Annotated in this window: 104 protein-coding genes, 2 other RNA genes and 4 other annotated features (2 of these 110 running past the window's edge); of the genes, 18 read left to right on the top strand and 88 right to left on the bottom strand. The window is 28.0% G+C overall.

What is annotated here, in order from left to right:
- The 4 genes from grdG to M2214_RS07925 form a co-directional block, all read right to left on the bottom strand.
- Window positions 1–497 carry the start of a sarcosine reductase complex component B subunit alpha gene (grdG, locus tag M2214_RS07940; protein ID WP_248484419.1) on the bottom strand. 790 nt of this gene lie to the left of the window's left edge, so the window shows 497 of its 1287 coding nt (coding positions 1–497); it begins with the start codon at window positions 495–497; its stop codon lies off the left edge, out of view.
- A gap of 48 nt (window positions 498–545) precedes the next feature.
- The gene (locus M2214_RS07935; protein WP_248484418.1) at window positions 546–932 is read right to left on the bottom strand and encodes a GrdX family protein; all 387 of its coding nucleotides are present in this window, start codon (window positions 930–932) and stop codon (window positions 546–548) included.
- A gap of 309 nt (window positions 933–1241) precedes the next feature.
- Window positions 1242–2597 (bottom strand): sigma-54-dependent transcriptional regulator, encoded by a 1356-nt coding sequence (locus M2214_RS07930; protein WP_248484417.1) that lies wholly within the window; start codon window positions 2595–2597, stop codon window positions 1242–1244.
- Window positions 2581–4611, bottom strand: a complete 2031-nt coding sequence (locus M2214_RS07925) for a transporter substrate-binding domain-containing protein (RefSeq protein WP_248484416.1) — start codon at window positions 4609–4611, stop codon at window positions 2581–2583. The genes M2214_RS07930 and M2214_RS07925 overlap by 17 nt, the downstream gene beginning before the upstream one ends.
- A gap of 174 nt (window positions 4612–4785) precedes the next feature.
- Here M2214_RS07925 and M2214_RS07920 point away from each other — a divergent pair, with 174 nt between their 5' ends.
- Window positions 4786–5004, top strand: a complete 219-nt coding sequence (locus M2214_RS07920) for a hypothetical protein (protein ID WP_248484415.1) — start codon at window positions 4786–4788, stop codon at window positions 5002–5004.
- Window positions 5005–5093: 89 nt separating this feature from the next.
- Here M2214_RS07920 and M2214_RS07915 read toward each other — a convergent pair whose 3' ends face one another.
- The 8 genes from M2214_RS07915 to putP form a co-directional block, all read right to left on the bottom strand.
- Window positions 5094–5852, bottom strand: coding sequence for a ferredoxin--NADP reductase (locus tag M2214_RS07915; RefSeq protein ID WP_248484414.1), 759 nt, complete (start codon window positions 5850–5852; stop codon window positions 5094–5096).
- Between the two features lie 352 nt (window positions 5853–6204).
- The gene (gene truA, locus M2214_RS07910) at window positions 6205–6951 is read right to left on the bottom strand and encodes a tRNA pseudouridine(38-40) synthase TruA (protein ID WP_248484413.1); all 747 of its coding nucleotides are present in this window, start codon (window positions 6949–6951) and stop codon (window positions 6205–6207) included.
- A gap of 394 nt (window positions 6952–7345) precedes the next feature.
- Window positions 7346–7828: a M48 family metallopeptidase gene (locus tag M2214_RS07905; protein ID WP_248484412.1), complete on the bottom strand. Its 483-nt coding sequence runs from the start codon at window positions 7826–7828 to the stop codon at window positions 7346–7348.
- Between the two features lie 199 nt (window positions 7829–8027).
- Complete coding sequence (locus M2214_RS07900; protein WP_248484411.1) at window positions 8028–9503, bottom strand: protein adenylyltransferase SelO; 1476 nt, start codon at window positions 9501–9503, stop codon at window positions 8028–8030.
- Between the two features lie 395 nt (window positions 9504–9898).
- Entirely contained in the window at window positions 9899–10444 is a 546-nt protein-coding gene (locus M2214_RS07895; protein WP_248484409.1) for a histidine phosphatase family protein, read from the bottom strand.
- Between the two features lie 381 nt (window positions 10445–10825).
- The gene (locus M2214_RS07890) at window positions 10826–11023 is read right to left on the bottom strand and encodes an alpha/beta-type small acid-soluble spore protein (protein ID WP_248484407.1); all 198 of its coding nucleotides are present in this window, start codon (window positions 11021–11023) and stop codon (window positions 10826–10828) included.
- 379 nt (window positions 11024–11402) lie between these two features.
- Window positions 11403–11600, bottom strand: coding sequence for a hypothetical protein (locus M2214_RS07885; protein WP_248484405.1), 198 nt, complete (start codon window positions 11598–11600; stop codon window positions 11403–11405).
- 390 nt (window positions 11601–11990) lie between these two features.
- Window positions 11991–13472 (bottom strand): sodium/proline symporter PutP, encoded by a 1482-nt coding sequence (putP, locus tag M2214_RS07880; protein WP_248484403.1) that lies wholly within the window; start codon window positions 13470–13472, stop codon window positions 11991–11993.
- 322 nt (window positions 13473–13794) lie between these two features.
- On the opposite strand from putP, the gene M2214_RS07875 reads away from it, so the two are divergent.
- Window positions 13795–14346, top strand: coding sequence for a nitroreductase family protein (locus tag M2214_RS07875; RefSeq protein ID WP_248484401.1), 552 nt, complete (start codon window positions 13795–13797; stop codon window positions 14344–14346).
- A 44-nt stretch (window positions 14347–14390) separates the two neighbouring features.
- Here the strand turns inward: M2214_RS07875 and M2214_RS07870 are convergent, their stop codons facing one another.
- From M2214_RS07870 to M2214_RS07850, 5 genes are all read right to left on the bottom strand, one after another.
- On the bottom strand, window positions 14391–14603 hold the full coding sequence (locus M2214_RS07870; RefSeq protein ID WP_248484399.1) for a KTSC domain-containing protein: 213 nt from the start codon (window positions 14601–14603) through the stop codon (window positions 14391–14393).
- A 295-nt stretch (window positions 14604–14898) separates the two neighbouring features.
- Entirely contained in the window at window positions 14899–15036 is a 138-nt protein-coding gene (locus M2214_RS07865) for a hypothetical protein (protein WP_248484397.1), read from the bottom strand.
- A 122-nt stretch (window positions 15037–15158) separates the two neighbouring features.
- Window positions 15159–17453, bottom strand: coding sequence for a DNA topoisomerase (locus tag M2214_RS07860; protein ID WP_248484395.1), 2295 nt, complete (start codon window positions 17451–17453; stop codon window positions 15159–15161).
- 185 nt (window positions 17454–17638) lie between these two features.
- The gene (locus M2214_RS07855) at window positions 17639–19510 is read right to left on the bottom strand and encodes a sensor domain-containing diguanylate cyclase (protein WP_248484393.1); all 1872 of its coding nucleotides are present in this window, start codon (window positions 19508–19510) and stop codon (window positions 17639–17641) included.
- Window positions 19511–19717: 207 nt separating this feature from the next.
- Window positions 19718–21232, bottom strand: a complete 1515-nt coding sequence (locus tag M2214_RS07850; protein WP_248484392.1) for a sensor domain-containing diguanylate cyclase — start codon at window positions 21230–21232, stop codon at window positions 19718–19720.
- 257 nt (window positions 21233–21489) lie between these two features.
- Between M2214_RS07850 and M2214_RS07845 the strand changes: the two genes are divergently transcribed.
- On the top strand, window positions 21490–21663 hold the full coding sequence (locus M2214_RS07845) for a hypothetical protein (RefSeq protein WP_248484391.1): 174 nt from the start codon (window positions 21490–21492) through the stop codon (window positions 21661–21663).
- 37 nt (window positions 21664–21700) lie between these two features.
- On the opposite strand, the gene M2214_RS07840 is transcribed toward M2214_RS07845, so the two are convergent.
- From M2214_RS07840 to M2214_RS07825, 4 genes are all read right to left on the bottom strand, one after another.
- Window positions 21701–22558 (bottom strand): M15 family metallopeptidase, encoded by an 858-nt coding sequence (locus tag M2214_RS07840; RefSeq protein ID WP_248484390.1) that lies wholly within the window; start codon window positions 22556–22558, stop codon window positions 21701–21703.
- A 139-nt stretch (window positions 22559–22697) separates the two neighbouring features.
- Entirely contained in the window at window positions 22698–23030 is a 333-nt protein-coding gene (locus M2214_RS07835) for a hypothetical protein (RefSeq protein ID WP_248484389.1), read from the bottom strand.
- Window positions 23031–23048: 18 nt separating this feature from the next.
- The gene (locus M2214_RS07830) at window positions 23049–24593 is read right to left on the bottom strand and encodes a reductive dehalogenase (protein WP_248484388.1); all 1545 of its coding nucleotides are present in this window, start codon (window positions 24591–24593) and stop codon (window positions 23049–23051) included.
- Between the two features lie 45 nt (window positions 24594–24638).
- Window positions 24639–24821 (bottom strand): twin-arginine translocase TatA/TatE family subunit, encoded by a 183-nt coding sequence (locus M2214_RS07825; protein WP_248484387.1) that lies wholly within the window; start codon window positions 24819–24821, stop codon window positions 24639–24641.
- Window positions 24822–25098: 277 nt separating this feature from the next.
- On the opposite strand from M2214_RS07825, the gene M2214_RS07820 reads away from it, so the two are divergent.
- On the top strand, window positions 25099–26022 hold the full coding sequence (locus M2214_RS07820; RefSeq protein ID WP_248484385.1) for a helix-turn-helix domain-containing protein: 924 nt from the start codon (window positions 25099–25101) through the stop codon (window positions 26020–26022).
- Between the two features lie 267 nt (window positions 26023–26289).
- Here the strand turns inward: M2214_RS07820 and M2214_RS07815 are convergent, their stop codons facing one another.
- The 6 genes from M2214_RS07815 to M2214_RS07795 all read right to left on the bottom strand — a co-directional run bounded on the left by M2214_RS07815 (window position 26290) and on the right by M2214_RS07795 (window position 30339).
- Entirely contained in the window at window positions 26290–26391 is a 102-nt protein-coding gene (locus M2214_RS07815; RefSeq protein WP_248484383.1) for a trigger factor family protein, read from the bottom strand.
- A gap of 69 nt (window positions 26392–26460) precedes the next feature.
- On the bottom strand, window positions 26461–26583 hold the full coding sequence (locus M2214_RS18155; protein ID WP_256466713.1) for a hypothetical protein: 123 nt from the start codon (window positions 26581–26583) through the stop codon (window positions 26461–26463).
- Complete coding sequence (locus M2214_RS07810; protein ID WP_248484381.1) at window positions 26556–27779, bottom strand: FMN-binding protein; 1224 nt, start codon at window positions 27777–27779, stop codon at window positions 26556–26558. Before M2214_RS07810 ends, M2214_RS18155 begins: the two co-directional genes overlap by 28 nt.
- Window positions 27780–28223: 444 nt before the next feature.
- Window positions 28224–28559 (bottom strand): hypothetical protein, encoded by a 336-nt coding sequence (locus M2214_RS07805; protein ID WP_248484380.1) that lies wholly within the window; start codon window positions 28557–28559, stop codon window positions 28224–28226.
- Window positions 28560–28574: 15 nt separating this feature from the next.
- Complete coding sequence (locus M2214_RS07800; protein WP_248484379.1) at window positions 28575–30131, bottom strand: reductive dehalogenase; 1557 nt, start codon at window positions 30129–30131, stop codon at window positions 28575–28577.
- A gap of 34 nt (window positions 30132–30165) precedes the next feature.
- Window positions 30166–30339 carry a twin-arginine translocase TatA/TatE family subunit gene (locus M2214_RS07795; protein ID WP_248484378.1) on the bottom strand — a complete coding sequence of 58 codons (174 nt, stop codon included), beginning with the start codon at window positions 30337–30339 and terminating at the stop codon, window positions 30166–30168.
- Between the two features lie 462 nt (window positions 30340–30801).
- Here M2214_RS07795 and M2214_RS07790 point away from each other — a divergent pair, with 462 nt between their 5' ends.
- Window positions 30802–31695, top strand: a complete 894-nt coding sequence (locus M2214_RS07790; protein WP_248484377.1) for a helix-turn-helix domain-containing protein — start codon at window positions 30802–30804, stop codon at window positions 31693–31695.
- Window positions 31696–31811: 116 nt separating this feature from the next.
- On the opposite strand, the gene M2214_RS07785 is transcribed toward M2214_RS07790, so the two are convergent.
- Complete coding sequence (locus tag M2214_RS07785) at window positions 31812–32147, bottom strand: hypothetical protein (RefSeq protein ID WP_248484376.1); 336 nt, start codon at window positions 32145–32147, stop codon at window positions 31812–31814.
- Window positions 32148–32162: 15 nt separating this feature from the next.
- A complete protein-coding gene (locus M2214_RS07780; RefSeq protein ID WP_248484375.1) occupies window positions 32163–32300 on the bottom strand; it encodes a hypothetical protein in 138 nt (45 codons plus the stop codon).
- A 438-nt stretch (window positions 32301–32738) separates the two neighbouring features.
- On the opposite strand from M2214_RS07780, the gene M2214_RS07775 reads away from it, so the two are divergent.
- Window positions 32739–33158: a hypothetical protein gene (locus M2214_RS07775; RefSeq protein ID WP_248484374.1), complete on the top strand. Its 420-nt coding sequence runs from the start codon at window positions 32739–32741 to the stop codon at window positions 33156–33158.
- A gap of 51 nt (window positions 33159–33209) precedes the next feature.
- Here the strand turns inward: M2214_RS07775 and M2214_RS07770 are convergent, their stop codons facing one another.
- Genes M2214_RS07770 through M2214_RS07750 form a run of 6 tightly spaced genes read right to left on the bottom strand, consistent with a single transcriptional unit; the run spans window position 33210 to window position 37618 of the window.
- Entirely contained in the window at window positions 33210–34106 is an 897-nt protein-coding gene (locus M2214_RS07770; protein ID WP_248484372.1) for a trigger factor, read from the bottom strand.
- 53 nt (window positions 34107–34159) lie between these two features.
- Complete coding sequence (locus M2214_RS07765; RefSeq protein ID WP_248484370.1) at window positions 34160–34498, bottom strand: YEATS-associated helix-containing protein; 339 nt, start codon at window positions 34496–34498, stop codon at window positions 34160–34162.
- Between the two features lie 15 nt (window positions 34499–34513).
- The gene (locus M2214_RS07760) at window positions 34514–36058 is read right to left on the bottom strand and encodes a reductive dehalogenase (protein ID WP_248484368.1); all 1545 of its coding nucleotides are present in this window, start codon (window positions 36056–36058) and stop codon (window positions 34514–34516) included.
- Window positions 36059–36101: 43 nt separating this feature from the next.
- A complete protein-coding gene (locus M2214_RS07755; RefSeq protein WP_248484367.1) occupies window positions 36102–36287 on the bottom strand; it encodes a Sec-independent protein translocase subunit TatA/TatB in 186 nt (61 codons plus the stop codon).
- Window positions 36288–36299: 12 nt separating this feature from the next.
- Window positions 36300–36422 carry a hypothetical protein gene (locus M2214_RS18150; RefSeq protein ID WP_256466712.1) on the bottom strand — a complete coding sequence of 41 codons (123 nt, stop codon included), beginning with the start codon at window positions 36420–36422 and terminating at the stop codon, window positions 36300–36302.
- Window positions 36395–37618: a 4Fe-4S binding protein gene (locus M2214_RS07750; protein ID WP_248484366.1), complete on the bottom strand. Its 1224-nt coding sequence runs from the start codon at window positions 37616–37618 to the stop codon at window positions 36395–36397. Before M2214_RS07750 ends, M2214_RS18150 begins: the two co-directional genes overlap by 28 nt.
- A gap of 405 nt (window positions 37619–38023) precedes the next feature.
- Between M2214_RS07750 and M2214_RS07745 the strand changes: the two genes are divergently transcribed.
- On the top strand, window positions 38024–38923 hold the full coding sequence (locus M2214_RS07745; protein WP_248484365.1) for a helix-turn-helix domain-containing protein: 900 nt from the start codon (window positions 38024–38026) through the stop codon (window positions 38921–38923).
- A 4-nt stretch (window positions 38924–38927) separates the two neighbouring features.
- Here the strand turns inward: M2214_RS07745 and tatC are convergent, their stop codons facing one another.
- The 16 genes from tatC to M2214_RS07665 all read right to left on the bottom strand — a co-directional run bounded on the left by tatC (window position 38928) and on the right by M2214_RS07665 (window position 53328).
- Window positions 38928–39662 carry a twin-arginine translocase subunit TatC gene (gene tatC / locus M2214_RS07740; protein WP_248484364.1) on the bottom strand — a complete coding sequence of 245 codons (735 nt, stop codon included), beginning with the start codon at window positions 39660–39662 and terminating at the stop codon, window positions 38928–38930.
- A gap of 26 nt (window positions 39663–39688) precedes the next feature.
- Entirely contained in the window at window positions 39689–39871 is a 183-nt protein-coding gene (locus tag M2214_RS07735) for a Sec-independent protein translocase subunit TatA/TatB (protein WP_248484363.1), read from the bottom strand.
- Window positions 39872–39886: 15 nt separating this feature from the next.
- Complete coding sequence (locus M2214_RS07730; protein ID WP_248484362.1) at window positions 39887–40588, bottom strand: demethylmenaquinone methyltransferase; 702 nt, start codon at window positions 40586–40588, stop codon at window positions 39887–39889.
- A gap of 6 nt (window positions 40589–40594) precedes the next feature.
- Entirely contained in the window at window positions 40595–41494 is a 900-nt protein-coding gene (locus M2214_RS07725) for a prenyltransferase (RefSeq protein WP_248484361.1), read from the bottom strand.
- Between the two features lie 50 nt (window positions 41495–41544).
- Window positions 41545–41931, bottom strand: coding sequence for a PaaI family thioesterase (locus M2214_RS07720; protein ID WP_330651571.1), 387 nt, complete (start codon window positions 41929–41931; stop codon window positions 41545–41547).
- Complete coding sequence (gene menC, locus M2214_RS07715; protein ID WP_248484359.1) at window positions 41918–43033, bottom strand: o-succinylbenzoate synthase; 1116 nt, start codon at window positions 43031–43033, stop codon at window positions 41918–41920. The genes M2214_RS07720 and menC overlap by 14 nt, the downstream gene beginning before the upstream one ends.
- Window positions 43034–44377 carry an o-succinylbenzoate--CoA ligase gene (menE, locus tag M2214_RS07710; protein ID WP_248484357.1) on the bottom strand — a complete coding sequence of 448 codons (1344 nt, stop codon included), beginning with the start codon at window positions 44375–44377 and terminating at the stop codon, window positions 43034–43036.
- 12 nt (window positions 44378–44389) lie between these two features.
- Window positions 44390–45232, bottom strand: coding sequence for a 1,4-dihydroxy-2-naphthoyl-CoA synthase (menB, locus tag M2214_RS07705; protein ID WP_248484355.1), 843 nt, complete (start codon window positions 45230–45232; stop codon window positions 44390–44392).
- 28 nt (window positions 45233–45260) lie between these two features.
- On the bottom strand, window positions 45261–46052 hold the full coding sequence (gene menH / locus M2214_RS07700; protein WP_248484354.1) for a 2-succinyl-6-hydroxy-2,4-cyclohexadiene-1-carboxylate synthase: 792 nt from the start codon (window positions 46050–46052) through the stop codon (window positions 45261–45263).
- 9 nt (window positions 46053–46061) lie between these two features.
- Entirely contained in the window at window positions 46062–47705 is a 1644-nt protein-coding gene (menD, locus tag M2214_RS07695) for a 2-succinyl-5-enolpyruvyl-6-hydroxy-3-cyclohexene-1-carboxylic-acid synthase (protein ID WP_248484352.1), read from the bottom strand.
- A gap of 16 nt (window positions 47706–47721) precedes the next feature.
- Window positions 47722–48726 carry an isochorismate synthase gene (locus tag M2214_RS07690; protein WP_330651570.1) on the bottom strand — a complete coding sequence of 335 codons (1005 nt, stop codon included), beginning with the start codon at window positions 48724–48726 and terminating at the stop codon, window positions 47722–47724.
- Between the two features lie 200 nt (window positions 48727–48926).
- Window positions 48927–49769 carry a polyprenyl synthetase family protein gene (locus M2214_RS07685; RefSeq protein ID WP_248484349.1) on the bottom strand — a complete coding sequence of 281 codons (843 nt, stop codon included), beginning with the start codon at window positions 49767–49769 and terminating at the stop codon, window positions 48927–48929.
- A 283-nt stretch (window positions 49770–50052) separates the two neighbouring features.
- The gene (locus M2214_RS07680; RefSeq protein WP_248484347.1) at window positions 50053–51642 is read right to left on the bottom strand and encodes an NAD(P)/FAD-dependent oxidoreductase; all 1590 of its coding nucleotides are present in this window, start codon (window positions 51640–51642) and stop codon (window positions 50053–50055) included.
- A 178-nt stretch (window positions 51643–51820) separates the two neighbouring features.
- Window positions 51821–52618 (bottom strand): Cof-type HAD-IIB family hydrolase, encoded by a 798-nt coding sequence (locus M2214_RS07675; protein ID WP_248484345.1) that lies wholly within the window; start codon window positions 52616–52618, stop codon window positions 51821–51823.
- Window positions 52619–52654: 36 nt separating this feature from the next.
- Window positions 52655–52963 (bottom strand): hypothetical protein, encoded by a 309-nt coding sequence (locus M2214_RS07670; protein WP_248484343.1) that lies wholly within the window; start codon window positions 52961–52963, stop codon window positions 52655–52657.
- A gap of 98 nt (window positions 52964–53061) precedes the next feature.
- Window positions 53062–53328: a GIY-YIG nuclease family protein gene (locus M2214_RS07665; protein ID WP_330651569.1), complete on the bottom strand. Its 267-nt coding sequence runs from the start codon at window positions 53326–53328 to the stop codon at window positions 53062–53064.
- 452 nt (window positions 53329–53780) lie between these two features.
- Between M2214_RS07665 and M2214_RS07660 the strand changes: the two genes are divergently transcribed.
- Complete coding sequence (locus M2214_RS07660; protein ID WP_248484341.1) at window positions 53781–54947, top strand: DEAD/DEAH box helicase; 1167 nt, start codon at window positions 53781–53783, stop codon at window positions 54945–54947.
- Between the two features lie 36 nt (window positions 54948–54983).
- Here M2214_RS07660 and M2214_RS07655 read toward each other — a convergent pair whose 3' ends face one another.
- Complete coding sequence (locus M2214_RS07655) at window positions 54984–56969, bottom strand: methyl-accepting chemotaxis protein (RefSeq protein ID WP_248484340.1); 1986 nt, start codon at window positions 56967–56969, stop codon at window positions 54984–54986.
- A 408-nt stretch (window positions 56970–57377) separates the two neighbouring features.
- Here M2214_RS07655 and M2214_RS07650 point away from each other — a divergent pair, with 408 nt between their 5' ends.
- Window positions 57378–57902, top strand: coding sequence for an NUDIX domain-containing protein (locus tag M2214_RS07650; protein ID WP_248484338.1), 525 nt, complete (start codon window positions 57378–57380; stop codon window positions 57900–57902).
- A gap of 23 nt (window positions 57903–57925) precedes the next feature.
- Here M2214_RS07650 and M2214_RS07645 read toward each other — a convergent pair whose 3' ends face one another.
- The 3 genes from M2214_RS07645 to M2214_RS07635 all read right to left on the bottom strand — a co-directional run bounded on the left by M2214_RS07645 (window position 57926) and on the right by M2214_RS07635 (window position 59983).
- Window positions 57926–58477, bottom strand: a complete 552-nt coding sequence (locus M2214_RS07645; protein WP_248484336.1) for a MerR family transcriptional regulator — start codon at window positions 58475–58477, stop codon at window positions 57926–57928.
- Between the two features lie 193 nt (window positions 58478–58670).
- Complete coding sequence (locus M2214_RS07640; protein WP_248484334.1) at window positions 58671–59552, bottom strand: tRNA 2-thiocytidine biosynthesis TtcA family protein; 882 nt, start codon at window positions 59550–59552, stop codon at window positions 58671–58673.
- Window positions 59553–59626: 74 nt separating this feature from the next.
- Window positions 59627–59983 carry a C-GCAxxG-C-C family (seleno)protein gene (locus tag M2214_RS07635; RefSeq protein WP_248484333.1) on the bottom strand — a complete coding sequence of 119 codons (357 nt, stop codon included), beginning with the start codon at window positions 59981–59983 and terminating at the stop codon, window positions 59627–59629.
- 131 nt (window positions 59984–60114) lie between these two features.
- Here M2214_RS07635 and M2214_RS07630 point away from each other — a divergent pair, with 131 nt between their 5' ends.
- Entirely contained in the window at window positions 60115–60315 is a 201-nt protein-coding gene (locus M2214_RS07630) for a hypothetical protein (RefSeq protein WP_248484331.1), read from the top strand.
- 8 nt (window positions 60316–60323) lie between these two features.
- Here M2214_RS07630 and M2214_RS07625 read toward each other — a convergent pair whose 3' ends face one another.
- From M2214_RS07625 to M2214_RS07600, 6 genes are all read right to left on the bottom strand, one after another.
- Window positions 60324–60821: a dCTP deaminase/dUTPase family protein gene (locus tag M2214_RS07625; RefSeq protein ID WP_248484330.1), complete on the bottom strand. Its 498-nt coding sequence runs from the start codon at window positions 60819–60821 to the stop codon at window positions 60324–60326.
- A 53-nt stretch (window positions 60822–60874) separates the two neighbouring features.
- Complete coding sequence (locus M2214_RS07620; RefSeq protein WP_248484328.1) at window positions 60875–61093, bottom strand: hypothetical protein; 219 nt, start codon at window positions 61091–61093, stop codon at window positions 60875–60877.
- A gap of 387 nt (window positions 61094–61480) precedes the next feature.
- A complete protein-coding gene (locus M2214_RS07615; protein ID WP_248484326.1) occupies window positions 61481–61942 on the bottom strand; it encodes a spore coat protein in 462 nt (153 codons plus the stop codon).
- Window positions 61943–62162: 220 nt separating this feature from the next.
- Window positions 62163–62354 carry an HIT family protein gene (locus M2214_RS07610; protein WP_256466726.1) on the bottom strand — a complete coding sequence of 64 codons (192 nt, stop codon included), beginning with the start codon at window positions 62352–62354 and terminating at the stop codon, window positions 62163–62165.
- Window positions 62355–62386: 32 nt separating this feature from the next.
- Window positions 62387–63595: an McrC family protein gene (locus M2214_RS07605; RefSeq protein ID WP_248484323.1), complete on the bottom strand. Its 1209-nt coding sequence runs from the start codon at window positions 63593–63595 to the stop codon at window positions 62387–62389.
- Window positions 63582–64931, bottom strand: coding sequence for an McrB family protein (locus M2214_RS07600; RefSeq protein ID WP_248484322.1), 1350 nt, complete (start codon window positions 64929–64931; stop codon window positions 63582–63584). The genes M2214_RS07605 and M2214_RS07600 overlap by 14 nt, the downstream gene beginning before the upstream one ends.
- Before the next feature lie 589 nt (window positions 64932–65520).
- On the opposite strand from M2214_RS07600, the gene dndB reads away from it, so the two are divergent.
- From dndB to M2214_RS07575, 5 genes are read left to right on the top strand one after another with little or no spacing between them, the layout of a single operon-like run.
- Entirely contained in the window at window positions 65521–66615 is a 1095-nt protein-coding gene (gene dndB, locus M2214_RS07595; protein ID WP_248484321.1) for a DNA sulfur modification protein DndB, read from the top strand.
- Complete coding sequence (gene dndC, locus M2214_RS07590) at window positions 66612–68234, top strand: DNA phosphorothioation system sulfurtransferase DndC (RefSeq protein ID WP_248484320.1); 1623 nt, start codon at window positions 66612–66614, stop codon at window positions 68232–68234. Before dndB ends, dndC begins: the two co-directional genes overlap by 4 nt.
- Window positions 68224–70383 carry an AAA family ATPase gene (locus M2214_RS07585; RefSeq protein WP_248484319.1) on the top strand — a complete coding sequence of 720 codons (2160 nt, stop codon included), beginning with the start codon at window positions 68224–68226 and terminating at the stop codon, window positions 70381–70383. Before dndC ends, M2214_RS07585 begins: the two co-directional genes overlap by 11 nt.
- Before the next feature lie 2 nt (window positions 70384–70385).
- Window positions 70386–70775 (top strand): DndE family protein, encoded by a 390-nt coding sequence (locus tag M2214_RS07580; protein ID WP_248484318.1) that lies wholly within the window; start codon window positions 70386–70388, stop codon window positions 70773–70775.
- Entirely contained in the window at window positions 70772–71953 is a 1182-nt protein-coding gene (locus M2214_RS07575; protein WP_248484316.1) for a cysteine desulfurase family protein, read from the top strand. The genes M2214_RS07580 and M2214_RS07575 overlap by 4 nt, the downstream gene beginning before the upstream one ends.
- 979 nt (window positions 71954–72932) lie before the next feature.
- Here M2214_RS07575 and M2214_RS07570 read toward each other — a convergent pair.
- The 13 genes from M2214_RS07570 to M2214_RS07505 all read right to left on the bottom strand — a co-directional run bounded on the left by M2214_RS07570 (window position 72933) and on the right by M2214_RS07505 (window position 93993).
- Entirely contained in the window at window positions 72933–74156 is a 1224-nt protein-coding gene (locus tag M2214_RS07570) for a hypothetical protein (RefSeq protein WP_248484314.1), read from the bottom strand.
- 53 nt (window positions 74157–74209) lie between these two features.
- A complete protein-coding gene (locus M2214_RS07565) occupies window positions 74210–75169 on the bottom strand; it encodes a DGQHR domain-containing protein (protein ID WP_248484312.1) in 960 nt (319 codons plus the stop codon).
- Between the two features lie 428 nt (window positions 75170–75597).
- Window positions 75598–80835: a DNA phosphorothioation-dependent restriction protein DptH gene (gene dptH / locus M2214_RS07560; RefSeq protein ID WP_248484311.1), complete on the bottom strand. Its 5238-nt coding sequence runs from the start codon at window positions 80833–80835 to the stop codon at window positions 75598–75600.
- Window positions 80816–82204, bottom strand: a complete 1389-nt coding sequence (dptG, locus tag M2214_RS07555) for a DNA phosphorothioation-dependent restriction protein DptG (RefSeq protein ID WP_248484309.1) — start codon at window positions 82202–82204, stop codon at window positions 80816–80818. Before dptG ends, dptH begins: the two co-directional genes overlap by 20 nt.
- A 2-nt stretch (window positions 82205–82206) precedes the next feature.
- On the bottom strand, window positions 82207–83994 hold the full coding sequence (gene dptF, locus M2214_RS07550; RefSeq protein WP_248484307.1) for a DNA phosphorothioation-dependent restriction protein DptF: 1788 nt from the start codon (window positions 83992–83994) through the stop codon (window positions 82207–82209).
- Window positions 83995–85254: 1260 nt separating this feature from the next.
- Window positions 85255–86391, bottom strand: a complete 1137-nt coding sequence (locus tag M2214_RS07540; RefSeq protein WP_248484305.1) for a YkvI family membrane protein — start codon at window positions 86389–86391, stop codon at window positions 85255–85257.
- A gap of 44 nt (window positions 86392–86435) precedes the next feature.
- On the bottom strand, window positions 86436–87788 hold the full coding sequence (locus M2214_RS07535; RefSeq protein ID WP_248484303.1) for an aspartate aminotransferase family protein: 1353 nt from the start codon (window positions 87786–87788) through the stop codon (window positions 86436–86438).
- Window positions 87789–88096: 308 nt separating this feature from the next.
- Complete coding sequence (locus M2214_RS07530) at window positions 88097–89857, bottom strand: sigma-54 interaction domain-containing protein (protein WP_248484301.1); 1761 nt, start codon at window positions 89855–89857, stop codon at window positions 88097–88099.
- A 196-nt stretch (window positions 89858–90053) separates the two neighbouring features.
- Window positions 90054–90230, bottom strand: a complete 177-nt coding sequence (locus M2214_RS07525) for a hypothetical protein (protein ID WP_248484299.1) — start codon at window positions 90228–90230, stop codon at window positions 90054–90056.
- Window positions 90231–90237: 7 nt separating this feature from the next.
- Window positions 90238–90390 (bottom strand): hypothetical protein, encoded by a 153-nt coding sequence (locus M2214_RS07520; protein WP_248484297.1) that lies wholly within the window; start codon window positions 90388–90390, stop codon window positions 90238–90240.
- 87 nt (window positions 90391–90477) lie between these two features.
- Window positions 90478–91752, bottom strand: coding sequence for an MFS transporter (locus M2214_RS07515; protein ID WP_248484296.1), 1275 nt, complete (start codon window positions 91750–91752; stop codon window positions 90478–90480).
- Between the two features lie 51 nt (window positions 91753–91803).
- A complete protein-coding gene (locus tag M2214_RS07510) occupies window positions 91804–92958 on the bottom strand; it encodes a trans-sulfuration enzyme family protein (RefSeq protein WP_248484294.1) in 1155 nt (384 codons plus the stop codon).
- A 177-nt stretch (window positions 92959–93135) separates the two neighbouring features.
- Window positions 93136–93993, bottom strand: coding sequence for a MerR family transcriptional regulator (locus tag M2214_RS07505; RefSeq protein ID WP_248484292.1), 858 nt, complete (start codon window positions 93991–93993; stop codon window positions 93136–93138).
- Between the two features lie 211 nt (window positions 93994–94204).
- Here M2214_RS07505 and M2214_RS07500 point away from each other — a divergent pair, with 211 nt between their 5' ends.
- A complete protein-coding gene (locus M2214_RS07500) occupies window positions 94205–94603 on the top strand; it encodes a (deoxy)nucleoside triphosphate pyrophosphohydrolase (RefSeq protein ID WP_248484291.1) in 399 nt (132 codons plus the stop codon).
- Between the two features lie 48 nt (window positions 94604–94651).
- On the opposite strand, the gene M2214_RS07495 is transcribed toward M2214_RS07500, so the two are convergent.
- The 9 genes from M2214_RS07495 to argB all read right to left on the bottom strand — a co-directional run bounded on the left by M2214_RS07495 (window position 94652) and on the right by argB (window position 104512).
- Window positions 94652–94951 (bottom strand): DNA/RNA helicase domain-containing protein, encoded by a 300-nt coding sequence (locus tag M2214_RS07495; protein WP_248484799.1) that lies wholly within the window; start codon window positions 94949–94951, stop codon window positions 94652–94654.
- Window positions 94952–95220: 269 nt separating this feature from the next.
- Window positions 95221–95569: a transfer-messenger RNA gene (gene ssrA, locus M2214_RS07490) on the bottom strand.
- A gap of 25 nt (window positions 95570–95594) precedes the next feature.
- Window positions 95595–95943, bottom strand: an RNA gene (gene rnpB / locus M2214_RS07485) — RNase P RNA component class A.
- A 131-nt stretch (window positions 95944–96074) separates the two neighbouring features.
- On the bottom strand, window positions 96075–97034 hold the full coding sequence (locus M2214_RS07480; RefSeq protein WP_248484290.1) for a tRNA dihydrouridine synthase: 960 nt from the start codon (window positions 97032–97034) through the stop codon (window positions 96075–96077).
- A 132-nt stretch (window positions 97035–97166) separates the two neighbouring features.
- On the bottom strand, window positions 97167–100355 hold the full coding sequence (carB, locus tag M2214_RS07475; RefSeq protein ID WP_248484289.1) for a carbamoyl-phosphate synthase (glutamine-hydrolyzing) large subunit: 3189 nt from the start codon (window positions 100353–100355) through the stop codon (window positions 97167–97169).
- Window positions 100355–101425 (bottom strand): glutamine-hydrolyzing carbamoyl-phosphate synthase small subunit, encoded by a 1071-nt coding sequence (gene carA, locus M2214_RS07470; protein ID WP_248484288.1) that lies wholly within the window; start codon window positions 101423–101425, stop codon window positions 100355–100357. The genes carB and carA overlap by 1 nt, the downstream gene beginning before the upstream one ends.
- Window positions 101426–101444: 19 nt before the next feature.
- A complete protein-coding gene (locus M2214_RS07465) occupies window positions 101445–102617 on the bottom strand; it encodes an aspartate aminotransferase family protein (RefSeq protein WP_248484287.1) in 1173 nt (390 codons plus the stop codon).
- 22 nt (window positions 102618–102639) lie between these two features.
- Window positions 102640–103638, bottom strand: a complete 999-nt coding sequence (gene argF / locus M2214_RS07460) for an ornithine carbamoyltransferase (RefSeq protein WP_248484286.1) — start codon at window positions 103636–103638, stop codon at window positions 102640–102642.
- Window positions 103628–104512: an acetylglutamate kinase gene (gene argB, locus M2214_RS07455; RefSeq protein WP_248484284.1), complete on the bottom strand. Its 885-nt coding sequence runs from the start codon at window positions 104510–104512 to the stop codon at window positions 103628–103630. Before argB ends, argF begins: the two co-directional genes overlap by 11 nt.
- A gap of 86 nt (window positions 104513–104598) precedes the next feature.
- Window positions 104599–104825: a binding site (T-box leader), on the bottom strand.
- Window positions 104826–104866: 41 nt separating this feature from the next.
- Window positions 104867–105084, bottom strand: a binding site (T-box leader).
- 269 nt (window positions 105085–105353) lie between these two features.
- Window positions 105354–105571: a binding site (T-box leader), on the top strand.
- Between the two features lie 43 nt (window positions 105572–105614).
- Window positions 105615–105832: a binding site (T-box leader), on the top strand.
- 54 nt (window positions 105833–105886) lie between these two features.
- On the opposite strand from argB, the gene argC reads away from it, so the two are divergent.
- Together argC and argJ are read left to right on the top strand one after the other, a co-directional pair.
- Entirely contained in the window at window positions 105887–106924 is a 1038-nt protein-coding gene (gene argC / locus M2214_RS07450; RefSeq protein WP_248484282.1) for an N-acetyl-gamma-glutamyl-phosphate reductase, read from the top strand.
- A gap of 28 nt (window positions 106925–106952) precedes the next feature.
- A complete protein-coding gene (argJ, locus tag M2214_RS07445; protein WP_248484280.1) occupies window positions 106953–108167 on the top strand; it encodes a bifunctional ornithine acetyltransferase/N-acetylglutamate synthase in 1215 nt (404 codons plus the stop codon).
- A 36-nt stretch (window positions 108168–108203) separates the two neighbouring features.
- Here argJ and M2214_RS07440 read toward each other — a convergent pair whose 3' ends face one another.
- The 5 genes from M2214_RS07440 to M2214_RS07420 form a co-directional block, all read right to left on the bottom strand.
- Complete coding sequence (locus M2214_RS07440) at window positions 108204–109970, bottom strand: vWA domain-containing protein (RefSeq protein ID WP_248484279.1); 1767 nt, start codon at window positions 109968–109970, stop codon at window positions 108204–108206.
- Window positions 109971–109982: 12 nt separating this feature from the next.
- The gene (locus M2214_RS07435; protein ID WP_248484278.1) at window positions 109983–110900 is read right to left on the bottom strand and encodes an AAA family ATPase; all 918 of its coding nucleotides are present in this window, start codon (window positions 110898–110900) and stop codon (window positions 109983–109985) included.
- Window positions 110901–111122: 222 nt separating this feature from the next.
- Window positions 111123–113126: a sensor histidine kinase gene (locus tag M2214_RS07430; protein ID WP_248484277.1), complete on the bottom strand. Its 2004-nt coding sequence runs from the start codon at window positions 113124–113126 to the stop codon at window positions 111123–111125.
- Complete coding sequence (locus M2214_RS07425) at window positions 113101–113790, bottom strand: response regulator transcription factor (protein ID WP_248484276.1); 690 nt, start codon at window positions 113788–113790, stop codon at window positions 113101–113103. The genes M2214_RS07430 and M2214_RS07425 overlap by 26 nt, the downstream gene beginning before the upstream one ends.
- A 168-nt stretch (window positions 113791–113958) precedes the next feature.
- Window positions 113959–115343 carry the end of a DEAD/DEAH box helicase gene (locus tag M2214_RS07420; RefSeq protein ID WP_248484275.1) on the bottom strand. It continues 1846 nt past the right edge of the window, so only the last 1385 of its 3231 coding nucleotides appear in the window; the start codon falls outside the window, past its right edge — the gene reads right to left on this strand; the stop codon is at window positions 113959–113961.

Below are 115343 nucleotides of genomic sequence, written 5' to 3'. Positions count from 1 at the left end.
TCTCCTACGAATGCTCCAATCTTTAAACCAACTAATCTAGCAGCTTCTTCATATGCATGTGTTTCAAGACCTTCTTTAGGTTCAACAACTATACATACATTATGTGTCTGTGAAAATGGAGTATATCTTGCTCCAGGACCTGTCATATCAATAATACCTTCTTGGAATCCTACTATTTTACCAGCTGTAACAATATTAGCTCCAACCAATGCATGAGTTCTTCCTGAGCCAACTGTTTTTACTTTGCTAATAACACCTGGGAATACCCCTCCTGGTCCTTCAACTTTTACTCTTGGTTCGATTACATCCTTAACAGGAGCAATCCTTACAGATTCACCTGGACGTGCAAGCTCAATTGTAATATTTTTTATACGGTCATCTTCCATGGCAATATCAATTAGCTCTTGTTTATTAACATATAATGTTCCATTTTCAACCTTTGTTTTTTTACCAAATTGTACATCTTTAATTTTGATTTTACCTAGTTCTAAACGCAAAGAACACACCTCCTTATATTAAACAGCGTGTACTCTAAGGTACTGCTGTTATAAGCAAAACTTACTTTTTATTGCATTTTCTATTAATGATAGATCGATAAGTCTGAAATCTTCAAGAATTCTTTCAGCATATTTAGGAGTTGGTTTTCCCTTTATAAGTTTTTGTGCTGAAGCAATGCTATTTTCAATAATTGATAAACCTTCAAAATCTAAATTCTCTACCTTTTTGCCTATTGCAATCGATTTAAATGGAGTTTCATTTGGTTTTAAGCTTCCTGATAAAGGATGTGTGAGAAGCTTATGTCCTTTGTGAATCATATCTCTAACATATTCTAATGTTTTAAGATAACTACATTCACTTAAATAAACTATCTCTATTTTTTCATCAAATTTTTCATAGACTAAGCTATTATTTGTTATAATCATTTTGTTCATATCTTCACCTCTACTTAAAGAATAAATAGATCTTTTGTTATTTTTTTATCACTTCTGTATTCTTTTATTTAAACTACTATAGTAGCAAAATCCATTCCATAAATTTCCTCAAAAATAATAATTTAAAATTAATATTATATAATCTAGTTCAAAACGTGCATCTAAGAAGCTTTTCTTCTAGTTGTATTTTTTAATTTAAATTTTTTTATAACTGTTTTTCTCAAAAAATAAAAAAAGATGCTTCTCATTTTTTGAGAAACATCTTTCCTATATGGAAATAAATTTCCTACTTAGTATGAAAAAATTTTCCTACTTAAGCCCATATTCTGTGATTTTATTAAATAATTGTCTCCTACTTATGCACAGATTTCTTGCAGCTTCTGAAACATTATCATCACACATTTCAAGTACTTTTGCAATATATTCTGACTCAACTTCCTTTCTCATATCCTTTAGTGGCTTTATTATCTCCACTTCATCATCTATATATACATCTTTTGATTTTGGCAAATCCCTCTTTGATATAATTCCATTTTCGGACAGAACCACCAACCTCTCAATAATATTCTTTAATTCTCGTATATTTCCGGGATAGTCATAAGAAAGCAAAAATTCCATTACTCCGTTTTCAATATTTAAGATTTCTTTATTTAATTCTCTTTTAGATTTTTTAAAAAAGAAATCTATCAACATATGTAAATCTTCTTTTCTTTCCCTAAGAGGTGGTATCTCTATTGCGATGGTACTTATTCTATAGAAGAAATCCTCTCTAAAATTACCTTTTCCAATTTCTTTTTCTAACTTCTTATTTGTAGCTGATATTAGTCTAAAGTTTACTGGTATTAAGTCATTGCCTCCAAGCCTTTCAATTTTTTTTGTTTCAAGAATTCTAAGAAGCTTAACCTGAATATCTAAGGATACGTCCCCAACTTCATCCAGAAACAATGTTCCATTATCCGCTACCTCAAATCTACCCTTTCTTTTACCCACAGCTCCAGTGAAAGAACCTTTTTCATGACCAAATAGCTCTGACTCAAGCAGCCCACCTGAAAATGCATGACAATTTACAGGTATAAACTTCTCATTCTTTCTTTCGCTACAATTATGGACATACTTTGCAAACACTTCTTTTCCTACACCGGATTCCCCTAACAACAATATATTTACATTACTGTTAGCAGCCTTTTTTGCAATGTTTAATACTTTTCTAAATTTTTTACTATTTGTTGTTAAAATAGATTCTAAGCTATTTTTTTCACTTATTAACTTTTTATTTTTTGAACTTATCATTTTTTCTACTTTTTTAATTTCTTTAATTAAATCTTCTGGATTATGTCCTTTTACAAAATATGTAAAAGCACCTTTTTTCATTGCCTCCACAGCATTTTCAACAGTTCCATATCCGGTTATTAATATTACTTCTATATCATTATATTTTTCTTTAATTTTATTTAATAACTGCACTCCATCCGTTTCACCCATTATTAAATCTGTTAATACTAGATTAAAATTAGTTTTCTTTAATTTTTCTAAAGCCTCTTCTGCGCTTTCTGAAGTTTCAATATAATATCCTTGACCATCTAAAATCATCTGAATACTTTCTCTATACTCAATCTCATCATCTACTATAAGTATTTTTAATGGTAAATTATTTGATTTTTTCATCTGCTCCCTCCCTTAGTGGTATATCAATATAAAATGTAGTTCCTACTCCTAACTTGCTTTTTACTGTTATATTACCCCCATGTTTTTGTATTTCATTATAAGCAATATACAGTCCTAATCCAGTTCCTTTTCCACACTGCTTTGTAGTAAAGAATGGATTTAATATATTTTCTAAATTTTCTTCACTTATTCCTGTACCATTATCACTGAATTTAATTAATAGCATATTGCCTTTTTTATTCAATTCTATACTTATTAATCCACCATTTGTCAAAGCATCAATTGAATTTGATATCAAATTTAAAAAAATATGTTTTAATGATTCTTGATTTGCATAACATATAATGTCTTTACTGCAAACAATTTTATAATCTATATTATTTTTTTTAAGAGTATTCTTCTCTAATTCTATTAATTTAGTAATAAAATTTCGCATATTGATTTTTTCATACTCATTGCTTGAAATTCTTGAAAAATTCAATAAGTTATCAATAATATCACTTGACTTTTGAACTGATATTTCAATAACATCTATAGATTTTTTTACCTTTTCTTCATCATCCAAATTATTTTTCAAGATATAACAATAGTTTCTTATTAACCCTAAAGGATTTCTGATCTCATGTGCAACCCCTGCTGCCAACTGCCCTATAGCCGCCATTTTATTTTCCTGTAACATCTTCCTTTCGCTTAATTTAAGCTTAGTTATGTCTTTTACCATAATTAAGACATTTAATATATTATTAGTATTATCATCTAGTGGAAATGTGCTTATATTAAAAATTTTATTTTTATATTTGAATTCCTGATTGTATTGTTTTCCTGTATAAAAAGTATTTTCAATTATATATTCTATCCCATGGCCATATACAATATCTTTAAATTCTATACAATTTTGACCTATAATCTCATCCTTATCTAATTGTAAAAACCTACAAAATGCTTCATTTACACTTATTATATTATGATCTTTATCTACTACAATCATTAGATGCGTTAAGCTATCAAAAGTAGTTTGAAGTCTATTCCTACTAAGAACCAACTCCTCTGTTCTCTTATCAACCTCTTCTTTTAGAGTATTGTTCCATGAATAAGATATATAAATAATCAATAATATTATACTTATGAATATTAAAATTAATAAACTAATCTTACCTGATGTATTCTCTCTAGCAAATGGAGCAGCAATTCCAAACCATTTCTGTTGAATTTTAAACATTGTTTTTTTCTTTTTTAAACTAAAAATCCCTTTATTAATTATTGATAAAAGTATTTTTTCTGATTTTGGTACTGCAAAAACACAGTCTTGTCTATACATTGGATTTTCTAATATTTTATAATCATCCTTTAAATTCATTTCATTAATAAGATATGTTATTACTGGTTCATCTCCTACAACAGCTTGTGCTTGTCCTTCTTTCAGATATCTAATAGCACTTATCAAGTTAGGAGTCAAAATATAATTAATATTTTTTACCTTTGAATTTAAAAATTCTACTGCATAGTCCCCTTTTGGAACTGCAACACTTTTTCCTTTTAAGCCATTGTAATTAGTAATCTCATTTTCATCTTTATGCACTAATATAACACCACTTAAATTATATATAGGATCCGAAAAATCATATGATTTTCCTCTTTTTTCAGAAGGAATTAAGTCTAAAAAATTTACTTCTTTGTTATTCAAGCTCTTTAATGATTGATCCCACCACCCCAATGGTTTATACTCAATCTCTATTCCTAATTCAATAGATAAAGCTCTAATATAATCAACTATAAGTCCACTATACTGTCCGTTCTTTTCATTAATATATCTAAGTGGTGGCGAATTGTTATCTGAACCATATATAATCTTCTCATGTTCAGTCAGCCACATCTTCTCTTCTTTGGTTAAGTCCTTTGTTTTTTTAAAATACTCAAGTATATTTATATCGTATTGAATCTCTAAATACATATTAGAAAATAAAGCTATTAGAAATGTTGCCATTATACAGACACATATTACTTTTTTCTTCATGGATATATTCACCTCAATACAAAATATCGCTAAGGATAAAATCCTCTTAAAATTGATTCTACAAGCAATTATATTTTCCTTTATTTACAATTAAAAAACTACTTCTTTGCAAACCGTACACTATAAAATAGACAATGTAAATAATGAAAATTTAGAAAGGAATAATATTAAAATATGAATATAAGTATACTTGGAGGAAATGGCTTCAACAAATCAAAAGTCATGTATAAACTTTTAAATATTCCAGAAATATCACTGAAACCACCCATCGTATTCAAAAAGAAAGATGGAGGAGGAGGAGGTATTAGAGAGTATAAATTTGAAAATTTTAATGAAACTAATGATTTTTTAGAAGAAAAGTTAATGGAGTACGTGCAGAACCATATAAATTAAATAATACTGTTATTTCTTTGTGTCTAGAGGCTACCCCCAGGCTTTGGATTTAGACTTTGCAGGAATTAATATTATCCAATGTAATTATTTTAAATAAGATTCGCTCCACATCCACAACCTCCAGAAATACTACATCCGCAAGAACCTCCACTTGAAACATGAGCATCTGTAATAATATCACAATCTAAAAACCCTACATCTTTCAGATGTCGTATAATATCACTCACAAAATTATCACTTCCTACAACATATAGATAAGGATCTTCTTCATAGGCAGATACTATCTTTTGAATTTCATGATCAAGTCGTTTATAAAACTCTCCTCGATGTGATGTATAATACGAACTAAAGTGGCTTGTTTTATTCATCAATTCATCAAATTCTGATTTATAAATTGCACCAGTGCTATCCACATTAATTTGAACAACTATAGGAATATTGGACTTGTTCCTTTGATATGCCTTAATTAAAGATCTTACTGCTGCTATACCAACACCATTTGATAGAAGCACTATAGGACGCTTTTCTCGAAGCAGCTTAAAATTCCCTTGTGGTTCAGTTATTTCTATTGTATCCCCAATTTTTAGCTTAGAAAGTTGATCCTTATATTCACTTCTGTTCATTCTAATACGTGTTGTAAAACGAATATGTGACTCATAAGGTAAAGTTGTATAAGAAAATTTTTTCCCAACTTCTTGTCCTTTGATACTTATAAAAATTTTCGAACTGTCTCCTTCAGACCACTCTTTTAGTTTAGAGCTTTTAAAATCAAAGCTAAAAGTTTCATTATTATGTTTGATGATATTAATTAATTTTATACTATATCTTTTTGTTACAGCAGAACTCATAGACACCCCTCCTCAATCGATAATGCTCATCATTTTCAATTGTAGCATGTTATTCCAAGGTGGTCAATCGAGTAGGATGCAAATAATTATTTTATTTATCTTCCTCTCACACCACCGTACGTACCGTTCTGATATTATCCCTGTTAGGTAGACATTTATATAAAACCCTATAAGTATGAAATTTTGCTCGGCGGTAGCAAAATGGTGGCCAATAAGTAAGCCTTCGTAAAATTATCTAAGACTTACTTCTGGTACCGTTTAGTGCTGTATTTATACCAATAGTTAAATAATAAAAAAAGAACCTGATTATATCAAGTTCTAATTGTTATGTTTCATATAATTTTTATACGAACTAGTATTCAACACTTAATAAACAAAGTGATCCTGCACTAGCTTTATGACCTACATCATTCATATCCTTAGATTTAAAAGCTTTCTCAATTGTATTCATAGGTAATTGACCAAGACCCACTTGAATTAGTGTACCTACTATTACTCTTTCCATGTTTAATAAAAATCCATTTGCTGTCATAGTAATAATAATTTCATTTCTAGTTTCTCTTATATCAAGAGAAACTATTTTTTTAATTGATTTTCTTGTTTTCTTATTAGTAGTAAAAGCTAAAAAATCATGTTCACCTACAAGGTACTTTGCAGCTTTTTTAATTTTAGCTACATCTACTGTTTGATTCATTAAGTTAACATATTGTCTCTCAAACAAAGGACGATTAGGAGCATCTTTTTTCCATAAACGATACTCATAAGTTAAACTTTTCATTAAATATCTACTATGAAATCTTTCATCAGCAGTTTCTACTGATAATATAATAATATCATCAGTTAAATACTTTTCGAAATAATCAAGGATTTCTTTTTCATCTAAACTACTATTTGGTGCTGTAAAATTAACAATTTGTCCTTTAGCATGTACCCCAGCATCAGTACTAACTGCACTAATAACCTCTACGTCTTCTTCATAAAGCTTTGATAATATTAATTCTAACTTCCCTTGAATACTCTTTTCTAATTTACCTTTTGATTTATTATACCCCGTATATTTTCTACCATCATAAGCTATCATCATCTTATAGTTTTGCATTTGAATCCTCCTTTTTCTAAATACCAATCAATACATTCTATCATAGATTAAAATAGGTTTATATATGTAAATTTTATTGCCAAAAATACTTTATTCTGTTTTCTCTCTTTAGAAAAATATCACTTATGTCAATTAATTACAACTCCTATTTATACAATTTTCCTGTTAAAACCCTTGATTTAACTTATTTTTAAAGAAAACCGCACTTATTTATTGTACAGTTTACCTCTATTAATTCTAAATACTTCTTTATTAATGTTATATACATTTCAACATACTTATATACTCTATTAAATTTAATTAATAGGGGTTCATTACATATAGATATAATATCCATACTATATTTTTGGTATTATGATTTCTTTTAAATGCAATCGTTCTATATCTCCTATAATTATCTAGTTTTTTCTGTTCCCAAAATGTCCATAACTTCTTTATATTTTGGATACACTTTGCCTACTAAACGCCAAAAGGAACGGTCATGATTCATATGTATTAGATGACAGAGCTCATGTACGACTACATAGTCAATGGCATTTAGAGGAAACATTACTAATTTCCAATGGAAAGTTATATGCCTCTTTGAACTACAGCTTCCCCATTTATTTTGGTGGCTTTCTATAGAGAAAGATTTGTATTTCACTTTAAAGTATGGCTGGTATAGTTTTAATCTTTCTTCAATTAATTTTTTACTGGCTTTTGTATAGAAGGATTTGAGCGCATTAGCAATATCTATTTTTCCCTCTTGTGGACTAGTACATATAAAGGCTTTACCATTCCATTCTATATTAACCTTTTTTATTGATGAATCTACTTTTGTATATAAAGGATAAGTTTTTCCTAAATAGTAAACATTGATTTTAGATTGTTGTTCCATACTGGTAACTCCTTATATTGACTTAATTATATGTTTAATTTTTTACTAAAGTGTCTAATAATAAAAGACACCTAGAATTTGAAGTATATCAATTCAAATTCCAGGTGTCAATAGAACTTCTCTCTTATTACTTATTCCTTTTTATATTATTAAAGTAGTTTAAATTTTGAACTAAAATTCCCTCTCTGAAACATATATATTAGGTACCGCAAAAGGTTCTGTAAGGACATGTTGATGGCGGAGGCAGTTTTGAGTACTCTTCCTGTTCAGGGGAATATGAGTATGGCTTTGATAAAACATTAAGAAGTCTCTCCATCACACTATAATCTCCTTTTTCCACCGCAGCTTCTAGTGCCTCCTCTACTCGGTGGTTACGGGGGATTACTGCGGGATTAGAGTTTTTCATTAACTCATGTGATTCATCTTTTGATTCCTGTTGTCTCTCTAATCTAGCCTTCCATAAATCATACCACTTAGTAAATTCAGTTTTGCCAACTAGGACTGTATCCTCTACCTTATCAAAAGTTAATTCACGGAAGGTATTTGTATAATCAGCACTATACTTCTCCATCATACTAATGAGGTCTTCAATAAGAGATTCATCCTGTGTCTCTTCGTTAAATAATCCTAGTTTTGCTCTCATCCCTGCCATCCAGTTATTGTGATACAATTTAGTAAAATCCAAAACAGCATTCTGAGCCAGTTCAACAGCTTTATCCTGATTTTCATGTATCAATGGCAATAGGGTTTCAGCAAATCTAGATAAATTCCATACTCCAATATCCGGCTGATTACCATAGGCATATCGACCATGAAGATCAATGGAGCTGAATACAGTTTTAAGGCTATACGTATCCATAAAGGCACAGGGACCATAATCAATTGTTTCTCCACTAATGGTCATGTTGTCAGTGTTCATTACCCCGTGTACAAAGCCAACTAGTTGCCATTTAGCAATTAACTCAGCCTGACCCTTTATTACTTCCTTAAGTAAGGAAAGATATGGGTTCTCATCATTTTTGATATATGAAAAATGTCTTTGTATTGTATAATCAGCCAAGGCTTTAAGTTCCTCAGCATTACTCCATTTTGAAACATATTGAAAGGTTCCCACACGGATGTGACTTGCAGCTATACGAGTCAGTATTGCACCTGGCAGCCTTGTTTCACGAATTATTGACTCACCTGTTGTTACAACTGCTAGGCTACGTGTCGTCGGAATACCAAGTCCATACATTGCTTCGCTTATAATGTATTCACGTAGCATAGGTCCAAGTGATGCTCGACCATCCCCTCCTCGTGAATATGGTGTTCTACCTGAACCCTTTAGTTGAATATCAAATCTTTCACCTGAAAGTGTTATCTGTTCCCCAAGGAGCACAGCTCTACCGTCACCTAACATGGTAAAATGTCCAAATTGATGTCCTGCGTATGCTTGAGCTATAGGGAACGATCCTTCTGGAATATTGTTACCAGCAAATACATCTAATCCATCATTACTTTGCAAAGCCTCAACGTTTAACCCCAGAGATTTTGCCAATATATTATTAAGAATGATTAACTTGGGTAATCGTACAGGAGTTGGATTAATTCTGGTAAAAAATGATTTAGGTAGATGAGCATAACTGTTGTGGAAATTCCATCCTGTTTCTATTATTTCTTTTTTCTCTATCATGGTATCTCCTTCTCTTCTATGTTTTTATATCTTATTTCTTTTCCTTTTATATAAAATAAAAATCATAATGTTCTATGATATTTTTAGTATCTGCTTATGCTAATTTATTATACTCTTTCATCCAACCAATTCTTTGCACTCCAGACATATCTAATAAATATATTTCGATTGTTTAGTAAATATACTTTTATAATATTTAATTAAAATAAAATATCTTAAAAATAAAAACTGGTTAAGATAAAACTCACCTCAAGCATTACATTTATAATATATTTAATTCCATAGAGTAATATTTTTACGCTTTAATATTCAAGCACTATTAGAAAAATCAACGTAAGAATATAAAGTTGCTTTTGTTCCAGAAAATCCATTTTTTATCAATCTAAAATAGAGTACTAACTTAACAGATTGCCTAAATCTTCTAAGGATAATTTATCAACGATTTCATAACCATTTCCCTGTCCTAGGGGTTTAATAATAACTGTTCCCATATTTGGGATTTCACCTAAACCAATATCTCTTGAAAAACCGTGAGCAATAATAACCCTATTATTTCCGTGAGGTGGTTCTATTTCTAACATTGAACGGAGAAAGTCTAATATTATTTTTTGTTCTGTACTTGAAGAACTTTTACTCAATTTGTAAATTTCAAACAAAAACGGATCGATTTTAATATTTGCCTTCCCAAAAGCCAATTGTGCCGTTTTTATAGTTCTACAAAAAGGGCTAGTTATTATTGGATAACTAATGGGAATTTGTAAATCACGAAGAATTTCTCCATAATAAATTGCTTGCTTTCTACCCTCTTCAGAAAGATTTCTTTGAGTAAAACAGTACCAAAAATTTAAATTAGGTTGATCTACTCCTACTGTTGCTTCCCCATGTCTAGAATATAGTATATAGCCACCCTCTCTAAGTAGATCCACTAATGATCTATTCAACTTAATTTCTCCTTTCACATAAATTTTCTATACTACTAATACCATATGATATTGACCTCAATTGTTAACCTATAATTTATAAAAATCCCCCAGACTAATAGCTGAGAGAACATAGCATTTATGTTAGTCAAAGTACATCGCGTAAACATATATCATATAATAATTTGAAAAGATTATGAAAGGAATGAATAAATGGACGAAACCCATTTGTAGTTAATATTGAGGAGGCTACTACGTAGAACAATTATGTAAGAAGATGTATTATTAGCAGAATATGTGCTAACAATTAAGATTACCGGTATACTGTAAATCAAATATAAAATAAAAGCCATGGCTCCAGATATTAATCTTTAGCCATGACTTTTATTTTATATAAATATATTATTTTCCACTCATTTGTTTTTCTGCCATTTCAACTAACTTTTTAGTCATATATCCACCAACATAACCATTTTGTCTAGCAGTCAAGTTTCCTTTATCTACATTGTTATAATTAGATAAACCTAATTCATTAGCTGTTTCAAGTTTCATTTGATTAAGTGCAGCTCTTGCTTCAGTAACAACTTTCTTATTTGCCATGATTACCCCTCCTATATGTCTAATTTGTAGTTATTAAATTTATTATATGCGATAATATCAGTTTTATTCTGTTAATATATGTAAGTAAATTTATCAGTTATAGTTTAAAAACCACTGTCTTTTCCATCATAAAATCCAGACAAGATAAAACTCAACTTTAGCGTAAACATATATTTAATAGTTAAACAAGTATATAAAGCATTCTTGTTGGGGTATGCCCAATTAGTGGTACAAGCATGGCATGATTTGTCCATTTTTTTTATATAAATTTAAAAAACTGAACCTGCAAAATGGACTGAACCCTTAGAACATCCAGAAAAAAGATAGATTCTTTTGAGTTTGTATTTTTTATTTCCGTACAAAAAAGGGCATCTCAGCCCTATAAATAGTATGGTTTTATCACTCCACAAGCAAGTCTTCTTCCTGCATTACCTGAAGTTGGTATGATGGCAATCCCTGTATATTGGCATATACCCAAGCCCCCCCCAGATACATCTTTTATAAATACTATACCCTTAATTTGTGGTCTGATTGGACCTCCTCTTATATTAGCTATACACTGATATTTGCTTTTCATTTACTCATCTCCACATTTATCAAATTACATACTCTATACCATGATACTAAGTAATATAGTGTTACGAGTTCTGGTGCAAAATTATAAATTATAAAAAATACCCATCAAATTTAATATTTCCTTATGCCTTAATTCTCATAATTTTATTTATGAATTCAATTTCAAAAAGGGCACATTGAATTTCTTCAACCTGCCCTTTCCTAATCATATTCATTTTCATTTAGACCCATAGTATACACTCCTTTAAACGATACTCAAATAAGACTTCCTCATTATTAAATTCACCTCTAAGCTCAATTTAATAGTTTCAAGTTTTAAAGTAACCATATATAAGGATATGCATACTATATTAAGTTAATACATCTACTTTTACTTTTTAAAATTTTAAATTTAAGATAGATTTTCTACCTTATCAAATTCATCTATTATTTCTTTACAAGGCTCCTTATCCATCAAGCTAAATATTACTATAGCTATTACAGCCAATATAAATCCAGGTACTATTTCATATACATCAAAGATTCCACCTTGAAGGTGCTTCCATATTAAAACAGTAATTCCTCCTGCCAGCATACCTGCTGATGCTCCTTTAGAAGTCATTCTTCTCCAGAATAAAGACATTATAACAACAGGTCCAAATGCTGCTCCAAACCCAGCCCATGCATAGGCTACTAAATCAAGAACAGAGCTATTAGGATTAAGAGCCAATATATACGATATTATAGCTATACCTATAACTGTCATCCTACTTACCCAAACTAATTCCTTTTCTGTAGCATCTTTTTTTATTAATGCTTTATATATGTCTTCAGTAAATGCAGATGCTGCAACTAAAAGCTGAGAATCAGCAGTACTCATAATAGCAGCTAGAATAGCAGCTAAAAATATCCCTGCAAATGCAGCTGGAAAAACAGAGTTAACCATTAATATAAATACAGTTTCCGACTCTGGACCTTGAAGATATTGTGAAACATACACTCTACCAACAATACCTACAACAACAGCTGCACATAAACTTATAACAACCCATATCATAGCTATTCTTCTTGCTTCCTTTATTTTTTCAGGAGAAGTTATAGCCATAAATCTGGCTAATATATGAGGTTGACCAAAATATCCAAGACCCCATGCCAATAATGAAATTACTGATATAATTCCAATAGTATTTCCATCCATAGTAGTTAATGGATTTAAAAACTCAGGAGTCAAGCTTCTTATAGAATTAATCGTAATTTCAGTTCCTCCTAATTTAACAATACCTGCTATTGGAACAGCAAGTATAGCAAAGAACATCAACATACCTTGAAAAAAATCTGTCCAACTGACAGCCATAAATCCTCCTAAAAATGTGTACGATATAACAACAATTGTTCCTACAGTAAGTGCTGATACATATGGCATCCCAAACACAGTATTGAACAATTTTCCACCAGCTACAAGTCCAGATGATGTGTATAATATAAAAAATATTAATATAAATATAGCTGAGACAGTTCTAAGTAATTTACTTTTATCTCTAAATCTATTTTCAAAGTAAACCGATAATGTTATAGCATCTCCTGCTACTTCAGTATATTGTCTAAGCCTCTTAGCTATAAATCTCCAATTCATATACGTTCCTATAGCCAAACCTATAGCAATCCAAATGGATTCAAGACCAGATAAATAAGCGTATCCTGGTAGTCCCATAAGTAGCCATCCACTCATATCAGATGCTTGAGAACTAAGAGCTGTTACCCAACTATTTAATCCTCTTCCTCCTAACACATAATCTGATAAGTTTTCAGTTCTTTTGTAGAATATAAGCCCTATTAATAACATACCAACTAAATAAACTCCAAAAGATATAAGAATACTTATATCTGCCGACATTATAAAACCTCCTCAATATTTTTCCTAAAAAGCTATTTTACTAATCTTACCATATAGGCTTTTTAGCTTCATAAAAAAAGCATTTTTCATATTATAAAATAATATAAATTATGCTTCTCTTTTTGCATATAAATTATGCTTTTATATATTTTTATATATAAATAATATTATAACACATTTCGACTATTTTCGATAGTCATTTTTTTATTATTATTAATATTTTCATTATTCTTTTATTTTTCTTTCATTTTTATTATTCCATAATAAGTTAAGCATTTTTAATACTTTTAATGCCAATACTAACAAAAAGGAGCGTGATTTCATGCAATTTTATGATGTTATAAATGAGAGAAAAAGTATCAAAAACTTTAAAAATACCCCTATACAAAAAGATAAATTAGATAGAATTTTAACAGCTACTATAATGTCTCCTTCATGGAAAAACAATAAGTGTTTTAAATTCATATTAGTAGATAATGAAACCCAAAAGCAAGAATTATCAATGGCTGTTATGAATAACGTTAATAGTGCTTCTAATTCAGTTACACAAGCTCCTCTTGTTGTAGTTGTAGTTGCTGATCCTTCTAGCTCTGGATCTATTGACAATAAAGATCTATATCTAGTTGATAGCGGTATAGCAATGGAGCATTTAGTTCTTGCATGTACAAATGAAGGATACGGTACATGCTGGATAGCATCACTTGATGAAGATAAAATAAAGAAGACTCTTTGTATTCCAGACAAATATAGAGTTGTTGCTATGAGTCCAATGGGAGAGTACTCTGATTACGATGATAACCAATCTAACAAAGATACTATAAATGATCACATATGTTTAAACAAATGGGATAGCCCATATGAAGGTATTCACTAAACAAAAAAACTGCTGGCAAATTTATTGCCAGCAGTTTTTATATATTATCTTACCTTTACACAAGGATAGTTATTTCTAATATTATAATTTATGTAATATCCTACAAATTCAGAATCTAACATTTTTTCATATACACGTTCCGGTACATTTAAATGTCTGTATATTTCTCCAGAATCAAATTGAATTTCCAGCATTTTATTCTCAGAATCATAACCCAAAGAAAATATGCTTGATGAATTTATATTTTTTCTTATCATTTTATCTCCCCCTAAATAAACCCTTGTTATCTTAATTATACTAAATTACATGTGAAAAAAATGCAAAAATTCGTTGTCGTATTTTATTTTTTATTTAAAAAAAATATTTATTCTAAAATTTTTTATATAATATCAACAACTTTTAACACCTTGTATAATTAATTATTAGTTACATCAGGGACCTGTAGGTAAGCTAGTCCACAATAGGATTGAATCTTAGAACTTTTAACTTTCGCATATATTCGCCGGTATATAAAAAAGCGGGGTTAATTATATGTAGACCCCACTTTTTTAACTACTTTGGTTTATTATTTTTTAGTTTTTGTTTAAGTATATATTCTGCTATATCCTTTATTTTTTTTTGTTCTTTTCTCATTTCTTCTATAGTAATTTTTCTCATTTTTAATTTTTGGTGTTGTCTAAGATTATCCATATAATCCCCTCTTTAATATTTAATATAAAGTGAAACCTATATCTTATATTTGTTTAAAAGTTTCCCTTTATATTACTGTATGAATAAAATAATTAAAGATGATACAATTTTCTAATTTAATTTTAGAATATTTCCAATAGTGGTTTTTTATCATTGCTAATTCTAATGGATATATTTACTTTTTTATTATTCTGGTTTGATTCTATCCCACTAACCTTACCTTCTTTTAATAATTTTTTTATAATTTTATCGTCCATTATAACTCCATGTTTTTCAAGACTATTTTTCCATAGAGTAAACTTACACCCTCTACTCCAATTAGTACAATAAAAAGCCTTACTATTTTCCAAAATATCGCCATCACAACAACCACATTTTCCTAAAGAATTTTCAGGTTTTTTTCGTTTATTGGTTTTAGTCGATTTTTTGCAATTTGGGATTGATGTAAATGAATCCATTAATTTCAAATGATTTCTAAGTCCCAACACTTTTTGAGTATTCTTCATAACATATGATTCAAGTTTTACCATATAATCTTCAGAACCTATTTCACCATTAGACACCATAGTTAATCCCTTTTCCCAACTTGCTGTAAGTTCTGGTTTAATTAAAGAAGGTATTGATCCTATTATTATATTATAAATCATCTCTCCCATAGATGTAGGAGTTAGTATTTGAGTTTTTTTATTCAACTTAATATATTTAATTTTTTGAAGTTTACTTAATATTTCAGCTCTTGTAGCACTAGTTCCAATACCGCTACCTTTTATTTGCCCTCTTAGTTCATCATCTTCAATTAATTTACCCGCATTTTCCATGGCCAAAATCATCGATCCTGAATTATACCTCTTAGGTGGAGTAGTTTCAGATTCTTTAATTTCAATTTTATTAATTTTTATGACAGCACCTTTTTTTAAGTTTTTAAATTCATCCATATTATCTTTCTTGGAGTTTTTAGATTTTTTATCATAATCCATTATTTCTAAATAGCCTCTTTCAATACATACCTTAGAAGATGTATAAAATCTTTCATCTTTTATACTAGTGATTATTGATAACTTATTAAAAACTGCACTAGGGTAAAATATAGCTAAAAATCTTCGTACAATAAGCAAATATATATTTTTATCCATATCATGTAGCTTATTAAAATTACCTAACCCTTGACCAGTAGGTATAATGGCGTAGTGATCAGTAATAGCTTTATCATTTACATATTTGGTTTTTTCCAGGCCTAAAAACAATTTATTATCCCATATATTTTTGGTAAAACCATTAATAGCTTCATCCTCATTGTCCAAATTACAAGTATTTTTTATATTTAAAAGACCCCTTATATTTTTATCTATTTCTTTTGCAACAGACTTCGATAAAACTCTAGCATCCGTTCTTGGATATGTAAGCATTTTCTTTTCATATAAACCTTGTACAATTTTTAATGTTTCATCCGGACTTAATTTAAACTTTTTTGAGCATTCGTTTTGAAGCTCTGCTAAATTATAAAGCAGTGGTGGATTTTTCTTTTCTTTTTTTCTTTGTATCTCTTCAATTTTTGCAATCAATTCCTCATTATCTTCCTTAAGGTAATCAATGAATTTTTCAGCATTTTCTTTTTCTTTAAATCCAATATCTTTAAATAATAAATTGGACATATAATATTTGGAACCTTCTACAGCCTTCCATTCTCCATCATAATCAAGAGAGTTTTCAAATTTAAAAGAAGAGTTAACCTTATAATAAGGTGTCTTTATAAAATCTCTTATTTCTCTTTCTCTTTTTACAACCATACCAAGCACACAGCTCATAACTCTACCAACTGCAATTACAGTATAATTGGTTCCCAAATAATCACTAACAGTTCTACCATACATAAGAGTCAATAATCTTGAAAAATTTATTCCCATTAGATAGTCTTCTTTTGCTCTTAAATATGCAGAATCTGATAATTTATCATATTCACTAAGCGGCTTTGCATTTTTTACACCTTTCCTAATCTCATCCTCAGTTTGAGAATCTATCCATACCCTTTTTTTTACCTTATCTTTTACATCGACCATATCATCAACCAATCTATATATATACTCTCCTTCCCTTCCAGAGTCCGTACATACATATATAGTAGATATATCTTTTCTTTGCATTTGACTCTTAACTATATCAAACTGTTTTTTTACTCCTGGTATAACTTCATACTTATATTTTTTAGGAAGAAAAGGTAAATCTTTAAGAACCCATTTTTTATATTTTATATCATATTTTTCAGGATAACTCATATTGACCAAGTGTCCTACACACCAAGTCACTACAGCCTTATCCGACTCAAAATATCCATTCTTCTTAGTTCCCTTTATATTTAACGCTTTTGAAAATTCCATCGCAACACTAGGTTTTTCTGCTACAAACAATGCTTTACTCATATTAATAAATCACCTACAATATAAAATTTTTGAATAAATTCCTAGTAAGTAAAAATATCGAGCATACAATATGCTCGATATTTTTATATTTTAATATCAACTTTACTTATAGTATTATAATCTATAATGCTTTTTTTTGCAAAATCCTACTAGTATACAATTTTAATCATTCTCAAATTATTATATTAATAAATCCTCTTTAAAATATGTTTACTTTTTTGTTTATATTTATACATTCTTTCATCAGCAGTTTTTATTAATTTATTATATTTGTCTCCGTCATAAGGAAACTTAGCTATACCATAGCTAAAACTGCACACAATATCATTTTCCTCAAATATTATACAATGTCTTTTAAAATAATCAATTATATCTTCAAATTTTTCAATAAGATGTTGCAAATCAGTTTCAAAAAAAACTCCTACGAATTCATCTCCCCCAATTCTTGCTAATATATCTGAAGCGTTCATACGTTTTTTCAATATGGATGTAAATGTTCTAATAATTTCATCTCCTGCTAAATGTCCATATGTATCATTTATAAATTTTAATCCATTTAAATCAAATAACACCAATAAAAATTCTTCATTATTCATAATAGAATTATTAATATACCTATCAAGTATCTTTTCAAAATATCTTCTATTATAAACATTTGTTAATTTATCATATCTGGATAAATATATGGTCTCTTCATAAAGTTTATGTGTACTAATAGCTGTAGCAATTTGATTTCTCATATATTCCATTAACTCTATATCAATTTCATCAAATGCATAATTATATTTACTATCTATTCCTATCAAGCCATATAACTGCCCATCTATTATAATCGGAGAACTAATAGACGATTTTACTTTAAAACATTCTTCATTTTCTAAAATATTTGGGCATTTACTAGTAACCATTTTATCAAAATCATTAATAATAACTGTTTTATCTATCTTTCCAAGGGTCTTATGCCATATAAATGAATCCTTTAATCTAAGACTAAAGTTTTCAGCATTTTTCTGTTTATAGCCTTTATGTGTAGCAATTTTTAAATTTTCGTCTTCATCTAGTATTAAAATGGAACCAATGTGTGCATTTTGTATAGATTCAATTACCTTTTCTAATATTAAATTGAATAGTTCTGTAATATCACTAGTTTCAGTTATAGAATAGCTTATTTCCAATATAGCATCCTTTATCTTTGATAATTTATTTATTCTTTTTTCTGCATTCTTCCTTTCTGTGATGTCTACTATAACTCCAACTATTCCCTTAACTTCCCCCTGCTGGTTTGTATATGGTGCTTTATTAAAAATTACATCATGTAGTGCACCATCTTTATATCGAAGCTTAGATTCGTATATATTTTTTTCTTTATTTTTAATTATATCGACGTCTACATCATTGTGAGCATCTGCAAATTCTTTTTGAATAATATCATAAATAGTATGCCCAATAATATCTTCTTTTCTAATACCCAAATACTCTATATGAGCAATGTTAGAATATTTATATATGCCCTTTTCATCTTTATAGAATATTGGGCTTGGAATCGTATCGATAATTACTTCAAGAAAATTATAATTTTCTTGAAGTAATTCTTTAGATTTTTTCGACTGAGTAATATCTTGAACCATCCCAATCATTTTAAGTTTGTTTTTACTATCATCATATATACAAGTGGCATTTGTCCTTATCCACATTTCTTCTCCATTTAGATTTATTATTTTATATTCCTCATTTTTTTCTATTCCATCTTCTATTGAATTTTTGATAGATTTTATTACAAAATCTTTATAGTCATTGTGAGTTAATGCTTCAATAAATAAATCTAAATCATCTTCATATTTTTCTTTACTTATATCAAGTATTTTGCATAATTTATCTGAAAAGCAAATTTTATTTAATCTATAATTCCATTCCCAAATACCTAAACCAGCTATTTCTTGAGCACATTTTAAGATTGCTTCTTTTTCACTTAAAACAATTTCATTTTCATTTGTATTATTAGAAATATTTAATTTTTTAGGATTAAATAAAGACCTAATCCAATTAAATGAAAACATTTATTTTCCCCCCTATATAAAATTGTCATTTTATACTAAGTATATCAAATAATAGGCATTATTCAAACATTTGTATTGGAATATCGAAAATTTCCTTGTATTTTTCTAATAATATTCGTATTTTTTAATTATTAGATTTACAGTTTAAAATATATAAAAGTAAAAAAACTTCTCAGTAATTTGAGAAGTTCTTTTACATGTAATTATCTATTCATTATTTTTTAATCCCTGTTTATACTTATACATACGTTTATCTGCAATTTTTATTAATTCTTTATAGTTATTACTATCTTCTGGAAATTCAGCAATTCCGTAGCTAAAGCTACAAGTAATATTATTTCCTTCGAATACTATTTGATTATTTTTAAAATTTTCAATTAAATCTTCAAATTTTTTAATTAAGTTCTGTGAGCTAGTTTTGAAGAAAACTCCTACAAATTCATCTCCTCCAAGTCTTACTAAAATATCTGAAGATCTAATACATTCACTTAAATTTTTAGCAAATGCTTTAATTAATTCATCACCTGCTAAATGCCCATAATTATCATTGACAAATTTTAATTCATTTAAATCAAATACTACCAAAGAAAAGTTTTCTTTATATTTAGTAGATTTATTAATATATCCATCAAATAAGTCTTCAAAGTATCTTCTATTATAAACATTAGTTAATTTATCATATCTAGATGAATAAAACAGTTCTTCATATAACTTATATTTACTAATTGCTATTTGTACTTGATTTTTTATATATTCCATTATTTCTAAATCTGTATCATCAAAAACATTGGTGTAATTACTATCAATATTTATAAATCCATATAATTTTCTATCTATAATTATAGGTGAACAAATAACAGATTTTATTTTTAATGCTTCATTTTCAGTTAAAAAATTAATTTTATTTATTTTATCAACATCGTTAATAATTATTGTTTTATCTATATTTCCTTTTGTTTTATCCCATATAATTGACTCATTAAGCTTAATGCTGAATTTTTTAGATTCTTCAATTACATAGCCTTTAGATGTAGCAATTTTTAAATTCTCATTATCATCTAAAATTAGCACAGACCCTATACTTGCGTTTTCAATAGAATCAATTGCCTTTTGCAATATTAAATCAAATAACTCATTAATATCATTTACTCCAATAATAGAATAACTTATTTCAAGCATAGCTTCCTTTAGCTTTAATAATTTATTTATTCTCTTTTGGTCTTTCTTACGTTCAGTAATATCAGTTATAGAACAGACGATACCTTTAATCTCTTCTTTTTCATTTGTAACAACAGCTTTATTAATAATCACATCTCTAATTGAACCATCTTTATGTTTAAGCTTAGCCTCATAGGTTTGTTTGTCTCTATTTTTCATCAATTTAATATCAGCTTTATAATAAATTTCTGCAAGTTCTTTTGGATTAATATCATAAATAGTATGTCCTATAATTTCTTCTTTTTCAAACCCTAAAAATTCTGTAAAAGCTATATTACAGTACTTAAAAAAACCACCTTCGTCTTTGTAAAACATTGGATTAGGAATAGTATCAATAAAATTTTGAAGAAATTTAAAATTTTCTTTCATCTTTATTGTTTGTCCACAATTTAAGCAAAGCTCTATTTGATCTGATATTTGTTCTTTATTTTTCTTAATTCTATTATGTGATTTTTTCCAATTATTCAATCTAAATAAAGATAAAAAGAAATTATATAGAGACATATTGATTTATCCTTTCTGTATGTTTTATAAAGCATAAAAACAAATAAAGTTCTGTTTTTAACATTATATCACAACATTTTCGTAAAATAACATTACATTTTCTGTGAATTTGTCTTTTTTTGCGATTATAAAATCCAAACTTAACTTTAGCTTAATGTATTCATTAAATTTATGAATTTTATTTTCAATAATTTCTAATATAGCTTTTATAATATTGGTTAAATTAATACTAAGTTAAAATAAAGGAGGATATATTTATGGTTAAAAATAAGAAAACTCGTAAAATACAAGATTCTCAGGCAAGAAAAAATTTTCATCAACTTGATTTAGAAATTGGTAATGAAATAAGCTTGCCAAATGAGTTAAAGAGACATACAATTGGTTCTACTAAACCATATGAAAAGAAAAATGATAATAATGAAAATCACTAATATATAGTTGTAAAATATGTAAATTAGGGTAGTTTAACTACCCTAATTTATCTGCAATTTTCTTTATAAACTCCTTAACATACTCATTTTTATATTCTTTATTATTAATCCAATAATCTGGACTATTTATTATGTTTCTGTTAACCAACTTATTTATTGCAGATATAAATTCACTGTCAATATTGTTTTCTTCTATATATTTTGCGAATTTAATAATAAGCTCTATCACATATTCAGTTTTATATTCCTTATTATCAATCCAATAATCTGGTGAGTCTATTATTTTTTTATCTCTTAATTTGTTTAATATATTTGTAAATTCATTTTCTAGTTTATTAATGCCTAAATACTGAGAAAATTTATATATAAGTTTTTTTACATATTCAGTTTTATATTCTTTATTATTAATCCAATAATATGGACTATTTATTATATTTTCTTGAAATAATTTATTTATTGAATTTTCAAATTCTAAATTCACTTGAGATACAGGTCTTTTACCTTGTAATAAATCTTTTATACTGAGTCCTCCTGTCCATTGGAAATGGGGTCTTTCTTTAATATTTTTAAAGTCACCACCCCATTCAAGCCCTAAATTTTTTCCTATTTTACCCATAGTATTATATAAATCAATTCTATTCCATTGAGCCTTGTTATTTATTATTGGTACACAGTCAAAAGCTAATCCATAATTGTGATAAGAATACCCCCCTTTTGCATTAATAACCTTTTTACCAGATGTAGTTCTTACTTGAGAATATAATTTATCTTGTTCTTCTTTACTTCTAAAAGTACTATATATCAAAACATATATTCCTTGTTTTTTACATTCTTCAATAAACTTTTCAGCTAAGTATTTAACATATGGATGCAACTCTTCTAAATTTCTACTCATTTTCTCCCTCCTTAATTTCAACCTATATTCCTATAATAATATATGCCGATTAATATAAATTTGTTGATTATGAAAAAACACCTTTATGTATAAGCATACAAAAATTAAAATTATCAATAAAAAAAAGGTAAAAGGACTATTAATGTCCTTTTACCTCAGCTTCAATTTTATTCTGTGTAAATCGATATCCAAGTATTGCTAAAACTACTGCTAATCCTCCAAATACTAATAATCCCATATTAGCTGCTCTAACTTCATTTTCTACATATGAATCATATGTCCATAATATTGTAAATGCAAAAGTACATACTGCTAGTAATATAAATGTAGAATTCAGTTTATTAATTTTGTTATCCTTCTTTAATTTCATATAAAAATATGTAAGTGAAGAGAACATCATTCCTCCAGCTAAAAACCATACCAATTGATGTAATGTAAATAACCATTTAAATAAGCTAACTATTATATGCATAATATATGCCCCCTTTTATTAAAGTTTATCCCAAAAATCATTTACAGCATCTTTTAAATATTTTGATTCCAAACGTTCATCTGGCTCAATTGGTCCACCATATCCAAACGTTTCATCAAGAGAACGTAATAATGGTTTAAATGGAGTTAATGTCATTAATTTTGATAAATCATGGTGCCACTCATCAATCTTATTGTATGGACAAACTGAAATACATGTACCACAATCTGCACCATTATAAGACCAGAATGAAAGACATCTTTCTCCATTAACAAACCATTTTTCGACTCCTGTCATTGTTGATTTAGTAACTTTACCTGTACTAAATTCCATACCTTCTTTTATTACTTGTGCTGGTTCATGAGAAATGGCTTTACCAGGACAAGCATCAGCACACTTCATACAAACATTACAGAACTCTTTTACTCCAAATGTAATTGGTTTATCTGGTTGAATTTCTAAGTCTGTATAGACTTTAGCTAAACGGACACGAGGTCCATACTTTTCTGTAACTATCAATCCCATTCTACTTGATTCACCTAAACCAGCTTCAATTGCAAGTGGAACTGATAGAGCTGTGTCATTTCCACACGGAGCTGCTTTATAACCTAAGTTTCTTAAGAATTCAGCTAGTTTATGTCCTGTTTCTGCCATACGAGAATACCCAAGTGCAACAGTTGAACCACTTGTTAATGTTGGTGCTGTTTTCAGCGCATCATAATCCATTTCAAATGCTAAAACAATTACTGATTTTGGTTCAAATCCTGCTTCACCTTTAAAATCAGATTTTACTGTTTTAACGCCAAATGTTTCATATTCACCTTTTTCAAATTTAAATGGATCAAACGGCAAATATTCTACTGTTCCATCTGGCATTGTAAATGGTTTTACATTTGGAACTGCCCAATCTTCATATGTCCATCTCTTTGTACTTTCATTATATGGTGCAATTCCAACTAAATCTGCTCCTAAATGTTTTGCAGCTTTTTTGACACATTGTTCAGCTTCCTTTGCATCTTTGAATTTATATTGTTTTTTAGCCATTCCAATCTTTTTATCTACTTTTGAATTATCCCAAGAAAATAAACCAGGAACTAAAACAGGCATATCCTTCATTTGTTCACCTGTCTCTGGATTAACAGGATATGTTTGAATAAGAGAATTACGAACACCTAATTGACTATTCGAAGCAAAATGGTCATTTACACTCCAAGATGATAGCTCTAACGCTTTATCAACTTGTCTAAAGCCTAATTTTCCTGCATTTCTACCTTCTTTAATTCCTTCATGTTGACTTACAAAGATTAATCCTACTTCAGTAAATGACTTATACCCAAATCTATCTGCTATAAATTCATCCACTGGTTCCTTATCCCAAAACGCACGGAAAAAGACATGATTTTGTTGACTAAATCTCTTAGCATCTTTAGATACCTCATTTGGAAATTGATCATGTTCCTTTCCAAGTTCTACTGCAAATGCTTTTTTTGGTTTAGAAGCAAGTGTAGCTCCTGTTACTGCAGTTGTAACTCCAGCTACTTTTAAAAATTCACGCCTATTCATATGTAGTCCTCCCCTAAAATTTAATCATTTATTTTATATATTTTTTTATTTACTTTCTTCTACTTTAGCCTCTATTACTTCATTTTCAGCGTCTTTTGCTGATTTTTTAAATTCACGTATTGTTTCTCCAAAAGACTTCCCTATCTCAGGTAATTTTTTAGGACCAAATATTAAAAATCCAACTACTAAAATGACCATTAATTCTGTGCCACCTAATCTTCCAAACATTATGCCACCTCCTGTAATATGATATAAATATATAAATGGATTTATCTCCATTTAATCTTTATAATAATTATTTTTTTATTTGTTAAAATAATACTAAAGTGTTTCCGTCTACAATTCTATCTATTATGACCTTTTTATACAATAATTGTTGACTATTGTTACCTAGCTTTACTATTGTCAATCATTTTACTATTGTAAACTTCCTTGATTATACATTATAATGTAAAAATATGACGAAAACCGTTCAAAAAACGCTATATTGTAAGGAGGATATGAGATGAAATTGACAGATTACTATATAGAGATAGGCCCTTATATTAAAGAACTTCGTGAAAAAAATAATATGACAAAAAAACAACTTGCAGATGGTATTTGTTCCCCTTCATACATTACTTTAATAGAAAACGGAAGCCGTTGTCCTACTTCAGTTATATTACGGCAAATAGCAACTAAATTAGGTATTACTCCAGAATATTTATTTAGGGCAATTGAGTCTCCTGCATCTTTACATGTTAAGGAACTATTAGACCAAATATTTCTTTATATTGAAAGGCATGACTTTAAAAGTGTTTATAATTTAATAAATGAAAAAGAAAAAGAATTGTCTATAACATCAATTCATGATACGCAGATTATTAGAACTTTTAAAAGTCTTAGTGTCACCATGCTAAGTCAAGATTATCAGCGTGGAATAGATGCAATGAAAAATATACTAGAACTCACTTATAATAAAGAGAGTAATCCTACTGATATAGAGTTTATAATAATGTTTAATTATGGCTTCTTTCTTTTATTAAATAACCAAAAAAAAGAAGCATATAATCACTTAATAAGTATAAAAAAATATATGGATAATATCAAATTTCTTCATACGCGAGTTATATTCCCTGCGTTTTATATGTTTTTAATTTCAGCTTGTCTTGATATGTCTAAATTAGATGAATCATCTAAATATATTAACTATGCTATTGATTACTGTAAAAAAAACAACACCTATAATTTTTTACGAGAATTATATTTTTTAAAAAGTGAATTATACTATCGTTTAAAAAAAGAAAAAGACTTTAAAGTATGGTATAGTAAAGCATTAACACTTCATGATTTAATTAAAAATTCTGACGATGAATATTTGGATACATTTATTAAAAGTAGATTAGAAAAACTAAAACAAATTCCACTGACATCAGATTTAAGTAAATAATAATAAAAATTCCCTGATATATGGATTGATATCAGGGAATTTTTATTATTATTTACTTATATAGTTGTATTTTCTTTTAAAAGAAAATGAACAACCTTTTGATACAATAACTGATTGAAAACATCTAAATCTTTGTCCAATTCGAAAATGATAATTCTTTTTACTTACCGCAGGGATATGTGACCCCTCATGGTATCCATCATAATCCATGGCAATATAGTCACCTTTTTCAATAGAACCTTCTTTTTTGACTTCTATTTTATATTGCTATCTTATATTATCAATATACTCATTAATTTCTTCATCCTTTACATTTATATCTGGTCTTTTCAAACCAAATCCTTTATATTGACCAAGCTGAACTTTCATGTCATCACCTTCTCTAATGTTTTATCTATTTATTTCCTTGCTTTTCTGTATAAATCTCTATTGCTCTCTCTAATATGATATAAAACCTGCATTTTGTAATATTAATATAATTTGAAATACCATTATCAATAAAATAAAAGAACTTAAAACTATATCTTTCACTACTATGCTTCTACTTTCTCTTTTTTCCATAACTTAACTCCTTTGTTTCTTAATTTTGCTATTAAATTAAGTATTAATCCTACAGGACAGAAATAAGTACAATAAAAACGATATTGGAATAAACTTATAAAAATAAGTATTGGTAAGCTCATCCACATAATTGGTAATGCCGTCAAATTAAATATGGCTCCAAATGGATCATATGCTAGTGTTTGAGTTTCATTAGTGTAAAATACAATCATCAAGGCTAAATAAGCTAATGTCGGTGGTATTAATCTAAATAATTTTACAAGCTTAGGATTTAACTTAATCTGCTTTAGTCCACCAAATTTTAATATAACTTCTTGTGTCGCTCCAAATGGACAAATCCACAAGCAATATAAATTTTTACCTGTAACTAAGATAAGCCCAGTTGTACCTATTATCAATAAATACCATGAGACATTGTTTATTGCTGGGCAATTTCCATTTAAGAATGAGTGTAACATACCAAACGTTACAAACTTATTAAATTTAAAACCAATTACTATAGCTGTATACAATAAAATCCATTTACGATATCTATTAATTGACTTGATATAAACACTTAAAGCAGCAATTATATAAACTAATAAAAGAGCTAATTCATTTAATCCAAATGCCATTTTATAAAATGGATTAACAACATTCTCATCGAAATATTTACTTGCCACAATAGTTGTCCCATCATTAACAGCTTTGGCTATAGCAGCAGATGAAATCGTCGAACCACTAACAGCATCAACTTTATTGTTTGTATCTATTCCATCACTACTTCCCGCATAACCTGTAGCATTATCAATATAAATAGGTTCAAAAATTGATAACCCTACAAATTTTTCATTAAATTTACTTGATTCAATTTTATCAAAAAAAGCGGGCGTTTCTCCTTCCTTTGTAACCTCTACTTGTTTTATATTTCCTTCTTTACTAATTATGCTCATAACTTCTATAGTCGACTGATATCCGACCGATTCTGTAAAAGTTATAAAATAAAATTGATTAGGATCATCTTTTGTGTATGTTTTAAAAGTCAATGGTGATTGATTTATTTGTTCTGTTTTAATAATATTGGGATTTATTTTATATATTTTAGATGAATAGTCCTCAGCTTCATGGCTAAAAAATAAGGTATAACCACCAAATATAAATAATGAAATAGCTAAAAATCCTAAGTACAACTCCCTAATAGTCCATCTTTTTCTCATAATTACCTCCAATGAATACTATGACATATATGTGTTTAAAAACATAAAATCTCATATAATTATTTAATTAAAAATTTATGATATTATTATTTTTAATTATAAATGGTAAATCACCCAAAAAACTCATGTTTGTTATATTATCCTTCCTTTTATTTTTTGTTAAATAATCAACCTCTTTGGCGTCATTTTACCCTATTTATATTTTTAATAGCATTTTGCAATATTATTTTATATATTATCCTGTCTACATACAATATTTGTTGACTAGTGTCAATCAGTAGCTCCTATCTAACATGTGATTTGCTTCATCCCTATATGTTTATATTTTAAATTACATTGATACCAGGTCAGAACAAATAATATAAAAATCCCCTTGTTATATACGTATATAACAAGGGGATTTTTATATTATTATTTAATTATAAATGATATTTTCTTCCACTTCTAATGTTTTATCTCCACTTTACTTACATCATTTTTCTGTGTGAATCTATATCCAAGTATTGCAAAAACTACTGCTAATCCTCCAAATACTAATAGTCCCATATTAGCTGCTCTAACTTCATTTTCTACATATGAATCATATGTCCATAATATCGTAAATGAAAAAGTGCATGCTGATAATAATATAGATGTAAAATTCAATTTGTTAATTTTATTATCCTGCTTTAATTTCATATAAAAATATGCTATTGAAGAACATATCAGTCCTCCAACTACAAACCATACTAATTGATGTAGTGTTAATAACCATTTTGCTAAGCTAATTATTATATGCATAATTTATCCCCCTTATTATAGTCTATTCCAGAAATCATTAACAGCATCTTTTAAATATTTTGATTCTAAACGTTCATCCGGCTCTATAGGACCTCCGTATCCAAACATTTCGTCTAGCGAACGTAATAATGGTTTAAATGGCGTTAACGTCATTAATTTTGATAAATCATGATGCCACTCATCAATTTTATTGTATGGACAAACTGAAATACACGTACCACAACCAGACCCATTGTAGCTCCAAAATGACAAACATCTTTCTCCATTCATATACCATTTTTCAACTTCACTAATATTTGATATACCTACTTTACCTGTTTCAAACTCCATTCCTTCTTTAAGAACTTTTGATGGTTCGTGTGAAATAGCTTTACCTGGACAAGCATCTGCACATTTCATACAAACATTACAAAATTCTTTAACTCCAAATGTTTTTGGTTTATCTGGATGTAATTCTAAGTCTGTATAGATTTTACACAAACGAACACGTGGTCCGAATTTTTCTGTAACTAATATTCCCATTCTACTACCTTCACCTAAACCAGCTTCTATTGCAAGTGGAACTGATAAAGCTGTATCATTTCCACATGGAATAGCTTTATAACCTATCCCCCTTAAAAATTCAGCTAATTTATGAGATACTTCTGCCATAGCAGAATATTTAACTCCAGATGCTGCATTCACAATATATGACGGTGCTGTTTTAAACCCGTCATAATCCTGATTAAATGCTAATACAATAATTGATTTCGGTTCAAATCCTGCTTCTCTCTTAAAATCAGATTTTCTTGTTTTAACACCAAATCCTTCATATTTATTTTCATTTACTAACTTATCAAGATCGAATGGCATAAACTCTCTTGAGCCATCTGGCATTGTAAATGGTTTTGTATTTAAAGATGTCCACTCAGTATAAGTCCATCTTTTTGTATTTTCATTATATGGTGCAATTCCAACTAAATCAGCTCCAAATAATTTTGCAGCTCTTTTAACGTATTGTGATGCTCCCTTTGTATCTTTAAATTTATGGTGTGGTTTACCCATTGATAACATATTATCTACTTTTGAGTTATCCCAAGAAAACAAACCTGGAACTAAAACATTCTGGTCTTTCATTATTTCACCAGTCAATGGATTAATTGGATGTGTTGGAAGAGGTGAATTTGCAATAGTATATTTACTCATTCCTCCAAAATGCTTATCAACACTACCAGCTGCAAGTGATAATACTTTGTCTATATGTCTAAAACCTTCCTTATCTTCGCTATCATTTTGTGCATTTTTTAATCCATATTGTACTGCAACATAATTTAATAATGAATCCATAGGTGAATTACGACCGAACGTTTTTTTAATATATTCATCATCATAAGGAGTATTATCCCAAAATCCACGCATAAACATAAGATTTTTCTGATTGAAACCTTTAAAATCTTTCGTTACCTTATTTGGAAATTGATCTTGTTCTTTTCCAAGTTCCACTGCAAAAGCTTTCTTTGGTTTTGTTGCAAGTGTAACTCCTGTTACTGCAGTTGTAGCTCCAGCAACTTTTAAAAATTCACGTCTATTCATTTGTATGCCTCCTATATTAATTGTTTTATCTACTTTATTCTTTAGTAGCCTCTGTCACTTCATCCTCAGCCTGTTTTGCTGATTTTTTAAATTCTCGTATTGTTTCTCCAAATGATTTTCCAATCTCAGGTAATCTTTTCGGTCCAAATATTAAAAATCCAACAACTAAAATAACAATTAATTCTGTGCTACCTAATCTTCCGAACATAATATCACCTCCTATAATAGAATATAACTAGAAAGGCTCATATCCCATTATTATTTCTTATGAAAAAATCAACTTTTTTTCTAACATTTATTGATTTTATTATTTTTTATAATATAATTTTATATATTATAATTTCTACATACGAATTTTCTTGTTCAGCGTCAGCAAAACAAATTCATTTGAATACAACTTTAACTTTTAACTAATTTTAGACTTCTGTGATTTTTCTCATAATATATTTTTTGTATTATTTTGTAACATGATTTTATATGTTATACTGTTTAGATACAAGATTGCTTGCCTAATGTCAAATCTCACACAAGATTTCTTGACTAATGTCAAAATCTCAAATATATTTTGATAAATGTTGAGTAAAATACTTTAAAATAGATTTAAATAAAGCTTTACCTTTCATCCAATTTAAACTTTTTAAATTATCTATTTATATATACGGAGGTTACGATGCAAGAACAGAATTATTATTTAAAAATAGGTCAGATTATTAAAGAATTACGTGAAAAACAGAATATGACAAAAACACAACTTGCGGATGGTATTTGCTCCATTTCATACATCACTCGTATAGAAAAAGGAGAACGTTGTCCTACTTCGGTTATATTAAGACAAATAACAAATAAACTAGGTATCTCCCCTGAACATTTATTTAGAGCAATTGAGTCGTCTACATCTTTACATGTTAAGGAACTATTAGACCAAATATTTCTTTATATTGAAAGGCATGATTTTAAAAATATTTATGAATTAATAAAGAGCAAAAAAGAAGAACTTCATGTAACATCAATTCACGATTTACAAATCATCAAAGGGTTAGAATGTTTTAGTTATTCTATTTTAAATCAAAATTATCAATGGGGAATAAATGAAGTTAAAAACATATTGAAGCTTACCTACGCCAACAAAAGTACTCCTACTGATATGGAATTTGCGCTTATGAGTATGCATGGGGTTTTACTTTTATTTAGTAACCAAAAAAAAGAAGCATATAATTACTTAATTAGCATAAAAAAATATATACATAATATTAACCTTCTTCATACTCGCTTTATATTACCAAGATTTTATGTATATTTAATTTCAGCTTCTCTTGATACATGTAATTTAAAAGACTGTTTTGAATATCTTGATTATGCTATTAATTACTGTAAAGATTACAATACACATTATACTTTACGAGAATTATATTTTTTAAAAAGTGAATTATACTATCGCTTAAAAAAAGAAAAGAAGTTTAAACTATGGTATGGTAAAGCATTAAGACTGCATGAATTGATTAAAAGATCTGATGATGAATATTTCAATACCTTTATACAAAATAGATTGAATCAACTAAAATAAGTTTCATCGACACCATATCTGAATGAACAATATAAAAATCTCCCTTGTTATTAATATTAATAACAAGGGAGATTTTTATATTATTATTTAATTATAAATGATATTTTTTTCTATTTTTATTGTTTTATCTCAACTTTAATTTCATCATTTTTCTGTGTAAATCTATATCCAAGTATTGCAAAAACTACTGCTAATCCTCCAAATACTAATAATCCCATATTAGCTGCTCTAACTTCATTTTCTACATATGAATCATATGTCCATAATATTGTAAATACAAAAGTACATGCTGATAATAATATAAATGTAAAATTTAATTTATTAATTTTATTATCCTTCTTTAATTTCATATAAAAATATGTAAGTAAAAAGAACATTAATCCTCCAGCTATAAACCATACTAATTGGTGTAGTGTAAATAACCATTTTGCTAAGCTAACTATTATATGCATAATTTATCCCCCTTATTATAGTCTATTCCAGAAATCATTAACAGCATCTTTTAAATATTTTGATTCTATGCGTACATCTAGTTCTACTGGACCCCCATATCCAAATAACTCATCTAGTGAACGTAGTAATGGTTTAAATGGTGTCATTGTCATTAATTTTGATAAATCATGGTGCCACTCCTCAATCTTATTGTATGGACAAACAGAGACACATGTAACACACCCAATCCCATTGTAATTCCAGAATGAGAAATATGACAAAAACACAACTTACAAATGGTGTTTGCTCTATTTCATACATAACTCGTATAGAAAAAGGAGAGCGTTGCCCTACTTCAGTTATATTAAGACAAATAACAACTAGACTAGGGGTATTTATTTAGAGCGATTGAGTCTCCTGAGGGCTTAGATGTTAAAGATTTCTTAAACGAATTAATTCTTTATATTGAAAGATATGATTTTAAAAGTATTTATAAATTACTAAAGAAAAAAGAAAAAGAACTTCATATAACATCAATTCATGATATACAACTTATCAATGGTTTAAAATGTATTAGATATACTATTTTAAGTCAAAATTATCAATGGGGAATGAATGAAGTTAGAAATATACTGAAACTTACTTATACCAAAAAAAGTACTCCTACTGATATAGAATTTGCAATTATGCATATGTATGGCTTTTTTCTATTATTAAATATTCAAAAAGAAGAGGCCTATAATTACTTAATCAATATAAAAAAATATATAGAGAATATTAACTTTATTCATACACGATATACAGTTCCTAGATTTTATGTTCAGTTAATTATAGCTTCCCTTGATACATCCCATTTAAATGAATGCCTTGAACATATTGATTATGCTATTGAGTACTGTAAAGAATATAATACACATTCTGCTTTACGAGAATTATATTTTTTAAAAAGCGAATTATATTTCAATATCTTTATTAAAAGTAGGTTAAAGCAGCTAAAGCAAATTTCATTAGCACGAAATTTGAATGAATAATATAAAAAACCCTTTGTTATATAAATTTATAACAAAGGGTTTTTTATATTATTATTTAATTATAATTGTATTTTCTTTTAGAAGAAAATGAATAACCTTTTGATACAATAATTCATTAAGAGCATCTTCTTCAATATTTTCATATTTTTCTTTTTCTTCGTCATTTAGTGTAATATTCTCTACTTCTGCTATTTTCTCAATAATAGCTTTTTCTATTAAATATGTTTCAGCTTCTATCTTGCATTGTTCAAGTATTTCCTCTTCTGTTTTTTTAGTATATGATAAATATAATTCTAAATTTGCATTTTTCCCTTTAAGTTGATTTTTAAAGTCTTCAAGTATTTCCTGTTTAAGACTCTCCATCTCTTCATCTTTTAGTTCAACATTTGAACCGTCTATAACTTTATGCATTATTTCATTGATAACTCTTGCACTTTCTTTCATCATTTTTTGATAATAAATCTTATCTTTAGCATATTCTTTTAATTCATCTATCGTGTTTATCCCTTCAATTTTAAACCTTTTTACCACATCATCTGTTAGTTCAGGGATAACTCTATTCATAACTGATGATATCTTTACTTCAAAATGAATAGTCTCATCACGCAAATGCTTCACTTGATAATTACTAGGTAATACCAAATCAAATTTAACTGTATCCCCTTTTCTCATTCCTAATAAATGCTCTTCGAATTCATCTAGAAAGAACCCTTGTCCAATTCTTAAATGATAATTTTTACCACTAGCCTCAGGAATATGTAATCCGTCTTGGTAGCCATCATAATCCATGGTAGTATAATCTCCATTTTCAATAAAACCTTCTTTTTCAACTTCTACTTTATAATTTTCTCTTATTTTATTAATATAATTATTAATTTCTTCATCTTTTACATTTACATCTGGTCTCTTTAAACCAATTCCTTTATATTGACCAAGTTGAACCTTCATGTTATCACCTTTTCTAATGTTTTATCTACTAAATAAAAATAGATAAAAGGGCATTAATGCCCTTTTACCTCAACTTTATTTACATCATTTTTCTGTGTAAATCTATATCCAAGTATTGCAAAAACTACTGCTAATCCTCCAAATACTAATAATCCCATATTAGCTGCTCTAACTTCATTTTCCATATACGAATCATATGTCCATAATATTGTAAATACAAAAGTACATGCTGATAACAATATAAACGTAAAATTCAGTTTATTAGCTTTATTATCCTGTTTTAATTTCATATGAAAATATGTCATTGCACCAAACATTAATCCTCCAGCTACAAACCATACTAATTGATGTAGTGTGAATAACCATTTTACTAAGCTAACTATTATATGCATACTATATCCCCCTTACTAAATTTTATCCCAGAAATCATTTATAGCATCTTTTAAATATTTTGATTCCAAACGTTCCTCTGGCTCAATTGGTCCACCATATCCAAACGTTTCATCAAGAGAACGTAATAATGGTTTAAATGGAGTTAATGTCATTAATTTTGATAAATCATGGTGCCACTCATCAATCTTATTGTATGGACAAACTGCAATGCATGTACCACAATCTCCACCATTATATCCCCAGAATGACACACACCTTTCACCATTAACAAACCATTTTTCAACACCTGTCAGTGTTGATTTAGTAACTTTACCTGTATCAAATTCCATATCCTTTTCAATAACCTGTGCTGGTTCATGACAAATAGCTTTAGATGGACAGGCATCCGCACACTTCATACAAACATTACAGAACTGTTTTACTCCAAATGTAATTGGTTTATCTGGTTGAATTTCTAAATCTGTATAAACTTTAGCTAAACGAACACGAGGTCCAAACTTTTCTGTAACTAACATCCCCATTCTACTACCTTCACCTAAACCAGCTTCAATTGCAAGTGGAACAGATAAAGCTGTATCATTTCCACATGGAGCCGCTTTATAACCTAAATTACGTAGGAACTCAGCTACTTTATGTGCTGTTTCTGCCATTTTAGAATATCTAGTTCCAGCAGATGCACTAGCTACTAATGTTGGTGCTGTCTTAAATCCATCATAATCCATTTCAAATGCTAAAACAATTACTGATTTTGGTTCAAACCCTGCTTCACGTTTAAAGTCAGGCTTCACTGTTTTAACCCCAAATGTTTCATATTCACCTTTCATAAATTTAAAAGGATCGAATGGAAGATATTCTACTGTTCCATCCGGCATAGTAAATGGTTTTACATTTGGAACTGCCCACTCTGTATAAGTCCATCTTTTTGTATTTTCATTATATGGTGCAACTCCAACTAAGTCGGCTCCTAAAAATTTTGCTGCCTTTTTAATATGTTTTGATACTTCCTTTGCATCTTTGAATTTATACTGTTCTTTTCCCTGTGCAAGCATTTCATCGACTTTTGAGTTATTCCATGAATATAAACTTTCAACTAAAACAGGCATGTCTTTTATTTTTTCACCTGTCTGTGGATTAATTGGATGTTTTTGTAGTAGTGTATTACGAACGCCTAATTCACTATTCGCAGCAAAATTCTTATTTACACTCCATGCTGCTCTATCTAAAGCTGAATCAATTTGTCTAAAACCCATTTTACCTGTATTTTTACCTTCTATAATGCCGTCATGAACAGCGTTAAATATCATCCCTGGTTCAGTAAATGTCTTATATCCAAATCTGTCTGATATATACTTATCAACTGGTTCTTTATCCCAAAATGTACGGAAAAAAACATGGTCTTGTTGCCTAAAACCTTTGAAATTTTTCGTTACTTCTAATGGAAATTCATCATGTTCTTTACCAAGCTCCACTGCAAAGGCTTTCTTTGGTTTTGATGCAAGTGCAGCTCCTGTTACTGCTGTAGTAGCTCCAGCAACTTTTAAAAATTCACGCCTATTCATATATAGTCCTCCCCTAAATTCTAGTTATTTATATATATTTTTTTTATTTACTTTCTTCTACTTTAGTAGCCTCTGTTATCGCCTCTTCAGCATCTTTTGCTGATTTCTTAAATTCACGTACTGTCTCTCCAAACGATTTTCCTATCTCAGGCAATTTTTTAGGTCCGAAAAATAAGAATCCAACAGCTAAAATAACCATTATTTCTGTACCACCTAGTCTTCCAAACATTATGTCACCTCCTTAATATTTCATAAATCCTGAATTCTGTAATATTAATATAATTTGGAATACCATTATTAATAAAATAAAAAAGCTTAAAATTACATCTTTCTTTGCTATGCTTTTATTTTCTCTTTCTTCCATAACTTAACTCCTTTATTTCTTAATTTTGTTATTAAATTAAATGTTAATCCTATTGGACAGAAATAGGTACAATAAAAACGATATTGGAATAAACTTATAAAAATAAGTATCGGTAAACTCATCCACATAATCGGTAATGCTGTCAAATTAAATATTGCTCCAAATGGATCATATGCTAATGCTTGAGTTTCATTAGTATAAAATACAATCATTAAAGCTAAATAAGCCAATGTCGGTGGAATTAATCTAAATATTTTTACAATCTTAGAATTTAACTTAATCTGTTTTAATCCACCAAATTTTAATATAACTTCTTGTGTTGCCCCAAATGGACAAATCCATGAACAATATAAATTTTTACCTGTAATTAATATAAGTCCAATTGTACCTGTAATTAATAAATACCACGAAACATTATTCATTGCTGGCCAATTTCCATTTAAGAATGAGTACAACATACCAAATGTTACAAACTTATTAAACTTAAAACCAAGTACTAAGGCTGTATATAACAAAATCCATTTACGATATTTATTAATTGACTTGATATAAACACTTAAAGCAGCGATTATATAAATTAGTAAAAGTGCTAATTCACTTAATCCAAATGTCATTTTATAAAATGGGTTAACAATATTTTCATCAAAATATTTACCCACCACAATAGTTGTTCCATCATTAACAGCTCTTGTTATAGCAGAAGATGAAATTGTTGAACCACTAACAGCATCAACTTTATTGTTAGTATCTATTCCTTCACTACTTCCTGCATATCCTATAGCATTATCAATATATATAGGCTCAAAAATAGATAATCCTATAAATTTTTCATTAAATTTACCTGATTCAACTTTATCAAAGAAAGCTGGTGTCTCCCCTTCTTTAACAACTTCTACTTGTTCTACATTTCCTTCGTTATTAATCATAGTCATAACTTCAATAGTTGACTGATATCCAACTTCTTCTGTAAAAGTTACAAAATAGAATTTATTAGGGTCGTTTTTTGTATATGCTTTAAAAATTAATGGTGATTTATTTATTTCTTCTGTTTTAACAATATTAGGATTTATTTTGTATATTTTTGATGAATAGTCCTCAACTTCATGACTAAAGAACATGGAATACGCACCAAATAGCAATAACGAAATAGCTAAAAATCCTAAATACAGTTCACGAATAGTCCATCTGTTTTTCATAATTACCTCCAATGAATACTAAAAAATATGTTTGTTAATACTAAAAAATATGTTTCTTAATTGCAAATACTTTCTGTTGACTAGATACATGTATAATTTTTGTTGATTTAGTGGTACACTTATAAATCTATAAGAGTTTTAAGAATTGAATGAGGTTTATATATATTCTTGTTAATCAAATAACATTTACTGGTTTATAAATTCATTATAATCTCATCAAATGAACATTGTCATCAAAAAGTGACAATAGTCATCGTAAAATGACAATAGTCACTTTTTACTACTGTTATGTTTTTTTACTATTGTCACTTTTTAGATTATGTATTATTATGTTATGTAATGTATAAATAATTCAAAATATACAAAAACACAAACTTTTCAATTCTATTTTATAAGGAGGATAAAATGGAAAAGACTAATTACTATACAAAAATAGGACCCCTCATCAAAGATCTACGCAAAAAAAGTAATATGTCTAGATCTCAACTTGCAGATGATATTTGTTCTGTTTCATATATTACTCGAATAGAAAATGGAGAGCGTTGTCCTAGTTCAGTTATATTAAGACAAATAACGAACAAATTAGGTATTACTCCAGAGTATTTATTTAGATTAATTGAATCATCTGGGTCTTTACAAGTGAATGAATTATTAAACCAACTATTCTTTAATGCTGAAAGACATGATTTTAAAAATATTTATAGATTAATAACTGAAAAAGAAAAAGAACTTGATGTTAAATCAATTCAAGATATACAGATAATCAAACTATTTAAATGTTTTAGTATGACCATGTTAAATCAAAATTATCAATTTGGAATAGGTGAAATAAAAAATATATTAAACCTTACTTATACTGAAGGAACAGTACCTAATGATATAGAATTCTCACTAATGTTTCTTTATGGTTTTTTTCTTTCATTAAATAATCAAAAAGAAGAGGCATATACTCATTTAATTAATATAAAAGAATATATTAAACATATAAAATTTCTTCATACTTATGCCATCATATCTAGATTTTATATGCATTTAATTTGTGTTTGCCTCGATATGTCAAAGCTAAAAGAATCATCTGAATACCTCGATTATGCTATTGATTACTGTAAAAAAAACAATACCCATACTATTTTGCCAGAACTATATTTTTTGAAAAGCGAATTATGTTATCGCTTGAAAAAGGAAACAGCATTTAAATCATGGTACAATCAAGCATTAAGGCTACATAAGTTGATTAAATATTCTGACGATGAACATTTCAATACATTTGTCCAAAATAGATTAAACAAATTAAAAACTAGCTAAATATTTAGCTAGTTTTTAATTTGTTTCTTCTTTTTCTCTCATTAACTTTGCATAGCAATATACTAATTTCATAAAGAAACGCTAAAGGAACTAAAGCAATTCCCATTGATATCGGATCTGGTGGAGTAATAAATGCACAAACAATTAATAAACCAAAATAAGCATATTTACGAATGACTTTTAGTAGTTGTGAACTTACCACCTGAATATATGAAAGAACAAAAACTAATACAGGAAATTGAAAAATAAGTCCAAAGTACAATAACATTTTGCTTAAAAAATCAATATATGTGTTAGCTCCCATAACAATATTCAAATCAGTGCTTCCTGCAAGTTGCTGAGAAAACCTAATATAGTATGGAACAAGAACAAAATAAGAAAATGCTATTCCTGATATAAAAAGAATAAAAATCATTGGAATGTATTTATATATAAACCTTCTTTCGCTTTTTGTTAATCCTGGTTTAAGAAATAACCATAACTGCATAATAAGGTATGGAAAAGAAGCAATAAAAGCTACAATTGATGCAATTTTAAGATGGAGCAATAAAGGATCTGTAATGTTGAATACATTCAAATCTACATTTACTAATGTAGATGTTAATGTAATAAAATCAAGAATTCTTGGAACAAAGGAAAAAGCAGTAACTAATGCAATAACAAAAAATATTAAAACTCTAATACATCGTTTGCGTATTTCTTTTAAATGATCCATCCATATTTCTTCATGATCTGTCATCTTATTCACCTACTTCTTATCACTTATTATTTTGTTACCGCTTCTTTTATCTCTTTTATTTCGTTATTAATTCCTTCTGTCTCTTTAGATATTTTTCTCACTGCTTCACCCGCTTTTTTACCTATCTCAGGAAGTCTCTTAGGTCCTAGAATTAAGTATCCAGCTACTGAAATTATAAGAATCTCTGTTACACCAATATTAAACACCATGTTTTTCCCCTCCTATTATTTGCCTTTTACTCCTATGTGTAAGGCTGCACAGCCTCCTACATAGGACTTTACTTTTACATTTTTAAAGCCTACCTTTGAAAATAAATCTTTTAATTCCTTTTTACTTAAAAATTGTTCAGTTGAATCATTTAACCACTGATATTCTTTTCTATGTTTTGAGAATAATTGTCCTATTCTTGGCATTATATTTTTAAAGTAAAACCAGTATAATTGTTTATAAATTGGAAAAGTAGGATGTGATGTATCTAAACAAGCAACCTTTCCACCAGGCTTTACAACACGCATCATTTCACTAATTGCTTTTTCATAATCAGGTGTATTTCTCAGCCCAAATCCTATAGTTACATTATCAAAAGTGTTATCTTCAAAAGGCAGATCCATGGCATTTCCATGAATAAACTCAACATTATCTAATTTATATTGCTCCTTTTTCTCTCTTGCAACAGATAGCATGTTCTCTGAAAAATCTAGACCGATAACACTTATTTTTTTATCAATTTCCGAAGATAACATAATGCTAAAATCACCTGTACCACAGCATACATCTAGCAATTTTGAATCTTCTACTATGTTTAGATGCTTAATAGTGTCTCTTTTCCATCTTTTATGCATATTAAAGCTAATTATGTCATTTAATTTGTCATAATCCTGTGAGATATTTTGAAACGTTTCATATACTTTTTCTTCTTTATTCATTTGTTTTTAGACACCTGCCTTAAACATGATTGAGATTAATAATCCAGTAATCACAGATAAATGATATTTTAATCCAACCTTACCTATAAGTCCCATTGTTCTTCCTTTTGTATTAACATTCTTATTATAAGATAAAAAATTTGAAACTGACTTATAAGGAAATAATAGAATAGTAAATACTAATACAGCTATAGGATAAATACCTATTAATATTAATACAAGCGTCAATACAATTAGCATTATTACATTAAAAACCCACAGTTTCTCAGAATTTTCAATGCCTATAAGTATTGGTAATGTTTTTCTTCCTGCTTCTTTATCCCCTTTTAAATCACTTAAATTATTAGATAATAGTATAGTCCCAATATATACTACAGTAGGAGCTGCTACTAATACTGTATTTAAATTAAATACACCTGAATGTATATAAATCACTGTTGTTGTTATACCAATCCCCATTGTCATTCCAGACACAATTTCGCCCATTGGAGTGTATGAGATAGGTAAAGGCCCAAAAGCATATAAAATCGAAATCATAACACCTACAACACCAACAAGTAAAATATTATAGCTTGTTCTGCTGGAAATAAAAATAGCAATTGTACAGGCAACAAGTTGATATATTAGTATGATAAACAAAACTTGTTTTGGAGTAATCTCACCACTAACTAAAGCTTTTTCATCCGCTTTTTCTTCACTATCTGCTCCACGTTTAAAATCAAAATAATCATTAATCATGTTAGTTGCACTTTGTATCAGCATCATAGAAATCATCAATAATATAAGATAAACCAAATTTATTTGTCCAAACTCATACCATGAATAAATTGACCCCAATAATACTGGAATAACCCCTGCAACAAGAGTTTTTATGTCCATTAATTTAATTATTGTCTTAAAACTCATTTTCTCACCTCTATTCAATTAAGCAAGTATATTCCATATTTTGTAAACAACTAGCGTTTATTTAGTTTAATAATAGAATTTGTAACTGTTATATGCGAAATTAATATATTATTTTCATCAAACATCTCAATGCTCCAAACATGAGAAGTTTTTCCGTTATGCATAATTCTCCCTTTTGCAATAATATAGCCTTCTATTTTTTTTGCTTTCATATGATTTGCAGTAATCGTTTGGCCTACTGCTACTTGATTTTTGTTTATTCTTTTATTTGACGCATAACCTGCAATTGTTTCTCCAAATGCTATTGTTGCACCTCCATGTAAATAACCAAACGTTTGATCATGAAACTGTGTTAAATTCATTTTAGCTTCTAGCTCATTATCATTTACTCTAATATACTCAATATTTAATCCTTCTATTAAATTAATGCTTCTCACCACCTATTTGGATGTAGTCAATTGTATAATTTTTTAATGTATTTTCATCAACCTCTACTCCTAAACCACAGCCTTTTGGTACTTTAATAATCCCATTTTCGGATGTGACTTCTGGTTTAATTAAATCTTTTTTAAAGTAACGCTTTGATGATGATAAATCTCCAGGGATATACGTATCTTTTAAGCTTGCTAAATGAACATGTAGTATTTTAGAAATACCACTTTCAAGCATACTTCCTATCCAGTACTTAATATTATTTTTTCTACATAATTCAATCATTTGCTTTGCGTAATACATTCCACCAATACGCCCAGCTTTTAAATTTACTACTTTCAAAGATTTTAACTCAATTGCTGTTTTTAAATCATCAATTGTTTCAATGCTTTCATCCAAGCATATAGGTGTATTCATCGCTTCTTGAAGTTTTTGATATTCTAGAAAATTCCCTGAATCTAGGGGTTCTTCAATACAAAGTAAGTTTAGTGAATCAAGCTTCTTTATCATTTCAATTTGTTCAATCTTATAACTTTTATTTGCATCTGCTAACAGTTGAATATCAGGATATTTTTCTCTAATAGCCCCTAATTTTATAAATCCGTCTTTTGGTTTAATCTTTATTTTAAAACGTGTATATCCCTGATTTTGATAATTATCAATTTGTTTAATAAGACTTGGAATATCTATATCTCCTAATGTAATTCCACCATATATTTCATTATTAGTCTCTTCATTAAATACAATATCCATAATTGGTTTTTTCTTACTCTTAGAGTACAAATCTACCAGAGCATTTTCTAAGCCTGCAAGTGCCATTGGATATGATAAATCAACCCATTTGTGTATATCAAATGGGTGTTTAATATCTTTATTAATCAGCTTTTGTATATATTTATTTATTAATACATTCTTAGAATCTCTCAATGTTTCATTTGTATAAAATGGTTCATTAAATGCAACTACTTCTCCATAACCACTATTCCCAAGTTCATCTACTGCTTTAATTATAATTGTCTCTCTATGATTTAGAGTAGTTTGTGATGATTTGAATATGAAATTTAATGGTATTTTAACATGAAAAAGTTCTATTCTATCAATTTTCATTTAATCAACCTCTTTTAAATTCTTTTTTAATATTTTACCTGATGCATTTTTAGGAAGCTCATCCAAATGATTAATTTCTTTTGGAAGTTTGTATTTTGCTATTTTATCTGAAAGATAGCTTAATATTGTATCTTTATCTAATGAAGATACAATGTATAGAACAGGAACTTGTCCCCATCGTTCATCTTTCTTTCCAACAACTGCACATTCATTTATTTTTGGATGTGAATATAATATGTTTTCAATTTCTTTTGGATAAATATTTTCTCCACCAGATATAATTATATTTTTTCTTCGATCAAGTATATACAAAAATCCATCTTCATCTATATAACCAACATCTTCTGTATTAAAATAATCAGAAATATTTTCTTTTCCAATATACCCATCCATTAACATTGGACTTTTAATTTGAACTTCACCTATTCCTTTTTCATCAGGATTTTTAATCCGAACATCTACTCCCCCAAGTGGTAATCCTACTGAATCAATTTTATCTGCATACTTTAATACTGAAAAAGTAGTAGATTGGCTTGTTGTCTCTGTCATTCCATAGGTTTTATATATAGGAATGTTTTTTATTATACTTTTTCCAACTAAAGGTTTTGGAATAAACTCTCCGCCTACCAAGACCACGCGTAAATTATGTTTTTTAACTTCATCAACAATTCTATTGAGCATAGTTGGCACAACTGATATCATATTAATTCTACTGATTTCAATTAACTTTATAACTTGTTCTTCATCAAATTTTTCTAATATAGTAATTTGTGTTCCATTGTATAAGCTTCTTATTAGTATAGCTAATCCGCCAATATGATACATAGGTAGTACAACAAGCCAATTGTCTTCATCTGTTAATCCAATACTTTTTTGTGATGCTTTTACATGAGAATAAAACTGTTTCCACCTAATAGGAACTGATTTAAACTCACCTGTTGTTGCACTTGTATTCATAATAACAGCAATTTTTTCTTCATTGAATTCCTCAACTAATTTTATATCTTCCTTTTCACTTTTATATACTTGATTAAATGATATAAATTTGTTGTTATAAGAAAATACTACTTCAATATTTAGTGTTTTTAATTGCTTTGTTATTTCCTCATCTGTAAGTCTTGTGTTTACCATCAATACTTCTTTTTCTAAATATTGAAGTGCTAAAAAGAAAATTGCCATATCAACTGAATTATCTGAATAAATTGCAACTCTTTTCTCATTTTTTACATATGGATATAGCTTTTTAGATAAATCGCCTACCCTCTCATAAACTTCTCCAAATGTTAGGTTATTAATAAACTTTTTATTTTTTTTTTCAAAACTATGTTTTTTAAGCCAATTCATCTTCTCACCTTTTTATGGATATTTAGGAAACTTATCAAAATCAGGCTTTCTTTTTTCTTTAAATGCGTCTCTTCCTTCTTTTGCTTCATCTGTTGTATAAAATAATAATGTAGCATCTCCTGCTAATTGCTGTAAACCAGCTAACCCATCTGTATCTGCATTAAATGATGCTTTTAAGAAACGTAATGCAGTAGGTGAATGCTCAAGTATTTCTTTTGCCCACTGTACTGTTTCTTCTTCTAACTTATCAAATGGAACAACAGTGTTTACTAACCCCATATCAAGTGCTTCCTTTGCAGTATATTGACGGCATAAATACCAAATTTCACGTGCTTTTTTATGACCAACCATACGTGCTAAATATCCAGCACCATATCCAGCATCAAAAGAACCTACTTTTGGTCCTGTTTGTCCAAATTTGGCATTTTCAGATGCAATTGTTAAGTCGCATACTATATGAAGTACATGTCCTCCACCAATTGCATACCCATTAACCATGGCAATAACCGGCTTTGGAATAACACGAATTAAACGCTGAAGATCTAAAACATTTAAACGTGGAATATTGTCGTCTCCTATATATCCTCCGTTACCTCTTACCTTTTGATCTCCTCCAGAACAAAATGCTTCTTTATCTTCACCTTGTCCATGATTTGCGCCTGTTAACACAATAACTCCTACATTATTATCTTCACGAGCTATTGTAAAAGCCTCAATCAATTCCATGATTGTCTTAGGACGAAATGCATTACGTACGTGTGGACGATTAATTGTAATTTTAGCAATTCCATCATATGTTTCATAAATAATGTCTTCGTAGTTACGATCTAACTCTTTCCAAGGAAACTTATTCATATTAACACTCCTTTTAAAATTATTTTATTTATAAAAATTCACTTAAAGCCTTAACAAATGCATTAGGATCTTCAATATGAGTATTGTGCCCTACACCATTTATTGTTTTGTGATTTATATTTAAATTTAATTTTTCAAAATCATTACCCACTTTTTTGTATTTTTTATCATATTCTCCGCTAATATATAATACAGGCATGGATAAATTAACTATTTTATTTTTCAAACATGGGAATTTACCTTGTCCTGTACATATTAATGTATTTGAAAGTGCGTAACCTTCATTTAATAAACGCCTTTTTCTTATACCATCAATAATATCTTCTGGTAATTTTCTTTGTGAATCAAAAATACTTAAATTCTCCCAATATTCATTGAACCACTCAACTCCATTTTTTCTTATATCTTTGGCTAGATTTAATTCATTTTTGCGTCGTTTTAATCGATTTATAAACCCACATTCACCATAAGATGCACTTTCTAAAATAAGTTTATCTATTTCATTTGAATAAGTTAGTGCATAGGCAAGTGCAATTCTACCTCCCATAGAGTAACCTAGCATTGAATATTTATTAAAGCCTAATTTATGGATTAAATTATTTAAATGTTTTATCATTACTTTCAAGCTATAGTACTTACGAGAAAGTGGTTTATCACTTTTTCCATGTCCGATAAAATCTATAAATATTAACTGATAACCGTCTAATTTAATTAATTTCCATGTATTTACATTTTCAGAAAAACCATGTAAACAAATAAGTGGTTTACCTTCACCTTTTATCTGAATGTGATATCTAATATTTTCAATTTCAATAAACATCATACCACCCTATAATGTTGTATATTTATCATGTAATCCCTTACTTAACTGTGAATCAATTTTTACTTCAATCAATTTAATTCCTTCTAACGATATTGCTTGATTGAAAACACTTTCAAATGAATTATAGTCCTCTGCTTCATAATATGTTACATCATACAAATGTTTTGTACCTTCAAAATTCATACCATGTTGTGTTAAGAATAAATAGTCAAAATGCTTTTCTTTACTCTGTGGTAAATACCTAAATATTCCTCCACCATCATTATTAAGTAATATAATAGTCAAATTCAAATTGTGTGTTTTTCCAATTAATAATCCATTTAGATCATGGTAAAAGGATAGATCCCCTGTTAACAAAACAGTTGGTTTATCTGATGTAGATACACCTAGTGCAGTTGAGATAGTACCATCTATTCCATTTGCCCCTCTATTACACAATATTTTTATTTTTTGATTTTTTGATTCAAAAAAGTAATCTACATCTCGAATCGCCATACTATTTGAAATAACTAACCTACTTTCCACTCGCATCATATTTTGTATCTTCTGAATCAACTTTCCTTCAAATAAGTTTGTTTCATTATTTACACTATTCAATTGTTTTCGCATTTTTTTCTGATATTTTATCCATTTACCTAAATACTCTGTATTACTGTTTTGTATACGAATAGAATTGGCAAACACTCTTGGTGATGAAAGAACATATTTTTGAGTAGATAAAGATGGATTACGATATTCGAATGTCTCATCAACTTGAATGTATAAAGCATTTTTATGCATAGACAAGAATTGGTGTAAACGTTTTGAAATAGGAACTTGCCCAAAATGAATGATATATTCAGGCTTTAATTCTTTTTTTATCTCATCATCTTTTAAAAATGCATCATAACTATCAATAATTATATCTTTTGAATAATTTCTTAAATTTGAAATTGGATCAGCTAGTATAGGTGCTTTTAACCTTTCTCCTAACTTCAATACTTCTTCATGATAATTTGAATAAGCATCCCCACCACAAATTATAAGTCCATTCTTATTTTTAAAAATCAAATCGTCAATGGAAAATTCAACTTCGCCTTTTATATACTCAAATTTATTTTTATAACGTCCTATAGTAAAATCCAAGTTATCCCAATCTGGAATTAAAGGTTCACGAATCGGTACGTTAATATGAGATACCCCATATCCTTTTGTCATAGAAATTGAATATGCTTTTTGCATAACAGCTCTTACATAGGAACACATATTTTCTTCAGGTAATGATAATTCTTCATAATATTTTGTATAATCGTTAAATATTTTATTTTGATCAATTGCCTGAGGTGCTCCAACATGACGCAATTCATGTGGTCGATCAGCTGTTAAAATAATTAATGGTATTCTTGAATATTTTGCTTCAACAATTGCAGGGAAGTAGTTTGCAACTGCAGAACCTGAAGTACAAACTAATACAACAGGTCTTTCGTATTCTTTTGCGATACCAAGTGCAAAGAAAGCAGCTGATCGTTCATCTATATTAATAAAAGTTTTAAAATCATGTTCACAAAATAATAAAGACAATGGTGTAGATCGTGAGCCTGGACTAATTACAACTTCACGCACACCTAATTGGTACAACTCATCAACTAACGCTGCAAAATAATTTGTCATTGATTTCACCACTTTACTATAAACTTTCAATTATGGTTCTTAATTTATTTTTAGTTTCAATGTATTCAATCTCACAATTCGATTTATCTACTATACCACAGCCTGCATATGCAAAAACCGTGTTTTCTTTAATAAGTGCAGATCGTATTCCTGCTACAAAAACTCCATCTCCATTTCCATTCATTATGCCTATTGGAGCTGCATACAATCCTCTTTCATGTTTTTCATACCTTCTAATTAATTCTAATGCTGTGTTTACAGGATTCCCTCCCATTGCAGGTGTAGGATGTAGTCGTCTTGCCCACTGCAACAGTGAACTGTTTTTGTCCTTTGCATAAATAGGTGTGTACAAATGATGTAAATTTCTAAGTGTTAAAATTGTTGTCTCATCTATAGTAATCTCCTTAGTGAATTTTTTCACAACATTGGATATTGAATCAATAACAATTTGATGTTCATAACGATTTTTAGAATCATTTAGAAGCATTATTTTTTGAAGCTCATCATCTTTTTCACTTCGTTCAATAGTACCTGCTAAAGCATAACTTAAAATATTATTCTTTTCTTTTTGAACCAGAATTTCTGGTGTTGCACCTAAAAATGTTTTTCCATCTTTAAAATAGGCAAAAACAAAATCATTTTTATTCTTATCCAAGAGATTTTTTAGTATACTTTCTACATTTACTAAAGTGTCACACTGAATTTTAATTTCTCTTGAAATAACAACCTTGTTTACTTCTTGTTTTGATATTTCATTATTTATACTATAGAATAATTCATTCCAGTCCTTATAATCATTTTCTGAGTATTTGTAAGAATGCTTAAAAATTTTGACTTCCATATTTTCTATTTCAACTAAATCTTCAAAATAATAAAGAGTCTGTTTTCCGTCTTTTTCAACAAGATAGTATTCAAATGCAACAGTTTCATTTCCAAAGTCTTTCCACTTTTCATCTTTAATTGAGTCAAAGAATGTCATTGATGAAAAAGTATACAAATAATCTTTTAAATCTTCTTCCATAGAAATAGTTTTTAAGCGTTTAGCACCCAATATAAACTCTTTCCTTATGGGGTTATAAAATAAAAAACGTTCTTCATTTTTAAAATGATTCCAGAATGAAAGCCGATTATCTAATTCAATTTGTTTTTCCTTATATTTCAAATTATCAACCTCCAATCTAAGAAAATAAATGCCCTAATATAAAAATATTAGGCCATTTATTAAACATTCATAATATAGTCCACTAATCCACATAAATTCTGCTTATATACAGAATCATCTAATCCACTAACCGATTCTTTTGCTTTTGATGCAAAATTCCAAGCATCATCTATAGTTGCATGCTTTAGTCCATTAGGGTCATCGTCCATATAATCATCTTTTATTTGATATGCCATTCCTAAATTCAATCCAAAATTCTCTAAGCTTTTCAATTGACTTTCTGTGGCTCCTGCTAAAGATGCTCCTAATTTACAACAAATACTCATAAATAACGCAGTTTTTCCTTCAATAACTTTGAAATAATTTTCACGATTTAAGCTTCCTTTTGCCTGTTCAATTTCAGCAACACACATTTTAAATCCAAGATTAGCTATATCTTGCGAATATTCTCTAGGAAACAGGTTTGACATTATCGAATATGCACTAGAATATAAGGTATCTCCCGCTAATACTGCTATTTTATTACCGAATACATTATTTAGTGTTTTCTGACCACGTCTAGTTAAATCCTCATCAATAATATCATCATGAACTAAGCTTGCACTGTGTAAAAGTTCAAAGGCTAAGGCTAATTGTACAAGATTGTTATCATTTATATCATCTTGCTTTTTTACAGCGCCTGCTGATAAAAATGTTAATGCAGGACGAAGATGCTTCCCTGAATTTTTAAAAAAATATCCGAATAATTCATTAATACAAGGAATACCAGCATCACTAAATAAATTATTTAGTTCATCTTCCATTTTGTTAATTCTTTGGTCGATTGGCTCATAAATCTCCTTAAGTTTCAATCTAATTCCCCACACTTTCATAATACTTTTTATAATATTTATTAAATTCATATTAAGACTACATTACCGTATAATCATTTCGACTAATCTACAAAATCAATAAAACTACCGCTCTAACCCAGTATGAGTCTAAGTCTCTTCAAGTGCTACAACAGTTTGTTTATTAAAAGTTTAACTATTCTAATGTCTTTTATCAACACTTTTTGACTATTGTCACATTTAATCGACAATTGTAATAATTGGGATCAATAGTCATCTTATTTTAAATTTTAATATGCACAAAAATATTTCCAGTAAAAATAATATTTTTACTGGAAATTAGAGTATTATTGAATTAATCAATATATAGATATGATTTTTTAATAATACCAATCTTCTTCCACGCTTTCTTAAAGGCAGGTATTACATAATAATCTAGACCAAATGTACTTCCTGATCCAATTAAAGCAATACCTGAAATTATATACCAAAGCATATCCATAGTTGCTATACCAGAAGTCCAAGTCATTGCTGCAACGGCAATAGATATAATTAATGCAATATCAGTAAACAATCCAAGAATCAGTAGTAATCCAATAACTCCATGTCCCTGCTCCAACCACTTGTAACCGATAAATATTCTAAGAGGTAATAACCAAAGATTTGAAGATGCCTTTGCAAAACATCCACCAACAAAACTCCTATTATCTTTCGTATGGAAAAATTCATGTAATAAATAAGAGCAACATTTATTAAATCCAGCTACCTGGAAGAAATATACCAAGTTGATAAAATGTTTTATAAACATAGCCATAAAACCAGTCATTCCAAACATTTTACCAGGCATTCCAACAGTAGCTACACCATAGCGAGAACCTATACATACCATGCAACCATGGAAAGTTGGTTTATAGGATTTCTTTTCTCCACCTTTTATATCTTTATAAATATTATTTGCAACTAATGGAGCTGAATGTTCAGCATTCTCAACCATCTGAGGAACAGGTCTTTCTTGACCCTCTACAATATAGAATATATTATCACCTACAACATAAACATTATTGTAATCTACAGCTTGTAGTTTATCATTTGTAACTATTCTTTTTCTTCCCTTTTGTTCAATATCCACTTTACCTAAAATATCCGACCCCTCAACACCAGCTGCCCAAATTGTAGTATATGTGTCTATCTTACCTTTATCTCCTAATGTAACGGAATCTTTCGAAACCTCTGTGATACCTGCACCTGTTACTATTTCAATTCCTAATTTTTTAAGTCTTTTCTCAGCTTTTTTAATTAAGTTATCAGATAAAATTTGTAATATCTTAGGTGCACCATCTACTACATATAATTTTACTTCTTCCTTGTCTATATAGAAGTCCTCACATAATCTGTCTTTCCATTCACCTAATTCACCAATCATTTCTATACCTGTAAATCCACCGCCTACTACAACAAAAGTTAACATTTTTTGTCTTTTTTCTTTATTAGTTTCTTTTACTGCTTCTCTAAACATATGAAGAATTTGTTCTTTTAATTTAACAGCATCATCAAAATCCCATAATTTAAAAGTATTCTCTTGTGCCCCTGGTATTCCAAAGAAAGTTTGCTTAGATCCAGTACCCATTACTAAATAATCATATTCATATTTGGTGTTTTTTGATTTTAAAACCTTCTCCTTGAAATCGATATCATTTATTTCGTCCAGTACAACATTTACCTTTCTTCCAGCAAATATTTTCTTTAAATTAATTCTAATAGATTCCTCTGAAACTCTACCAGCTGCTACCTCATGAAGTTCTGTACGCATTGTATGGTATGGGTTTTTGTCAATAAGTGTAATCTCTACTTGATTATCATTTTTTAATTTATTTGCAAGTTTTTTTGCTGTTAATAAACCTCCATACCCTGCGCCAAGAAGCACTATTCTTTTTTTATTACTCATATTCTGCCTCCTTATAAATACAATCGTTTTCTTGACTCACACATAAATATTATATTTTCTTACGACATAAAACAATATTTTTTGACTATTGTCATAAGTAAAGTTAATACAATTTTTTTAATGATAAAAAAATAAAAGAGCTAAAACTCTAAAGTTTTAACTCTTTTATCATAAATTTCTATAAAAACAATTCTTCTATATACTTTGCGACCCCATCATCATTATTAGTATTTATAATCTCATTGTCAGGAAGAGCCTTCTTTAAATTCTCATCAGCATTTCCCATTACTAAGCCTTTTCCAACACTACTTAACATCTCAAGGTCATTAAATCCATCTCCAAATGCTACAACCTCATTAGATGGTATCCCGTAATTTTTCAGTATTTCCTCTAAAGCAGCTCCCTTTGATACTCCTTTAGCCATTACCTCAAGACATATAGGTAGTGAAAATGTAACGTGTACATGATCAGAAAACTTTGATTCAAGTTCTTCTTTTACTGATTTCAACTTATTTTGATCATTGCATATGAAAAAGAATTTTATACATTCATACGAATCTAAGTTATTAAAATCAACCATTTTATACATAAAACTAGACTCATCATTAAAATTACTCAACCATTCATTCTCTTTTTCTACAAGCCAATGATCTTCTTGATAAACATTTACATGAATATCATTATCAAACTTCATTTCTAATATAGACTTAGCTATTTCAGAGTTTATATTATGACACAATAATTTTTCATTTTTGAAATTATGTGCCCTTGACCCATTAGAAGTTATTAATACCGTATCTAAATTAAGCTGTTCTTTTATATGAGATGCATCCTTATGATGTCTTCCTGTTGCTATAAAAAACTTTACGCCTTTTTTTATAACCTTCTCAACTACACTCTTAGTATATTCACTGACTCTATGGTTACTATTAAGGAGTGTTCCATCTAAATCTGAAATTATTGCTTTATATCTCACCTTCAAATCCTCCTTTAAATATTAATTTAATTCAAATTATATCACTAGTATTACAATAAAAACAATAAAATTAATCATATACGTTAGCTTTATGTTTTTATGGTCTTTAATGTTCTTAGTACTTATATACCCACTTAATATATAAGCCGTTAATATAGATACTATTCGCAAAATATCATCATTTAAATTTATATATTTTTCAAATATACTAACATCAAGATAATAAATAGAATATATACTCAAATACAAGGTAACCGAAAGACCCGGTATCATTTTATTTAAATAATTAATTTTCTTTGCCGTATTGTTTTTTTTGCTATTTCTTTTTTTTGTCTTCTTAAACATTTATGTAACCTCATCTTTTATATTCTTATATATATAATAACATATTTGTCGAAAACAAAAAATAAAACAACAGCAAATATATAATAATCCTTATTATTTTATTTTTCAATTAATTTTAGTTTTTGTTGCCTTGTCATTTGTTTTATTTTATATTCTCGTTTTAGGGCTTCTCCCTTTGAACCATATTCTTCATAATAGCGTAATTTTACAGGAAGCCTACATCTTGTATACTTAGCACCTCTACCCTTATTATGTGTATTTATCCTTTTATCTAAATCATTAGTATATCCAGTATAAAGAGTGCCATCACTACACTCTATTATATAAACATAGTTAATATTGCTTTTATCTTCATTAAATATCATAAAAATCCCCCATTTTAAAATAAGCTACCATTATATAATATATCCTTAAAATCGCATAGTTTGTATATTGCCTATATATATTATACATCAAAACTATACTAATACTTTCCAATAAAAACCGTTAAGTATTATAAAAAATTCGTCTAGTTGCTACTTATTCATGTCTTTAACGATCCCTACGGGCTTCGTTGCTCACAATAGTTGCAAGTGTAGTTCTTCCATCAATGTTATCCACAAAACGAAAATTTTATAATTCCTTAGTTTATAAAAAAGTCATTATTCTAAAAATTATAGTTGTAGACTTTTTTGAAATTCGTAACGGAAATTATACTTATTACATAATTCAAATAAGAATATAATTTCCTACTCATTATAAAAAAATCCGTATTATGGTATCGAATATGCTCATATTAGGATATAATAGATTCATAAAATAAAAAAGGAGATACAAAATGCAAAACAAATTTAAACAGTATAATTTACATGAATTCATAGTGGACAACCTTACTAAATCTGATATTACAGAACCAACTAAGGTACAAAACGATACAATCCCCCTAATATTAGAAGGCATGGATGTCATAGGGAAAGCGAGAACAGGTACAGGTAAAACTTTATCTTATTTAATACCTATGGTACAAAAAATCGATTCAAATAAAAATGATTTGCAAATGCTAATACTGGCACCTAGTAAAGAATTGAGTATTCAAATACAGCAAGAGGCTGAAAGAATAACTCAAAATTCAGATATAAAAACTTTTTGTGTAGTAGAAGGTATGAATCTTGAAAAACAAATAGAGAGATTAAAACAAAAACCGCACTTAATAGTAGCAACTCCAGGAAGACTTCTACATTTGATAAGTCTTAAAAAATTAAAAATGCACAATGTAAATACAATAGCTTTAGATGAGGTTGATCAAATATTGGAGAAAGGCTTTTTATCAAAAGTTCAAGGTATAATAAAAACAACTTTAAGAGATAGACAGTTACTAAGCTTTTCTGCAACTATATCACAAGAATCTAATGATATATTGAATAAGCTTATGAAAAATCCTCAATTTGTCAACCTTGACCATATTAAACCTATACCTACAAAAATTAAGCACCAATATATAATAAGTAAGGCTCCTAGAAAAACAGATACACTAGTTGAAATACTAAAAACTGTAAAGCCTTCAAAATCATTAGTTTTTATAAACAAAAATGAAAATGTAGATAGATTTGTCAGAGATCTTCACAGACAAGGTTATTCAGTTGGAGGTATACAAACTAGAACTAAAAATCAAGATAGACAACACTTATTGTCATCGTTTAAAAAAGGAAAACTTAAAATTTTAGTTACTACAGATTTATTCACTAGAGGAATGGATTTTCAAGATGTAACTCATATATTTAATATGGACTTACCTCTTGATAAAGTAGATTATTTACATCGTGCAGGTCGTACAGGTAGAATGAATAAAGACGGAGTTGTTATAAATATAGTTAGAGATAGAGAAAAGTTTATAATGTACAAAATGATGAAACAATTAAACATAAGCCAAGAAGCTATAACAATTGCAGACAATAAAATAGTTCTTGTTAAAAATATAATCAGCAGAAAAAAAAGAAGATACTAATTATAAAACGGTGAACAAAGTGTTCACCGTTTTAATTTAAATATTAAACTTATTTATGCTATCATTAAGATCAAGCGAAATCTCATTCAATTCCTGAGCACTATTTGCAACATGTTCAACTGCTATAGATTGCTGTTCAACAGATGCATTTATCTCCTCAGATGAAGCTGCACTCTCTTCTGACACCAAAGATATGCTTTTGATACTTTCAACTATTAAGTCCTTATTTTTTGATAAATTACTCAAATTATTACTAACTATATTTATTTCACTTGTAATATGTTCTATTGAATTAGATATATCTTCAAATGATTTATTAACATACTGTACAGAATTAGTTTGATCTATAGAAATATTTTTTACTTCATCCATAATCACAACTGTATTCCTACTTTCTTCATATATAGAATCTATTATACTTTGAATTTCATTAGTTGCCATTCCTGAGCCTTCAGCTAACTTTCTTATTTCCTCAGCTACAACTGCAAATCCTTTTCCAGCCTCACCAGCTCTTGCTGCCTCTATTGATGCATTAAGTGCAAGCAAGTTAGTTTGGGTAGATATCGATCTTATAGTTTCTAATATAACACCTATATTTTCAGACTTATGTGTAAGTCTACCAAGAGCGTTTTCTATTTTTAGTATAGACTCGTTATTTAAATCCGTCTTTTTCTGAAGATCTTCAATAGATTCAATACCTACCTTGTTAAATGATATGACTTCATCTGTACCTTTTAGCATTTTATTTATATCACCTAATAATTCACTAAACTTATTATCCAAATCAAGAGCAAGCTTAACACCATTTTCTGCATCAGCAGATTGTTCCGCTGCACCTTTTGATATTTCATTTATAGATTCCGATATTTCTTGACTAGATGCACTAACTTCCTCGGTTATAGCTGCTAATTCATTTGATGACTCAGACAATCTTTTGCTTACTTCTTGGTTTCTTAATAAAAGATTCTTTATATTATGCACCATAATATTGAAATCATCTGCTATTTTACCTATTTCATCTTTAGATTTCACATCTGCTGATACTGTAAAATCGCCTTCTTTTACCTTGTTTATGCTGTATAATATCTTGTCTATATTTTTTGTAATACGATTAGAAAAAATAATTCCTATAATGGAAGCTAAAATTATATTTATAATTCCAAACCCAAATATAGCATGTAATAAATTATTACTTTTTTCTTCTATTTCGGTAAAATCTATAACTGAAACCATAGTCCAATCTGTATTTTCTAAACGCTTTAATGAAGCCATTTTTTTATGTACAGATCCATCTTCATCCTTTATGTCATAAGAAACTATATCTTCAGCTTGTTTATTTATCTTATCTAATATTTTAGGAACCCCTATACTCCCTCCTATTTTACTTTTATCTTTATTCGCTATAAAATTCCCTTTAGAATCTACAATACTTGCATCTCCCGATTTACCTATTTTCATACTGTTTACTTTATCAGCTATTTTTTCAAGCGTTACATCAGATGCAACTACACCTATAATTTCATTATCATTATTAAATACAGGTGCTGTAAAAGAAACTACTAACTCATTAGTAGCTTCATCTAAGTAGGCTGGTGTCATTATCGCCTTTTTTTCTTTTATAGCCTCTTTATACCAAGGCCTAGTTCTAGGATCATAATCTTCTGCATTATTATCGTAAGTATGATTTCCATCCTCAGTTCCAATATAAACCGACAATATCTCCTCATACGAATCAGCATACCCTTCAAATATTTCCCTACACTCATTTTCATATTCAGAATTTTCTAGTATACCTTTTAAGTATTTATTGTTACTTATAACTTCTATGGTTCTTACATGGCTATTTATGTATAGTTTGATAGCATCATTGGCATTAGTGTTAACATCTGTCATATACATTTCAAATTGATTTTTTAATATTTTTGTAGATTTATTATATGCTTGCGTTCCTAAAATACTGGCAGGTATTATTATTAATGATAATACCAAAATTATTATTTTATTTTTTATAGATAGTCTCATTTAATCCCCCCTTGTGGATAAGTCTATCTTACTATTATTTTTCATTTTTTTCAACATTTTTCTATATTTTGTTATTTTTCTCTATTTTTTTCAAAACAATATCGTTATAAAACGTTAATTTTGTCAATTATAAAAGGAGCCAGCAGGCTCCTTCTTAACATCTTTTTTAATAAGAAAGATTATAAACTCAACACTAAGCATATTACTGCTTAAAGTGATTCATCTTTTGTTGTTACTACATATTAATTTTATGCTGCAAAGCTCATTTTAATACCTCTAATGATGAAAAAACATAATAAATCATAAAATTCTACCTTTACATTAATTTTCTTAAATATATAATAGAATAGTATAATATAATTAAGTTTATTCAAAATTATAATGATGACTATATAAAGGAGCTTTTTGATGAGACTATTAAAAAAAATGATTCATAAAGATATAAATGAAATTAAAGGTAATATATTCGAAAGAAAAGCAGCACGAGCAATAATACTAGATGAAAACAAAATACTTTTAATGTATACTAAAAGATACGATGACTATAGCTTTCCTGGCGGAGGAGTCGACCCTGGCGAAGACTTAACCGACGGCCTCAAGCGAGAATTAAATGAAGAAACAGGTGCTAAAGATATTGAAATTATAAAAGAATTTGGTATCTTTGATGAATACAGACCAACTCACTATGAAGGATACGACCTTATGCATATGACATCATACTTTTATGTTTGTAAAATCGCTAAAGAACTAGGAAAACCTAAGTTAGAGGATTATGAGATTTCAAACGGTATGACTACAGTATGGATAGATATAGATGAAGCAATAAATCACAATACTAAATTAATTAAAACTCAAGATTCTAAAATGGGTCTTTCTGTTGAAAGAGAAACATTCATGCTTAATTTAATTAAAAATGAATTGATTGATAAATAGGGACTTTTTTAAGTCCCTATTTATTATCCAAATACCTTACTAAAAAATCCTTTTTTACTTTCCTTCCTATTATTTGCTAAATACAACATGAGTTTTTGATTCTCTACTCTAACTTGCTTTCTAACCTTATTGCTTATCTCTTCTCTTAAATTAATACTTATATCATCAAGTTTTTCGCTAATTTCATTTCCTAAATCTTCTTTTAATTTCTGTTCTCTTTCAATAACAATATCACCTATAGCCTCACCCATAATGTTTTTAAAATTTTCTGCCATAATTTTTTGAATATCCCCAATAGATTCTAATGGATTTACTTGAGTCAAAGTAGCGGCACATTCTTCATTAGATTTGTCAAAATTACTATTCTCTATATATTCCTTTATAAATTTGTTTCCCATTCCTTGTTGTTTATGTTTTTTTATATTTTGCATTAACTCAATATCGTAGTCTGTATAATTTCTATTTCCATTATCATCTCTATATACTTTAAGTCCGAATACTTTTTCCCAATTTCTTAAAGTCTTTTTATTCAATCCAGTCTTTCTAGACACCTCACTAGTAGTATATAACTTCATAACTAATCCCCCCTACAAAAATTACATATATTAAAATTCGCTTCATGCTAACCCATGGCTCATGTCGCCAAAATTATAAGCAATAAAACAAGTAATTCTAACCATATTTTTTAAGTTCAACAAAACCATTTATATTCCTTTAATCAAAAAAAGAGTTAATACAACATATTCGCTGTATTAACCCTTTAAAATATTATTCTTCATCATAAAACTCCAAATAAGAGTGTTTTTTAGAGTCTTTTTGCCATCCCAAAATAGCATCTATATTAACATTTTCTGCTGCTTTGAATATAGATTTATCTATATCCTGAAAATCAAGCTTAAGATTTTTTATAAGCTCTTTTATCTCAGTCCTCTTATTAGAAGTTCTCTTAGCAGCAACCATACACGCACAATTTAGTGGCCATATACCGCTATTTTGTGTGAATGTTTGTATGTCATTTTCTCTTATATAATACATTGGTCTTATAAGTTCTAGTCCTTCGTGATTTGTAGACTTTAGCTTAGGAAGCATCGTTTTAAAGCATCCTGCATAAAACATATTTATAAGAGTAGTTTCAATAACATCATTAAAATGGTGTCCAAGTGCTAACTTATTACATCCAAGCTCTTGAGCCTTTGAGTATAAAGATCCTCTTCTCATCTTAGCGCACATATAACATGGATAATCTTGAGCTATTCTATCTATTACCTCAAATATCTGTGATTCATATAAATGAATAGGTATATTTAAATAATTACAATTATCTATTAAAAGTTCTTTTATATTCTCATGATATCCAGGATCCATAGCTATAAATTCAAGTTCAAATTTTATTTGCCCATGTCTTTTAAGCTCTTGAAATAGTTTTGCCATAAGCATACTATCTTTTCCACCTGATATAGCAACAGCTACTTTATCTCCATCCTTTATAAGTTCATAATCCTTTATAGCCTTTACAAACTTTGACCATATACGTTTTCTATAAGTCTTTATTATACTTTTTTCAATTTCTCTAACTGGCTTTCTTTCATTAAATGGTATTAATATCTCGCATCCGCTTCCAGCAATACCGTTGTTTTCTTGATTACTCATTATGTCACCTCTCTTTAACAAAAGTATTATAGCATTTTTTATAAATTATGTCTCTGTATTAATCTTCCAAAAGCTTACTCTATACTATCAATATATTTATCTACATAATCAATCAATTCTTTGCAGCTAACCTTATTTCCTTTTAATTCTTTACATATAACACTTCCATACTCTTGTTCTATTTTGTTCATAAGTTCCTTAGTGTACATTCTAGCTTCTTTTTTTTGACTTACATCTTGTCCACCTTTTAAAACTCCTATAGAACTAACACCTGCACATATAGCTCCACATACACTTCCAACTGCCATACCATGGCCCATAGAACTTGCTATTTCTACAGGTATTTGTGTATTCTTTTTTTCATTAGTTGCTTTAATTACAGACTCCGCACAATTATATCCATTTCCAAAATAGTCTAATGCTTTTTTCATTTATATATCTCCTTTTAAATTTAATATAATGCCAAAATATATTGTACCATTATATTGCAAAAAAATGTATAGAACTATGCCATATATGTCAATAATTAAGACTCATACTAAACTTAACCGGAGGTATATTTATGTTAGAATACAACGAATTAAAACACATACTACATTCAATAGAATATTCTATAAATAACTTAGAAAATAGTTTAGATAAATATAGAAAGTGTTTACCAGAATCCGAGAAACTAGAGATAATAGCTCAAATACAAAAATACAACGATATACAAAATAAAATAGAAAAGCTAACCGTTAAAATGGAAGCTACAGCTAATTAAATATATAATTACTTTGATGTTGAGCCTATACCACCTACTCTACGAACCTCAACAGGCTCATCATCATCTGCTATTAAATACTTTTGAAATATACCTTGTGCAAATGCTTCTCCAGATTTAACCTCAAATTCTTTATCTCCCTCATTCTTTAAAGCTATAAATATATGCCCTTCATTCTTTTCATTATTATAGTAATCAGAATCTATTAGTCCAACTTGATTTTTAAGTCTTATATTGTACTTAAAGCCATGGCTACTTCTAACCAATATGTACAAACATTCATCCGCTTTCATATAACTTTTAATCCCAGTCGGAACCACAATAGACTCCCCAGGACTTAAAGTGAAATCATTTACACAATAGAAATCATATCCAGCCGACAAACTAGTAGCACGTCTCGGTTTTTTCATACTATTATATTTTTCTTTTATAACTTCATCACTTAAATCTTTTCCTAAAATCTTTTTAAATTCACCATAACTTACTACTTCAAACCCTCTTGTCATATAACTCTCCTTTTATTAATATATTTTCTTTTAATATATTAACATCGGATTTTCTATTTGTATATATCAATATTTTGATTATATAATTCATTAGTCCCAATTGTGCATCTTACTTTACTCGATATTTCCTCATACTTTTTTAGTTGATATATTATATCAACTTTATCTAGATCACATAAATGCTCACTATATTTATTTAAATAATTCTCCAAATTAGCTATAGAATAATCTAATGATTTGGATATAATATGTAGATCATCTTTTTTAAACATAAAAAACCTCTCCTTCCTACTAACTACATTCTATCCAAATATATGTTAATTAATAACAAAATAAAACCCTAAAAACTAAATAATTTAGTCTTTAGGGTTTTATTTGTAAGAAAAATCCATAACTTATTTCTCCTTTGCAATATCTACTTATTGTACTTACTATTAGTTATTCCATATCTAAGTACTAAACACAATACAACTAAGATTAATGCTATTACATATAAATTCAAACACATACCCCCTTTAATAAGATTCACGAATTATTTTTCGACTTTTTCCGATTTAATTCGCATTTATACGAATCTTTTATATAATTATATCCTATTTTTGTATTTATTTCAATAGGATATAATTATCATCTGATAATTATATCCTAAGTCAAACTTCCTATTGAGGATTATAAATCCCTTTACTTCTCATATAATTAAATATACCTTCACCATGTTCTTGCTCTTCCTTTTGTATATGGTTAAGAACCTGTCTTACATTCGTATCGCAACACTCAAATATAGTAATATTATATGATCCAGATATATACTTTTCAGCCATTAAGGCATCTTTACACAAAAGAGCATCTTGTGGATCGTATGTATTTGCAGGAGTAAAAGTTTGAGCTTGGTTTTGTTGTTGCTGTTGTCCGCCACCGCCAACATTTGGAACAGTACCACTTAGTATCTGATTTATACTGTCTAAATGCTGTTGTTCTTTAGTTACATACCCATTGAACAATTGTTTAAGCTCAGGACATTTAGCTCTTTGAGCATAATCAGTATAATTGTCAATACACATCTGCTCATGTATCTTTTGATCTTCTAATAACATTCTTTCTTTTTGAGTTAGATTTAACATAATAAACACCTCCTTTTACTATTTTTTTCAATATTACAGTTTTTATACATAAAAATTCGTCTAGTCGCTACGCACTGACTCATGTCGCCAACGATCCCTACGGGCTCCGTTGCTCAAAAATAGTTGTAAGTATAGCTCTTCCATCAATGTTATCCAGAATTTGAAAATCATATAATCTCCATAAGCGTAAAAAAGAAGTAGTTAAACTACTTCTTCAAAATTAATATATTCTCTTATTAGAAATAACCCCTCTTACTCCACCAGTAAGATTATCTATATCACCTTTATATCTCGTTATTATATGAATGTGCAGATGCATAACAGTTTGACCTGCATGTTCTCTACAGTTGATCCCTATATTGTATGCATCTGGTGAGTACTTATCATCTAACATATTTTTACACTTATAGATTAAGTCTAGTATAGATATCTTCTAAATACCATTTAAGAATCTTCTAATATATTTAATAAATCTTCTAAAAACTCCTTACCACTATTTTCTATATTTTCTCCAATATTGAATATAAGACTGTGAATTTTTATATCATTTATATACAAACTATTAACACTGCATAATTCTGATGGGTAAACTAATATAGCCTTCTTACACCCTTTAGAAACAGCATATGTAGTTATCTGATAAATATCTTCTCGCTTAGGTTTTTTTGTGTTTTTATATTTAGTATCTATAACACATTTTGCTTTACCAGTTTTTCTATCATATATTACTAAATCTACATGAAAAATCATTTCATTTTTTTCACCTACATAAACTTTTTCTTGATATTTTAACTCTAATTGTTTAGGTAAATTAATTTTTAACCATTCTGCAATAAATAACTCAAAAATTCTTCCCATATTAACTATAAATGGCAACATGTTTGTCGTTCCAATTTTGTAAGTTGGTCCTATATTTTCTAAAAATAACCTACACAAAGAATGTATTGTCTTATAATCATGATTTAAACTAGTATACCTTCTATTTGAACACTTATAATGACTTACTCGTTTTAATGAAATAAAATTTGACATACTTCTATACACTGATCTAATAGTATCCTTTAAATCCTCCTTTAATAGATTACTTTTTAATATAGTATATATTGTCCATAATATTATCTGATTTTCTTCATTATCAGTAGTATCTTCATAAAATTCACATTTAATATTTGATCTTATTGGATTTCTGATCAAATAGTCCACATCTATTTTTCCTGATACATAAGTAAGAATATCTTCTCTTTTTTCATAAGTTTTGTAATAACCGATTTTTCCTCTTTGTACAACTTTTTTAACCAATACTTTAGCTAATTGGTTATAAAAATCTAAAATACTTTCACACTCTATTAATCCATCTAATATATGAAAACTTTTTAACCTATATGCATACTCCCACATTAAAAATAAATTTTTTATTAATATTTTAGGTTTAAGTATAATATCTAAATCTCTATTAATCCTAATATATCCAACCCATCCTAAACAAGTCAATCTCCACTTATTATCAGTGATTCGAGATGGAAATTCTAAATTTATTTGCTTACTATACTCTTTCCATATATATTCACCTGTAGATTCATCTAAAAATGATTTATCTAACTCTGTAGGATTGTACTCTATAAGTTCTATAACTTTTTTATTAGACATCACCATACAATTGCTCCTCTATGTTCTTCCATGAAAAATCATTAATTTTATCTGATTGATCAAAAAAATACTCCTCTAAATAAGGTACTATTTCCATCTCCCAAATATCTTGTATACACTCTTCCAAATTACTATTTAAAAAATACGAAATTCCTAATTCATAACGTTTATCGTTAATATGTTTGTTTATATTCTTTAAGATACTAATTAATTTATCTATTGGAAAACTACTTTCTAAATGATATTTCTTTAAAACTTTATAATTTGGTTGTAAACTTAAAAAAGCAAATCTTCTTCGAATAGCATTATCTACTAATGCAATAGATCTATCAGCAGTATTCATCGTTCCAATAATATAAATATTTTTAGGTATATCAAAATTTTCTCCACTAGCCAATTTAATTGAACTATTTCTATATTCTAGCAAATACATTAATTCCCCAAATACTCTTGATAAATTTGCTCTATTTATTTCATCTATTATTAATACACTGTTTCCTTTTCTTTTTCTAGCTTTATCGCAAATCTCAATAAACCTTCCTTTTTCCAAGTTGTATGACAATTTTCCTTCTCTATCAATTTTAGGTCTTATACCCTGTATAAAATCCTCATATGCGTAAGCTGGATGAAATTGTACTAAATCAACAAAACCATCTCCCTCTGACAATAGTACTTTAGCTAATTTTTTAGCTGTATATGTTTTACCTGTTCCTGGTGGACCATAAATTATAGCTTGTCCTTTACGCTTAATAGCTTCTAACCATTTATTTATATTGTCTTCTGATAAACCTATATCTCTACTACATTTTTCAATATCATATATGAAATTTACTTGTCGTTTATCTTCAAAACCACTTTCAAATGGTTCACCAATATATTCCTGGTATTTTTTCCCTTTATCATTTAAAACTAATTTTAATTTATAACAATCCATTTCTTCTGTTCTATAAAACTCTATATATTCACCTATTTCATCTGGAACAATTATATTACTTTTACCCGTAATTTTTCTATTCTCTTCAATATACTTAATACTTGAACTAAACTTTTTTCTGAAATACTCATTTAACTCTTTGTTATAATTAATTCTCAAAATATATCCTTCACAATCGCTTCTCTTACGTTTTTTAATTGTAGCCCTAAATATTTTATCTTCTATCAGAAACTTTACTTCCCTACGTTGACCAATCTCCAGTATTCTACCTTCTTCTACTAGAATAAAATCATCTTGATACTCTTTAGGTATAGGTGTTCCACCTTCAACTATTGAATAATCAACCTTTTTACTCCCAATTAAATTATGGTTTTCATTACATTTATTCCAACTATTTTTTCTCACCACTACTAACACCTCTTAATACATTTAATATCATTCAATTCTTTCTTTAAATATATTTAATATTTTTATAACATTTCAACTGTTAACATACCATTTTTAATTTAATAACATTATCAATCTTTTAAAATTCACAATTATCTTTGTTTTATAATCATATTTTATCTATATTAGTAATTATAAAAAACATTTCTATGCTATAAACTAGAATAAATCCTTATTAAAATCTGATTATCTTCATTTCGCCCAAATTATATCATACATTTTTTAAAAAACTTGTCATAATTTGTCTTGATATATTTTTTAACATATATATTCACTTATACTTTCTTGAGGCTTGCACTTGTAATCTTCTATGCGTTTTTGAATTAAGTTTAGTTTTTTACATTTGTTGGAGTTTTATTTTTCTAAATTTGAACTAGCACAACGCGTTAATCTTAGAAAGAAGATATAATATTTTGGTTATATTGAACGAAGCAAAATCTACTTTCTACATTAAACTACACGTATATATTTCGAAATGAAATCTCCTATTTACATTACGTACGTAAATGTTATAATAAATATGTAATATTACGTACGTAAGGAGATAAAAATGTATAATAATTTTTTTTACTCATTTCCTGCAATGAAAGGAAAACAGGCAAATAGAGACTTTTTTGTCATTATGTGCCCTCTTTCAATATTATCTAAACTATTTATATTTAATGAAGAGGAGTTACCGCCTGAACATAGGGCTCAAAGAATTCTAAATAAAAATCGTATACCTGAGATTGCTCAATACATAATCGATAATCCTAAAGATTATGTATTTTCTTCATTGACTTCATCAATTGATGGAAATTTCGATTTTTCACCAATTGACAGTCAATTAGACGAGAACATAGGAATCCTCAAAGTTTCTATGGATAGTAGACTGCTAATTAACGATGGACAGCATAGACGAGCTGCTATTGAAGAAGCTTTAAAGGCAGATCCTTCTCTTTCTAATGAAACAATATCTGTTGTTATCTTTATAGATGAAGGATTGAAACGTAGCCAACAGATATTTGCAGATTTAAATAAACATGCTGTTAATGTTTCAAAGTCAATTGGAATCTTGTATGATTCAAGAGATCCAATTGCGACTATTTCTAAAGACTTAGTGGAAACAAATAAGAATTTAAAATACTATACGGACAAAGAAAATCCTTCTTTATCCAAATTTTCAGCAAAACTATTTGCTTTAAGTAGCATACATGAAACTAATAAAAAGTTACTAAATAAATTAAAATTAACTGATAAAGAATCTGTTAGTTTTGTTAAGGAATTTTGGGATGTTTTGTGTGATAGTATGAGTGAATGGCAATTAGTATTTTCTAAAGAACTTAGTCCTGCAAAGTTCAGAGGAGAGTTTATTAGTTCAAGCGGTGTAGTTCTGGAGGCCCTAGGCTTTGTAGGTAATTATCTATATAGGAATCATCCAAATGAATGGAAAGATATTTTAAAAAATATCAAGCATATCAATTGGAATAGAACTAATCTTGATGATTGGCAAAATAGAGTTATAGGTGCAAATGGAAGAATTGTTAAAAGTGCTTACTATATAAAACTTACAAATAATCTTATAAAGAAAAAACTTGATTTGCCATTAACAAAAGATGAAATAAAACTTGAAAATGATATTAAGAAAAAAGGAAGGCAACTATGATGAAAAACGACTTTAAAGATACTTTAAATTTTATATTAGAAGAGATGAAAATGGTATATAAAAATGATAATAGACCTTGGATTATTGGATATAGTGGTGGTAAAGACAGTACTGTTGTTGTTCAGCTTGCTTTTAAAATGTTAGAGAGCTTGCCTGAAGAGGAAAGACATAAACATATATATATAGTTTCTTCTGATACATTAATAGAAAATCCAATAGTTTTAGGTTATCTACAGGCTAATTATAACGCTATAAATGAATATGTAAAAGATACTTCCTTGCCTATTTCATCACATATGGTATACCCTAAATATAATAATACCTTTTGGACTAATATAATTGGAAAGGGTTTACCGACTCCTACTTCAATTAGATTTAGATGGTGTACTGAACGTTTAAAGATTCAACCTTCTAATGACTTTATTGAAACAAAGGTTAAAGAAAGTGGCGAAGTTGTATTATTACTTGGAGTTAGAAAAACTGAAAGTATAGCAAGAAAAAATAGAATAGAAAAAAGAGAAATAGAAGGGTATCTATTTACACCTCATAATACTATTAACAATACATATGTGTATAATCCTATTGTAGAGTTAACAACAGATGAGGTATGGAAGATACTTTTAAGTGACAATGGTGTTACTCCTTGGGGGACAAATAATAACGATTTACAAGATTTATATATGGGTTCAGATGGTGGAGAATGTCCTTTCACTATTACTAAAAATGCTAAAGGTCAAGTAGATACACCTTCTTGTGGTAATTCTCGTTTTGGTTGCTGGTCTTGTACTGTTGTTAAGGAAGATAAGTCTTTAACTGGTTTTATAAAAAATGGCGAAGAATGGCTACAACCTCTTCTTGACTTCAGAAATTGGTTGCTTAGTATAAGAGATAAGCATGAATATAGAAGACAATATAGAAGAGATGGAAACCATTATTATAAAAAGTTACTATTGGATGATTTACCTATAAACTACAACTTAGAATTAAATAAAAACTATATTTTTAATGAAGGAAATAAAGAATATATTGATTTGAGGAACTCTGCTAATGACATTCAAGAAGGCTCTAAAGAGTCTTCAGATAAAGAAAAAATATATTTAGAATTATTACCTTTAATTGATAATTATAAAATTGATCCTTCTAAAGTTTTTGAAAGTGATAAAGGTAGTTATATAAATGTGCTTGGATATGGACCTTTTAATTTTAAAGCTAGAAAAGAAATATTACAAAAACTATTAGAAACTCAAAAAGAAATGGATAAATACATTGACTTTCCACTGATAACTATTCAAGAACTTGAAGTTATTGATAAAATTTGGGATGATGAAGAAGACTTGACTTGTCGTTCATTAGTTGATATTTATTATAATATCTTAAGAAAAAAGTTGCCTTGGCATGATTTTAAAAAACCTATTTTTGATGATGAAACTTTATTTAACATAAAAGATCTAAATAAACAGTTTAATCTTCCAGATAATTTAATATCTACTTTACTTATAGAAACTAATAAAAATAAGCATTTTACAAACAAAACAGTATTAGATAAATCTATTTCAAAAATCTTGAATCAAAAACATCTACACAAAAGTATAGTTGAGGAGATAGAAAATGATAATTAATAGTATAAAAATGAAAAACTTTAGATCCTATGAAGATGAAACTGAATTTTCTTTTACTCCTTTGGAGAATAAAAATATTATTTTAATAGGTGGAGAAAATGGTTCTGGTAAATCTACTCTATTTGAAGCTATTAAGCTTTGTATTTACGGACCTAGCAGTTATGGATACTTAGGAATTAATCCTACCTACTTAGATAAGATTAAGAATAATATAAATAATAATGCTTTTAAAAATGAAACCGTTGACTGCAATCTTTCAGTTACTTTGACTTTCTTTGAAGGAACCAAAACAAATAAATATATCCTTAATAGAAATTGGATATATGCTAACAAAAAAATAGTAGAGAGCTTTGAAGTTTTTAAAAATGATATATTATTAACTGAAGATGAAGTTGAATTTTTTAATAAATATCTTCAATCAAATATTCCGCGTTCTCTATTTGATTTTTTCTTTTTTGATGGTGAAGAACTTAGTGAATTCTTCAATGGTAAAAATTCATCAAATAACTTGAAAGAATCTGTATTACAATTATTTAATTATGATACTTTTAATGTTTTAAAGAAACACCTTCTATCTTTTCAAAGGCAAATTACTAAACAAAATGGTAGTCTTGCTGATGTTGAAACTCAATATGATGAAACATTAAAAAACTTAAACAGCATTCAATATAACATTAAAAGCATAAAAACAAAAATATTAAAAAAGAAAGATAGTCTCAATACCTTAATTATGGAAAAGAGTTTATTAGAAAAAGATTTTAAAACTTCTGGAGGGATACTAGAAAACGAAGAAAAGGCTATAAATTCTAAGATACTCTCTCTTGAAAACGAAAGAACGTCTATTAATCAGTATATTAAGGATTATTGTAATGAAATATTACCTTTTCTATTAATTACTGATTTATTAAAAGATACAATGAGCCAAATTGAAAAAGAAAACTCTATTTCTTCTTATAAAAGCATTAAAAATAAACTTTCAGGTTATGTTATCGGCAAATCACTTTCTTCTCATAATATATCAGAAATTGATGAAAATAAGTATAATGAACTTGCAGTTACAATCCTGAACAACATGTTCGATACAAAGGAGCTTTCTATGGTAAGAGAATTATTGATGCTATCCTCTGAACAACAAAATAATGTGCTATCTACTCTTAATAACATAATTGATGGTGAAAAAGAATTAAAAAGCAAATTACTTGATAACTATAATAGACTTAAAGAAATAGCTCAAGATATTAAAACTCAAAGAGATAAGCTTAATTCTTCAATTACAGGTGACTTTGTAAACAATTACTTGAAAAATATAAGCAATATAACTGATAAAATTCATTCTACTGAAAATGAAATAATATCTTTAAATTATGATCTTGATTCTTATTTAGAAAAAGAAAAAACGGCAATTTATAAATATAACAGAGCTAAAAATACTTATACTTCTTCTATGCAAGATGATAATATTTTAAATCTTTCATCTAAAGTAGTTGACTATCTCGATACTTTACTAAGTAAATTAGCTAAGGATAAATTAAAGTTAATAGAAAACAATTTCATAGAAATTTTTAGTACTATAATAAGAAAAAGTGATTATGTATCTAGTATTGTTATTGACTCTAATTTCGAATCTACTCTTTATGTTTCAAAAAATTATAGCACATTAGAGATTTTAAATATTATTAATAACCTAGGGGTCAAGGATATTGTTAAAAAATATGGTTTAAAATTTATAGAAGATCTTTTATTAAAATATAATGCTAAGTCTTTCGATGAATTTTTTGATTTATTTAATATTAACCCATCATTTGATAATATAAGTTTAAGAACAAAAGTTAATGTTAATGACTTCTCTAAAGGCGAAAAACAAATATATATACTTTGTTTAATTTGGGCGTTAATAAAAAGCTCTAAAATAGAAATACCATTTATAATTGATACCCCTTATGCTAGAGTAGATGAAACTCATAGAAAATCATTAACAATTAACTATCTTCCAAATATAAGTAAGCAAGTTATTCTTCTATCTACCAATGAAGAGATTGATTCTAATCTTTATGAAATTATTAAGCCTTATACTTGTCATGAATACTTACTGCTTTATAATGAAGAAGAAAGAAAGACTGAAGTTAAAAAAGGATATTTTGAGGTGTAATTATGGGATTTAGATTAAAAACAGCAAAGAATACTAAAGAAATTTTTGAAGAAATAAGCTCTAGTAGCAAACTTAAACCTTTTGCACTATGCAAAATTGCTATATCATTATCTCTTAGAGATTCAAATTCTATTGACGATTTTGAAGATACAGACACAAATGGACTAGAGCTACAGAGATCTACTGTTACTGGTGAATTTGACACTATATATAAGGCTTTAATAGAAATGAACTTACAAAGACATTTAACTGATGATGAGTATTATCCTGTCTATACCAAAAAACATATAGATAAAGGTGCTCAATTACTATCTAAACTATATGATTATTCTGGAGGAAATCTTGAGAAATTTTTAAAACATGTTGCAATTAAAGGAGATGTATCCCTATGATTTATCTTGATAATAGTGCTACTACACCTATTGACCCTGAAGTTTTAGATGCTATGCTTCCCTTTTTAAAAGAGGAGTATGGCAATCCTTCTAGTAGACATTATACTTTAGCTGTTAATGCTGAGAAAGCTGTTGAAGAAGCACGTGAAAAAGTTGCTGCTTTAATAAATTCGAAGCCTGAGGAAGTGATATTTACTGGAGGTGCTTCAGAAAGTAATAATTTTATTATTAAAGGTGTAGCAGATTATAAAAGATTTTATGAAAATAAAGGAAACCATATAATAACATCTACTGTTGAGCATAAATCTGTTCTTCAAACTTGTAAATTTTTAAATGGAGAAGTATTTGATAACAGAAGTAAAAGTAATGCTGTAAGCAAATTTGTAAAGCTAAAAAATACTTCAAAAAAAATAGACAGAGGTTTTGATGTTACTTTCCTTAAAGTGAATGAGTTTGCTCAAGTTAGTGAAAAAGATTTTAAAAACTCTATTACTGAAAAAAGTATTTTATCTTCTTTTGTTTGGGGAAATAATGAAATAGGTTCTTTAAATCCAATTGAAAATTTATGTTCTATAGCAAAAGAAAAAAATATATTATTTCATTCTGATGCTACTCAAGTTCTTGGTAAAATCAATATAGATGTATGCGAAATACCAGTAGATTTTCTATCCTTTTCAGCCCATAAGCTTTATGGTCCTAAAGGTGTTGGTGCTACCTTTATACGAAAAAATAGCTACACACATAATCCTATAACCGCTTTGATCCATGGTGGACAGCAAGAATATGGATATAGAGCCGGTACTCATTCTGTTCATAATATTGTTGGTTTTGGTAAAGCTTGTGAAATAGCTAAAAGAGATATGGACGAATATATGAAAAAAATAGTTCTTTTAGAAACTGAAGTGAAAAATTTACTTAATGAAAAATATCCTGGTATTGAATTTTTAGGTGATGAAAATAATAAGATTCCTGGAGTTATTGGTATGATTATTCCTGGTATAATTAATGAGATGTTTATTAAGGATTTATCTGATAGAATAGCTATTTCTGCTGGTTCTGCTTGTGGAATTAGTGAACCATCTTATGTTATAGATGAGATTGGTAAAAAATCTGTTAGTTCACAATTTATACGCTTGACCTTATCTAAGTATTCTTCCATATCAAATCTTATATTTTAGAGATATTACCGAATCAACTATCAAATATTATACCCGTAGAAAACTTCTACGGGTATAATATTATTATTTCCATTTTTTATATAAGCTACTATCTGAATACATAATTTTAAGTGTGTAAACTTCTAAAAAATAGTAACAATATAAGGTATAATAGAACTATCATTTTAAAAAAAGATGCACACTTTTTACGTTAAACAAAAGTGAAATATTAATAAAATACTTGTTAAAACTGCTAGATATGTTTAAAGATTTATTTGAAATACAAACCAATAAATGCTAGAAGCAGAGCTTGATGTTCATTTAGGATATTCTAAATATGGCTACAAGAATAAAAAATTAAAAACAATAGAAATTGATATAGAAGCAAAAAAAGTCCTATATGATTTTATATAAATAAATTTAAATGTACCAAGATATAGGAATAGCGCCTATGAACCAAAACAATGAAAATGATATATCTGTAATTAAAAATCAAGTACTAGCAATATATATTCTAAAGACAACTTAGAAAGGTTCCAAAATCAAAAAGGATGTTTCCTACTTATAATTTGCACTGAACAAATCATTATATCTAGCAATTATGGATAATCAGAAAAATGGACTCAAGAGATTAGAGATTAATCTCAAATTTTAGAGCAATTAACTATACATTTCGAAGAAATACTTAATTTTTTATCTAAATTAAAAAAGTAAGATAATTAATCTTAAAGTATATCCTATTATTTTCTTAAAATACAAATAATAGTAAAAATAAGTAGTTTTCACCGAACAATCTAACCCTAGATATAATCAATTCACCATTTTTTTGATTTTAAATATTAGGTTTATACACATTTAATTACATACTCAATAAATTTTACACTTTATTATATATAAGAACTTATAACTAAAATAATACAGGAACCACATAAATTTCTCTATTATTTTATTTATATTTAATGTAAATTTATTATTATTTCCTATTTACTTTATCATCCTTTTAAAATATTTTATTCAAATAATTATCTATTTCCTTAGATATTAATAATAAATCTCCCTCCTCTTCCTTAACCTCAAATATATCAGATTTTTTAAAAATGTCTTTAATCTCATCGATATCAAAATCCTTTAATTTATTAATAAATATTTCTAAAATACTTTTATTTTTATATAATATAAACGGATTATTCTTTAATGAACTTAATTGATCAGCACATACTTCATCAATAATAGCATCAAAAAACTTATAATTAAAATTTTCTTTAACTATAATTAGACTTTTTTCTCCATCTTTTATTATAAATTCAAATTTACATTCCTCTATTCCTTCAAATGGGTATCTTCTCATTATTATCTTTCTAGAATTATCATCTAACAAAATATTAGTATCATTTTCATTAAAGAAAATTAATAGTGTTATCTCCGTATCAATTTTATTCAGTACCGATTTTGATAAAATTTTATAAGCATCAAATTCATCTTTAGTAATAATACAATTATTATGAGCCCATAAATTTCTAACATTGTACAATGTCTTCCATTCACTATTGATTTTTTCATTTATATGTAAAAATATTTCATCAGCTTTAAATGATTTCTTCTTTTTATTAGTAATTATATCTTTTAAATTTCTTATTTCTTCTACACATTCATTTAAACTTTCAATATTTTTAATATTCATTTCAGATAAATTATCAACTTTATTTATTAATTCATCTAATCTCTTAACCATAGTTTTTTCATTATCTACAGCAATTGTATCTGTTAAAAACTTATTTAATTGCTTAAAATCCAAATCATCTAATGGATTTTCTAACAATGTAACAAATTCAGCTCTATTTTTACGCCTGTCTCTTTTATCATTATTCTGATACTCAGCTATTTTAAACCAATCAATTCCTCGGTTATCTAAAAATACTATCTCTATTAAGTTTCTTAGGCTTCTTTCTAATTCATATATTGTGTTAGAAATATCTTTATGTCTTTTAACAGAAATGCTATCATATAATATTGAAACATACGCATTTAAGTTAGTTAGTACACTTATATATTCTTCTCTGATATGTTCAAATCCTTTGCTCCCTTCTATTTTTTCTTCTAATGTTATTAAATATAAATTATTATACTCCGCTTTATAAATATTAATTTGACTATATAATTCTTCCCTTATTTCCAAATCAATTTTATTCTTAAATTTTACAATTAAATGACAAAACTCTTTCATACGCCCTCCCTATATTATTCATTTTATTTTTAAATCATAGCAATTTTTTTCTGCTAAATTGCTATTTTTTCTTTATCGCTTATACATTCTTTTTCATTCTTTAAAAATTCAATAATATTATTATATGTGTTATTAGATTGAGTATATCCGTCTTTATATTCGTTCTTAAATTCATCTAATATTAACTCTTCTATTGCTTTTGTTATCTTTTCTTCTAATTCTTCCATTAAGGTAGAATTATCTAAAATATGTTTGCATATAGCCATTAAAGTAACTTTTTTAACATAAAACTTTTTTGCACATCCTGTTAAATTAATAATTTTATTAAAATATGTAATCCAAAACAACTTTAATATGCTGTAAATTTCTTCATCATCAGTAGTGTGCATATGATTTATAAATTTTTTATTAACTTGAGTTATAAATAAATAACATACCTTATCCGTTGATTGTTTGGCTTCCCATTCAATCAAATCTTTTATATTTATTTGCCCATGTTCCATTTCTTCATGAACAAATCTTAATCCAAATAAATTTTCTTTACTTATATCGAATCGAGCTGAAACGGTTGATTCTACATTTACTGAGTTTTCATTTATTAAATTAAACAAATTTCTATGTTCTTGTTCTTCTATATTTTCAATTAATATAAATGGCAAATTATTATTCTTAATTTCATTACAAGTCCCCATAGCTTTGTTAATAGCATTTATTCTATGTTGTCCATCTATAATAGTTAATGATTTTTTTTCTATATCGATTTCACATACATTATTATTAATTTCTTTAAAGACTAATCTTTTTCTACAGTTTAGCACCACTGGTGGAAAAAAGCATTTTTTCTTTTCTTTTTGTATGTATGTAGAAATATTATCTACTCTTTTTTCCTTTACTAATCTATTCATTGCCTGATCTTGAGTTGCATCAATAATCTTACCAATGTCCTCAAATTGTATGAAACCTACATAACATGCTTTATTATTCCATTCATCTTTTATTACAGTAATCTTCATATAACGTCCTCCTGCTACATTATTATATATATTTTTAATTAAAATTCCATACTTATACTATTTTTATATACTTAAGAATATTTCATAATTATTCTTTAATAAATATAATAAGGTCGTCAACATTTAAAGTTTTCAATATCCCTATTATTATCTCATTTTGACCAAGCTATAATGCTCAAGCGCTTTATCTTATTAAGCAAATTATCATCGTCTTGTTTACTTTAAGTATTAAATATATACTTACAACCTTATTACTAAAATCATCAATATTATGAATTACCCAAGTTGAAATATAATTTGCATAATTATTTTATCCAGTTGAAAAATTTCTAAGTAATTGAGTGATAGTATTGTCCTAATCCAAAAATTCACTACCATTATGATGCAGTTAGTTACCTGTTTTAATGACGATAGTGAATTAAAATAAATTATAATGTCCTATCTTTCAACGATGAAATTTTTACCTTTTCTATAGAATTTCTTAATGTACTATTTAAAGTTTTGCATGGGCCATACGATATACATTCTCCCTTTTGCAATCTCATAAGCCCTCGTTCTAAATCTTTCTTTTCATCAGCATTGGTTGATAACGTATTTGCAATACTAGATATTTCTTCATCAGGTGGTGCAAAATATATTTTATGTGCAGCATTTTGTAATCTATTAATTTCACTAGTACTCATTTGTCCTTTAATAAATTGAGTTGCAAACCATCCTGACCATCCAAATTTTCTTCCTTCTGTTAAAATCCTAGTATATGGTGAATTATCTCCAAAATCCAAATTTTGTGCTTCATCTAGGATTACCGAGAATGGCTTATCCTTACTTCCATTTTGAACAGTAAAATACCATAGATCCCATAAAATTAATTCAGTTATAATTAATTGAACATCTCTTGTAAAACCTGTTAGTTGAATTATAAATACTTTTCCATCACTATCTAATATATCTTTCCAATTAAATTCTTTTGTATTATCAAAAGGATTTTTATCTATTAAAGGATTTAGCTGACCTATTGCTGATTTAGAAGACCCACTATTATCTTCTTCTAATTCATCTCTAAGAGATATAAAATTCATTTTATCCCCATGTTTATATAAACCACTAATTGTTGCTTGATATATAGCATTTAATTGTTGTATTCCTAATTGTTTATATACTGATCCTAATACAGATTTTATTCTTTCTGCTATATCAATGCTATCTTCATCAATATAAAGATCTTCATCTAGCTCTTTCTGGTTTTTCTTAAATGGATTGATCGGAAACTTATCTTTGGCAACTATAAATTGTTTCAAATTATCTCCCATAATTTCTTTAAATTCAGGCTCTAACTTAGAACTTTTAAACCCATCAGTATAGTCAAATATTATACTTGGAACTCCTTTTCGTGATAATTCTAACAATAAACATTGAATAAAATAAGTTTTACCTTGGCCCGATTTCCCAGATATCAATAAATGCCTATTTCCTAAACCCTTATTTCCAAACTCCCAATAAATATCTTTACCTTTACTAGATCCTAGTAATACTCTTATACTTTCTTCTTCTGGTCTACTAATTTCAAATTGATTTTCAATAACTGCTGCAACCTCTTCTTTAATACCACCTGTAATTGCATTACTAAAATCAGTAATCTCTTCTTCTTCAACTTCAACATCTTCATTTCTAATATCTTCTTTACTAGTAGGCCTGTAATATTTATATGCCAACAATTTTTCTTTTTCAAAATCACTTTGTCCATTTACAAAATCCTGTTTAATACTCTCCATAGGTCTAATTATATTATTATAGCCTTGTGATTCCCCGAAAATAATTTCCAAAAATTTATTTCCCTTTGCAAATTCTTCTTCATCATATTCTGCCCCTAGCTCTTCTTTAGTTACTTCAATTTCTTTCGCTTCATCATTAAATGTTATTCCTTTTTTAAAGGACATAACAGCACCTCTACCTATTAGTTCATCTAAATCATTAACAATTTTATAGTCATCATTGAGTAATTTTTTTCTTGTATCTGAATCAATTATTAAATTCCAATTTTGTTCTTCCCATATATTATAAAGCTTCATTTTTTCTGCACTTACTATAGCTAACTGCATCATAAAATTCCTATACATCTTTTTACCAAACCTTCTAGTCTCGTCTTCATCATCTACTTCGATAAGATGTTTTTCAAGATAATTTCTAGTCTTATAGGCTTGCTTTTTAGCCTTTTTAATTACAGTACTTGAATTATCCCCTATCTTTACTTCTATAGGATAATAATGCACTTTTAAATTTTCATTGCACACTTCAATACCTATTAACAGTAAGTCATCAGAATATTGTCCTTCGCCTTTTAAATTTTTAACAGAAAATAACCCATCTGATCCACTCAGTCCTGCGCCTTTAGATACTCTTAGAACCTCTTCAAGTGAAATAGGAATCCATATTATATCTTTATGATAGAAATATGCCATGCTTAGTTTTATAGCTGAAATAATACTTATCTTTTCTTTTGGAAATTGTCCATTACTTGATATTAATCTTAGTAACCAATCCCCATTGACAGCATTGAAACAATTAATTACGTCAACTACAGAATCCTGCGTAATATTAACTTCTTTATCTTCCAGAAATTCTTTTATAATTAATTCATATTGCTCAGATTTTCTTGTAACTGTTATAGAATCGTATCCACTTGAACTTGTATATTGATCACTATAATGTATAATAAGTAAGCCTTTGTCTACAGCATTGTCTTTAAAGAATTTTAAGTCTACCTTCGGCTCTATAAAAGTTACCCAATTAGATGAGTTATATATTTTATCTAGCTTTTCATTATCTTGTTCAGAGATAATAGTTGTCCTACACTCAAGTTTTGTATAAGAGACTTCATTTTGAACAGTTCTATACAAAGAATTTAAACCAGTGGCTACCCTTAAAAGTAAATTTTTTTCTGAGTTATCCATATATCTATTCCCAAAACCAGTTCTATATGTATCATTTATAAACTTAGATGGAACACCTGAAATAATCCCGTTTAATGATACTCCTGTAATCATAGCATTCATTTTGCTATCTTTTTCATCTAAATTTTGGTCCATTTCATAAAATGTAATATGGCAATATTCATACCTATCACTATTAATGTCTTTTCTATAGAACTTTATTTTTTCTCTACAAATCGATAATATATCTTCTTTTAAATAGTTCTTGCCAATTCCTAATGGTTCTAAATTTAATTTCAGATTATTTTCAACTTCATCAACGGTCTGAAAAAAAGATAACTCTTCAAATACATTTGTATCTTCCTCTGAATAGATATTAATACATATTTCCTTTAGGTCATTAATTTTAATATTTTTTTTAAGTTCAGAAATATAATAAGCAATAATCCCTTGAAGAACCTCTTTTGAATCACCAGTATTTATTAGATTTATTTTAATAGGTGATTTAGAAGAAAATTCAAACAAATATGAAAAATGTTGAACGAATTCTTCAATTTTTTCTTTAACTAACTTTGCTACAAATTTTCTTGAGCTTTTATATTTTAAGGTATCATTTTTGACGTAATACTTCCATTCTTTTGAATGATTTTGTTCTATAGGTTTATAAAGTGTTTTATATTCTGCAATATACGGTAATAAATATAATGACTCTAATTTTTTTGCCAACCTTTCATGTAATCTTTCACTACCAATTTGCTTCTGTATTTCTATTTGATACATTACATTTATAGGATGTAACGGTGTAAGTAAAATTTGATTTTCTCCATTTTCTACTTTTATAGTTCCTACTTTAACCAAATCCCTATGGATGCTTTTTACATCCCCGCCTTCTTCTAGTTTATCTATAGTATTTAAATATTCATTGACATATTCAAATGCTAATTGCGATAATTCTTCATTATAATAAGCTAAGCTTGGAAGCAATCTATTTACTTTATAGTAATTAATTAAAGATGCATATGCTTCTTTTAATGAGCCTGGAACTTCCAAGTTTTCTCCATACAATTCACTATTTTTCTCAACAAAAAATAATGAGCCCTCATTAATAAATTGTTCTTCTCTTTTTAAATTAACCTTTAAATCCTCTTTAGGATAATAAGTCCTACTACCTTGAACTAGTTTACTATCAATATATTTAAAATCTTTTCTTTCTTCCCTTTTTTGAATCCATACATTATATCCCCCAATAGGAACAGTGACATGTCCTTCATCCTTGATTGCAAGTGGAATACATACTCCTTGAATATTTACATTTACTCTAATAAAATCCGTATTTTCATCTATATCTACGTCATTTAAAATAACTATTTTTGACTCAAGTGATTCAATGTATATATCTTCTCTATTTTCTTTAATTTCATAGTTTTCTATGGAAACTTCATATGTATTAAGAGTTAATACATCACTCTTAGTATTTAAAGTAATTACATTCTCCTTATCTACCTTACCTATGTTAAAAGCTGTTTGTATTTCAGTATCTTTAAAGATATTATTTATTAAGTCTATAATAACTATCTTAAATTCATAGTTTTCACTGGCCTTTAATTTTATAGTATTAAAAGAGACTTTACCAATTTCATGTTCTATTTCTACTATTATTTTTTTTCCAGAAGCTTTAACTGTGGCCTCTTGATTTTTATCTACAGAAATTTCCTTTTGAGATATTCTTTCGTCAAATTTAATCGAAAACTGCAATTTCGTTTCATTATTAGGATTAAATATAATTATCCTTCTCTTTCTATTTCCTGCAACAGTTTCTCTATTAGGCTTATCCCAAAAATTTTCTTGTTCAATATTAAAAAGATCATATCCTTCAAACTGAACCTTTTTAGTTTTCTTTTTATTTTCAATAGATGCCTTTATTGTAGAAAAATCTAGATCTTCCCATGTTTTTGGATCACTTAGTAAATCTACACCCTTTTCATCCAAAAATTTTTCTAAAGCTGTTGGAGCATCCCCTTGAAACTTATGTATAGAGTCAACCTTACTAAAAATTTCAGCATTTTGTTTTATTCTAGTTTCAACTTCATTTCCGCTAAAATTCTCTAATTGATTATCAAAAAAAAGACCAAAGTTTTTATACTCTGCTTTATCTATAAAGCCTTTATTTATTACTTTCAATAATTCCTCGAATTGCAATAAGGACGTCACTTCATCATTTGAAGAATTATTCTTTTCCAATTCAAAATTAACTATATTTTTTTGACCAGATGTTAATTCACTTTTCTCCAAATCTTTTTTTATATCATTTGTAATTGATACTATGTGAAATGGCATTCCTTCTTTTCTAAAGCTAGTTGCCCCACCAATAATACTATCTAATGTAGTATTATGAATAAATATAATGGCAGTATTTCTAAATTTATCATCTTCATTAGAACTAACTTCATTTCTAAGTTTGGTTAGATAATCAGGTTGAATTCCATCAATAGTAGCAGCAACTATGATATCAATATCTGACACTTTGAAACTAATGGTTTTGTATTCTTCAACATCTTCTGCCGCCTTATAACTAAAAATATTAGTTTCTCCAACAATTTTTATCTCATCATATAATGCTCTAACTTCATCTTCTCTTTCAAATTGTATATCAAATCTCTCTCCATTTTTAACCCCTACTAAGTTAAAATACTGTATTACCTTTTTAGCTAAATAATTATAAAATTCTTTTGACATATTGCGCATCCCCACTATCACTTTTCTTTTCTAAAATATTTAGTTTTTCATAAAGTTGTATTAATTTTACCTTAGAATCATTATCTAATGAAATACCTCTTTTTTTAAACTCAACAAATAAATCTTTTAATTTAATCTTTTCGTTATCCTTTATACAGATTTTAGTTAAAAAAATAGTATATTCTTCAGTTAGGTTAAAAATATAGCCATACCTTCCTCTTTGTCTTAGAAAATTCGCCTTGCAGAACTCTACAAATCTGGTTCCATAATCCTTTTGTCTCTTTTTTCTACCCGAATTATCAAATTGATAGTTTATAATTTTAAATAACTTATATACTGCATCATAACATTCATTCTCAAATTTTGGAGTATATTTAAAATTATCCCATTCCACATCTATTATATATCCTTTATAAAAATCTATTAGATTATTTACATCATTAACAAAATCTATTTTTTCCTCAATACTCATACTATCAATTCTATCTTTTAACTCTACATATGAATACTTTTTATTCTCATTATTATGATTTATTAAATGTAATGCATTTGCGTGAGAAAATAGTCTCAAAACATTTGATTCTACCACTTTCCAACCAAGCTCAGTATTTAATCTCCCTTTCCCTGTATTTTCCCAATCTAATCCAAAATATACGTTCATAGGTTTTTCAATATCTGCTTCAAATGTTTTATTAAGTATCATTGCAGATTGAGATACATAAAACATATAGTAAAATTTTAAAATTTTTTCTAAATTATCTATTAACATATCACTATTTTCAAGTAAGTATTTAAAATCCGCCATGAAGATTTTGCTTATGTATGGGTTGAAATTTTTATATTTATTTATAATATTTTGATTTTCATCAAGTTGAGGGAGATTTTTTGTCATTAAATTTATAAGTATATTATTCGAATTCTTACCGTAGGCTTGTGCTATCAAATTAAATATATCGTGGTCTTCTTTATATAAAACATCAAATAAAAATTGTCCCAATTTATTATTAAAATGTGTGGACTCAATATAATTTAAGGTTTTAGGATGAAAAATAATCAAATTTTCACCTTGAAAAAATAATTCTGTTATTAAATCAATAAGTATAGATTTATTTTTCTTATCTATACTAATTTGACTAATAATATCATTGTAATATTTTTCTATACAAAAATTAGTATATTCCTTTTTCTTTGTTAAATTTCTTGAAAACGCTCCCACTGCCGCTGTAAAATTTATTATTTCTGGTTTTTGACTTTCCTTATATTGTGTAGTAGACGGTAACATCCACGGTTTAGTTTCAGCATTATGTTTAAAAGAACCTTTTTTAACATAATTCTTTTCAATATCATCAATTTTTATCTCATATCTCATAATTATATCTCCACTAAGCAATAATCGCCGTATTCATCAATTTTAAATTCAAATTTACGAACTTTATCACCTATTTTTCTATCAAATAATATTTTTTCCTTGTTTGATCCATATTCTTGTAGTTTCTTAACAAAATCATTAAAGTTAATAAAGTTATTCTTATCATTTTTATTTGGTCTATATCCGCCTTTAACCTTACTCATTAGATCAAATAATAAGTAATCTATATTAATAGTTACAAGTTTCCCCAAGATATTTTTTGTTTTGTAAGTAAGATTTATTGTATTGATAAACCTATTTAAATTTGTTTCTTCTCTAGAAATACCCTCAATTCTTCCATCAAACTCTAAATGCTCATAAACTTTAAATTTGCTTTGATTCTTACCTATTGAAAGATGTATTTGTCCATTTTTCAATTTAGTCCCATTCCATTTATAAACAACTTCTTTTACAAATGTCAATAGTTCCTTCATTTCATGTCTATCTAATCTATTAGAGTTATATAGATATTTCATATATTTGTTATATACTTTATCATTAAAAATATTAAAATTATTCTTACCCATAATTGATGTTGTTCTAAAAAAGAATTTTATAATAGCTTGTTTAAGCTCTGCTTGGTCTTTTTTTAGTTTCTCACTTTTTACAACTTCCAAATTTTCATCTATAACTAAAATCTTATAATAATAATGTTTTTCATTATTATCTACGTATTTTTTAAAGTAATCACAAATTCTTTCAGTATTATTTAGATTTACTAAAAGTTGATCCAACTCTTCATTTCTAATATTTAATGGATCAATAGCATTCATTGAAGCTATTATATTTGAAGTATCTTTATTATCATAAATAATATTTGCTGTAAGCGATTTCAAATAGTCAATAAAATCATATTTCATTATTTTCTTAAATAATTTTTCTTCTGTTATATTATCTAAAGAAGAATCCACTACAATATCATACATAAAATTTAATAATGATCTAGTGGAAATAATTACTTTATTTTTAACAATAGTTTCAATTAATTTCTGTATAATATTTTCTTTTAAAACATCTCTTAATAAATTCTCATAGTTTTCCTTTATAGGACACCTTGAATAGTTTATGCATTCCGAACAACAAGCATCTTTATATTTATTATAGAAAGGGTTATTAGCTTCTTTACTAAAAACTCTATCAAAAATATCTCTTATATACTTTGATTTAGGTCCTTCACTAGTTAAAGTATACATGTGAAAATCTGTAAAGTTTATACATTGAAAATAGCTATCTTTATTAAACTTATTATCCGTTATATCTTGTTCAAGTATCTTTTGATTTTCTATATACTTTTTAAGCCTTGTAAATCTATTCCCATATTCAGAATCAATGAAATTTGTTAGAGTGCCCAAATTTATTGCTAGTATAAGTTTCTTAGTGTTATTACCAATATTCTCGTCTGAAAAATCTCTTAATACGTCATTTAAAGTTTGAATAGATGTTTTCTTAGGATCTAAACTTTCAGTAGCATCATTATGAATGTCAAAATTATTAATAATTTCATATTTATTCTTTTTGAAATAGGATATTAAATGTGATTTTCCATCTCCAACACTACCACACAGCAATATCAATTGAGGTTTCTCAATATTATTTGCTTGATAAACTAGTTCCTTAAACTCAGTTTCAACTTTCCTATTAACATGCATATACTCTTTAAAATCACTAAAATTATCTATTCCTTCAACTGCTTCCTTAGAGGAAGTCTTTAGCTTATTTAATATACTTATTAAGCAATTTGTATTATCCATAAATCAAACTCCTCATTTTATTTTATGAAAATTATAAAAATTATGTAAATATTTTTTATACTACAATTTCTTTTGTTCTAATAAATTTCATTTTTCAAATCACAAAACTCTGCAGATTTATAATAATTTATTAGTCTGTCTTTGCTATATCTATTAAAATCATTCCTTATTATTAATTTATTTCTAAATAATAATTTTTCATTTCTATAAAAATATATTTCTTAGTAAGTTTATGATGTTTTCTTAAATTACATAATGTTCAAGAGTTTTCTAAATTCCATATCCTATCATTCTTAATAAAAGGCCATAGAATAAAGTGATTAAAATCTATATTACAAACTAGCAAAATATAGGTCAATAAAACTTTTCGTTATATATTCATACCATAAACATGTTCTATTATTGATTTTTAAAATGCACATTTGTAAGGAGTATTATTTAATGGCTTTCCAAGAAAAAACATAGTGGAATCTTTCATAAAAAAACTGTATAGTGATTATTTTCTAATGATGCATTTTTATATACTTTATAGTTTAACATAATACGAGCTTTTTTTCCAATTTCTATCACTATTGTAATATAATTGTTTATTCTTGATTTTTTCATATTTTTAAAGTTACATTTCATTAACTATTATATAGTTGTTGTAAAACAAATTTTCAAAAGTATTTTTATAATAATTGAAACTTTAAATTATCTACAATAGTCATTTCTTCTCAAGATAGGTATTTTGTTCAATTTTACCATTTATATTATACACTATAAATCACTTTGATTTAATTCTAATAAAAAGTTAAAATGTTTTTATAAATCATCATAAAGGAGATAAGAATATGAAAACATATATAAAATCGTCAGAGATAAAATTCCACAAATAATAGATAATGCAGGTAAAAAGTTTGATATTCACATAGTAAGTGATGAAGAAGCTATATCTTATCTAGATACTAAATTAGACGAAGAAGTAAAAGAATTTCATGAAGATAACAACTTAGAAGAGCTTGCAGATATAATGGAAGTTATCTTTTCATTAGCAAAAAAATGGGATATTCAGAACAAGACTTATTAAATAAAAGACTTCAAAAAAAAGAATCCAATGGAGGATTTGATAAAAATATTATATTAACCAAAGTATATTAATTTTTTTTATTCAAGGTGGATCTAAAAGTGTCAGCATTTATTAAATTATTAATAGTATGATCAAATGCCATGACTTTTGCCATGGCATTATCTATTTTCAAATACAATAATTTTACTTATTTATTTTGATTTTACTATTTTATATAATCCTATCGTTACAAGAGGTATAGCATATACTGCAATCATTCCATAAGCCATCATTGTATATCCTTTTGCTATAAGATCAATAATTCCTATCTTAGATAAACCCATAGCAATGATTAAGACTGTAATCGTCAAAAGAGCATTTTGTTTATCTGTTAAAGGATTTTTTCCTATTTCTTTTAATCCTGTATTTACTCTCTCAACAAAGGCATGAATCATACCTGTAGATGTTTCAATTAAAGTCCATCCAATAACAATACCAAATAATACAATTACCCATGTACCACCTAATCCATTTAGCATTTGCAGCCATGGAACAGATGCTTCTAATACTACTTTTGATGGATAAAATCCCATTATAGAAAAATAGGTTAAAAACCATGGAATTGTCATAAAAAATCCTGATAGTATACCTGCAATAATTGTCTCTTTTCTTGTACTTTGTCTTTTTAGTGTAAACAATGCAGCAGGATAAACTGCTAGATTATATCCTACATAAATTATACCAGCCCATAAAACAGTACCTACTCCAATCGATCCTTTAATATAACTAGTATCACCATTTGCAAATACTTGCTGTGCATTTCCCCAAGTTTTAGATATTACTAAAATACTAAATATTATATATCCTATATATAAAGCAATTGTTCCATAAGTTTCAAATCTTTCAATTAACCAGCTACCATAAAAATTAAGTATACCAACGATTATGACTACTCCAGTTACTCCAATCCAATAGGAAAGACCTAGAGTTTGCTGTACAATTTCACCTGTCGCAGAGGCCATAACGGCTATTATAAGAATAGAAAGAAGTATATATATTATGTCATATAATAATGCAAATTTTCCTGCAAATTGCTTTACAACAGATTTATAATCGTAAACTTTATAAATTCGTGCAATCTCGAAAGTCAAAATACTCATAATTGTAAATCCTATAAAAATTCCTATTCCTCCAAGCCATCCTAAAGCTCCAAATTTAGCTCCAAATGCAACAATTTCACGTCCTGTTGCATACCCTCCACCTATAAGAACAGATTGTAATACGATACCTGGCAGAATATATTTTCCAAAAGCACCATCAAAGAAACTTTGCTTTTTTATATTACTCATACTACCCCTCCTTTTATTTAATTCCCTCTACCTAATTTTTTCTACTACCATCCTTTTGTTACATTTAATACCTCATCTGGAATTTGTCCTCCTATATATTCCTGAATTGCTTCTTCAATAATATCTATTGCTTTATCCATTTCCTCTGTAGTTATTACAAGTGGTGGTTGAATTCTAAGAACACTATTGCTGAAAAATGCAAGTATCAATCCTTTTTCCCAACATCTATAACATATTTTAGCAGCAGCTTCTTGTGCTTTTTCTTTTGTTATCCTGTCATCTACTAAGTCTACCCCTATTGATAATCCAATTCCACGAACATCTCCTATAATTTCATATCGTTTCTTCATTTCATTAAATCTCTCTTTTGCGTGCATACCTAACTTTTCAACATGTTCTAATAAATTTTCCTGAACTATTACATCTATAGTTGCAAGTGCTGCACTACAACAAACAGGATTTCCTCCCATTGTAAATAAATGAGCTGGTGCTTCTAATGACTTCATAATTTCTTCTTTTGCTACAATTGCACTTAATGGTAATCCTGATGCAGCTGCTTTACCTATTACAATAACATCAGGGATAATTTTAAAGTTTTCTATTCCAAACCATTTTCCAGTTCTTCCAAATCCTTGTTGCACCTCTTCACTAACAAAAAGTATTCCATTTTCTTTACACAAATCATATAATTTTTTTATATATTCTTGAGGTGGAACAATTAATCCGGCATCCCCTGCAATAGGCTCCATTACAACAGCTGCAACTTCTTGTGCAGGTATATAGTGTTTAAATGCTGTATTTAAATACTCTATACATTCCATACTACAACTCTCTTTGTTCTGACCAAATGGACATCTATAGCAATCAGGGTATGGAATATGATGGATATCTGGAAGTAAAGGTCCTATTTTTTTTCTCATATTTAGACTAATAGCACTTAAAGAAAGTGATCCATAAGTAGACCCATGATATGCTTTAATAAATGATATAACTTTACTTCTACCTGTGTATGCTCTTACAAGCTTAATCATCCCATCATTTGCATCAGATCCTGATAAACCAAAAGCTACTTGTTTTGGAAAATCGCCAGGAGTTATTTCTATAAGTTTATTAGCAAGTTCTACTATTGGCTTATGATACATATACGCTGGAGTATAATGAATAAAGTCATCTATTTGATTTTTAATTGCTTCCACTACTTTAGGATGAGAATGACCGGTGTTTATTGCTCCTGCACTAGATAACAAGTCTATATACTTGTTTCCATCAATATCTTCAATTGTACTACCATATCCCTTTTTTATAACTAACGGGTAATATGGTACACGTGATGCAGCTGAAATTACTTTATTATCTTCATTTACAACTTCAACACAATTATTAATCTTTCTTTCCATAAAAACACCTCTTTTTTTATATAATTGCTTTTCAGTTTTATTACTCTTAATTATTAGCAAGACTTATGCCAATTTCAAATTTTTCAGAAAAATGTGTATTTTAGAGAGCTTCTATAGATTTTCTTTAAATATAAAAAAGGGTTAGAGTGTAAATTAATTTACACTCTAACCCTTTTTTATATTTAAATTCCTATTCTTTTTTATAAAATTTTCTTTTCTAAATATACTTTAATTGCTCACGTAAACAAGACTATCGTTATTTATTACAGCTTAAGTGTAAATAGTTTTACATGTAAACCAATTTACACTTATTGATTTAATTCATATTTTTTTAGTAGTTTATACAAAGTAGGTCTAGAAATACTTAATATTTCTGATGCTCTTTTTTTATTTCCATTTGTTGATTTTAAAGTATCTAGTATAATCTCCTTATTAATCTTAACTGAATCTTTTCTTATAATTTGGACAGATTCTAATTCTTTTAAACCAGCCATTTTTAGAGTATTTGATGTTATATAATCAGTATTACAAATATATAATGATCTTGATATAGTATTTTCAAGTTCTCTTATATTTCCTGGCCAAGTATGTTTTCTCAACATTTCTTTTGCTTCATTACTAATGCCTTTTATATATCTATTTATTTTATTCTGAGAATTTTTTATGAAATAGTCTGAAAGTAATAAAACATCATCACCTCTTTCCCTTAAAGAAGGTATTTCTAGACAAAGAACCTTCAATCTATAGTATAAATCTTTCCTAAACCTCCCCTCTTTCACCAGTTTTTCTAAATTTCTATTAGTAGCTGCAATAATCCTCACATCAACACTAATTGGTTTGTTTGCACCAATTCTATTTACGCACATTGTCTCAAGAACACGCAAAAGCTTTGCTTGAAGATGAATCTCCATTTCTCCTAATTCATCAAGAAATAATGTTCCTCCATTTGCCACCTCAAATTTCCCAATCTTGCCACCCTTTCTTGCTCCAGTAAAAGCTCCTTCCTCATATCCAAATAATTCACTATCTATTAACTCATTGGGGAAATTTGCACAATTTAATGCAATAAAAGGTTTTTCTCTTCTATTACTGTGATTATGTATAGATTGGGCAAATAATTCTTTTCCTGTTCCACTTTCTCCAAGTATTAAAATATTTTCATTAGTCTCAGCAAAAACCTTTGCTAAGTTTATATTTTCTTCTATTTTTTTGCTCTTTCCTATAATATTATCAAATGTGAAATACGCTTGATAACCAGCAATTGTATTGGCAAGTTTTTTACTTCGTTCAATACCTCTAAAAATATCAATAGCTCCAATAAAATCTCCTTTTTCATTGAATATAGGATATCCTGAATTAATTAGGTGTTTTGTTTGTTCTTTAATAATTAAATAATACTCTACATCAATAATACTTTTTTTATTTTCAATAATCTGAAGAAGCATAGGTTTTTCCTTTGAAATATTACCTATATATTTGTTAAGTAGATTCTCCTTGTCAACTCCTGCGATATTATAACATGCATTATTAGCATACTTTATATATCCATCTTTATCGCACAAAGATATTCCATCATTTACTGCATCTAATGCTCTCATTAACAAATCATTGTAATTGCTATGCTTATTAACCAATTGTATAGACTTACCCATATAGATGTTAATCTTCTCTAGTAATTTATTATATTTTGCATAATCTTCATTCTGTGTTAATGTACACAAATAGTAATATGAATTGTTGAAGTTAGATGTTTTATATAAATACAAATATATGCTTTGCTCTTGATTCCCTAAATTAAATGTTTTTGTTAATTTTGTCTTCCGTAATGTTTCATCAAACTGTAAATCAATGCTTTTATTTACACAGTGCTCTAATCTTTTATTATAATCATAAGCAGCAATAATTGTTTTATTAATATCCATTAAAAATATACAGCATTGTTGTTCAATACGCTCAGCTTCCATATAAAAACAATCTTTAATTACATCAATATAATTTCTATTTTGAACTTCAACATTTTTGTTTATAAGTAATGAATATAAACATTCTATAATTGTACTATTGTTCATTAAATCCCCCTCTTCGTGATTCATATTCATTATTTTTATTTAAACATATTTTTTTCCTAAGTTTATAACATTTCGTAACATAATAAAAGTCTTTATATCTATTTTATTATTAGGAAAAAGAAATCATAACAATTTAGAATTTTTCATTTTACTATGTACGTTATACTTTGACAAATGTACTTTATCTACTTTCTTTTCATCTAAAACCCTCTGTATAAATAAATACTACCCAGTACGGTCTAAATATGCTTTCTATTTTTATTTCTGGTATTCTACCCATAAAGCAAAGTGGCATTCTTCCTATATGTGCAGCTATAGACCATACTGCCCATGCAGAAATACCATACCTACTGTTCCAACTCCACCATACCATGATGCAACTAAAGTGTTCCCATTATTAAAGACCAAGGTAAACTACGATTTCCTAAGTAATAACTTTCCATATCTTTTATGTTTTTCGAAAAATAATATCCTATCCCTACAAATATAAGTGCACATATTATTATTAATCCATTTTCCCACAATTTAAGCATATTATGTCCTCCGATTTATATTTATAAACCACAAAAACTCTACCCATTTTATATTTTTTAATGAGTAGAGTTTTTATATTTATATCATTATACTAACTGTTCTTCTTTTTTTATCTTATTGGATTCTTGTTCTGGTTCTTTTTTATTTAATTTATTTAGTGCAAAAGTAGCAAATATACCTATTAAAGCACATATCAATGAAAATATGAATATATATGTATATCCAGTTTGACCATAAGTATCTAGCCAATTGCCAGCAAGAGTATAATAGAATGCATCTGGTGAAAAACCTATAAGCGAAGCAAAACCCACTACTGCTCCTGTCTTTTCTAATGGTATATTTGATTCTGAAACAGAAGCAAAATATATACCTCTAAATCCAAATAATATAATGCTCAGTATTATCATATTTGTAACAGCTATCCATAAGAAACTTACACTCTTAGGTATTACTAAATATGCACCTGTACTTACTGCCATTAATATAAATCCTATAAACATCACCTTTATAGGAGATCCCACTTTATCACTTATTATCCCCGCTGCAGGAGATGCTCCCATCTTTATAACATATGTTCTTACTATAGATAATGAAGTAACTAATGTCATAGGCATTAAATAAACTTCTGATAAATATGGACTTAGATATGTTAAGCTTGAGAATACTAAATAAGTTGAAAATACTATAAGTCCTATTAACCATGCCTTTGGCATTTTTATTATATTTGACACTGCTTTAAAACTTAAATCTCCACCCGAAGATTCTTCTTCTGACTTATTTTCTTTTATTAACATATATAATAATATACCACATATTATAGAAGCTGTTGAGTATAACCAAACAACATACTTAAATCCTACAGTTATTTCAGTAAATTTTCCAAATAAATATAATCCTATAAATGATACTAATGTACCTGAAATTCCTGATAATCCTTCATAAAACCCAAATATTCTTCCTTGTTCAGATTCACTTCCTTGCATTCTAACAACTTTTATTGAAGCAGACCAATAAGTTAATATCGTTGTTGCTCCCCATGCTACAAATATTAATAACAGCATGTTATATGATGGAAATGTAGAAAAATAAAATCCTATTAATCCAGATGATATCAATGAAAATGATATTAATTTTTTTATAGAGAATTTATCTGCAATCATTCCTCCTACAAAATATGCAAGCATACCTATCATTCCATATAAGCTCAGTAAATTTCCTATTTGAGTATGACTTAATCCTAATGCTTGTTGCATAGGATCATAAAATGATGATTTCATATACGGTAAGCTGTACATTGCTGTAGTTCCAAATGCTAATATGAATATTATTAAATATCTTTTAAATTTATTATTCTTATCCATTTCTTTACCTCCACCTATTATCAATCTATGTGATATTTTTCAATTAATAAATTATTTTAATTTGTCCATTGCTTGCTTAAGATCATTTATTATATCTGTTGAAGATTCTAGTCCTACAGCTATTCTTATAAGATTTTCACCATTCATTTGAACTAAAGTGTGTTCTTCTCCTAAACTAGTAGCTATTGTGCATAATTGTAATGAATTTATTAATGTTCTACTAGCCTCATCTCTACTCAATCCATTTATTCCATCTTTTAATTTGAAAGATAGTACACCCCCACCTAGTCCATTCATTTGTGTTTTGCATAATTCATGTTGAGGGTAAGATTCTAATCCTGGATATTTTACTTCTTCTATATATTCTTCTTCATCTAAAAAAGCTGCTACTGCTAAAGCATTTTCACAGTGTTTTTTCATTCTCATATCTAAAGTTTTTATTCCTCTTAATATCATCCATGCATTCATAGGTGGTAATGAAGCTCCTGTGAAACATGGTAAACTTGGCCATTTAACTAAATCTATTAGTTCTTTTGATCCTATTGCCACTCCACCTAATGTATCTCCATGCCCATTTATAAATTTCGTTAAACTGTGAATTACTATATCTGCTCCTAAAGTTATAGGCTTTTGTACTATAGGTGTAGCAAAAGTACTGTCTACTATAAGTAGACTTTTGTTTTCATGAGCTATTTGTGCAATAGTTTTTATATCAACTAAATCTAAAGATGGATTTAAAGGACTTTCTATATATACTAATTTTGTATTTGTTTTTAAAGCATCTTTTATATTACATGGGTTTTTAGCATCTACAAATGTAACTTCAACGCCAAATTTCAATAATAATTCACTCATAAACATTTTAGTATGAGAAAATATTCCATCAGAACTTACTATATGATCTCCACTTTTTACTAAAGCTAATATCGTTGAAGTTATAGCTCCCATTCCAGAAGCACTTACTATAGCGTTTTCCCCTTCTTCAAGCATAGCAAGCTTTAATTCTAATTCATTTAAATTTGGATTACACTCTCTAGTATACACATATCCAAAATCCCTACATAACTGTTCAAAGTGTTCAACTGTTTCAGCCGCAAATGTAGCAGTTTGATATATTGGTGTTGCAAGAGCTCCTGTTGATTTATCACTAGCATGACCCCAATGAATTATTTTAGTTTCTAAATCGTGATTTATATTATTGTTCACCCTATGCCTCCTTCTGAATATGAAATGATTTATATTTTTTAATAATTGCCATTTCTTTCACATTTATAATTATAAAGTCTCCAGCAACTGGAGAGTCAATGTTTTTTTGGAATTTTATATGATCTTTAAAAATATTATAATTTCCCATAAAAAAAATACCGATGAACTTCGGTATTTTTAAACTAAACATCTTAAATCTATTTCTCTTTTCTTTACTAAAATTTGTATTTCAGTAATAAGTTCATCTTTATTATTTGTAGATAATGGATCTATTATAGGTATTTCATATATAAAATTTTCTACTTGTATTCGTTTATACTCTATATAGTCTATTATTTGTTTGAAATATTTGTAGTTTTCACTATATGGTCCTTTATATTTTATGCATATAAAATCTCCAGCAGGAATAGTTTTAATAGATTTTTGATTCTCTTCATTAAATAAAGCTCTTTCTATTGTTACAAAACTATTTTCATAAATAACCTTTTGATTTAATCTAACTTTTTCTATAGATACTAATCCTCCTACACCACCATAAAAAACAGATATATTTTCTTCCAATATATTAGCTATTTTTCTTCTACACAGTTCCATTTTTTCCTCTATGCTAAAACCCTCTTCATATTCCATAGATAATATACTTCTTCTTGGTATATGTTTTTTAAATATTTTTCCTATATCATCTACTTTTAATCCTGTTTCTATTGTTTCCTTTTTTGTATTTAAAACTTTTTTAATTAACTCTAATTCTTTAATTTTTGAATCAACTACATCAATTTTGTTATTTAATAGTTTTAATATTTCTTCATTGCTTTCTTCTAATTTATCTTTGATTTCTTTCAATGGCATACCTAAATACTTTAAATATTTTACAACATCTAATTTAGAAAATTGTTCTATTGAATAATATCTATAATTACTTTTTCCATCTACATAAATAGGTTTAAACAAATCAATCTCATCATAATATCTAAGAGTCTTTACACTTATTTTATGAAGTTTTGACATCTCTCCTATTGAAAAATATTTGCTCATATTGTAATCTCCCTACTAATGTATAAGTATTATTTTCTATATCCTCTATAAGGTTATATACTTCCATTAATGATTATACTATATTTAATGTATAGAAAAAAGAAATTTATGATAGTTTTAAATCAAGTATTTCTATATAAATCATTTTAAATAATCATATAAACTTTATATTTAATATCATTTATGTTAATCTTATTTAGAGGTGAATAAGATGAAAAAACAAGTTAAAGTTGTAGCTGCAATAATAGAAAATGATAATGGCGAAATTTTATGTGCTTTAAGATCTCCTAAAATGACTTTACCTAATCTTTGGGAATTTCCTGGAGGAAAAGTAGAAGCAAATGAAGGTTTAAAAAGTGCAATAGAAAGAGAAATTAAAGAAGAACTTGATTGTACTATTGAAGCTTTAGATATATTTAATGATATTACTCATGAATACGATGCTTTCATAATAAACCTTATATGTATAAAATGTAACATAAAACAAGGTATTCCTACAGCTAGTGAACATTCAAAGCTTATATGGTTAAAGCGTGAAAACCTATCTTCTTTAAATTGGGCGCCTGCTGATATACCAGCAGTAAACCAACTAATCAAAAACATACAATAAGGACTATATCACTAGTCCTTATTCTTATACTTCTTTAATTCCAATATTTTAAAAAAATTCATACGTTCCATCTAAGCTTCTATAGTTAGGTATACATATTATCAATCCATTTCTACCTCTAGTTAATAAAACCCTGTATATATTCTTAAATATCTGATCTTTATTCTCATAACTCAATACCTTTTTATACTTTCTATTTCCTTTTATAGCTTCTATTATTAAACTGCTATTAATCTCCCACTTATTATCTTTAATCATATAATCTCCACTAAATACTGCAACTGGATAATTAAGTTCTAGTCCCTGACATGCTAATTCAGTAAATTCATTACTATTGTTGACATACAGATAGATCTTCTATAACTGATAATAGCCTTAAATTTTTGCAAATGCTAAAAGATAGTGAGTTAGGTTTGTTTAACTCTGTGATTGGCTTGATGAGGAAAAATTTATAAAGTATATTTTAAAATTAAAAAAGATCTACTTTCTAGCGATAATATACTTAAAAGAAAAGTGGTATAGAGACATTTGTAGACAAAATAAAAATCTATCCTGATAGGATAGACCTTAATTTTAAAATATATACTTAACTCTCCAAATCTGGAAAGTAAATTAACTGGTGGAGACGAGGGGAATTGAACCCCTGTCCGGAAGTTTTTTCCCTAAAGCTTCTACGAGTGTAGCTGCTAATTTTTATATCATCTTTTTTAACGCCTAACAGCAGGCTTTAAAAAGACTAGTCTTAATTATTCTATCTTCAGTCAAGACATCCTAAAGACAGTTCCCCGCTTAAATGGCGCTCTACTTAAGATTGCGGGTGATCTTAGTAGAACGAGCAGCATTAATTAAGCTGCTAGTGCGTAATTATCGTTTGCGTTTATATTTAAGTACTGATTTTTACGTGAACCAGTAAAACACGACTCGCTACTTTAAGTTCCAAACCCCCGTCGAGACCATTACGCCCCCGAGGTTATTTTAATAATTTTTAAATATAATGAGTAAATCTATAAGCCGAGTTTTGTATTAAATAGTCATCTGTCTAGGCCTACTGTTGCCAGTAGGCTCAAGCGACCTACCAACGGAACGAGAGCGAGCAGCCCTCTTTTCATGTTCCTACTTGGTCTTGCTCCAGGTGGGGTTTACATAGCCAACTAGTCACCTAGCTGCTGGTGAGCTCTTACCTCACCTTTCCATCCTTACCACAGATAATTGTGGCGGTTTATTTCTGTTGCACTATCCTTAGAGTCGCCTCCACTGGGTATTACCCAGCACCTTGCTCTATGGAGCTCGGACTTTCCTCGTCTACCTATAAAGGCATCCGCGACTATCCGACTTACTCATTATTTAATTTTTTCGTCGATAAATCATATGATATCATCTTATCATAAGAGAATCAACTGTAAATTTATGTAACTAAGCTTAATCTTAAAAGTATATGATTAGGTATACAACTTATAAAACAAAGTTAATATTACTTATTAAATAACCCTGCCCCTTCTATGATTTCCTGCTCCATAAATAAGCTTGAAACTGCTTCTTTATAATCACTTAACTTTTGTGACTTCTTTATTTTTTCAGCATATTTTTTATTATTTGAAAATATATAAATCATATATCTCCATAATTCTTTCATTTTAAATATTGCATTTTTATCTTCATTAAATAATTCTATATATCTATTTAAAATTTCATCATGAAAATATTTTAATACTTCTTTATCTATAAAAGTATTATTTTTAATTTCATTAATTAATCCTGGATTGGCTAGTATTCCTCTTCCAAGCATTACTGTTTTTACTTGTGGGAAAGCTTTTGTTAATTTATTATAATCATCAACAGTGAAAATATCACCATTATAACATACTGGATTGGTACTTAAAGACAATGCATCTTTAAATACTTCTAAATTAGGCTTATTTCCATAAAAATCTTTTTGTGTTCTAGGGTGAATAATTAATTCTTCTATAGGATATTTATTATAAATTTTTATTAGCTCATAAAATTCTTCTTGACCATTCTTTCCTATTCTAGTTTTTATAGAAATTTTCATATCATCTATTTTAAATATTTCATCTAAAAATATATCAAGTTCTTCTCTTTTAGCCAGAAATCCCGAACCTCTATTTTTTGAAACAACCGTTCCAACAGGACATCCTAAATTTAAATTAACTTCGCTATAGCCTAATCTTTGTAATTTTCTAGATAAATTAACAAAACCTTCTGAATCATTAGTAATTATTTGAGGTACTATATTCATATCTTTATTGTTTTCAGGCAAAACATCTCTTAATTCTTTAGTTTTAAGACTTTTACTTTCATTTGTAGGAATAAAAGGTGTAAAGTATTTATCAATATTATGAAAAATTTTTTCATACGAATTTCTATATATGTATCCGGTAATTCCTTCCATTGGTGCTAAATAGTATTTCATTTCTTAACTCCTCATATAAATATTCTAAAAATATTATATCAGCCTTCTTTCTTCTTATCTACTTTATTAATATTAATTAACACAATAAACGACAATATTTGTATAAATATTGTCGTTTGTCATTCTTCTTAACTAAACAAAATAATTATCTAAAGAAACGTACTCTATTTCTTCATCATTTTTCTTTATATTAATAGCTTTTAAAAATAGATTAGCTGTATCTAAAGATGTAAATATCGGTATTTTTCTTTCTGTTGCTTTTTTTCTAAGCTTAAAGCCTTCACTTTCAAGACTATTTCCGCTTGTAGGAGTATTTATAACTATATTTATATCTCCTTTTGATATAAGATCATTTAATTTATCCAAATCTACTTGTTCACATGAAATTTGGTTATTATTAAGAAACTCGCTAGTTCCCTTTGAAGCATATAGTTTAAATCCAAGCTTATAGTATTTTTTTATAACTTCAAGTGCTTCTTTTTTATTAACATCACTTAATGATACATATATTCCTCCGTTAGTTGGAATATCTATATTTACTGCTCTAAATCCTTTATATACAGCTTTATCCAAATCCTTATCTACCCCTAATACCTCTCCAGTTGATTTCATTTCAGGACTTAAATATACGTCAACATTAGCTAGCTTTTCACTAGAGAAAACAGGTATTTTCACTGCATATAATTGTTTATTCTCTAAAAGCCCAGTTCCATATCCTAGTTCTTTTAGCTTACTTCCAAGCATAGATTCAACTGCTAATTTTACCATAGGAACTTGTGTTACCTTACTAAGTATTGGTACTGTTCTTGAAGCTCTTGGATTTACTTCTATAACATATACTTCATTTCCATCGTATACATACTGAATATTAACAAGTCCTACTATTTTAAGTTCTTTAACTATTTTCTTAGTATAAGTGACTAGCTTATCTATAGTCTCGTCACATAAACTTACAGTAGGATATACAGTTATACTATCTCCTGAGTGTACTCCTGTTTTTTCAACATGCTCCATTATTCCAGGTATTAATATGTCTTCTCCATCAGATATTGCATCTACTTCAATTTCAGTTCCCTTTACATACTTATCTATTAATACTGTATGTTCACTACTTAAACTTACAGCTTCATTCATATAATTTTCAAGTGTCTTATCATCATAAACTACCTGCATAGCACGCCCACCTATAACATATGAAGGTCTAACTATTACAGGATACCCTAATTTATTTGCTGTATTAAAAGCATCTTCTAAATTAGTTACTGCATATCCTTTAGGAGTTGGGATACTTAGATCTTTTAATATATCACTTAGCTTACCTCTGTCTTCTGCTAAGTCTATAGATTCAAATGAAGTTCCAAGTATATTTACTTTTTTCTCAGATAGTTGTTTAGTTAAGTTTATGGATGTCTGCCCTCCAAACTGAACTATAACTCCATCTGGTTTTTCTTTATTTATAACATTCATTACATCATCTATATATAAAGGTTCAAAATAAAGCTTATCTGATATATCAAAATCTGTACTTACAGTTTCGGGATTATTATTTATAATTATAGATTCGTATCCTTTTTCTTTTATTGACCAAACTCCATGAACACAACAGTAATCAAATTCTATACCCTGACCTATTCTTATAGGCCCAGAACCTAACACTATTATCTTTTTGTTATTAGATACTTCGTTTTCATCTTCTTTATCATAACAAGAATAGTAATATGGAGTCGTTGACTCAAATTCTCCACTACAGGTATCTACCATTTTATATACAGGATATATATTGTTGTCTTTTCTGATTTTCTTTAAAGTTTCAAAATTTATTCCTGATATTTCGCAGATTTCTTCATCTGTAAATCCCATGGCCTGAGCATCATAAATTACATTTCCATCTATAGTTTCTTGTTTTAGTTTATTTTCTATTTCAACTATATTATTAATTCCATATAAGAACCATTTATCTATTTTTGTCAATTCAAAAATAGATTCTATATCTATTCCTATTCTTAATGCTTGAGCTATAGCAAATATTCTTTCATCGTCACTCATTTTTATTTTTTCAATTATCTCATCTTTATTCATATCAATAATATGAGGTATTCTAAGTCCTGTAAACTTTGCTTCAAGACAGCTTACTGCTTTTAATAAAGCATTTTCAAAACTTCTACTTATAGCCATAACTTCTCCTGTTGCTTTCATTTGAGTTCCAAGTTTTTTATCAGCTTTATTAAATTTATCAAATGGCCATTTAGGTATTTTAACTACTACATAATCAAGGCTTGGCTCAAAGAATGCACTAGAATTTTTAGTTGCATAATTTTTAAGTTCATCAAGACTATATCCTATTGCAATTTTAGCTGCTATTTTTGCTATTGGATAACCTGCAGCTTTTGATGCTAGAGCACTTGATCTACTTACTCTAGGGTTTACTTCTATTACTATATATTTAGAGCTTTCTGGATCTAATGCAAATTGTACATTGCATCCACCTTCTATTTTTAAACTTCTTATTATATCTATAGAAGCTGTTCTTAACATTTGATATTCTTTATCTCTTAGTGTTTGAGATGGAGCTATAACTATGCTGTCTCCTGTATGAACTCCTACTGGATCTATATTTTCCATGTTGCATATAATAATACAGTTATCTTTTTTATCTCTTATTACTTCATACTCTATTTCCTTCCATCCAGCTACACTTTGTTCTAATAGTATTTGATTTATTGGACTGCTTTTTAATCCATTTTCACAAGTATTAATTAGTTCTTCGTAATTGTTAGCAATACCACCACCAGTTCCGCCTAGTGTGTAAGCTGGTCTTATTATTACAGGATATCCGTATTCTTTAACGAATTCTTCACACTCTTTTATATTATTAGCTATTATACTCATAGGAACTGGTTGGTTTATATCTATCATTAGCTTTTTGAATTCTTCTCTATCTTCTGCTTTTTTTATAGTATCACTATCTGTTCCTAAAAACTTTACATTATATTTATTAAGTATTCCTTTTTCCTGTAACTGCATAGCAATATTGAGAGCTGTTTGGCCTCCAAACCCTGCTAATATTCCATCTGGCTTTTCCTTTTGAATTATATTTTCTAAGCTTTCTATATTAAGAGGTTCTATATATACCTTATCAGCTATATCCATATCGGTCATTATAGTTGCAGGATTAGAGTTAACAAGAACTGTTCTTATTCCTTCTTCCTTTATAGCTTTACAAGCTTGAGTCCCTGAATAGTCAAATTCTGCTGCTTGACCTATAACTATGGGTCCAGAACCTATAATAATTACTTTTTTTATACTCTTATCTAACCCCATTACTTACCCCCTCCTAATACAGATATGAATTTATCAAATATATATGAAGAATCCTGTGGTCCAGGAGAACCTTCTGGATGATATTGAACTGAAAATACTGGATAATTTTTATGTTTCATTCCTTCTACTGTATTGTCGTTTAGATTTATATGAGTTACTATCATCTCTTTATCTTCTATACTATTTTTGTCTACTGCATAGCCGTGGTTTTGAGATGTTATATATGATTTATCTCTCTCTATATCATATACCCCATGGTTTCCTCCTCTATGTCCGTACTTCATTTTATAAGTATTTCCACCAACTGCTAGTGCTATTATCTGATGTCCTAGGCATATCCCCAATGTAGGTATATTTTTCATTAATTCTTTAGTCATCTCTATTGCATCTTTAACCTCTTTAGGATCTCCAGGTCCGTTGCTTAAAAGTACTCCATCTGGATCTATACTCATTACTTCTTCAAAAGATACGTTGTATGGAAATATAGTTATATCACAACCTCTTTGCTTTAAGTTATTTATAATATTTTGCTTTACTCCAAAATCAACTACAGCAACCTTATAACCATCTCCCTTTATATTAATAATTTCTTTAGTACTCACCTTTTTCATCCAATCATCTTTGATTTCAGTATTATTTAAAATATCTTTTATATCATCAATTGATAAATTCTCACTAGATATTACACACTTTAAAACTCCAGAATTTCTTATCTTTTTAGTTATACTTCTTGTATCAACTCCGTAAATCCCTACAATATCCATGCTTTTAAGCATCTCACCTATACTTTTTTCACTCATATAATTTGAAGGATTATTAGAAATATTTTTAACGATAAATCCTTTTGCATGTATTTTTAATGATTCGTTCTCAATATTATTAACTCCGTAATTACCTATTAAAGGATATGTCATATTTATTATTTGACCTGCATAAGAAGGATCAGTTAGTATCTCCTGATACCCTGTCATAGAAGTATTGAAAACAAGTTCTCCGACAGTAGTTCCTATTTTCCCAAATGCTTTACCTTCATATATACTTCCATCTTCTAAATATAAAATAGCATTCATTTTATCACCCCACTTAATATTAATTGCATAGTTCATTTAAGGCTTCATCTAATATATCTAAAAATTTATCTATATCTTCTTTAGAAACATTTAAAGGAGGTAGTATTCTTACTACATTTTCTCCTGCTCCTACTAATAAAAGTCCTTTTTCAAAACACTTACTAATTAATTTGCTTTTATCAATATTTAGCTTTATTCCAAGCATTAATCCCATTCCCTGAATTTTATCTACAGCTTGATATTTTTCTTTTAATTTTGAAAGTTTATTAGTGATATACTCACTTTTTTCATCTACTTTGTCTAATACACCATTATCAATTAGTTCATTTAATACTGCTAATGATACTGAACACCCTAGAGGATTTCCACCAAAAGTACTTCCATGATCTCCAGGAACAAATGCATCGGCTGATTTTTGAGTTGCAAGTACAGCTCCAATTGGAAAGCCTCCACCTAACCCCTTTGCCATGCATATAACATCAGGTATTACTTCAAATTTCTTATATGCAAACAAACTTCCTGTTCTACCTATCCCACACTGTATTTCATCAAATATTAAGAGAGCATTATATTTTTCACATAAATTTTTTACTTCTTTTAAAAAATCTATTTGGACAGATATTATACCTCCTTCTCCTTGGATAGGTTCAATTATAACTGCACAGGTATTTTCATCTATTTTATTTTTTAAACTATCTATATCATTAAACTTACTACTCTTTACTCCACTCATAAGAGGCATAAAATCTTTTTGATATTTTTCTTGTCCTGTTATAGCAAGAGCTCCCATTGTTCTTCCATGAAAAGAATTTTCCATGAATATTATTTCATTTTTTTTACTCGTTCCATTATTTATTCCGTATTTTCTAGCTAGCTTAATAGCTGTTTCTACTGCTTCTGTTCCACTGTTGCAGAAAAATACTTTATCATGATCGCTATAATCACATAGTTTTTTTGCAAGATTTAATTGTTTATTGTTCCAATATAAATTTGAGATATGAATAAGGTTGTTACTTTGATCATTTAAGGCTTTTATTATAGCTGGATGAGAATGTCCCAAACAATTTACCGCAACTCCCGAAACAAAATCTATATATTCTTTTCCATTTATGTCATAGACCTTACTACCTAACCCTTTTTCAAAGGTTACATCAACTCTTGAGTAAGTATTCATTATATTGTTTTTGCTCATTACTTAATCCCCCATATCTTATTTAAATATTTCCTATAGTTGCAACCATTACAGCTTTAATAGTATGCATTCTATTTTCAGCTTCATCAAATACAACTGAATGTTTTGATCTAAATACTTCATCTGTAACTTCCATTTCTTTTAATCCAAATTTTTCGTATATTTCGTTACCAACCTTCGTATTTAAATCATGAAATGCTGGTAAACAATGCATAAATATCACATCTTTATTTTCAGTTTTATTAATCATATCCATGTTAACTTGATACGGCTTTAATAGTTTGATTCTTTCTTCAAATTGATCTTCTTCTCCCATTGATACCCAAACATCTGTATATATTACATCTGCATATTTGACTTCATTTACATCCTCTGTAAGAGTAATACTTCCGCCATTTTCCTTTGCAATTTCTTTCATTTCATCAACTAACTCTTCACACGGCCACAATTTTTTCGGAGCAAGGGCTACAAAATCCATTCCCATTTTAACCGCACCTATTAATAAAGAATTTCCCATATTGTTTCTAGCATCTCCGACATAAATGAATTTAACTTTATTAAGTGGCTTATTTACATTTTCCTTAACTGTTAAAAAATCAGCTAATATCTGAGTTGGATGATACATATCAGTAAGTCCATTCCATACTGGAATACCAGCGTTCTTTGCTAAAATCTCAACTGATTCCTGTTTAAATCCTCTAAATTCTATCCCATCATAAAATCTTCCTAAGACTTTAGCTGTATCTTCTATTGATTCTTTTTTGCCCATTTGACTGTCATTAGCTCCTAAAAAAGTAACATGACCTCCTTCATCAAATGCTGCAACTTCAAATGAGCATCTCGTTCTAGTAGAAGTTTTTTCAAATAATAATACTATATTTTTTCCATCTAATAAATTTCCTTTTATTCCTGATCTTTTCTTAGACTTTAAATCTCCCGCTAAATTCAAAAGATATTTTATCTCGCTTTGTGTAAAATCCTTTAATGTTAAAAAACTTCTTCCCTTTAAATTAATTGCCATCTTTATTTCCCCCTTCTATCATTGTTCCCATTCCTTCGTTTGTAAATATTTCTAATAGTAGACTGTGTTCTCGTCTTCCATCTATAAGATGAATATTCTTTGTTCCACTTTCAAGAGCATCAATACAGCACTCAAGCTTAGGAATCATCCCTCCTTTAATTATTCCTGATTTTATATATTCTTTTATCTTCTCAGTATTTATACTGGATATAAAAGTTGATTCATCATTTAAATCTTTATATATTCCTTTTACATCTGTTAAAAGAATTAGTTTTTCAGCTTTTAAACAAGAGCTTATTGAAGATGCTGCATAATCTGCATTAACGTTATATATATTTCCTTCTAAATCACATCCAATAGGAGATATTACTGGTAAGTGATTATTTTCAATTAAATCTAATAATAGCTTTTCATTGATACTTACAACTTCTCCAACATGACCAATATCTACTTTTTTGTTATTTTTAAATATATATTTTTTCTTTGCTTTGATTAAACTTGAATCTCTTCCACTAATTCCAACAGCACTAATATCATGAGCACATAACTTCGAAGCTATTTCCTTATTTATTTTTGATGATAGAATCATTTCAACTAATTCCACAGTTTCTTTATTTGTAACTCTTAGTCCATCTATAAAATTACTTTCAACATCTAACTTATTTAAAAATTTAGAGATGTAAGGTCCTCCACCATGTACGATTATCACGTTAATTCCAACAAGATTCATTAAGGCCACATCTTCTATAAATGCTTTTTTAGAATTTTCATTTTCCATTATGCTTCCACCATATTTTATTACGAAGGTTTTACCTTTAAATTTTTTAATATAAGGCAGTGCCTCCATAAGCAAGGCTGCTTTTTTTTCATTCATTTTTTACCTCCCCCTTCTTCATTTCAGAATATTCTGTGTTTTAAAATTGCAATAACTGAATAAAAAAACTCTCATCTCTTAAATAATTAAGAGACGAGAGTTACCCCGTGTTACCACTCTTGTTGACATAAACGTATTTAAGTTTCGCTTTATGCCCACTCGTATGATTTTAACGGAATCACCGTATTTTCGTACTATTACTTCAGAAAATCTCCTCTAGGACTCTCTTCAATACAGTTATGTTACTAGACTCACACCTACTCTAGCTCGCTGGAACAATCACCATATCTACTCTTCCTTTCACAGGATTTAATATTTTTTTGTATAAATAAAAAAGTTCTCATCTCTTATAATTTAAGAGACGAGAACTTACCCGCGTTACCACTCTTGTTAACATAAAATAAGATTTTATGTTCACTCATCTGATTTTAACGGAATCACCGTATTTTCGTACTATTACTTCAGAAAATCTCCTCCAGGACTCTCTTCAATACAGTTATGTTACTAGACTCACACCTACTCTAGCTCGCTGGAACAATCACCATATCTACTCTTCCTTTCACAGGATTTAATATTTTTTTATAGTCAATTCGATTTCGAATTATTTTTAAAATCAATTATAATTTGTTATTTTAGATTTGTCAACAAATATTTTGAATATTATTTTTTTTCACTATGTTGTTGAAATAGATTATATATATTTTACAAATAATAGTCAACATGAATTTTTTTCAAGCTTTTTTTAAATAACATTATATAAAAAAATTTATTTTTATAGTTGACTTTAGAGTAAAAAGTATCTATAATGGATTTCAACGCAACATCAATTTAATTTCAAACAAAAAATCCTATGAAGTGGAGAGTAAGTATAATAATTGTTTCAGCGAGTTGGAGTTGGTGTGAGTCCAATAACACAGTTATACCCAAAAGAGCCACGGAGGATATTTTCTGAAATAGCAGTAGGAAAATACGGCCCCACCGTTAATGGGCAATGAGTGGATATGAATTTTTTTCATATCAATTAGAGTGGTAACACGGGAATATTCTCTCGTCTCTTGGTATTTAAGAGATGAGAGTTTTTTTATATTAAAATTTAATAGTAAAAAATCTTATGAAGTGGAGAGTAAGTATAATGATTGTTTCAGCGAGTTGGAGTTGGTGGAAGTCCAGCAGCATAGTTATACCCAAAAGAGCCATGGAGGATATTTTCCGAAATAGCAGTAGGAAAATACGGCCCCACCGTTAATGGGCAATGAGTGGATATGAATTTTTTTCATGTCAATTAGAGTGGTAACACGGGAATATTCTCTCGTCTCTTGATATATCAAGAGATGAGATTTTTTTATACAAAAATTCATTAAAGAAGGTGATATTGTGATAAAAGCAGGTGTAATAGGCTCAACAGGATATGCTGGCCAGCAGTTAGTTTGGTTTTTAAATAATCATCCTGATGTTAAAATTAATTTTTTATCTTCTCACAGCTACAGTGGTGTTTCTTTTTCTAAAATATATGGGAACTATAGTAAAAACCTAGAATCTATATGTGTAGACATAAAAGAAGCAGAAAATAAACTTAGTGAAATAGATATTCTTTTTATTGCCCTACCCCATGGTAAGTCATTCGATTTAGTAAAAAAAGCTTTAAGTTTAGGCGTAAAAGTTATAGATTTAGGAGCAGATTTCAGGCTAAAAGATCATAACGTTTATAAAAAGTGGTATGGACTAGATCATCAAGCTATTAATTTATTACCCAAATCTGTATATGGTTTACCTGAACTAAACAGAAATATCATAAAAGAATCTAATTTAATAGCAAATCCTGGATGTTATCCGACTGCAAGTATACTAGCTTTAACTCCTCTTTTAAAATTTAATATTATTGATTCATCTTCAATAATTATAGATGCTAAATCAGGAGTATCAGGTGCAGGTAGATCTTTAAATACATCCGTTCTTTATGGAGAATGTAATGAGTCAATAAAGGCTTATTCTGTATCATCACACAGACATACTCCTGAAATAGAACAGGTTTTATCCAATGCAAATTATAAGGATATTTCTTTATTATTTACTCCTCATTTAGTTCCAATGAATAGAGGAATACTAGCAACATGTTACGGTAATTTACTAAAAGATATTTCTCAAGAAGAATTATATGAAATATACAGCTCGTTTTATAAAAATGAATCCTTCGTAAGAATAATTGAAGAAATTCCAGAAACAAAATGGGTTAAAGGCTCTAATATATGTGATATTGCTATAAGAGTTGATGAAAGAACAAAAAAAGTAATAATAATATCAGCAATAGATAATCTAATAAAAGGAGCTGCAGGACAAGCAGTTCAAAATATGAACATTATGTTTAATTTAGATGAAAATAAAGGATTAGATTTACTGTCAATGTTTCCATAGATTAAAAAATAAAGAAAGGGTGATTTAATTGAAAATATTAGAAAATAAAACGATTACAGATGTTCCTTATTTTAAAGCTATAGGTATACACTCTGGAGTAAAAAGAAAAAGAAAAGATTTATGTATTATATATAGTGAAAAAGAAGCAGTTGCTGCAGGTACTTTTACTCAAAATAAATTCGCAGCAGCTCCAGTTGTTGTAAGTAAGGATCATATAAAATCTGATAATACACAAGCAATAGTTATAAATAGCGGAAATGCTAATGCTTGTACTGGTGATGAAGGAGTAGATAATGCATACTCAATGGCTAAAACAACTGCTGATTGTTTAGGATTATCTTCAAAAGAAGTATTAGTAGCCTCTACTGGTATAATAGGACTTCCACTTCCTATGGATATTATTACTCCTGGAATTAAAGATGCATGTACTCAAATTTCATGTACTGGAGGAGATTCAGCGGCTGAAGCTATAATGACTACTGATACTTTCACTAAAACATTAACTGTAGAATTGAATATAGATGGTGAAAAAATATTAATAAGTGGTATAGCTAAAGGTTCTGGAATGATTCATCCTAATATGGCTACTATGTTAAGCTTTATTGTAAGTAATGTAAATATATCTAAAGATATGCTATCAAGTGCATTAAAAGAAAGTGTCGATGATTCATATAATATGATTTCGGTGGATGGAGATACTAGTACTAATGATATGGTTATAGCCATGGCAAATAAAACCGCTAATAACACACCTATAAATTCAAAAGATGATAATTTTATAAAATTCAAAACAGCTTTAGATTTTTTAAATAAAGAACTTGCTAAAATGATAGCAAAAGATGGAGAAGGTGCTACAAAACTTATAGAAGTTTCTTTAAATAATGCTAAGACTTTAAAAGATGCTAAGTTATGTGCTAAATCTGTAATATCTTCTAGTTTAGTAAAATCAGCATTTTTCGGAGAAGATGCCAATTGGGGAAGAATCGTATGTTCTTTAGGTTATTCTAATGCAGAATTTTCTCCAGAAAAAATAGATGTATCTTTTCAAAACACATCAGGAACTATACAGCTTTTCAAAGATGGTAAAGAAGTTCCTTTTAATGAAGAATTAGCAAAAAGTATATTAAGTCAAGAGCATATCCATATCGTTATAGACTTAAAAGATGGTGAACATTGTGCAACTGCTTGGGGATGTGATTTGAGTTTTGATTATGTAAAAATTAATGCTTCTTATAGATCATAATGATATACATTAAGGGAAGTCCAAAATGAACTTCCCTTAATCCCTTATAATTTTCTTTAAATAAGATCCTACTATATCGGAGAATCTTTCTATATTCCTTGTATATACAAAATCCTTTCCGTATATAAGTTTTTCAGCATTAAGGTCTTCTTCTTTACCTGTAAATACACCAAGAACTAAAATACCATTTTTTCTACAGTTTCTAACTTCAAAAGCTGCATCCATTACAGCTGCTCTTCCTTTATACGATGCTCTTATATTGTTATTTTTCTTAATATTTATATCATTAGGTCTTCCATCACTTAAAATTATAAGTATTTTGTTTTCTTCATTTCTATTTAATAACCCTTCACTTACAGCTTTAATTGCTAGTCCATCTCTATTATTTCCTGATGCATAATATTCAAATATATTGTTATTCTCACTTATCTGAGAATCATAATCTCTATATCTTCTAATAATAGTATTATCTAAGAAACTACAAAAACTCATAACCCTATTTGGTATTCCTGAACGAGTTAAAGCCTCAGATATTATATATCCTTGAGTTGCAACTTTTCCTTGTCTTGAGCTTTGAGATCCACTGGCATCTAATAATATATCTACAACATATCCGCCTTTTTCATTATCTTCAACCCTTGTAAATACCTTTGTATTATTGCTTCTTCCAATCCTCCAAAGCTTATTTGCAGCTAATGACCCGCTATCAGAATATACTCTTGATATTTCCTTTTCAGCTATTAATGTTTTAGTTAATATGTCTTTTAATCTTGAAATATTTCTTCTGTATATTTTTATATTTTCCCTAAATACGGACATATTCTTTTCTTTTTGCTTAGTTACATATTTTATTTGAAATGAATTATTACAATCTGATCTTAATACCCCATCTGTAAAATGGATTCTACACCCTCTATGTACATTTTTGCATATCTTGTTTTGTATATGCTTAAGTTCTTCCTTAGAAATCAATGATTTTCCATAATAATACTCTATTCTTTCATATATCTTTTTTAATGAGTCATCATCAATAGATATTACTGTATTATCTTCTAATTTTAATTCACTACTATTTTTGAAATCTCCTATTGATTGTATAAGAAGAGATGATGATATTTTATCTACCTCATTTGAAATATCTACTTCTTCGTCTTCATAGAGTTCCTCATACATAAATGATGAAAAATTTTCATTTATCTTTTCAATATCTATTTTTCTATACTCATCTTCTATTTCCTGTTCATATACAAATTCTATATCTGATAAATCTTCATCGAAGTACTTATTGTATAGGATCTCTATATTTTTCAAAAGCTCTAATGTGTCCTTAGAATTCTCACAGATTTTCATTCCTTGCAATATCTTTTTCACTCTAATATCGACATTTCCGTACTTTCCCATTTGTTCTAAAACTAAAGTATATTTTAGTTTTTCAATAAGAGTTTTAGCATTTACTTCAAAATATTTTTCAAAAATTTCTTCTAATCCAGCCTTTCTTATATCATAAATTCCCGGTCTTTCATTGAGTAAATTCTCTTCAACCATAATATCAGAACAAATTTCTACAAGAGGAATTATAGTATCTTTATCTACACCATTTTTTAACTTATGGTTTATATAAGCTTTTATCATATTCCAATCTATGTATTTTCTTCTCGCACCTAGTTTAGCAGCATAATAAATAGCTATATTCTTAGATTTGTTAGAGAATTCTTCAAAGCTTTCTAAATTTTGATCATAATTTCCACATATAGTCCACATAATATTTTTTAATCTATTCTCAAAATCATAATCATTATACATAATAATACCCCTTTAAATAGAAGGAAAAATATCTTTTGATTCCCACTTTTGTAATATCCTAGTTTTAATTACATCGTTAACGATTTCCTTTTCATATTGATCAAATGTTTTTCCTGTAATACCCATTTTTATTGCCATTATCGGTTTTAATCCTCTTTTTATAGTTTTAAGACTCGATATTATACCTCTTAAATCCACAGCTTTAGTAGATATTTCAGAATTCTGCGATTTAGTTTGTAAATCTAAAAATACTCCTGCAAATTGACTTAATTTTTCATTATCAGCTTCTTCAAATTCTAGTTTTAATATATTCATAAGTGTGTCTTCTTTTATTTGAGGTATATCTATAACCATAAACCTTGAAACCAGTGCTTCATTAAGATCCTTAGTTCCTGCATATTCATAATTCATTGTCCCTATAAACCTTGTAGCTTCATGAAGCTGTATTTTTTCATATCCTGGAACATCTATAATTTTTCTATAATCAAGAGCCGAATGTAGAACTACTATTGCATCATTTTTAGCCATATTTATTTCATCAAATATTCCAAAACCTCCATTAATAGCGCACTCATATACAGCCCCTTTTCTAATTTGTACTTCATTATTTATAAATGTATCTGTACCTATTAAAGTTGAACTATCTGTATTAGCATGAAATGATACGTTCCATTGAGGTCTTTTAAATACATTGCAAAGATTATCAGCTAAAAGATTTTTGCCCGTTGCTTTTGGACCACATAGAAGTATATTTTCATCTTCTAGAATAGCTGCTATACACATAGACCATATCTCTTTACCATAAAATAAGTTTTTTGGCTTAGGAATTCTATCTTTTACACTTTCGTTAACTTTATAATAATTTCTAAAGTAAATAACATCTTGTATCAATTTTTCTTCTACTCCATGTTCCCTTAAAAAATCAAGCATATCCCAAATATCCCCTTTTTTTATTTTTATATTTCGTATTATACTTCATACCCTAATATCCATTTGGTAATCTATCCCATTAAAAATATTATAATATAAAACCAGAAAATTAGCATTATCCTATCCAGTCTACACCTAAGCTTTATTATTTAGGACAATAATTAAAAAGCTTAAAAATGAATTAAAGGAGGAAAATATCCCTCCTTTAATTCATTAGTTAATTTATTGATTTTCTTCAATATATTTAGATTTTGTAAAGCTTATTGTCAACTTAAATAGATCCCCATCTACAACAATATCCATATCTCCGTTTTGAATATCTACCAAACTCTTCGCTATATTAAGCCCAAGACCTGATCCTTTGGTATTTCTGGATTTATCTCCTCTTGTGAATCTTTGTGTTATCTCAGACACATCAAAGTTCATTTCATAAGATGATATATTTTTAAATACTAATTCAACATTATTATCACTATCAATTATATCTATATATACCCTTGAGTTTTGCATTGAATATTTGAGTATATTTCCTATAATATTTTCAAATACTCTATAAGTTCTTCTTCCATCTAGTTCACAAAACACCTTGTAATCAGGCATATTTATTTTAAAATCTAATGTACTTGTATTAATTTTTTCATCCATTTCCCCAAGTGTCTGTCTAAATAAAGATATTATATCAAGCGTTTCTATATTCAGTTCTATATTCCCACTGCTTGCCTTACTAGCCTCAAATAAATCTTCTATTAAAACCTTTAATCTCTTTGACTTACTATCTAGTATACCTATATACTTCTTTGTTTCCTCGTCTGTTATATTCTCATCCTTTAATAAATCTACATAATTTATAATAGAAGTTAAAGGAGTTTTTAAATCATGAGACACATTAGTTATAAGCTCTGTCTTCATATTTTGACTCTTAGTTTCTTTATCTACAGCCACTTTAAATCCAGATTTTATATTGTTTAAATTCTTAGCAATACTAGATAATATTCCTATATCATCATCTATATTTATATTAAAGTTTCCATTAGCTAGTTCACTACTTTGCTCGTTGAGTTTCTTGATAGAGTCTAGAAATTTCATTGTGTACTTAAACATAAATGTTGTATAGATAATAGCTATAATGACCCCAAGTCCTCCAAATAGAGCTATTATCCAAAGAACTATTAAATTAGCACCAAACAGCATTATCGCTTTCATATGATACGGTTTACTTGTATCTATCTGACTAATACATGCAGCTGTATCTTTTATTTTATAACTCCATTTCAGAATTGTTTTGCCAAAGATACTCTTGTTTATTAATCCTTGTTTAATTCCTTCATTGTATATATGCTTTACATATACTATACTCAAATGCACAAGTAGGTATAATATAAAAGTCAATGGTATACCTATAATATAAAACTCAGGTTTTGCATATATAATATCACTCATAATATCTAATACTGAGTTCTGATGATCAAAACCAATTGCCATTATACCCATGCTTATTCCAAAGAATATAAACCACATAAGTAATTTTATTTCTAAATAAGATTTATTAAATAATCTACAAATTCCAATTTGGCTTTGTTTAGAGTATGGAACAATTGATGCTCTTATAATTACCAATAAAATTCCTATTAAAAGTATCGTTATAAGCAATTTAATGTAAGGAATCACATTATATTCATTCATATTCCTTATTAGTAAATCATTATTATAATTCAACTTTTTAGGAATAAAATACTTGAAATCTAAATTAGCGTAATTGATTTTATTTTCATTTTCTAAATTATATTTAGAAACAAAACCAGATAATTTAAATGCTTTGTTAGAAGAATATTTTGTAACTATATTTCCATTTTCGTCAGTTACTATATTTATATAAAACTGACTATTTTCGATTTGATCTTGTACTGATTCATCCTCTATATTAGATATATTAAGTGTTTTATTATTATCAGTTATATAATATTTAATATTTTCTACAGATTCATATCTTCCATACCATCCTGTTTGTTCTCCAAGTTTGCTCGATATTAAATAATCAGTTAATCTTTCTAACGTATACATGAAATCTTCACTTTTTATATATTCTTGTACATAATTTTTAGAACCAATCATTTTATTTTTTATAGGTGTATATATTCCAACTGAAATAATAGACAATATTAATATAACTATAATAGTACTAAGTGTTGATTGTTTAAATTTATTGTTTTTCAAATTTGTATCCAATTCCCCACACCACCTTCAAATATTTTGGATTCTTAGTATCTATTTCTATTTTTTCTCTAATTCTTCTTATATGGACAGTCACTGTATCCGCATTGTATGCAGGTTCTTCCCATACTTTTTCATATATTTCTTGTATTGAGAATACCTTATTAGGATTACTCATAAGTAAGTGAATTATCTTGTATTCAAGTGGTGTTGTCTTTATAGCTTCACCATCTATAGATACTTCTTTGCTATCGTCATTTAATTCGATACTTCCTATTGTTATTACATTATCTTTCTTCTTAACCCCACTAGAGTAACTCATATATCTTCTTATATTCGAATTAACTCTAGCTATTAATTCAAGAGGATTAAACGGTTTTGTTACATAATCATCTGCTCCTATGTTAAGTCCGAGTATCTTGTCCATATCCTCTGATTTTGCAGATAACATTATAATTGGTACTGTGCTTTTTTCTCTTATCTTCATGGTTGCACAAGATCCATCAAGTACAGGCATCATAATATCCATAATTATTAAGTGTATATTCTCCTTATCAAATATTTCTAGAGCTTCCTTCCCATTATAGCCCTTAAATACTTTATAATTTTGATTAGTTAAGTAAATTTCTATAGCATCTGTTATTTCTCTCTCATCATCGACAACAAGTATATTATACATTTGTTTCCCCCTATATTTTTCTAAGATATCTTATGAAAATATAATAACATATAGTTTCTAAGATTTTACTATTATAATTCTTACAAATTTCTTAAGAAATATAAAAAATTCGTAGATGAGCAAAATAAAACCTCCTGAAGTAGTTTTTACTCTAGAAGGTTTTATTGTTTAATTTAAATCAAAAATATATTTTATTTCTTCTTCAGTTAATTTTGAAATTATAGTTTCTCCAGGCTTAATTATAGAATCAATTAATTTCTTTTTCTTTTCCTGAAGTTCATAAATTTTTTCTTCAATTGTATCTTTAGTTATTAGCTTCATAACATGAACAGAGTCCTTTTGACCAATTCTATAAGCTCTATCAGATGCTTGATCTTCAACGGCAGGATTCCACCAAGGATCAAAATGAATAACTGTATCCGCTCCAGTTAAATTAAGACCGGTTCCTCCAGCTTTTAATGAAATAAGAAATACTTTTCCTTCCCCTTCATTAAATCCATTAACTAAACTTCCTCTTTCTTTCATATTAGTTGAACCATCAAGATATTTATACTCAATACTATTTTCATCTAACATATTCTTTATTATATTTAACATAGATGTAAATTGCGAAAATATTAAAATTCTATGTCCACTACATATATTTTCTTTTACAAGCTCTTCTAATAATAAAAGTTTCCCACTATCCCCTTCATAATTTTCAATAAACATTGACGGATGTGCACAAATTTGTCTTAGTCTTGTTAGTCCTGAAAGTATCTTAATATGACTTTTTCCAATACCTTTTGTATTTATTTCCTCTTCAATTTCTCCTTTTATTTTATTTAAATATGCTAAGTAGATTTTCTTTTGATCATCTGTAAGCTGAGAAATGATTTTACTTTCAATTTTATCTGGAAGTTCATTTAAAACCTCCTTCTTCAACCTTCTTAATATAAATGGTTTTATATATCTTCTTAATTCTTTTAAAGCTTTTTTATCCTGCTCCTTAACTATTGGTCTTTCAAATATTTTAGTAAATTTAGTATGCGATAATAGTAATCCTGGCATTATAAAATCAAAAATTGACCAAAGCTCAGTCAAAGAATTTTCAATCGGTGTTCCTGTAAGAGCAAAATAACTTTGAGCTTGTATTTCTTTAACACTTTTTGCATTTTGGGATGAAGGATTTTTTATATACTGTGCTTCATCTAATATACAAAATCTAAAAAATAAATCCTTATATAAATCTATATCTCTTCTAACAAGGGGATAGGAGGTAATCACAACATCATATTCCTCTATATCATTTATTAATTTTTTTCTTTCTTCTTTACTTCCTGATATAATAACAGTTTTTAAATTCGGAGTAAATTTTCCAATTTCAGATAACCAATTATATGCAAGTGAAGTTGGAGCAATTATTAGTGAAGGACTACTTCCATTTTCAAGCTTTTCAGAAAGTAAAAATGTTAAAACTTGAATTGTTTTTCCAAGTCCCATATCATCAGCTAAAATTCCTCCAAATCCATATCTATATAAAGTTTTTAACCATTTAAAACCAAATTTTTGAT

This window comes from Tepidibacter aestuarii, assembly GCF_934924865.1.
Lineage (GTDB): Bacteria > Bacillota > Clostridia > Peptostreptococcales > Peptostreptococcaceae > Tepidibacter_A > Tepidibacter_A aestuarii.
The sequence above is the reverse complement of the archived record's forward strand: the minus strand, read 5'-3'. Positions and strand labels throughout refer to the sequence as shown.

Excerpts from the sequence above, each read along its gene's own strand:
- M2214_RS07935 (WP_248484418.1), bottom strand. The coding sequence starts at position 932 with ATGAACAAAATGATTATAACAAATAATAGCTTAGTCTATGAAAAATTT.
- M2214_RS07930 (WP_248484417.1), bottom strand. The coding sequence starts at position 2,597 with ATGAAAAAATCAAATAATTTACCATTAAAAATACTTATAGTAGATGAT.
- M2214_RS07925 (WP_248484416.1), bottom strand. The coding sequence starts at position 4,611 with ATGAAGAAAAAAGTAATATGTGTCTGTATAATGGCAACATTTCTAATA.
- M2214_RS07920 (WP_248484415.1), top strand. The coding sequence starts at position 4,786 with ATGAATATAAGTATACTTGGAGGAAATGGCTTCAACAAATCAAAAGTC.
- M2214_RS07915 (WP_248484414.1), bottom strand. The coding sequence starts at position 5,852 with ATGAGTTCTGCTGTAACAAAAAGATATAGTATAAAATTAATTAATATC.
- truA (WP_248484413.1), bottom strand. The coding sequence starts at position 6,951 with ATGCAAAACTATAAGATGATGATAGCTTATGATGGTAGAAAATATACG.
- M2214_RS07905 (WP_248484412.1), bottom strand. The coding sequence starts at position 7,828 with ATGGAACAACAATCTAAAATCAATGTTTACTATTTAGGAAAAACTTAT.
- M2214_RS07900 (WP_248484411.1), bottom strand. The coding sequence starts at position 9,503 with ATGATAGAGAAAAAAGAAATAATAGAAACAGGATGGAATTTCCACAAC.
- M2214_RS07890 (WP_248484407.1), bottom strand. The coding sequence starts at position 11,023 with ATGGCAAATAAGAAAGTTGTTACTGAAGCAAGAGCTGCACTTAATCAA.
- M2214_RS07885 (WP_248484405.1), bottom strand. The coding sequence starts at position 11,600 with ATGAAAAGCAAATATCAGTGTATAGCTAATATAAGAGGAGGTCCAATC.
- putP (WP_248484403.1), bottom strand. The coding sequence starts at position 13,472 with ATGTCGGCAGATATAAGTATTCTTATATCTTTTGGAGTTTATTTAGTT.
- M2214_RS07875 (WP_248484401.1), top strand. The coding sequence starts at position 13,795 with ATGCAATTTTATGATGTTATAAATGAGAGAAAAAGTATCAAAAACTTT.
- M2214_RS07870 (WP_248484399.1), bottom strand. The coding sequence starts at position 14,603 with ATGATAAGAAAAAATATAAATTCATCAAGCATATTTTCTTTGGGTTAT.
- M2214_RS07865 (WP_248484397.1), bottom strand. The coding sequence starts at position 15,036 with ATGGATAATCTTAGACAACACCAAAAATTAAAAATGAGAAAAATTACT.
- M2214_RS07860 (WP_248484395.1), bottom strand. The coding sequence starts at position 17,453 with ATGAGTAAAGCATTGTTTGTAGCAGAAAAACCTAGTGTTGCGATGGAA.
- M2214_RS07855 (WP_248484393.1), bottom strand. The coding sequence starts at position 19,510 with ATGTTTTCATTTAATTGGATTAGGTCTTTATTTAATCCTAAAAAATTA.
- M2214_RS07850 (WP_248484392.1), bottom strand. The coding sequence starts at position 21,232 with ATGTCTCTATATAATTTCTTTTTATCTTTATTTAGATTGAATAATTGG.
- M2214_RS07845 (WP_248484391.1), top strand. The coding sequence starts at position 21,490 with ATGGTTAAAAATAAGAAAACTCGTAAAATACAAGATTCTCAGGCAAGA.
- M2214_RS07840 (WP_248484390.1), bottom strand. The coding sequence starts at position 22,558 with ATGAGTAGAAATTTAGAAGAGTTGCATCCATATGTTAAATACTTAGCT.
- M2214_RS07835 (WP_248484389.1), bottom strand. The coding sequence starts at position 23,030 with ATGCATATAATAGTTAGCTTATTTAAATGGTTATTTACATTACATCAA.
- M2214_RS07830 (WP_248484388.1), bottom strand. The coding sequence starts at position 24,593 with ATGAATAGGCGTGAATTTTTAAAAGTAGCTGGAGTTACAACTGCAGTA.
- M2214_RS07825 (WP_248484387.1), bottom strand. The coding sequence starts at position 24,821 with ATGTTTGGAAGATTAGGTGGCACAGAATTAATGGTCATTTTAGTAGTT.
- M2214_RS07820 (WP_248484385.1), top strand. The coding sequence starts at position 25,099 with ATGAAATTGACAGATTACTATATAGAGATAGGCCCTTATATTAAAGAA.
- M2214_RS07815 (WP_248484383.1), bottom strand. The coding sequence starts at position 26,391 with ATGAAAGTTCAGCTTGGTCAATATAAAGGATTTGGTTTGAAAAGACCA.
- M2214_RS18155 (WP_256466713.1), bottom strand. The coding sequence starts at position 26,583 with ATGGAAAAAAGAGAAAGTAGAAGCATAGTAGTGAAAGATATAGTTTTA.
- M2214_RS07810 (WP_248484381.1), bottom strand. The coding sequence starts at position 27,779 with ATGAGAAAAAGATGGACTATTAGGGAGTTGTACTTAGGATTTTTAGCT.
- M2214_RS07805 (WP_248484380.1), bottom strand. The coding sequence starts at position 28,559 with ATGCATATAATAATTAGCTTAGCAAAATGGTTATTAACACTACATCAA.
- M2214_RS07800 (WP_248484379.1), bottom strand. The coding sequence starts at position 30,131 with ATGAATAGACGTGAATTTTTAAAAGTTGCTGGAGCTACAACTGCAGTA.
- M2214_RS07795 (WP_248484378.1), bottom strand. The coding sequence starts at position 30,339 with ATGTTCGGAAGATTAGGTAGCACAGAATTAATTGTTATTTTAGTTGTT.
- M2214_RS07790 (WP_248484377.1), top strand. The coding sequence starts at position 30,802 with ATGCAAGAACAGAATTATTATTTAAAAATAGGTCAGATTATTAAAGAA.
- M2214_RS07785 (WP_248484376.1), bottom strand. The coding sequence starts at position 32,147 with ATGCATATAATAGTTAGCTTAGCAAAATGGTTATTTACACTACACCAA.
- M2214_RS07780 (WP_248484375.1), bottom strand. The coding sequence starts at position 32,300 with ATGACAATGACACCATTTAAACCATTACTACGTTCACTAGATGAGTTA.
- M2214_RS07775 (WP_248484374.1), top strand. The coding sequence starts at position 32,739 with ATGAATGAAGTTAGAAATATACTGAAACTTACTTATACCAAAAAAAGT.
- M2214_RS07770 (WP_248484372.1), bottom strand. The coding sequence starts at position 34,106 with ATGAAGGTTCAACTTGGTCAATATAAAGGAATTGGTTTAAAGAGACCA.
- M2214_RS07765 (WP_248484370.1), bottom strand. The coding sequence starts at position 34,498 with ATGCATATAATAGTTAGCTTAGTAAAATGGTTATTCACACTACATCAA.
- M2214_RS07760 (WP_248484368.1), bottom strand. The coding sequence starts at position 36,058 with ATGAATAGGCGTGAATTTTTAAAAGTTGCTGGAGCTACTACAGCAGTA.
- M2214_RS07755 (WP_248484367.1), bottom strand. The coding sequence starts at position 36,287 with ATGTTTGGAAGACTAGGTGGTACAGAAATAATGGTTATTTTAGCTGTT.
- M2214_RS18150 (WP_256466712.1), bottom strand. The coding sequence starts at position 36,422 with ATGGAAGAAAGAGAAAATAAAAGCATAGCAAAGAAAGATGTAATTTTA.
- M2214_RS07750 (WP_248484366.1), bottom strand. The coding sequence starts at position 37,618 with ATGAAAAACAGATGGACTATTCGTGAACTGTATTTAGGATTTTTAGCT.
- M2214_RS07745 (WP_248484365.1), top strand. The coding sequence starts at position 38,024 with ATGGAAAAGACTAATTACTATACAAAAATAGGACCCCTCATCAAAGAT.
- tatC (WP_248484364.1), bottom strand. The coding sequence starts at position 39,662 with ATGACAGATCATGAAGAAATATGGATGGATCATTTAAAAGAAATACGC.
- M2214_RS07735 (WP_248484363.1), bottom strand. The coding sequence starts at position 39,871 with ATGGTGTTTAATATTGGTGTAACAGAGATTCTTATAATTTCAGTAGCT.
- M2214_RS07730 (WP_248484362.1), bottom strand. The coding sequence starts at position 40,588 with ATGAATAAAGAAGAAAAAGTATATGAAACGTTTCAAAATATCTCACAG.
- M2214_RS07725 (WP_248484361.1), bottom strand. The coding sequence starts at position 41,494 with ATGAGTTTTAAGACAATAATTAAATTAATGGACATAAAAACTCTTGTT.
- menC (WP_248484359.1), bottom strand. The coding sequence starts at position 43,033 with ATGAAAATTGATAGAATAGAACTTTTTCATGTTAAAATACCATTAAAT.
- menE (WP_248484357.1), bottom strand. The coding sequence starts at position 44,377 with ATGAATTGGCTTAAAAAACATAGTTTTGAAAAAAAAAATAAAAAGTTT.
- menB (WP_248484355.1), bottom strand. The coding sequence starts at position 45,232 with ATGAATAAGTTTCCTTGGAAAGAGTTAGATCGTAACTACGAAGACATT.
- menH (WP_248484354.1), bottom strand. The coding sequence starts at position 46,052 with ATGTTTATTGAAATTGAAAATATTAGATATCACATTCAGATAAAAGGT.
- menD (WP_248484352.1), bottom strand. The coding sequence starts at position 47,705 with ATGACAAATTATTTTGCAGCGTTAGTTGATGAGTTGTACCAATTAGGT.
- M2214_RS07690 (WP_330651570.1), bottom strand. The coding sequence starts at position 48,726 with ATGGAAGAAGATTTAAAAGATTATTTGTATACTTTTTCATCAATGACA.
- M2214_RS07685 (WP_248484349.1), bottom strand. The coding sequence starts at position 49,769 with ATGAATTTAATAAATATTATAAAAAGTATTATGAAAGTGTGGGGAATT.
- M2214_RS07680 (WP_248484347.1), bottom strand. The coding sequence starts at position 51,642 with ATGAGTAATAAAAAAAGAATAGTGCTTCTTGGCGCAGGGTATGGAGGT.
- M2214_RS07670 (WP_248484343.1), bottom strand. The coding sequence starts at position 52,963 with ATGTTTAAGAAGACAAAAAAAAGAAATAGCAAAAAAAACAATACGGCA.
- M2214_RS07665 (WP_330651569.1), bottom strand. The coding sequence starts at position 53,328 with ATGATATTTAATGAAGATAAAAGCAATATTAACTATGTTTATATAATA.
- M2214_RS07660 (WP_248484341.1), top strand. The coding sequence starts at position 53,781 with ATGCAAAACAAATTTAAACAGTATAATTTACATGAATTCATAGTGGAC.
- M2214_RS07655 (WP_248484340.1), bottom strand. The coding sequence starts at position 56,969 with ATGAGACTATCTATAAAAAATAAAATAATAATTTTGGTATTATCATTA.
- M2214_RS07650 (WP_248484338.1), top strand. The coding sequence starts at position 57,378 with ATGAGACTATTAAAAAAAATGATTCATAAAGATATAAATGAAATTAAA.
- M2214_RS07645 (WP_248484336.1), bottom strand. The coding sequence starts at position 58,477 with ATGAAGTTATATACTACTAGTGAGGTGTCTAGAAAGACTGGATTGAAT.
- M2214_RS07640 (WP_248484334.1), bottom strand. The coding sequence starts at position 59,552 with ATGAGTAATCAAGAAAACAACGGTATTGCTGGAAGCGGATGCGAGATA.
- M2214_RS07635 (WP_248484333.1), bottom strand. The coding sequence starts at position 59,983 with ATGAAAAAAGCATTAGACTATTTTGGAAATGGATATAATTGTGCGGAG.
- M2214_RS07630 (WP_248484331.1), top strand. The coding sequence starts at position 60,115 with ATGTTAGAATACAACGAATTAAAACACATACTACATTCAATAGAATAT.
- M2214_RS07625 (WP_248484330.1), bottom strand. The coding sequence starts at position 60,821 with ATGACAAGAGGGTTTGAAGTAGTAAGTTATGGTGAATTTAAAAAGATT.
- M2214_RS07620 (WP_248484328.1), bottom strand. The coding sequence starts at position 61,093 with ATGTTTAAAAAAGATGATCTACATATTATATCCAAATCATTAGATTAT.
- M2214_RS07615 (WP_248484326.1), bottom strand. The coding sequence starts at position 61,942 with ATGTTAAATCTAACTCAAAAAGAAAGAATGTTATTAGAAGATCAAAAG.
- M2214_RS07605 (WP_248484323.1), bottom strand. The coding sequence starts at position 63,595 with ATGGTGATGTCTAATAAAAAAGTTATAGAACTTATAGAGTACAATCCT.
- dndB (WP_248484321.1), top strand. The coding sequence starts at position 65,521 with ATGTATAATAATTTTTTTTACTCATTTCCTGCAATGAAAGGAAAACAG.
- dndC (WP_248484320.1), top strand. The coding sequence starts at position 66,612 with ATGATGAAAAACGACTTTAAAGATACTTTAAATTTTATATTAGAAGAG.
- M2214_RS07585 (WP_248484319.1), top strand. The coding sequence starts at position 68,224 with ATGATAATTAATAGTATAAAAATGAAAAACTTTAGATCCTATGAAGAT.
- M2214_RS07580 (WP_248484318.1), top strand. The coding sequence starts at position 70,386 with ATGGGATTTAGATTAAAAACAGCAAAGAATACTAAAGAAATTTTTGAA.
- M2214_RS07575 (WP_248484316.1), top strand. The coding sequence starts at position 70,772 with ATGATTTATCTTGATAATAGTGCTACTACACCTATTGACCCTGAAGTT.
- M2214_RS07570 (WP_248484314.1), bottom strand. The coding sequence starts at position 74,156 with ATGAAAGAGTTTTGTCATTTAATTGTAAAATTTAAGAATAAAATTGAT.
- M2214_RS07565 (WP_248484312.1), bottom strand. The coding sequence starts at position 75,169 with ATGAAGATTACTGTAATAAAAGATGAATGGAATAATAAAGCATGTTAT.
- dptH (WP_248484311.1), bottom strand. The coding sequence starts at position 80,835 with ATGTCAAAAGAATTTTATAATTATTTAGCTAAAAAGGTAATACAGTAT.
- dptG (WP_248484309.1), bottom strand. The coding sequence starts at position 82,204 with ATGAGATATGAGATAAAAATTGATGATATTGAAAAGAATTATGTTAAA.
- dptF (WP_248484307.1), bottom strand. The coding sequence starts at position 83,994 with ATGGATAATACAAATTGCTTAATAAGTATATTAAATAAGCTAAAGACT.
- M2214_RS07540 (WP_248484305.1), bottom strand. The coding sequence starts at position 86,391 with ATGAGTAATATAAAAAAGCAAAGTTTCTTTGATGGTGCTTTTGGAAAA.
- M2214_RS07535 (WP_248484303.1), bottom strand. The coding sequence starts at position 87,788 with ATGGAAAGAAAGATTAATAATTGTGTTGAAGTTGTAAATGAAGATAAT.
- M2214_RS07530 (WP_248484301.1), bottom strand. The coding sequence starts at position 89,857 with ATGAACAATAGTACAATTATAGAATGTTTATATTCATTACTTATAAAC.
- M2214_RS07525 (WP_248484299.1), bottom strand. The coding sequence starts at position 90,230 with ATGGTATGGTGGAGTTGGAACAGTAGGTATGGTATTTCTGCATGGGCA.
- M2214_RS07520 (WP_248484297.1), bottom strand. The coding sequence starts at position 90,390 with ATGCTTAAATTGTGGGAAAATGGATTAATAATAATATGTGCACTTATA.
- M2214_RS07515 (WP_248484296.1), bottom strand. The coding sequence starts at position 91,752 with ATGGATAAGAATAATAAATTTAAAAGATATTTAATAATATTCATATTA.
- M2214_RS07505 (WP_248484292.1), bottom strand. The coding sequence starts at position 93,993 with ATGAGCAAATATTTTTCAATAGGAGAGATGTCAAAACTTCATAAAATA.
- M2214_RS07500 (WP_248484291.1), top strand. The coding sequence starts at position 94,205 with ATGAAAAAACAAGTTAAAGTTGTAGCTGCAATAATAGAAAATGATAAT.
- M2214_RS07480 (WP_248484290.1), bottom strand. The coding sequence starts at position 97,034 with ATGAAATACTATTTAGCACCAATGGAAGGAATTACCGGATACATATAT.
- carB (WP_248484289.1), bottom strand. The coding sequence starts at position 100,355 with ATGGGGTTAGATAAGAGTATAAAAAAAGTAATTATTATAGGTTCTGGA.
- carA (WP_248484288.1), bottom strand. The coding sequence starts at position 101,425 with ATGAATGCTATTTTATATTTAGAAGATGGAAGTATATATGAAGGTAAA.
- M2214_RS07465 (WP_248484287.1), bottom strand. The coding sequence starts at position 102,617 with ATGAGCAAAAACAATATAATGAATACTTACTCAAGAGTTGATGTAACC.
- argF (WP_248484286.1), bottom strand. The coding sequence starts at position 103,638 with ATGGCAATTAATTTAAAGGGAAGAAGTTTTTTAACATTAAAGGATTTT.
- argB (WP_248484284.1), bottom strand. The coding sequence starts at position 104,512 with ATGAATGAAAAAAAAGCAGCCTTGCTTATGGAGGCACTGCCTTATATT.
- M2214_RS07440 (WP_248484279.1), bottom strand. The coding sequence starts at position 109,970 with ATGTATAATGATTATGATTTTGAGAATAGATTAAAAAATATTATGTGG.
- M2214_RS07435 (WP_248484278.1), bottom strand. The coding sequence starts at position 110,900 with ATGCTTGATTTTTTAAGGGAACATGGAGTAGAAGAAAAATTGATACAA.
- M2214_RS07425 (WP_248484276.1), bottom strand. The coding sequence starts at position 113,790 with ATGTATAATATACTTGTTGTCGATGATGAGAGAGAAATAACAGATGCT.